Here is a 99830-nt window from a genome sequence, read left to right as displayed (position 1 = left end):
AGCAAAATGAGGGATTTCCCTCAATGAAACAGCTAGCCGAACCGACCCAAGGCGCACACGCATGGCTATCGGGAAGTGATCCTCCCCAGGTTTCTGGACCAGCGGAGGTTGGAGTTTCGCGGCTTCTTTCAGGGAAGGAGCTGGTTGCGCTTCCCGGATTGATCCGTGCGATCGGGACCTTGTTGCCGATCGCGCCACGTGCCCGAACCTCTGCGGTCTCCATGCCGATCCTCCCTCTTTTCGCAAGCCTCCGCAAGGGTTGAGAGCAGTGCCGGTTCGGGTTTGCGACGATCAAGACGCTCCCTGGCTTCGCCCGGGGCGAACGCGAAGGCAGGCCGCAGAAACGCATCCGCTTCTTTCACGGGGCGAGCCTACCGATCGTCGACGAGATTGGCTGCCTGCCCGTCGTCCAGGGTGCCGGCAATCTGTTCTTCCAGCTCGTCAGCGCCCGCTATAAACGCGGCGCCATGATCCCGACGTCGAGCCGTGGCTTCGCGGTCCGCCGCTCTGGCAGTCAAACCTGTCGCCAGCCAGTGCACCACGTTGGAAGTAATCGTCATGAGAAGCGTCGCTCTTCACCTGAAAGAGGCTGGGTCGGCGTTCGGCGAACTCGTTCACTTCGGTCAGGACGAGCGCTCAATCCAAGGCTTCTGTGGTGATCCGGTGCAGTATCGATTCACAAGAGGAAATCGAATGAGGTTGCGTGAAATCCCGATCGCGATTTAATGGAGTTGCCCTGCCCTTAGCGGATTCAGAGAATGGAGAGGCAAAGTGTTTTGAACGATCCGCTCGATCGTCCCCGAAAACGTCGTGCCGGGCGGCTGACTCGTAGTCGCATATTGGAAGCAGGCATGAACGTGGCGCGCAGTCATGGGCTCGACGCATTGACCATGCGCCTCGTCGCCGACGACCTGGGATCAGGCACCATGTCTCTCTATCGGCACGTCGTCGATCGGGATGATATGCTGAGAGGAATGATCGAACTCGTGGGCGAACGCGTGGTCCACCCGCCCCAGAAGGACGACCCCGTCGAAGAGATCGTCGACATCTTTTCGACGATCTATCGCGCCTTCCGGGCGGATCCCTGGGTTGTTCGCTACCTTGTCGACGGCAACATCGGCAGCCGGCGCATTTTTCCGCTCGTGGAACGGATCATGCTCGCCCTTGAAGCGTTGAAGTTCGCGGGAGGGGATGCGTGGCGCATGTTCAACATGTTGTTGCACTATACATATGGCGAAGTCCTCGTCATCGACGGCGCCCAGCGGCGGCTTGCGCTGGCTCAGAAACCGGAGCCGGAGTTTTTGCAGAATTTTCCGGCGATCGCCCGCAACCTGATGGCCGCCGCCGGCGAGCAAGGCTCCTCGGACCCGTTCCAAAGAAACATTCGCCGACTTCTTCAGAACCTGAGCCCCTGACGCAACATGTGCTGAGGCGAAGCGCCAAGCGGCATACTGAACGCGCCGGAAAATCCGCTATCAGAGCGTCCAGGACGCTGTATGACGATAGGCATCCCAGAGTTCGCGATAGATTCCCGGCTTGTCGATCAGATCGGCGTGCCGGCCCTGCTCAACGATGGCGCCCTCGTCGAGAACGAGGATGTTGTCTGCCTCGACGATCGTGGAGAGGCGGTGGGCGATGATGAAGACGGTCCTGTCACGGGCAAGCGCTTCGAAGGCGAGCTGGATTTCCCGTTCGTTTTCCGGATCGAGTGCCGAGGTTGCTTCGTCGAGGATGACAATGTCGGCATTCTTCAGCAGCGCCCGGGCGATTGTCAGCCGCTGGCGCTCGCCGCCGGAGAGCGTTGAGCCACCATGGCCGACGACGGTCTCGTATCCATCCGGCAGTGCGATGATGGTCTCGTGGATTTGGGCGGCCTTCGCCGCCTCGATGATCTGTTTGTGGGTCGCCGCAGGATTGCCGATACGAATGTTGTTGGCGATAGTATCGCGAAACAGCGTCGTTTCCTGGAACACCACAGCGAAACAATTCATGTAGTCGCGCATGCCGTAGGAGGTGATCACCTCGCCGTTCAGCGTGATCCGGCCGCCTTGATAATCCCAGAACCTGAGCAGCAGATTGACCAGTGTCGTCTTTCCCGCGCCGCTTCGGCCGATGATGGCCGTCATCGTGCCCGGCTTGGCCGTGAAGCTAATATCTTTGAGGATATTGGGGCCGCCGTCGTAGGAAAAATTCACAGCCTCGAAGCGGATCTCGCCGGGCGCCGGCTGCCTGTCGCCGCTGTCGGCGAGTGCCGGAACCGCTTCGATCTGCTCGACGTTCTGGCCGCTGATCGCCGCGAGCGACAGCACCAGCGTGTGGGTGATCATCGCCTTGGCGGGAATGACGGTGGCGGTGAGCAGGCCGGTGGCGGCAACGATCCGCCAAATGTTTTCCGCGCCATCCGGCAAGCTCAACACGCCTGCCAATGCACCAATACCGACGGCAACCGTCGCCAGGCCATTGGCCAGCGTCGACATCGGCGCATTGCGGGTCACGGCCTTGCGGAAACCGTCCCGCATGATCGCGACCCACTTGCCGTAGTCACGCTCGGCCGCGTCCGTGCTGCCGAAGGCCCTGACGACCTGGATGCCCTCGGCATACTCCATCATATGGCGCGATGCCTCGGCAAGGCCGTCGGAACGGAAGCGCAGGCCGCGGTCGATCGAGCGCTTGAGCCGGTACAGGGCCAGGAGCCCCGCCGCCCAGGTCAGCACCGCGGCCAGCGCCATTGGCCAATGGATGACCGCGACGGCGGCAAGCAGGGCGGCAAGGGTAGCTCGCTCGGCGAGCGATGCCGAATGCGAATGACTGCCGTAATACTCGATCCACGTCATGTCCTCGGACAGCGTATGCGCCACCTTGCCCGGATGCAGCTTGCGGAAGCTGCCGAGAGGCAGGCGAACGAGGTGGTCGAGAATGCGTGTGCGCAAGGCCATCGTCGCAGCATAGGTAACGCCATGGCCGCGCTTCATGGCTATGGCGGCGAGAAAATAACGCAGCGCCAGGAACAGGGCAAACAGGACGATGCAAATGATGACCGGCGTCCAGCCGCCCCTTGCCGAGGCAGGCCGGGTGATCAGCAAGAATGCCGCCGTCGATGTCGCCGCGACAATCACTCCCTCCAGCATACGAAGGATCAGGACCAGCCGGTATTCTTTCCGTGCGGTCGGGGGCAATGCAGTTTGAATCAGTCGGTCGATCTGTTTCATGATGCGTCTCCGCCGGCTTGGCGGTTTCTGAGGCTGAATTCGCGGGCCGCCATGTGCGTGCGCCACTGCGCGGCATAACCACCGTCCAGTGCAAGGAGTTGCGCATGCGTGCCCTCTTCGCGGATGCGGCCGCTGTCGAGGAAAATGATGTTGTCGCAGTGCCGGATTGTCGAAAGGCGGTGAGCGATGACGATCAGCGTCTTGCCCGCCGTCAGGGCAGCGATCGCCCCTTGCAGTTCACGCTCGTTCTCCGGGTCGTTATAGGCGGTGGCCTCGTCGAGGACGAGGATCGGCGCATTGCGCAGCAGCGCGCGGGCGATGGAGATACGCTGCTTTTGCCCCACCGACAGGCTGAGGCTGCCATCGACCACCGTGTCGTATCCCTTCGGCAACCGGCTGACGAATTCGTCCACCCGCGCGGCGCGGGCAGCCTGCAAAAGCTCCTCTTCCGTCGCATCCGGCCTTCCGATCAGGATGTTGTCGCGCACCGAACGGGAGAACAGGAAAATGTCCTGGAAGACGAAGGACAGGCTTTCCGCGAGCCTGTGCGGCGGAATGGCCCTGATGTCGCGGCCGCCGATAGTGATCTTGCCGTCGCCGACATCCCAGAAGCGCGCCAGCAGCCTGCCGATCGTGGTCTTGCCGGAGCCGCTCGGACCGACCAGCGCCAGCGAAGTCCCCGCCTTGACGTCGAAAGATACGTCGTCGAGCACCAGGGCGCGATCATACCGGAACGAGACGTTCGAGAAGACGATATCGCTGCCGTCAGGCCCGTCGCCGGTCGTCGCCACCTCCTGTTCCGGATAGGCCATCAGGCTTTGCCAGCGAGCGATGACGCCTTCTTGCTGGCGGGTCCGGTTGGAGATGCCAAACAGGCCGGCGATCAGAAGGGCGAGCGACATGGCCGCCAGGTGGAAGAAGGTGACGGTCGGCAGGTCGGTTCCGTCGATATCGAGGAGGTAGATGCTGAGCGGCGTCAGCACCAGCAGGTTCGAGGTTGCGAACAGGAAGAACCAGTTGGCCGGCACGACGGCACGGTCGATCCAGTCGGTGATCAGATCCTGGAAGTCGGCGATAGCCTGGTGCGCCCGGATAAGCGCCGATCCGGAATTGTCGTAGGTTTTGACGACGGGAATGACCTTGACGACCTCGCCCATGGTCGTGGCGATGTTGGCCTGGAGCTTGTGATAGCGGTTCGTCACTTCGACGCCGTCACGCATAACGATCATCATGAAAATGAAGCCGAGCACCGTCGGGACGAGCGCCGCAAGCGCCATGCGCCAGTCGACGGCGGCCATGATCACGAGCAGGGCCACGGGGCCGACATAGGCCGCGGTGATTTCGGGAATCAGGTGCGCGACGCCGTCTTCCAGTTTCTCGACGTCGTCAATGAGTACGCGGCGCAGGTCCATGGCCGAGAACCGTGTGAAAAAGCCGAGCGGCACACGTTTCAGCTTGTCGCCGATGATCTGCCGCTGATCTGCCTGAACATCGGCGGCGATCAGGTGCGATATCGAGGTCGAGATAGTGAACAGCACGATCATTAGCGCCGCGCCGACGATCATCGACCCGGCCCAGAGGGCCGCTGTCACTCGGTCTCCGTCGAGCAAGGCCCCGACCATGAAGCCGGCACCGACTGCTGGCAGGATGGTGGTCAGCGCCGACAGTGTGCCAAACAGGATCGCCAGCCACATCCGCGCCCTGTATCTGGCGATCAACTGCCAGATAATCGCCAGGACATTGCCACCGAGAGCGCCGCCGACGCTCTCGGTCTGGAACACGGCGTCGGCAATATCCGGGGTCTCCGGAGATGATGATGGTTTCGTCACGATATCATAGAACTCGTTGTCAGCGAAACGCCGAAGGTGCGGGGGCGGCCGACCGCTGCAAGATCAAGCGTGGAACCGGCCTGCTTGAAGGTGATGTAGCGATCGACGAAGGCGTCCAACAGGAGTTTCCCGAAGGTATTGCTGTCGAACTCATAACCGGCAGCGACGTCTACGATCGCACGGCCAGCCATTTTCGAGCCTTCGATCGGGCTTTTCGTGGCGATAGGATCGACATGGAAGAGGATCTTCAAACCGTCAATCTCGCTCGGCGTCCACAGCAGCTTACCGCGCAGGCGGCGGAAACGCTGCTCCTCACATCGGCCAGACCGATCGCAGTCCCTGCAAGTGTCGTCCTGAAAAAACTGTCGTCCATGTCAATCCGCCCACATTGTCCTGATCGCCTCCGGACGCCATAAAACATGAGTCGATTTATCTAGTTAATCTCATAAAGGTCAATACCGGTATTTTATTTTGCGTACATGGTACGCAAATATGAAGCAATCTTGCAGGATAACCACTCAGAAGGCACACCCAACGCAAGGCAGCGGCACCGATATAATCGCTGACCTGACCTGCCGTTATGAAGAAACTGATCGGGCGACACCTGAGCCCGTTGCGGTTGACGAAGATGATGCCGCTCAGAACGCGTCGATCATCAATGCGCTGGCGACCATGGCTCTTGGGAAAATAGGGCTGAAGACGGGCCATTTGCTCGACCGTCAGCCAAAACAAATTACTCATCAGTCAGGCTCCTGCTCGCCCGTCTGAATCATAGCCATCAATTCAAATCAATGGGTCCTGACCCCAGTCACCCGGAACTGTAATTCGTATCATTGATCCAAATGAGTTGGAGGATGATATGGTGGGCCGGGTGGCGGAAGAGGTGGTTCTGAGCACCGAGGAGCGCGTCTTTCTCGAGGCTCAGGTTCGACGGCACAAGGCAGCGCGCTCGCTGTCCGACCGGTGCCGGATGATCCTGCTCTGTGCAGAGGGGCTTCAAAGGAAATGCCCAAGGGCCCCGACATGCACATCGTCATGGACAACGACGCCACGCATAAAACCCCGAAGATCAAAGCCTGGCTGGCGCGCCGCCAGCATTGGCATGTTCACTTCACACCCACCTCGGCGAGTTGGATCAACCAGGTGGAGCGCTGGTCCGCGGAACTGACCCGTAAGCAATTGCAACGCGGTGTCCACCGCTCCACTGCCGATCTGGAGGCCGACATCATCGCCCTCATCGGCACCCACAACCAGAACCCCAAACCCTACAGATGGGTCAAATCCGACGACGAAATCCTCACATCGGTCAAGCCCTTCTGCCAGAAAACAATGAGCCGAACTTCAGATTCAGGTGACTAGGGGCGGAGTGATGGATATTTCTTGACTATTAAAATCAAGTATTATGATATCGATCGACACCTGACTGTTGACACCTTTCAAAAGAGACGACCATGCTTTGCCCGCGACTGCCGATCGTTCCAGCACGCCCATTGGCCGGGCCGCCGCAGGCATTTCGGGAGCGTAAACCTTGGAAGTGATCCGTTCCGCCGGCCTCAATATCTTTCTCGAGACATCGCTTGTTCGCAAGGACAGCATCTGGGACAGCGTTACCGCGCCTGGTTATTGGTTTGGCACATTGCTGGAGGGCAACATCGCGGTCCACCAGAGCCAGTTGGGCGAGCGAACGTGGACCAGCGGCGGCACCGCCGTCTTTTCGGCGCACGAGGAAATCCATACGCGGCATACGTCGTTGCATGATGGTTCAGTTTCGGCGGTTTTCATGCAGGTGGAGACGCCTCTGGCCGAACCGATCCTGGGGGCGGAGGCTAGCTCCCTGCTGTCAAGAAGCCGGCTTCATCGCGAAGGCCTGTTTCCGGACCTGGCGCGAACGATCGCCTGGCAGATGCTCGGCTGCCGCATGAGCGGTGCCGCCCGGCGGCTGTTCATCACCGGCAAGGCGATGGAGATCGTTGCGCATGTGATCAATTCGACGATCGAGGAAAAGAAGGCCGGCGCCGAGAAGCATGGGGCGTGGTCGCCCCGCGAACTCGAATGCTTCCATGAGGCCCGGTCGATCCTGCTTGCCGAACTGGCCGATCCGCCGAGCGTCACGGAACTCGCCCGCCGCGTCGGCACCAATGCCAAGAAGCTGGGGGCAGGCTTCAACGCGCTTTTCGGCCAACCCGTCTATGCCTTCGTCAAGACGAGCCGGCTCGACGCGGCGCGGCAGATGCTGGAAGCGGGCGAGACCTCGGTCACCAATGTCGCGCGCTACGTCGGCTACCAGCCGCAGCATTTTGCCACGGAATTCCGTCGGCGTTTCGGTATTTCCCCGACACAGGCGACCGGCAAACGCTCCTGACCGCAGTTCGCCCGTTTTGCAAACGTCTTTGACCGGAATGCGAACGGCGCGAGCATTGTCCCCAACCGCTTATGTCATGCAAATAACCTCAAAAAGATGAGGATCGCAGTCATGAATATTCGCCGCGCCCGCCGCCTGTTCGCCACCAGCTTTCTGACCGCAAGCGCCGTTCTATCGCCGGTGCTGCCGGTCTACGGGCAGGACACCGTTATCTCTGACGACGGGGGAAGCGAAGCAACGGTGCTGAAAACGATCACGGTTACCGCACGCCGCCGCGAGGAAAAAATCCAGGATGCGCCGGTTGCCGTGACCGCCATCCCGCTCGATGATATCGCCAAGGGCAAGATCACCACGCTGGAGGACGCTGCCTTCCGCAGCCCGAACGTGTTGTTCAACGGCCAGGGCGGCCCGCTGACCATCCGCGGCGTCACCTCGCTCGGCATCTCCGGCGGCGTCGATCGCCAGCCGGCCGTCGGGCTTTTCCTCGATGACGTGTTCCTGGCACGCCCGCTCGGCTATCCCGTTCTCCTCGAAGACCTGGAGCGGCTGGAAATCGTCCGCGGGTCACAGGCGACGCTTTACGGCAAGAACACGATCGGCGGCGCGGTGAACCTGATTTCGCGCGAGCCCGGCGATGTCGCCTCCGGCGAGATCTCGGCGACGCTCGGCACCGACATGGACCGGCGCTTCAAGGCCGCCTACGAGACGCCGATCGGCGACACCGGTTTTGCCGTGCGTGGCAGCGCGTCCTGGAGCGGGGCAAATGGCTATATCGACAATCTCGGCAGCGATGTCAGCGACACGGACAACTTCAACGGCCGGTTCGTCGTCACCGGCGAGGTCGGCGACGGCACCCGCCTCAAAATCATCGGCGACTATGCCCGCAACCGCGACGATGGCGGCCTCTGGTATGCGCCGGTCGCCGATGCCTTCGATTTCAGGTCATTCCATGATTTCAAGCCTGAGAACAGCGTCGACAGCGGCGGTCTCTCGGTCCGTCTCGACCATAGTTTCGAGAGTTTCGACGTCACCTCGATCACCGCCATCCGCGGCCATGACATGCGCCAGTATCTCGACGGCGATTTTACCGCGTCTCCGGATATCGGCCAGGCGCAGGTCGAAAAGCAGCGACAGTTCAGCCAGGACCTGCGCTTTTCTTCGAATGGCGACGGCCCGTGGCGCTGGACCGGCGGCCTGTTCTACATGCATGAAAAATTCGACGGCACGCAATATTTCGATTTCGCCGCGCTCGACCGCACTGTCTGGAGCCGCGATGTCTTCGAACAGTCGTCGGACACGTTTTCGGCTTTCGGCGAGGTCGGGTATTTCGTGACGCCGGAACTGGAGCTTGCTGCCGGCGCCCGTTATACCTACGAGCGCAAATCCACCAGCAGCGAGATATCGAGCCCGAGCGGCACATTCATGTTCGGTTATCCGGGCCGGGCGGAAGGCGACGTCGACTTCTCCAACATCTCGCCGGAAGTGTCCGCCACCTATCATCTCTCAGAGGGCAACATTGCCTTCGGCAAGATCAGCCGCGGCTTCAAGTCGGGCGGCATCAGCCCCTATATCGAGGACGACGGCTCCGCCAACAGCTACGATCCGGAAACGACGACGTCCTACGAGCTGGGAACCAAGCTGACCTCCGGGGATGGCCGCTTCACGCTGGCGGCGTCGCTGTTCTATATCGACTGGAAGGACCAGCAGGCCGTCATCTACACATCGCCCTTTACCCGCGTCTACAGGAACGCGGCCGCGGCCACCTCGAAGGGGTTCGAGATCGAGGGCACTGCGCAGCTGACGGAAGAGCTCGGCCTGCGCGCCGGTTACGGCTACACGCATGCCGTCTATGACGATTTCGTCGATACCGTCATGGGCCAGGACTATACAGGCAATCCCCTGCCCTTCTCGCCCCGTCACAGCTTCAGCGCCGGCCTGCGCTGGGAAAGCGAGTTGAATAACGAACTGAAATTGACGGCGGGCCTCGAGTACACTTTCCGCAGTTCTTATGCCTTCACCGCGAACAATGCCTATCGGCAGGACCCGACGCACCTCGTCGATGCCCATATCGGCCTCGAAAAGAACGGGCTGAGCGCGACGTTGTGGGCGAAAAACCTCACCGACGAACGCTATCTCAAGAATTACTTCAGCTACAGCGGAACGGACATGGGCGTCGCCGCTCCCGGCCGCACGGTCGGCATCACCCTGACGAAGAAATGGTAACGCCATGACAGACATGTCCCTTGCCGCTGCAAGCACGCCGGCCACCGCTGCGACAGGCCGGGCAAGACTTCTCATACTGCTCGGCGTACTCTATTTTACCCAGGGTCTGCCGATGGGCCTTTCTATGGAGGCCCTGCCGGTTTTGATGCGGCAGAACGGCGTGCCGCTGGAAATGATCGCGCTGGTGCCGCTCGCGGGTCTCCCCTGGATCCTGAAACTGTTCTGGGCTCCCATGGTGGACAACCGCTGGGGGCCGAGGCTGGGACGCAGGCGGTCCTGGATCATTCCGATGCAGGCGGTGTTGGCCTTGACGCTGTCTGTCACCGCGTTTCTACCCTTGAGCGGCCCGAATATCTGGATCGCCGTGCTGATGCTGGCCGTCGGCGCCATCGCCAGCGCGACGCAGGATACGGCGACCGACGGCCTTGCCGCCGAACAGCTGACCGGCAGCGGCCTGGCCTATGCGAACGCGCTGCAGATCGGCGGCATGATGGCCGGCTTCATGGTCGGCGGCGGCGGAACGCTGCTGATGGCCGATCCCCTCGGGCAGATGGGCACCTTCCTGGTGTTGGCGCTCTTCCCGGCCGCAACGGTTCTCATTGCCCTGGCATGGCGCGAGCCCCCGCGCGTGAAGTCCGCTCCGGGCGACACCCCGGCCCGGCTGATATCGACGTTCCGGCGGCAAGGCATCTGGACGCTGCTGATCCTCGCCTTCATCTACGGTGGCGCGCATGCCGGCGGCTTGAGCGTCAGCAAGATATTCCTGGTCGATCTCGGCTGGTCGAACAGCGGGACCGGCACAATCTCGACGATCAGCGGTTTGGTCATGCTGATCCTCGGCTGCCCGCTCGGAAGCTACCTCACCATCGCCAGCCGCTGGCGGGCGATGTCGATCGGCATGCTGCTTGCTGCAACCGCCTTCCTGTTCTGGGGACTGATCGCCGGCGGCATGCTTGCGGCATCCTGGGTCAACGTCGTTCTCGCCATCTCGCTGCTCTCGATCGCAAGCGGCATCATCGCCGTCTCGGCCGCGACCATCCTCATGGCGTTCGGGGCCGGCGGCAACCAGGCGGGAACCGACATCACCGTGTTGCAGAGCGCCAATGTGCTCGGCGAAATGGTCATCGCCGGGCTGGTCGTGTGGATTGCCGGGCAATCCGGTTATGCAATGACCTTTGGTGGCGCCGCGGCTGCGCTGCTCATCGTCGCCTTCGGCGTATCGCGGATGTCACGCCGCGCGGCAACTGCATAGGCACAATCACAACTCAAGGAAAATCCCATGCCTTTTCTGTCCGGAGGCTTTGTCGACCGCATTGCGCGGCGACCGAGCGGCCTGCTCGGCTATCTGTTCTACCGTTTTCCGCTTGGCCATAAGCCGGGCTTCGACCTGGCGCTCGATCGTTTGCCGCCGACCCCACGAGACGTCGTTCTTGAAGTGGGATGTGGTGGTGGCGTCTTCATGCGGCGGCTGCTCGCCAGCGGCTGCACGGCGATCGCCGTCGATCACAGCGCCGATATGGTCCGCAATGCGTCGCGCCTCAATGCCGAAGCGATCCGCGCCCGGAGATTGGCGGTGTCACAAGCCGATGCCGGCGATTTGCCGGTCGAAACCTGTTCGATCGACAAGGTCTACTGCCTCAACGCCTTCTTCTTTTTCCCCGATCCGCAGAAAAGCCTTGCGGAAATGGCCCGCGTGCTGAAGCCGGGCGGCAAGCTGGCGCTGATCACCTCCCCACCGGAGTTCCGCGAGAAGATCGTTCGTTTCTCGCGAAAGATGGCGGAAAGCATGCGTTTCGACGAGCCTTCGACCCTTGAGCAATGGGCGCGGGACGCCGGCTTTTCGACACTGGAAACGCGTCGCGCCGCGAATGCCGGCTTTCTGATGATCGCAACACGACAGGAGAAGGCATGACGAAGGACACGATCCTCGAAACGCCGGGGGGTTTCCCGGCCGCGTCGCCGGTAGCCACTCTCGCCGGATTCGCCGGAGGCACAGGGAGATCCCCATTGACCGCAATTTCCGGCCACGATGGCGGGATTTCGGGCCTCCCTGCCGCCAACCAGCGGTCTGAAGAATCGAACCGGGTCTTTCCCGATCCTGCCATGACCCTCGCGGCAGTTGACCGGCTCGTACACCAGATCGTCACAATGAATATCGAAAGCTAGCGGCGCCGAACGGCACTTGAAAAATAGCGCCAACGGGGTCGACCGGCTTCTTTTGCGACGATCAGTGCGCCCGGCAACAAGATCTCCGGAGGCAAAAACTTTCGTCCCGGACCCGAAGACCTGTCCGACGAAACGGGGCAATGCTTGGCGCCGGGATCAGGCGGCCGTGTCGATGCAGAGATATTTCAGCTCGGTGAAGGCTTCCATGCCATGGCGTGAGCCTTCGCGTCCGATGCCGGATTGTTTCCAGCCGCCAAAGGGGATCGGGCCGCCGGTGATTTTCACGCGGTTGACGGCCATCATGCCGTATTCCAATGCGCGGGCAAGGCGCATCTGGCGGGCGCCGTTTTCGGTGACGACATAGGCGACAAGGCCGTATTGGGTGTCGTTGGCGCGGGCGATCACCTCCGCCTCGCTGTCGAAAGCCGTGACGGCGGCGACCGGGCCGAAGGTTTCCTCGCGCATGATCAGCGCTGCGTCCGAAACGTCGGTCAGCAGCGTCGGCTGGTAAAACAGCGGGCCGGTCTTGTGGCGCTTGCCGCCGGTCAGCAGTCTTGCGCCGTGCTGCAGCGCATCGGCGACCTGTTCTTCCACCTTGGCGACGGCGCGCTCATGCATCAGCGGCCCAATCTCGACATCCGCTTCAAGCCCGTTTCCGACCTTCAATGCCGCGATGCGCGTCCTGAAGGCCTCGGTGAAGGCGGCAAGCACGGGGCGTTCGACATAGATGCGGTTGGCGGCGAGGCAATCCTGGCCCGATGTCGCGAATTTGGCGTCGATGGCGATGTCGACGGCCTTTTTTATATCGGCGTCGGCGAAGACGATGAGCGGAGCATGGCCGCCAAGCTCCATCACCAGCCGCTTCATGGTCGGCGCACACTGGCCGGCGATCAGCTTGCCGATCTCCGTCGAGCCGGTAAAACTCAAGGCGCGTACGCGCGGATCGGCGTTCAGGCGGCCGACGATGGTTGCGGCATCGCCGGTCACCACATTGAAGACACCGGCGGGTAGGCCGGCCCGTTCGCCGAGTTCGGCAAGCGCGAGCGCCGATAGCGGCGTCTCGCTGGACGGATGGGCAACGACGGTGCAGCCGGCGGCAAGGGCTGCGGCGGCCTTGCGGGTGATCATGGCGGAGGGGAAATTCCACGGCGTCACGATACCGGCGACGCCAAGCGCTTCACGGCGAACGATCATCTCCGCGCCGGGCAGGTGGCTGGTGACGCTCTCCGCATTGAGGCGTTTCCCTTCCTCGGCATACCACTCGATAAAGGAAGCGGCATAATCGATCTCGCCGCGGGATTCGGCGAGCGGCTTGCCCTGTTCCAGCGTCATCAGCAGGGCGAGGTCTTCGCGTGCCTCCAGCATCAACTCGTACCACTTGCGCAGGATGGCGGCGCGCTGCTGCGGCAACCGATCGCGCCAGGCGGGGAAAGCGTCGCTTGCGGCGGCGATGGCCTCGGAGGTCTGTCCAGCGTCGAGGGTCGCGACCCAGGCGAGCGTTGCCGAAGAGGCGGGGTCCGTCACCTTGAAGCTGGCGCCATCGTTGCCCGCCACCCAGCGGCCACCGACATAGGCGAGTTCGCGAAGGAGATGAGGGTCATTGAGGCGGGCGAGCGCATCGTGAAAAGTCGTCCGGGCGAATAGGGCGGTCATGGCGGCCTCCTCTGGCTGTGTGCGCAGAAGTCTGGCACAGGCCGGCAGACAGATTGTCCATTGCCGGGACGGGCGGCAGAGACTTTGGCCAAAGGTGCGGGCGACCGTAGACAATCTGCCTAGTCGAGCGCGGGGAGCAGTGTCGCAAGCGGCAGCACCGTCTCCTCCTTCACCGTCTTGGTGATGATGTAGGTGAAATAGCGGTCGATGCCGAGTTCGCGTTCCAGAAGGCTGTCGACGAGGCGCTGGTATGCGTCGATATCGATCGCCATGATCTTCAGGATGTAATCGACGCCGCCGCCGACCGACCAGCAGGCAACGATTTCCGGCGTCGAGGCGACGGCGCGCTCGAAACGGTCGAAATCCGCCTGCCGGTGGTTGGCCAGCGTCACCTCCATCATCACGCCGGTGACGGGCGCCAGCCGCCGCACGGCGATGCGGGCGTGATAGCCGGTGACGATGCCGGCTTTTTCCAGCTTGTGCAGGCGCAGCCAGCAGGGCGTGGGGGAAAGGCCTGCCTTTTCCGCCAGCGCCAGCTTGGTGATGCGGCCGTTCTCCTGGATCGCGTTCAGGATGCGCAGGTCTATGGCGTCGAGTTTCACGAGGCGCGTCCTCCGGGCGGATATCATGTCAAAGCGAGGAAAAACACAATGGAAAGGCATTTTGACGTTGTCAATTGACCTGAATTTTCGCAATGTAAAATCATGACAAATTGGCGACCCGATATATCCCAATTGCGCCGGCCGGCCTATCTTTCCCTCGCCGAGCAGATCGCCCGCGCCATCCAGGACGGATTGTTGCCCAACGGCACGCGCCTGTTGCCGCATCGCAAGCTCGCAGACGACCTGAACCTGTCCGTGCAGACCGTCAGCCGGGCCTATGACGAACTGATCCGCCGCGGGCTTATTTCCGGCGAAATCGGCCGGGGTTCCTTCGTGCAGACGCGGCCGAAGGAACCGGAGCCGCCTTATCTGCCCGAGCGACTTGGCGAGCTGGTGGATCTTTCGATCCTGAAGCCGGTCTGCGAGCAGCTGCACCTGGAGCGCATGCGCGAGGCCTTCGGCTGGCTTGCGGAAAACCTGCCGTCGAGTTCGGCGCTGTCGTTCCGGCCGAACATGGTGTTTCCGCGCCACCGGGCGGTGGCGGCGGAGTGGCTGGCGCGCTGCGGCCTCGACGTCTCGCCGCTCAACATCAATCTCACCAACGGCGCGACGTCGGGCATGACGGTCGCGCTGATGAGCGTCGCCCCGCCCGGCGCGACGGTCGCGACGGAAGCGATCAGCCATCACACGCTCGTGCCGCTGTCCACCTATCTCGGGCTGCATCTCGAAGGCCTGCCGATCGATCGCGACGGCATGATCCCCGAGGCGCTGGACGAGGCCTGTCGCAAGGGCGTGATCCGCGCCGTCTTCCTGCAGCCCTCGGTGATCAACCCGACTGCAACGCTGATGAGCGGCGAACGCCGGCAGGCGCTGGCCGACGTGGCGCGGCGCCACGATATCGCGATCATCGAGAACGACGTGCTCGGGCCGCTGGTGGAAGGCAGGGCGCCGCCGATTGCCGCCTACGCGCCGGAGCGCACGCTCTACGTCACCAGCTTCACCAAGATCACCGTGCCGGGCCTGCGCATCGGCTATCTGACGGCGCCCGACCGCTATGTCGCCGCCGTCGCCAACCGCCACCTCGTCTCCAACTGGATGGCGACGCCGTCGATTGCCGAGATCGCCACGCGCTGGGTCAGCGACGGCACGGCGATGGAGCTCGTCCACTGGCAGCGCCGGGCGCTCGCCGTTCGCCATGCCATTGCCGAGGAGGCCTTTGCCGGCCTTCCCTATCACGCCCATCCGCAGAGCCTGCATGTCTGGCTGCCCTTGCCGGAAGGACACACGGAAGAGGGGTTCGTATCGCAGGCGCGGCTGCGCGGCGTCGGCATCGCGCCGGGTTCGTCCTTCCGCACGGCCGAGCAGGGCTGGCATCCGGCGGTGCGCATTTCGCTGGGCTCGACCACCGAACAGGAATTGCGCACGGGGCTCGGCATTCTTGCCTCGCTGGCGAGCGGAAACCCGGAGGCGCTGCTGCTCGCGATTTGAGACGATTGCCTGTTAACGAGGCGTCCGAAGAATAATTGTACTGATATTATTATTTAGATTGACATGATTTTGAGCGGCGCGCATCGTTAGGCCATCACTTGTCTCAACAGGGAGAGGCATGCATGGCAGCGCCGATCATCCGCATCGACACCATCACCAAGCGCTACGGTCCCTTGACCGTGCTCGACGGGTTGTCGATGGAGGTGCTGCCGGGTGAAAAGCTGGCGCTCATCGGCCCTTCCGGATCCGGCAAGACGACGATCCTGCGCATTCTGATGACACTGGAGACGATCAGCGGCGGTCACATCGAGGTCGACGGCGACCAGCTCTATCACATGCCGAAGAACGGCGGACTTGCGCCGGCCGACGACCGCCACTTGCACAGGATGCGCGAGAAGATCGGCATGGTCTTCCAGCACTTCAATCTGTTCCCGCACAAATGCGTGCTCGACAATGTCACGCTCGCCCCGATGCTGACCAAGGGCGTGCCGAAGGCGGAGGCACAGAAGCGGGCGATGGAGCTTCTCGACATGGTGGGTTTGGCCGACAAGGCGAAAAGCATGCCCGCACAATTGTCCGGCGGACAGAAGCAGCGCGTTGCCATCGCCCGCGCCCTGGCGCTCTCGCCGAAGATCATGCTCTTCGACGAGGTGACCTCGGCGCTCGACCCGGAACTGGTCGAGGAGGTGCTGAACGTCATGCGCAAGCTCGCCGCCGAGACCGACATGACCATGCTGCTCGTCACCCACGAAATGGGTTTCGCCCATGACTTTGCCGACCGCATCCTGTTTTTCGATCGCGGCAGGATCGTCGAGGAAGGCAAGCCGGACGAGATTTTCCGCAATCCCAGGCAGGAACGCACGCAAACCTTCCTGCGCAAGATCATCGCGGCGGGGCACCGCGTCTGAGCGGCGTCCGCCGCCAGGAAACAAGGGCCTACATAACAACCAAAAACAGCCAGAGGAGTTCGCAACAATGAGCATGAGGACGTTTTTGACCATGGCCGCCGGCGCAAGCGCGTTGATGGCCGTCGTCGTCGCCACACCCGCTTTCGCCGATGACGGCAAGCTGGAGGAATTGAAGGCGCAGGGTTTTGCCCGCGTCGCCATCGCCAACGAACCGCCGTTCACCGCGGTTGCAGCCGACGGCAAGGTGTCGGGTGCCGCACCCGATGTCGCCCGCGAAGTCTTCAAGCGCCTCGGCGTTGCCGACATCGTCGCCTCGATTTCCGAATATGGCGCGATGATCCCCGGCCTTCAGGCCGGCCGCCACGACGTCATCACCGCCGGCCTGTTCATGAAGCCGGAGCGTTGCGCCGCCGTGGTCTATTCCGAGCCGATCCTTTGCGATGCGGAAGCCTTTGCGCTGAAGAAGGGCAATCCCCTGAAGCTGCAGAGCTACAAGGACATCGCCGACAATCCGGACGCGAAAATCGGTGCGCCGGGCGGCGGTACGGAAGAAAAGCTGGCGCTCGAAGCCGGCGTGCCGCGTGACCGCGTCATCGTCGTGCCGGATGGCCAGAGCGGCCTGAAGATGCTGCAGGACGGCCGCATCGACGTCTATTCGCTGCCGGTTCTGTCGATCAACGATCTCGTCTCCAAGGCGAGCGACCCGAATATCGAAGTGGTTGCCCCGGTCGTCGGCGCGCCGGTCTATTGCGACGGCGCGGCCTTCCGCAAGGGCGACGAGGCGCTACGCGATGCCTTCGACGTCGAACTTGCCAAGATGAAGCAGTCGGGCGACTTTGCCAAGATCATCGAGCCCTACGGCTTCTCCGCCGCCGCCGCCATGTCGACGAGCCGCGAAAAGCTTTGCGCGGCGCAATAAGGTTGGCGGATTTGCCCCTCATCCCGCTGCCGCGACCTTCTCCCCGTAAACGGGGAGAAGGGGCTGGCGGCCAGGCTTTCCCATCATCGAGTGCGTCGGTGGGCGGGAAGCCGGTTCCTGTTCTGCCTTCTCCCCGCTTGCGGGGAGAAGGTGCCGGCAGGCGGATGAGGGGCGCCGCTTCGTTGACGTTAATGTGGAACACACCATGACCGACTGGTCCGGCTACATAGGGCTGATCCTGCAAGGCGCGCTCGTGACGCTTGAGCTCACCGTGATGGGCTCGGTGCTTGCCGTCATCATGGCGTTCGTCGCCGGGCTCGGCCGCGTCAGCCGCTTCATGGCGGTCCGGGCGCTTGCCACCACCTATATCGAGTTCTTCCGCGGCACGTCGATCTTCGTGCAACTCTTCTGGGTCTATTTCGTGCTGCCCTTCGCGGGCGTCACGCTCTCGCCGCTGCAGGCGGGCGTGCTGGCGCTTGGGCTGAACGTCGGGGCCTACGGGGCGGAGGTGGTGCGCGGCGCCGTCAAGGCGATCGGGCGGGAACAGCGCGAGGCCTGCATCGCGCTCAACCTGACCCGCGGACAGGCGATGCGCCATGTCATCCTGCCGCAGGCTCTGCCGCTGATGCTGCCGACCTTCGGCAACAATGCCATCGAACTCCTGAAGGGCACCGCCGTCGTGTCACTCATCTCGCTCACCGACATGACGTTCCAGGCGCAGGTGGTGCGCGCCCAGACCGGCAGCACGCTGATCCCCTTCGCGACCATCCTGGTGCTCTACTTCCTGATGGCGCTGGCCATATCCACCGGCATGCGCTGGCTGGAACGCCGCGTCACCCGTGGCCTCGACGGCGTGAGGACCTGACGATGGAATGGGACTGGAATTTCGTCTGGCAGATCATGCCGACCCTGCTCGAAGGTTTGAAGATCACCATCCTTGCGACCGTGCTCGGGGCCGCCGTCGCCGCCGCCGTCGGCCTCGTCTTCGCGATCCTGCGCATGACCGCGCCGAAGCCGATCGCCAAGGTCACCGGCTTCATCGTCGAGTTCATCCGCGGCACGCCGCTTTTGGTGCAGCTCTACTTCATCTTCTACGTGCTGCCGGATATCGGAATCCGCCTGCCGGCGCTGCTGGCCGGCGTCATCGGACTCGGTCTGCATTACGGCACCTATGCGGCGGAGGTCTACCGCGCCGGCATCGAGAACGTGCCGCGCGGCCAGTGGGAGGCGGCGAAGGCGACGAACCTCACCGGCCGGCAGGCCTGGATCCACGTCATCCTGCCGCAGGCGATCCCGCCGATGATCCCGGCGCTCGCCAATTATCTGATCGCCATGTTCAAGGAGACGCCGCTGCTCTCCGCCATCACCGTGCTCGAACTGATGAACCAGGCGAAAAGCGTCGCCAACAGCAGTTACCGCTACATCGAGCCGATGACGCTGGTCGGGATCTTCTTCCTGATCATGAGCCTGATCTCCGTCGTCTTCCTGCGCTGGCTGGAAGAACGGTATGCCCGCGTGGAGGAACGCTGATGCCGACATCTGATCTCACCCTCGCCTCGCGCCCGCCAAAACTGGACGAGCGGCCGCTGGCAAAACGCATCGGCCTGATCATCCTGGCGACGGACCACACGACGGAAGTGGATTTCCAGCGCATGGTGGCAAACGAGCAGATCGGCGTCTATGCCACCCGCATCCCTTATGCCAATCCGGTGACGCCTGAAAACCTGCGAGCCATGCAGCCGTCGCTGACGGCGGGTGCTGCGCTCATCCTGCCGGACGAGCCGCTCGATGTCGTCATGTATTCCTGCACCTCCGCCTCGGTGGTGATCGGCGATGCCGCGGTGATGGCTGCGGTGAAGGCCGCCCAGCCGACTGCCGCCGTCGTAACGCCGACGGCTGCGGCCGTATCCGGCCTCAAGACTTTCGGCGCGCAACGCATTTCCGTGCTGACGCCATACACGATCGAAACCAGCCAGCCGATGGCCGACTATTTCCTGGGGCTCGGCTTCGATATCGCCCGCTTCACCTGCCTCGGCCTCACCGACGACCGCGAGATGGCGCGCATCTCCCCGGAAGACATCGTCGCCTTCGCACGAGAGGCGACGGCGCCCGACAGCGACGCCCTGTTCATTTCGTGCACCGCCGTGCGGGCGGCGGGCGTTGCGGCGCGGATCGAAGCTGCCATCGGCAAGCCGGTCGTCACCAGCAACCTCGCCACCGCCTGGGCCTGCCTGCGCCTCTGCGGCGATGAGGCAAAACGGCCGGACCTTGGCCGCCTGATGACGCTCGCCTATCCGGGGGAGGAGTGATGACCGCGCTTCCCGTAACCCTGGCGGATATCGAACAGGCTGCAGCCCGTATCGAAGGCCGCGTCCAGCATACACCCTTCGTGATGTCCGCAACGCTTTCCGAACGCTGCGGCGTGCCTGTCGGCCTCAAGCTCGAGCACCAGCAGGCGACCGGCAGTTTCAAGCTGCGCGGCGCGACCAATGCCGTGCTGTCGTTGTCACCGGAAGAGCGGGTAAGGGGCGTCGTCGCCGCCTCGACGGGCAATCACGGACGGGCACTCGCTTATGCCGCCAAGGCGGAAGGTTCGGTTGCGACGATCTGCATGTCGCGGCTGGTGCCCGACAACAAGGTGTCGGAAATCCGCCGGCTCGGCGCCGATGTCCGCATCGTCGGCCGGTCGCAGGACGAGGCGCAAGTCGAGGTGGGCCGGCTGGTCGCCGAAGACGGCCTTGTGATGGTGCCGCCGTTCGACAATGCCGCCGTCGTGGCGGGACAGGGCACGCTGGGTCTGGAGATCGTCGCGGCCATGCCCGATGTCGCGGCTGTTCTCGTGCCGCTTTCCGGCGGCGGGTTGGCGGCCGGCGTCGCGGCGGCAGTGAAAGGGCGTTTGCCGCAGGCGCGTATCATTGGCCTCACCATGGAACGGGGTGCGGCGATGAAGGCGAGCCTCGATGCCGGGCGGCCGGTACAGGTCGAGGAAGTGCCGAGCCTTGCCGATTCGCTCGGCGGCGGCATCGGGCTCGACAATGCCGTGACCTTTCAGATGTGCCGCGCCCTGCTCGACGACGTGATCCTGCTGTCCGAAGCCGAGATCGCGGCGGGCATGCGGCACGCCTACACGCATGAACGCGAGGTGGTCGAGGGGGCGGGCGCTGTCGGCATCGCGGCCTTGCTTTCGGGCCGGCTCGGCCGGCTGGACGGCCCGGTGGCCGTGATCCTCTCCGGCCGCAACGTGGACATGGGCCTGCATCGGCAGGTGCTCAATGGTGAAGGCAAACCGTTCGGGGAGGACGCGGCGTGACGACAATGAGGATCCTCACCGAAGCGGAATTGCGGCGCATCGTTCCGCTCGACCTCGAAGCGATCGCCTGCGTCGAGGACGCCTTTCACGCGCTCGCCACCAGGGCCGTTGCCATGCCGCCGATCCTCCGGCTCGACATTCCCGAGCATCGCGGCGAAGTCGATGTGAAGACCGCCTATGTACCCGGCCTCGATGGTTTCGCGATCAAGATCAGCCCCGGCTTCTTCGACAATCCGAAGATCGGCCTGCCGAGCACCAACGGCCTGATGGTGCTGTTTTCGACGACGACCGGCCTGGTGCAGGCGGTGCTGCTCGATAACGGTTACCTGACGGACGTGCGCACGGCCGCCGCCGGCGCGGTCGCCGCAAGGCATCTGTCGCGCAAGGACGCCTCCGTCGCCGCGATCTTCGGGGCGGGCATGCAGGCGAGGCTGCAACTGCAAGCCTTGAGGCTCGTCCGTCCCATCCGGCAAGCCCGCATCTGGGCGCGGGATGCGGCAAAGGCGGAAGCGGCGGCGGACGACCTGACGAAAAGGCTCGGTTTCCCCGTGCACGCCACGGCGGATGGACGCACGGCCGTCGATGGCGCCGATATCGTCGTCACCACCACGCCTTCGGAAACGCCGGTGTTGAGGGCCGAATGGCTGCGGCCCGGCCAGCATGTCACCGCCATGGGCTCGGATGCCGAGCACAAGAACGAGATCGAGCCCGCCGTCATCACCGGCGCCGGCCTCTATGTCGCCGACAGCCTCCGGCAGACGCGGCGGCTTGGAGAATTGCACCATGCCATCGAGGCGGGCCTCGTGGCGGCGGACACGATCTTTCCCGAACTCGGCGAGATCGTCGCCGGGCGCAAACCGGGCCGCACCGGCCCCGAGCAGATCACCGTGGCGGACCTGACCGGCACGGGCATCCAGGACACGGCCATAGCCACGCTTGCCGCCGCCCGTGCGGCAGCAACGGGTGCCGGCACGAGTTTTACGAGTTGAGACCGGCTCTACGCCGGGTATAGAGGAAAAACCGATGAAACAAGCGAACCTGAAGTTCTCACTTCCGGAATATGAAGCGCGTCTTCAAAAGACCCGGAGGGCCATGGAAGCCAAGGGCATCGACGTGCTGATCGTGAGCGATCCGTCGAACATGAACTGGCTGACGGGTTATGACGGCTGGTCCTTCTACGTGCACCAGTGCGTCGTCGTGCCGCCGGCCGGCGAGCCGATCTGGTATGGTCGCGGACAGGATGCCAATGGTGCGAAATTCACCGCCTACCTCAAACATGAAAACATCATCGGTTATCCGGACCACTATGTGCAGTCCACCGAGCGCCACCCGATGGATTACCTTTCGGCCAAGCTTGTGGACCGCGGCCTCGACAAGCTGACCATCGGCGTGGAGATGGACAATTACTGGTTCTCCGCCGCCGCCTTCGCCTCGCTGCAGAAACACCTGCCGAATGCCCGTTTCGTCGATGCCACCGCTCTCGTCAACTGGCAGCGCGCAGTGAAAAGCGAGACGGAAATCAGGTACATGCGCTATGCCGCCCGCATCGTCGAAAAAATGCACGAACGCATCTTCGACAAGATCGAGGTCGGCATGCGCAAATGTGATCTCGTCGCGGAAATCTACGATGCCGGCACCCGCGGCGTCGACGGCATCGGCGGCGATTATCCGGCGATCGTGCCGCTGCTTCCTTCCGGCGTCGAGGCTTCCGCCCCGCATCTCACCTGGGACGACCGGCCGATGAAATCCGGCGAAGGCACCTTCTTCGAGATCGCCGGCTGCTACAATCGCTATCACCTGCCGCTGTCGCGCACCATTTTCCTCGGCAAGCCGACTCAGGCCTTCATCGATGCCGAAAAGGCGACGCTGGAGGGCATGGAGGCAGGCCTTGCCGTGGCGAAACCGGGCAACAGCTGCGAGGACATCGCCAACGCCTTCTTCGGCATCCTCAAGAAATACGGCATCGTCAAGGACAACCGCACGGGTTATCCGATCGGCGTCTCCTACCCGCCGGACTGGGGCGAGCGCACCATGAGCCTGCGCCCCGGCGACAAAACGGAGTTGAAGCCGGGCATGACCTTCCATTTCATGACCGGCCTCTGGCTCGAGGACATGGGCTTCGAGACGACGGAAAGCATCCTCATCACCGAGACCGGCGTCGAGTGCCTGGCCGACGTGCCGCGCAAGCTTCTCGTCAAGGATTGAGCCATGCGTGTTTCCCCCATCAACCCGACCGTCGATTTTTCGACTGAGGGCGTGCAGCACGGTTTCCTGCGCCTGCCCTACAGCCGGGACGATTCCGCCTGGGGTTCGATCATGATCCCGGTCACATCGGTGAAAAACGGCGAAGGGCCGACGGCCCTTCTCACCGGCGGCAACCATGGCGACGAATATGAAGGGCCGATCGCGCTCTTCGATCTCGCCCGCAGGCTGAAGGCGGAAGAGGTGGCGGGCCGTGTCATCATCGTTCCGGCGATGAACTATCCGGCCTTCCTGGCCGGCACGCGCACCTCGCCGGTCGACAAGGGCAATATGAACCGAAGTTTTCCCGGCGCGCCCGACGGAACCGTCACCCAGAAGATCGCCGACTATTTCCAGCGCACGCTTCTGCCGCTCGCCGATATCGTGCTCGACTTCCATTCGGGCGGCAAGACTTTGGATTTCCTGCCCTTCTGCGCCGCCCACATCCTGCCCGACAAGGCGCAGGAAGCAAAGGCCTTCGACCTCGTCAGCGCTTTCGGCGCGCCCTGGTCGATGAAGATGCTGGAGATCGATGCGGTCGGCATGTACGACACGGCGGCCGAAGAGATGGGCAAGGTGTTCATCACCACCGAACTCGGCGGCGGCGGCACGGCGACGGCAAGAAGCGCCGGCATCGCCAAGGCAGGCGTCGCGAATGTGCTGAAGGCGGCGGGCATCCTGAAAGGAACGGTCAATGTTGCGGAGACCACCTGGCTCGACATGCCGGACGGCAATTGTTTCTCCTTTGCCGAGGATGGCGGACTGATCGAACCGCTTTACGATCTTGGTGACCAGGTACGCAACGGCGATGTGGTGGCCCGTATCTATCCCATCGGCCGCACCGGTAGCGCACCGCTGGAGGTTAGGGCTAAGATGGATGGCATCCTGGCGGCCCGCCATTTCCCGGGTCTTGTCAAGCCGGGAGACTGCGTCAGCGTGCTTGCGTCAGTGGTGATGGAATAAGCTTTAAGCTCGCCGAGCACGTCCAGCCTTCAGGGCGAAGTGTTCGCCGGAGATAGCCGCACCATCTGCGATCGTTTCCTCAAGTCGCCTTTTGGCGCGCAGGTCAGCACGACCGACGAGCGGCTGGAACATCGACAACGCCGCATCGATCAAGGTATCGCCAGCTTGCTCAAGGTCGCTATCATGATCGCATGTCGGCGGGTTGCGTTCAGATGCTGGGGCTCTTATGTGGGTTTCGGCACGGTCCCGGGAGGATTCCCGCCCGTCATCGCCAGCAGGGCATGACATCGGCGCCGTCGGATGGATCTACGCTTTCTATCTGCTTTTCGGCGACCTTCGTGTGGGCGCATTCTATCGACCGGGTACGACGCGGCTTATCGTCCATCTCGTCAAAGCCGCCGCGACGTGATCAGGGCCCGGAAAAATCTTCCTCGGTGGAGAAAACGGCGCCATTCTTTGCAGCAATTGCACCAACGTCGCTGCCTCGGTAACATGCATCATGACCGGCCCGAAAAAGAGCAAGACGATTCTCCCCTCAGCATCATGCGCCTTCGTGCCGCTTTTCCCGCAACCGGCTGGCGCGGTTTCGCCTTTGAACAGGCTTTGAACCATGGCGCGGCGTCCGGAAAGGCTCTCGGCCATCGATACCGAGCTGTCGCACCTGCCCGCCGAGCGGCGATGGCGGGAGTGGATGAACCGGGTGGAGGCGGTGATCTTCGCCTCGGCGACGCCGGTCCCCCGTGAAATGCTGACGCGCATCGTCGGGCAGGATTGCAACATCGATCTCATCATCGAGGATATCGGCGAGGAATTGCGCGGTCGGCCTTACGAGCTTGTCGCCGTCGGCGGCGGCTGGCAGCACCGGACCCGGCTCGCTTATGCCGACGTGATCAGGGCTTCCACGGCGCCGACCAAACCGCCCGGCAACATCACCCAGCATGAAGCAACGGTGCTGATGGCCATCGGTTATTTCCAGCCGGTGACGCGCAACGATCTTTCGAAGATTTTTGGCAAGGAAGTCGGTCGTGATGCGATTGCCGCGCTGCGGCAGGCGGGGTTCGTTACCTCGGGGCCGCGCAGCCCCACCCCCGGCGCACCCTATACTTTCGTGACCACCCCGCATTTTCTCGCTGCCTTCGGCTTTGCCTCCCTGCGTGATCTGCCCGATATCGAGATGCTCGAAGATGCCGGCCTGCTGAAGAAAGCCATTTCGGAAGAAGAAGGCCTCGGTTTCCAGGCGGATGAGGAAGACGAATAGCCGGCAAGTACCAGCACCGCCGTGGTGCCTGGATCGAAGCCGTCCTCCCGCCTGCCCGTGAAAATCGCCAGTGCTTTCTGTTGATCCGCCGGGCGATTGGTTTATGAGGGATCATCCGCATGCGTTCGCAAGCATGCATCCAGTTCATCAGCCGTCAGCGAATTGAAGCAATTGTCCACGACAGCCTCCCGCATGAGCGAACGCAGGACCAGCATCCTCGGAGCCTTACTTGCCACGCTCGGCCCGATCTCCATGGCGATCTACACGCCGGCCATGCCGGAGCTGGTCACCGCCTTCACGACCTCGGACTCCGTGATCAAGATGACCCTGTCGGTCTATTTCGGCGGGTTTTCGATTGCGCAACTGCTGTCGGGACCGATGTCGGATGCCTTCGGGCGGCGCAGCGCCACTCTGTTCTTCGTCGGCGTCTATGTGCTCGGCAGCCTGATGGCCGCCTTTGCGCCCGGCGTCGAATGGCTGCTGGCCGGCCGGCTGATCCAGGGCGTCGGCGCTTCCGTCGGCATCACGGTCGCCCGCGCCATCGTGCGCGACCAGTTCACCGGGACGGAAGCCTCGCGGATCATGAACCTGATCGGCATCATGCTTGCCATCGGTCCGGCCACGGCGCCCACTCTGGGCGGGCTTTCTTTGGCGGCTTTCGGATGGCAGTCGATCTTTTTCCTGCTGATCGGCTTCGGCCTGCTGGTCTGTCTCTCGGTGTTCGTCTTCATGCGGGAAACCACGGTGCCGGATCGCTCCCGGGCCAGGCCAGGTTCGCTCCTCTCCGCTTATGCTGTGCTCGCCACCGACAAAAAGTTTATCGCCAGGTCGCTGGTTCTCGGCGGTTCCATCGGCGCCTTGTATGCGCTGGCAACCATGCTGCCGTTCATCCTGATCAAGATCGTCGGCCTGTCACCGACAGCCTTCGGCCTGGGCATGCTGATGCAAACCGGCGCCTATTTTTTCGGCTCGATCGCCCTGCGGTATTCCGCACCACGACTGGGCGGTGATCGCTGCGTCGAGGTCGGGCTCGGCCTCATCGTCACGGCCGGGCTGATGATGGTGCTCTCAGCAAGGGTCGTTGCCCCCTCCTATCTGTCGATCATGCTGCCCGCCGCCTTCCTGAGTTCCGGTATCGCCTTCCTGATGCCGCACTTGACGACGACGGCGCTCTACCCCTTTCCCAAGATCGCCGGTTCGGCCTCGGCGATGATGGGCTTCATCCAGATGGGCAGCGGTTTTCTGGCCGGCGTGGCCGCAGCGCTGATCGGCATGCCGTTGATCGCCTTCGGCACGATCATCCCCTGCATGGTGACCATCGCGGCCCTGAGTTATGCCTATATCCGGCATGACGGCAGGAAGAAGCGACGTGCGTAGCCTTGCCCCTTCAGCGGTCCGGCAGAATTTCGATGCTATCGACCCGGTCCGGGTAAAAAGCCAGGCAATCCTTGATCTCTTCGACGGCCGCGTAGGGCATTTCATAGCTCCACACCGCATTGTCCGCTGTCTTTCGCCCGATATGGATGCTGTAATACGACGCATCACCCTTGTAGGGGCAATAGGTGCCGTGCCCGGTTCGCTGCAGAAGCGCCATATTCACGTCTTTGCGCGGAATGTAATAGACGCCTGGATAAGCGGCTTCCGTCAGAAAGAGCGCCTCCCTGCTGTCGGCAATCGCCTCTCCCGCCAGTGTCACGACGACGCGATCCTTGGCGTGTGTTATAGTGATGGGATGGTCCGGTCCCGGAAGACGGGTGACCTTTTCTGCCGCGGCTGACATGGTTTTCCTCCTGATGACATGACGGAAGGCAGATGGTGTTCCATCTTGCACCGATCAAGCCGCGACGGATCACGGCTGCGTTACGAAAACTGCTCGGCGTGCTGGTGGACGGTCTCGGAGATGAAATTCGCCACGACATTGATGCGCCGCAGCGTACGCACCGATTCATGATAGGACAGCCAGTAGGAGCGGCGGATGATGCGCTCGGGCAGGACTTCGACCAGTTCCTGATATCTACGTGCAATGAAGGCATGCAGGATGCCGATGCCCGCCCCTGCCCTCACCGCCTCGACCTGGCCGAGCGCGCTGGAAATCTCGAATGCCGGCCGCCAGTCGCGGCTGAGTTCGGGGGCATAATTCAGCGACGGGCTGATTACCAGGTCGTCGACATATCCGACCAGCCGATGCTGTGACAAGCCCTCGATCGTTGCCGGCGATCCGTTCTGCTGCAGATAGTCCCGGCTGGCATACAGGCCGAGGCTGTATTCCACCAGCTTCTTGGCGACCAGGCGCCCCTGATCCGGCAGGTCGACCGTGATGGCGATATCGGCCTCGCGCCGCGACAGGGAAAAGGAGCGCGGCACGGGCACCAGTTGGATCTTCAGATCGGGATAACGGGCCGTCAGGCTCGAAAGCCGGGGCGCGAGGAACGTCACGCCGAAACCGTCGGGTGCACCGATGCGCACGGAACCGGCAATGGCAACGTCTTCATCGCCGAGCGTCGAGCGCGCCGACAGCATCTCCGCTTCCATCCGCTCTGCCGCCAGCAGGAATTCTTCTCCCGCATGGGTCAGTTCGCAGCCATTGGTGCGACGGGTCAGCAGCTTGGTCTTGAGTGCGTCCTCCAGCGCCGTCACCCGCCGTGCCACCGTGGCATGATTCAGCCCAAGGCGTTTCGAGGCGGCGAGAATTTGCCCCGCCCGCGCCACCGCCAGAAAGACCCGCACGTCGTCCCAATTCATTTTCGTCCTTCCAGCTACTTCAATATACGCACAACGGATACGCTTCTGCTTCTCTTGCAATATCCATTTTGTAAAGCGATGATAAGTGCACCATCTTCAAACGACATCAAAAAGGGAGGCACGTATCCATGCGCCAGGTCGGACACTTTATCGGCGGCAAGCATGTTGCCGGCACCAGCGGCCGCACGACGGAAATCTACCAGCCGATGGACGGAACGGTTCAGGGCACCGTTGCGCTGGCAACGGCCGCGGAAGTCCGCGCTGCCGTGGAAAACGCCAAGGCTGCGCAGCCCGCCTGGGCCGCCACCAACCCGCAGCGCCGCGTTCGCGTCATGCGTAAGTTTCTCGAACTCGTCGAAGCCGAATATGACTCGCTTGCCGAGTTGCTCGCCCGCGAGCACGGCAAGACCATCCTCGACGCCAAGGGCGATATCCAGCGCGGCCTCGAAGTCGTCGAAGTCTGCCTTGGCGCCGCCCACATGCTCAAGGGTGAATTCACCGACAACGCCGGCAGCGGCATCGATACCTATTCCATGCGCCAGCCACTCGGCGTTGTCGCCGGCATCACACCGTTCAACTTCCCGGCGATGATCCCGCTGTGGAAAGCCGGCCCGGCCATCGTCAGCGGCAATGCCTTCATCCTGAAGCCGTCGGAGCGCGATCCGGGCGTGCCGATGCGTCTTGCCGAACTGTTCATCGAAGCCGGCCTGCCGGCGGGCATCTTCAACGTCGTCAACGGCGACAAGCTGGCCGTCGACACGCTGCTCGACGATCCCGATATCAAGGCCGTCGGTTTCGTCGGCTCGACGCCGATCGCCCAGTACATCTACGGCCGCGCTTCCGCCAACGGCAAGCGGGCGCAATGCTTCGGCGGCGCCAAGAACCACATGCTGATCATGCCCGATGCCGACATGGACCAGACCGTCGACGCCCTGATCGGCGCCGGTTACGGCTCCGCCGGCGAACGCTGCATGGCGATCTCCGTTGCCGTGCCGATCGGCAAGGATACGGCCGAGCGCCTGGTCGAGCGCCTTATCCCGCGCGTCGAAAGCCTCAAGGTCGGCCCATCGACGGATTCGAGCGCCGATTACGGCCCGGTCGTCACCAAACAGGCTCTCGAGCGCATCAAGGGTTATGTCGATCTCGGCGTCGAGGAAGGCGCGAAACTCGTCGTCGACGGCCGCGGCTTCACGATGCAGGGTTACGAAAACGGCTTCTACATGGGCGGCTGCCTGTTCGATCATGTCACGCCGGACATGCGCATCTACAAGGAAGAAATCTTCGGGCCAGTGCTCAGCATCGTCCGCGCCGATACCTATGAAGATGCCCTGCGCCTGCCGAACGAACATGAATACGGCAACGGCGTCGCGATCTTCACCCGCGACGGCGATGCGGCCCGTGATTTCGCCAGCCGCGTCCAGGTCGGCATGGTCGGCATCAACGTGCCGATACCGGTTCCGATCGCCTACTACACTTTCGGCGGCTGGAAAGCGTCGGGATTCGGTGACCTGAACCAGCACGGCCCGGATGCATTCCGCTTCTACACCAAGACGAAGACCGTCACCTCGCGCTGGCCGTCGGGTGTCAAGGATGGCGCAGAATTCGTCATCCCGACCATGAAGTAAAATATGCAAATGCATATTAAAGCGCCGCCTTCTATCGAAGGCGGCGTTTCATTTTGGCCTTTTGTCAATTTACGGCACAGGCCTGCATTCAAGCCATGTCCTGTTTCGAGACGGACGTTCCAGTCGCCCTGCGACAGGTCGGCACAGCCTGCGATTATTGCCAGGTTGTAGCCAAGTGCTTATGAAATTTCATATTTTTGAAAATCGATTGTCCCGGACCTAGCGAATGTCGTAAAATTCCCTTAGTGAAGACCGTCCGAAGGTCTGGATTTGCGCCCGATCGCAGGCGCGCCGCCACGCTGCCGTTGATTCGTATATGAAACTCGGCTAATGGTTGCGCAGGCATATGACTATGATCGTTTGCTTCAGCAGAAGCCTATAATAACGTCAAGGAGAGCATTTCCGTGAAAAGCCAACCACATGCCGTCGATGTCCAGGTCGGGAAAAAGATCCGCAACCAGAGAATGATCAGCGGCATCTCGCAATCCGAACTGGGTGACCGCATCGGCGTTACCTTCCAGCAGATCCAGAAATACGAAAAAGGTTCCAACCGCGTCAGCGCCAGCCGCCTGGTGGAGATTGCCGGCGCGATGAACATCGACGTCCGCTCGTTCTTCGATGAAATGGAAGGCCAGGCCGCCAACAACAACGAGTCCGTCAAGGAAGAGTTCGTCGTTTCCCGTCAGGGGCTTTTGCTCAATTCCGCATTTCTCTCGATCAAGAACGAGGCCATCCGCACGAAGATCCTGAAACTCGTTCAGGAAATTGCCTCGACCGAGACGGTCGCGGCCGAAGCGAAAGGCTGATCATTGTCTGTCAGCCGGTTCCTTCCTTTGACTCCGCCCTCGCTTCGGGGGCGGGATGAAGGATCTTGATCTTCGCCGAGACGGTCGTGTTGGCGAGTTTTGCCTTTTGCCTGACCAGTGTCTGCACAATATGGTCCGGAGCCGTTTCCAGATCGACACCCTCCCAATCCAGAACGAGTTGCAGCAACGCCATGTCGGTCAAGTGGACCAGATGCGGCAACTTCAGCGCCTTGGCTTCATCCTTGGCGGCGGACAGAAGGCGAAAGATGCGGGCATAAGCATCGCTCTGGTGGTCTGCGTCCATCTTGAGCATTCACGGCCCCTTTAAGCTGAATGTGGTGTCGGCGTCACGCTCGACCGAACGCTTGCTGACACTTTCCGCTTTCCACCGTTATTCCAGCGTTACAGCCGTCGTCAGGCCGCGCGCGTGTCACTGCTCAAGCCGGCTTCGTCGCATATTTCGGCATGCAGAATATCCCAATGCGATGTCGCCATAAAGGTCCAGCCGGAGGGCCTGAAATTCGTCGTGCACTGGGCCAGCCAGGTCAGCACGGCATGGGCGTCGGCGCGTTTTCGCTCTACCTTGTTTTCCCGCAGCGAAGCGAGGATCCGCTCTCCGCTCCCCCCGAAGACGCAATCCTTCACGACAGCGACATAGGTCCGGTTCGAAAAATGCAGGAAACGCCCGGCGAGGAGCAACTTCTTGCGTTCCCCGGCACTGATCGATCCTGAGGCATGCGCGGCTGCGATCGTCGCTTCGAAATCCACCCACGGCACGGACAAGGGCAGCCAGCCGAGTTCGCTCGGCCCGTGGACGAGCGCCACGGCCTCGTCGTCCATCAATCGATAATTGGCATAATCCTCATAGATCGACCCCAGGCCGACCATGCCGAATGGCGCACATTCAGCGGCGCGCAAGGCGCCCATGCTCGCTCCGCCGGCAACGGCAACGCCATTGTGCAGGGCAAAGAGAATTTCCTTGTGCCAGACCGACGGGAGATCGCCAAAATATCCGTCGATCAATCCGATCGCCTTGGCGCCGTCGCGCACGGCACGCAAGATGTCGCCGCAGGCGGCGGGCGGGCGGATATCCAGCCCCGGAAATTTCCGTTTCAAGGTACTGATTTCACCGCTCAGGCTCGGGCCGGCAAAAAGGACCTTCATGTTCTTCGCTCCCGTAGCGCCGCGACGGCACGCAAACCAAGCTGAATATTGTCACCGACGATCTCGACTTCCAGCCCGGGCACGATCACCCGAACCACCGAAACGGGAAAATCCGGGGAAGACAGCGGTACGGCGACGACCTGCCCTATCCCCTTTTCCTCAAGCCGATCGACGATCCGGCGGATCGTCGCCTGTACCGTTTCCGGCCGGCGCTCGACAGCCGCAGGCGGAAACGGCCGTGAAGAGCAATCCTTGAGCGACACAAGCTGAGCCATCGACTGGTCGCCGTCGAGGCGCTGATAAAGCCGTGGCGAAAAATCGTCGCGGCTGCCGGCGATCGCCGTCAAACGGCTCTGGGCCGCTTCGGTGATGGCACGCAAGGCGGCGCGCACCGGATCGGGATGGCAGCCGCAGCCGCCGCAAACCTGTGTCCACCGGGCATCGAACCGGGCCGCCATGGCGCCGGGGATGATCACCGCCAGGAACGCCGGAACACCGATATCCGTGGTCATGTCGAGCAGCAACAGCTCCATGCCCGCCCTGGCAATGCGGGCGCGCAGAATATCGACGACGGGATCGTTCAGGCTGGCGGGATCGATGCGCGCATGCTGCAGCCACTCCCAGGGCCGCAGCTGCGTCAATGCCCAGGCGTCACGCTCCACCAGTTCGCAGAGGCCGTGCAGAACCGCCTCAGCCGGCCGGTTGCCGGATGCAAGGCCATCGCTCGATTGCTCGAAACCGGCGGGACGCGTGCCGCGATGATCGAGGCCGACGAGCCACCACGGCACATCCACGCCCTGGCCGGACATGAGGTCATAGCCGCGGCACCAGGGCAGCGGCGCCCTGGTGATCTCGTCGGGAACGCAGCGCGCCACCGACGCCAGGTCGATCATCGACCGGCCGGAGGAACGCATAGCGTCCACGGTTTTCAGGTGCAGATCGTCGGGGACGATTTCCGCTATGCGCGTTTCGACGGCCTCCATGGCCGCGGAGGCCAACGCCGCGTCATTGTCTATCCCCTTGCCCTGGAACACCGACAATGTGTGGCTGTTCGGGCGCGTGGCAAAGGCAACGGGAATATCGAGCACATCCAGCCCGGTCAGCAGGCCGACCCTGGTGATGCCCAATGCGGGAAAAAACGGCTTGATGGACGCAAACGTCCGCCCCGGCGTCACCGAACGATCATGATAGGCGTTGAAACCCGTCGATGAGCGTCCGAGATCGTCCACAAGCAGATCCAGTGACGACGAGGCAGACATTTGCATCATGGCAGTTTACCGGAAACGAACGGCGTGAACGATGTTCGACGTGGCGTTGGTTTCGACGCTCAAGCTCTCCTGCTTCAGGGCCGCCTGCGCGGCAGCGGAAAGCCGAACGGAATTCGCAGTCGTCTCATTGGTCTTCATGAGGTGTCTCCACGTTGGAATGCAGCATCGCTGCGGGCGGGAGAAATTCACCACGACAAGCGTCATTCGACCGTGACACGCGATCTAATATATTGAAAAGACTATGTTATTGCAGGCCTGCAATATTGAGCCCGCGAATGAGCAGCCTGGTGTGATCCGGTTGCCGGTCGGGAACGAAATGCCAGAGGTGCTCGGTGCGGAAATCCGGGAAGTTCTCGAGCACGACCGAAGCATGATGCCTGGCCTGCGGCAGATCGCCGATCATCGCATAGATTGCGGCGAGCAGACGGGCCGTTGCCGGTCGCGACCGCACCGGTTCCATGACCTCCAGCGCCTTTTCGTAGTTTTCCTGGACGAAATAGATGCCGCCCAGCTGCCAGTAATAATGATCTGAGGGTAGCGGGTTCAGGCGGAAGGCGGCGATGCTCAGGGAAAGGGCTGCGTCGAGCTGGCCATCGTGGGACAGGGCATCGGCATAATCCGCCAGAATGTCGGCATCGTTGGGGCTGAGTTCCCTCGCCTGCTGGAAGAAATCGAGGCTTTCTTCGAACCGCCGCTGGTAAAGCGCGATAAAACCCAGCTCGCGAAAGACACGGCCGTTGTTGGGATCGGTCCGCCGCGCCAGCACCGCCGCTTCCTTGGCCTTGTCCAGCAATTCCCTGGCCCGCATGAACCGCACCAGCCATTCAAGCGACAGGCTGCGCGATATGCCGGCATGCGCCGGCGCAAAGCTGTCGCAGCGCTGCAATGAAGCCTGGAAAAGTTTGCGGGCCTTGCGCAGCAATTGCAGATCGGTTCCGGACAACAACCGCTTGCCTTCGAGATACAGTCGATAGGCGGTCGGCGTGGTATCGGCCACGGGTTTCGAAAGTTCCGAACTTTCGATCGTATCGGTCAACGATGTGACGATGCGCCGGGCAAGATGCGAGAAGGAATCGTTGATCCTCTGCAGCGTCAGCGGCAGGTCGATTGCCCAGAGCACACTGGCATCGGAAAGCCGTGTCAGACGACAGGTGGCAAGCACGTCCTCACCCGCTCCCCGCACCGTGACATAGATCGAATAATCGAATTTCAGATCGTCCGACGTCGCGGCAAACTGCACCGGCTCGATCGCCCGGCTCACCAACTCGAAGCTCGTATGGGCGGCGATGATCTTGAAACCGCGCTGCTGGCTGAGGCCGATGGTCACCTCCTCGAGCAAGGCGCGACCAACCCGCATCATCAGCGGATCGGAGAGGATCGATTCCGGCGGAAGAATGACGATGCGCGGCTCGCCGGCGGAACTGGAGGCCGATACCGGGAGCGAAAGCGGCGATGCCACGCCGGCCGCACTGGCGGGCTGCACGATGCCGAGTTCAAGGGCCAGGCCGACCGTCTTCTCTTCCGGTTCCGTATCGAAATCCTCGCGTAGACGCGCCTTGCAGCGCAGGTAGGCTTTCCGGGCGCCGGACATGTCGCCCTTGCGGGCGTAGACGGACATCAGCGTCCGGTGGGCGATTTCGTGCGCCGGATCGATATCCAGCAGCCGTTCGGCGAGAAACAGCAGGTCGTCGTCCTCCCACTCGCCATCCTCTTCCAGCATGCGCGACAACAACCGCACCCGGCAATCAGCGAGTTGCTGCCGCTCGAATGTCAGCCATTCCTCGGCGCCATGCGTGGGTGTCTGCGACAGTTCCAGAAGGTCGCCTTCGAAAAGCACCCACTGCGATTTCGGCAGATCATCGGCCCGAAGCAGCAAAAGCAGGTCAACATCCCAGGCATCGTCATTCAACGCCAGGCTGGTCCGCGTCGTCTTCAGCAAAGGCGGCACATCTGTCGGCACGCTTTGGTCGATGCGCGACAAAAGTTGCCGCAGGCTGCCCGCCCGCCGCTCCGGCGTTTCGGAGCGCCATAACAGGCTCCGGACGGTTTCCCTGTCGGTCTCCAGCCCCTGGGACACGGCAAGAAGCCCCAACAACAGATAGGATTTTTCCGGCAAAGGGATTTCCTGCCCGTTTTCGAGCAGTTTCGGCCGCCCGAGAAGGCAGATTCGCGGCTTTGCATTTTTGGCCACGGTCAACGCCGCCACTCCAATTTGCAGGAATCCGGTTCAAACCACCAATGTATAGCAGCCGATCCGTTCACTCCCGACAATACCTATTCAAAAAGTAGAAATCGAGAGCTCTTCCCTCAAAAAGGGTGACGTTTTGTCATAAAAATAACAAACGCTAATGCTGATGCTCAAGCGACGAGATGGTTGTCTCGCACGCCTTGGCGAATTGGGTCGATGGCCCCTCCCCGCCCATGGCCTGACGGCTGACACGCGCGCCTTCCAGCAACATCGACAGCATATCGGCCAAAAGATCGGCCTGCTTCATGCCGGCCCTGCTGCACAAATCCGCCAGCCGCTGCCGTTGCTGTAGCTTGAATTCTTCAATGACGGAATGCGCCGGATGCCCCTGCTCCTTCAGCTCGATGGCAGCATTGGCAAGGTCGCAACCGTAGGGCTCATATTCGAGGCATTTTGCGCGCGCGGCAATCCATCCCCTGAGCTGCGCCTTCGGATTGTCGGGATAGCTGGCTTCCAGCTCGTCCCAGACACGCGCCGCCTTGCGCGACGTCGAGCGCAAAACCTCGCAGATCAGATCGTCCTTCGATCCGAAATGACGATACAGCGTCATCTTGTTGGTGCCGGCGGCATCAGCGATCGCATCGACACCGATGCCACGGATACCATGCGTGCGGAACAATTCACAGGCGGCGGAAACGATCCTTTCCCGCGGTCGGAGCTTTTCCTCCCCTGCGACATCCTCAAATTCGCCAGGATCTTTGTGTTCTTGATTTTTGTGCGTCGTACGTATTGACATGAGTGTGACCGGTCGGTAACTATCAGGATGTTACTTACCGGTAACACTCTTAGCCAGTTCTGTCAAGTTTCGGTCCTCGTCTCCACCGCACCGGTGTCGTGGGCCTTCAAGCGATGAAGGAGAACCGTCATGTCGCAATTTCATGGGGACCTCACTCTCTCCGAGGTCTTGAACGATCCTTTGATCTTGTCCGTCGCCCGCGCCGACGGAATGAGCCCAACGGAATTCAAGACGTTTTTGTATTCCAGCGCCGATCGCCTGCACCGGAAGCCGGGCACAAAGCCCGTCGCCTATCAGGCGTCCGTCCTGCCGCACCGCAAGCTCCACGCGTTGTTTCCGGCCGTGGAGCAGCGTGACACCACGTGCGGCATGGCCTGCTATTGATCCGGGTTGCGAGCATCGCATTGGAAAAACCTGTTTCATCTGTCCAGTCCGGCGCGCCCATGCGCCAGAAGAACACCAATCCGCTTCGTTGATGCGCGCTCCTGCCGGTTCGCGCATCAACCCGCTTTCTGCGTTCTGCCTGTATTCGTCCTGATCAGCGCCATCAGCATCGGCCCGAGCGAAAACTCCCCCTGCTCCGCCCGGCGCGTTAAATCCCTCAAATAGCCGCCCGCCGAATTGATCTGCCCGGCCCTCTCCAGAATACACGCAATCACCGTCGCCGCATTTTCCGGCCCCATCGTCTCGCAGGCTTGCTGGTACGCGCCCGGACTGACGCCCAGCATCGACCGCACGGTGACGGCCGCCGCCATCAGATCCCGCCAGTTGCCAACCGCTCCGCCGGGGCCATAAGCGCCGATCTCCGGGCAGGCCTGCAGCACCATCGCCAATGGAAATGTTTTCAAGCTGCTTCCGTCCTCAGTCGGATAAACCCTCCGGATCGCTTCCTGCTTTGTTTTCAAAGCGAGTTCAAGTTCAGTAGGATGGTTTGGGTTTGAATTCTGTATGTGCTGCTCAATTTGAGACTCATTGGCGCTCTGTTTTTTTGATTTTACCAAAGATTCCATCCGGTTGACGATGTCAGCCCGCAGATTTCTAAAGTCCTTCAGGATCGGCGCGAGATCTCGAAGATCCGGAACCTTCGGCAATCGGCCGACGATCTCCCGGAAGCGCAGATAAAGACCGTCCCAATCCCCTGGCATCGCTTCTTCCATCGCGGCTTCGATGAGCTTGGCGATATCTCTACGGCACAAGGAAACCTGCTCGCGCATGCTGCGAAGCGCCTGCCTGTCGGCGACGACCTGTGCGGCGACCGCCTCGATCTCGTCGGCCCGCGTCAGCAATGGTGCAAGGCTGAAGCCAAAAGCCTGCTCGACCTGCCCGGCATCGCCCTTCCTGGCATATCGCTTGCCGTTGGGACTATCCTTGCGGATCAGCAGGCCGGCATCGACCAGAGCAGCAAGATGACGGCGAAGCGTCGCCGGCGCGATGCCGTGAGCCCGCACCGAAAGCTGCGCATTGGATGGAAACACCACCAGGCCGTTTTCTTCGGAGATCTCGGTCTTCGGATAAAAACTCAAGAGCGCGTTCAGGACGGCGAGTGCCCTGTCAGACACGCCGAAATGCTGCCGGGCCTCGCAGAGAGCCCGAAACAGTTTCCATTTTTCCACGCGCTGCTCGGGATCGATGTCACGTGCCTGCAGCTGATGCGCCAGCATGCCAAACGAGATCGCTCGCCGCCCGAAAGGCGTCGTTACATATTGCCCATTCATCATTCTTCACCTTCAAAGAAGGCAAAAGAAATTCGTTCGCCGAAAAGACGCTGAAAACACTTGACTACGATTCGCGGAAATGGGATTCTCAGATTGCTACATCGAGAGAGGTTCTCGGATCCGCTTCGTCGGTTCGGGGACCTTTTTCTTTTGCGGTTCAGTCTCCTTGTTTCATGCTGCCGCTCTCCTCTTCCTGCCTGAACTGCTGATAAAGCCTGTCCAGATTGCTGGAGAGAAACTGGCCGAATCGGCCGGCATCCTTCGCCTTCAAAGACAAAGAGAACGCCTTGCCGGTGTTCTTGAACTCGGCGCTGACGGATTTGTCCGCCGGTGCCCAGGTGTTTGCCGCAGGGGCGCTACGCTTGCTGCCGCGTTGCCCCCGCTTGATATGGTTGAGCAACAGCTCGAAACGATCCTCAGCCTTTGCCGCGAGAAATTCCGCCGTCGTGACGAAACCAAGCGCCTTGTCGAGGTTTGACGGTTTCTCGACCAGCTGGGTCAGCTCAAGCCAGCGATCACGGCCGACACTTTTGGCGGCACCAATGGCCTGCAGCAAGGCGGCGGGAACCCGGCCCGAGACGGACAGCATGCGGGTCAGCATCGGCGCATCGACGGCCAGCGCCGACTGGATGGTCGGGCGATCGTAACCGAGGTCGAGGAGTTTTTGCGCAAAGCTGGCACGTTCGATGAAGGACAGGTTTTCACGCGCCGAATTTTCCTGGCCCTGGGCGATGACGTGGTCGCGGTCGTCGATCTCCTTGACCACCGCCCGAACGGGCCGGCCGAGCTGGCGCGCCGCACGCACGCGCCGATGACCGAAAACGACCTGGTAACGCCCGCCGCCTGTCGGGTGCGGCCGCAACAGGACGGGGCTGTCCTGGCCACGACTTTCGATTGCCGCCACCAGTTCCTGAAACGCCTCATCGTCCTCATCCATGCGGTCGGAGACGAAGGAGGCCTCGATCAGTGCGGCATCCAGTTCCTGCACGACCTCGCCTTCCAGCAGCTGGTCGGCCCGCGCCGCCTTCTCCGCAAGCTCACCCAGCGAATTGATCATCGATCGGGAGGCGCCACGCGAGGCATAACCCGGCGTCGCCTGACGGCCGGTGCGGTTGCTGTCTGCCTGGGTAATGCCGAGAAGAACATCCTTGCGGGCCATCTCATTCCCCCCTAATTTGCAGCAAGCAATTGAATTGGCATCGAAAAAAGGCCGAATGTACGGCTGACAACGTCATCATCACCGCCCCCATGCCTTGATCATCAGTTCGATAATCTCCGAATTCACCGCATCGAGCGATTCCCGGGCGCGATCATAGGTGGACGGCGTGAATTGCGAGCGCTCAACCTCGTACAATGTCTGTTTCGTCAAGCCTGCATCCGAAATGGCCGTCGACTTCACCATCTGGTTCTTCAGCATCTGCTTGGCAAACATCGACTGCATAAAGCCGACCATCTGCTGCTGCGGAATATCCATCGGCTCATAGCGGGTGATCAGGTAGCGGAACCAGTCGAGCGACACCTTGACGCCGACGCCCTCGACGCTCTTGAGGATATCGCCCAGCATCAGCAGAAACTGGCTCATCGACATGATGTCGAGCATCTGCGGATGGACGGTGATCAGCACCGAGGTCGCAGCAGTCAAAGCGGTGAGGGTGAGGTAGCCGAGCTGCGGCGGGCAATCGACGACAACGACATCGTAATCCGCATCGACTTCGTCCAGTGCATCGCCGATGCGCGTGTAGAAGGTTTTGCCCGCCGTCGATTCCTTGCTCTGCATCGCGATCGGCGTATCGTATTCGTATTCCTGCAATTCGAGATTGGCCGGAACGATGTCGAGATCAGGGAAGTTGGTCGAGCGGATCACATCCGAAATCGGACGCCGCTTGTCGTCGTAACGCAGCGATTCATAGAGCGAAGGGTTGCCGTCAAGCTCCGGCTGGATACCGTAGAGCGCCGTCAGCGATGCCTGCGGGTCGAGGTCGATCGCCAGGACGCGAAACCCCTTCAGCGCCAGATGCTGGGCAAGGTGGGCTGCCGTGGTCGTCTTGCCGGAACCGCCCTTGAAATTGACGACGGCAATCACCTGCAGCTTCTCGCCGTTGCGGCGATGCGGCACGCGGTCGAGATATTGCCGCAGCTCGTTCATCTGCTGGGCGGTGTAATAACGACGCCCGGTCGGGGAGGTGAGGGGCTCGACGCTCTTGCCCTGCAGATGCAGCTTCTTCAGATAGCTTTGCGACACGCCGACAAAATCCGCGACTTCCGACAGCGAAAACTGCCGCAGCGTCTTCTGAGCATTCGGCGGAAACTTTTCGATGCGCAGCATGTCGAGCTTGCTGGAAATCTCGCTTCCCTGATCGAGAATGATATCCGCAAAACTCAGTTCCGGTTGCGTTATGGCAGGTGTAACGTTCATTTCTTCCGAAGGCCTCGGTGACGATATTTTCCAATTAGAAGGAAATTATCGTCACTATCGCCCGATTCTGCCAGAGTGACAAGGAATTTAGGATTTTGGCCAGGTTTTCGGACCTTTTGCGGCACTTTTACCCAGGAAACTCCCTGTCATGGCTCGGAAAACAGCATGTAAACGCTGAAGCGCGCCTCAGCGCAGGAACGAATCGATCAGCCGCTCCGTATTCGCTGCCAATGAGACGGCGGGGCCATCGTCCCTGAAAAGCTGGCCGGATATATGGGTGCCTTCAAACAGCAACAACAAGCCGTCTCCAAGGGCGTCGGCATCGGCCGCCCCCATCTCGGCGGCCTTCTCGCGAAACCGTTTCCTCAACTGGCGCTTGTTGGCTTCGCTGACCCGCCGGGCAGGGTGGTCGATCTCGGGATATTCCACCGCGGCGTTCGACAGGCCGCAACCCCGATGGTCCTGCTTCAAGGCCCGGGCGGCAACCCCCGTCATGTAGGCGATGATTTGTGCACGCGCGTCACCGGGATGAGCGGCGACCGCTTCCTCGAAACGCTTCCAGAACTCCCGCTCGTAATTCTCCAGATAGGTCGCCGCCAGTTCGTCCTTGGAGGAGAAGCTGCGATAGAGGCTGGGTTTCGTCACACCGGCCCGGCGGACGATCTCGTCGACACCGATGGCACGAATGCCCTTCCGATAAAACAGCTCCCGCGCAACGCCCAGAATCTTGTCGACGGCACGCGGTGCCTGCGGCGCGTCGGCCCGTTTGCTATCGGATGCGGCATCGATGGACTCTGCGTCAACCATCAGGACCCTCTTGACATGTTACTGACTGGTACGTACTAATTCACATCCTCTAGATACGTACCGGTTGGTCACATGACAATAGCAAGAACTCGCCCGTTCGGCCAGCGATATGCCTTCGTTGTCGTCGGCGTTATTTTCCTGGCGCTTCTCATCTCCTCCGGCCTGCGCTCGGCGCCGTCGGTGATGATGTTGCCGCTGGAGGAAGCCTTCGGCTGGCGTCGCGACACCATTTCTTCCGCCGCCGCCATCGGCATCTTTCTTTATGGTCTTGCCGGACCCTTCGCCGCCGCCTTCATGGAGCGCTTCGGCTTGCGCCGGACATTGATGGGCGCCTTGCTCCTGATGTCCGGCTCGACGCTGCTCAGCCTCGGTATGACGCAACCATGGCAACTGATCGCCACCTGGGGCATCATGTCCGGCATCGGCACCGGTGCCGTGGCGACCGTTCTCGGCGCGACCATCGTCAACCGCTGGTTCAAGACCAATCGTGGCCTGGTCATGGGCCTGATGTCGGCGAGCAGTGCTACCGGCCTGCTCGTCTTCCTGCCCGTACTCGCCATGCTCGCCCAGTCGGGCGGCTGGCGCCCGGTCGCCATCGCCGTCGCCATTGCGGCCGCAGCGCTGCTGCCGCTCGTCTATCTTCTGGTGCCGGAACGTCCCGCCTCCATCGGCCTGACGCGCTACGGCGCCGATGCCGACGAGGTGTCGCCAGCGCCGGCGACCGGCAATTTCCTGCTCAACACGCTTTCGACGCTCGGCAAGGCCGCCCGCACCCGCGTCTTCTGGTATCTGTTCGCCACGTTTTTCGTCTGCGGTTTTACCACCAACGGCCTCGTCGGCACCCATCTCATCGCCTTTTGCGGCGACATGGGGATTCCGGAAGTCCAGGCAGCCGGCCTCCTTGCGCTCATGGGCATTTTCGACCTGATCGGCACGACGCTGTCCGGCTGGCTGACCGATCGTTTCGATCCGCGCAAGCTGCTGTTCGTGTATTACGGCGTCCGCGGGCTGTCGCTGATGTACCTGCCTTATTCCGGCTTTTCCGTCGCCAGCCTGACGATCTTTGCGGTTCTCTACGGACTCGACTGGATCGCCACCGTGCCGCCGACGCTGCGTCTCAGCAACGAGGCCTTCGGCGACCGAAGCGGCCCGCTGGTGTTTGGCTGGATCGTCGCCGGCCACCAGGTCGGCGCCGCCTGCGCCGCCTTCTTCGGCGGCTTCATGCGCGAGATCCAGGGAAATTACGAAATCGCCTTCCTGATCGCCGGGGTCACCGGCCTGCTCGCCGCCGTCATCTCGATGTTGATCGAGCCCAGGCAGCCACAGGCGGCAACGCCGCTGCCTGCCTGAGCCGCGAAGGGTTTCGGCGAGGGATCAAACATCCCTTGCCGGAGAATGACGAGAGGGGAGGGGCCGGCGCATGGCGTGGCCCTTATGTCGCCGCGTCATTTTCACTTTCGAGCTTCGGCACGGCTCTCACCAATGCTTTCGCCGCATCCGATTGCGGGTCTTCGATGATTCGGCTTGCCGTTGCCGCCTCGACGATCCGCCCGGCATCCATCACCAGAACCCGATGGGAAACGGCACGAACGACCGCAAGGTCGTGGGAAATGAAGAGATAGGCGAGGCCGTTCTCCTTCTGCAACGCCACCAGCAGTTCCAGCACCTTGCGGCGCACCGAGACATCGAGAGCCGAAACCGCCTCATCCAGCACGATCAGCGCCGGCCGGGTGGCAAGCGCCCGGGCAATGGCGACACGCTGCCGCTGGCCGCCGGAGACGTCCAGAACCGAGCGCTCGGCAAGCGCGGAAGGCAGCCCGACACGCTCCAGCAGGCGCTCGACCTCCTTTGGCCGGGCGGCCGGAACGACAGTTCCATGAATGCGAAGCGGGTCCATCAGCACATCCGCCACCGTCGCCCGCGGATTGAAGGCGGCCAGCGGATCCTGGAAAACCATCTGCAGCCGCGCTCGCGCCCGGCGCAGGGCGTTGCCGGACAGGTCGAGCCAATCCTTGCCTTCGAAACGGATCCGACCGCTCTCCGGCGGCGTCAGGCGCAGAAGAAGCCGCGCCAGCGTCGACTTGCCGCTGCCGGAACCGCCGACCAGCCCAACGGTCTCGCCCGGCCGGATATCGAACGACACGCTCTCCACCGCCGAAACGCGCCGGCCACCGCTGACGAAGGTTTTGCTCAGGCCGGATATTTCCAGAAGCGGCTCCGTCACGGCATGTCCTCGACCAGGCGCGGCGTGGTGAAATCGATATGCCCAGCGATCAGCTCCGCCGTATAGACATCGGCCGGACGCGAAACGACCGCCTTCGCGGCACCGATCTCCACCAGTTCACCGTTGCGAAAAACCACGATGCGATCGGCGAAGCTCGATGCCAGCGCGATATCGTGGGTGATGAACAGCAGCGTCATGCCATCCTCCGCCACAAGCCGGCGCAGCAGGCTGACGATCTCCGCCTGCACAACCATGTCGAGCGCGCTCGTCACCTCGTCGGCGATCAGAAACCTCGGGCGGCTGGAAATGGCGGCGGCAATCGCCACCCGTTGCTTCTGGCCACCGGAAAGCTGATGCGGGAAGGCGTTCAGGATCGTGTCCGGCTGCGGCAGGTAAACCCGCCCCGCAAGCTCGCGCGCCCGCTGCCAGGCTTCGGAGGCCGAGTAGCCGAGGTGACGGCGCGCCCCTTCGGCAATCTGTTCGCCGATCGTCAGCACCGGGTTGAGGCTGGAGCCGGGATCCTGGAACACGAAGCCGAGATCGCGGCCGGGCAGGGGCGGCCTGCCGAAACAAGGCCAGTCCATTTCGCCCGACAGGCTCGCCCGCGGCGGCAGCAGGCCGGCGATCGCTCGTGCAAACGTGCTTTTGCCGGAACCGCTTTCGCCGATGATCGCCAGCCGCTCGCCGAGCCTGATGTCGAAACTCAGGCCACGCACCGCATCGACATCGCCATAAGCGACGGATAACCGGCGGATCGTCGCAAGCAGATCGGTCATGGTCGCGCCCTCCCGCCAGCAATCACCCGGCTCAAAGCCTCGCTGAAGAGATAGACGCCGATGACGGTGACGACCAGCGCCAGGCCGGGGGCAATGGACAGGAAGGCCGCCGAGCGGATGACGTTGCGTCCTTCCGCGATCATCGATCCCCAGGTGACGACATTGGGATCGCCGAGCCCGAGAAAGGAAAGGGCCGCTTCCGTCAGGATCGCCGCGGCGACGATCACCGACGTCAGGGCGAGCACCGGCGGCAGGGCATTGGGCAATACCTGCTTCAGGGCGATTTCCAGCGGGTGCATGCCGATGACCTCTGCGGCCGCGACGTAATCGCGCTCGCGGATGGAGAGCACCTGAGCCCGCGTCAGCCGCGCCGGATCGGCCCAGGCACCCAGCGCAATCGCGGCGATCACCACCGGCAGGGACGGGCCGACGACGCTGACGATCGCCAGAGCCAGAAGGAAACTCGGGACGATCTGGAAAGCGTCGACGACCCGCATCAACGCCTCGTCGATGAGCCCGCCGGCAAAGCCGGCTGCGGTCCCGACAAGAGCACCCAGCACGATGGCCATCAGCGCAGCGGCGATGCCGACCGTCAGCGAGGTGCGGGCACCATGCATCAGGCCGGCGAGCACGTCGCGACCGAGACGGTCGGTCCCGAGCGGCAGGGCGGGATCGGAAAACGGCGGTAGCAGGGCCGGGCCGGCAATGCGCAACGGATCGCCGGGAAACAGGATCGGCGCCAGGAGCGCAACCAGCACCAGAGCAGCCAGGATAATCATCCCGAACGCCCCTTCGGGCGAGCGAAGCAGGCGGGTGAAAAAGCTCATGCCCCTGCCTCCGAAGCGCCCACCCGCGGATCGAGAAACGCATAGGCGATATCGACGACCAGATTGACGAAAATGACGGAGACGGCGCTGACGATGATGATGCCCATCAGCAGCGGCGCATCGCGGCCGTTGACGGCCTCCTGCGCCAGCCGGCCGAAACCGGGGATGGCAAAGACGCTTTCGATCACCACGCTGCCGCCCAGCATCGCCGCCGATTGCAGGCCGAGAACCGTCACCAGCGGCAACAGTGCATTGCGCGCCACATGCCGCAGCACGATGCGCAGACGCGAAAGCCCCTTGGAACGGGCAAACAGCACGAAATCCATCCGCCACGTCTCCACCATGCCGGCACGCATCACCCGAAGGAACAGCGCCAGATAGATGAATCCGAGCGCACTCACCGGCAGGATCAGGTGCTTGCCGATATCCATGGCGCGGGCAAGACCCTGCTTGCCGGAGGCGATCGTCTCGATGCCGGATGTCGGCAGCCAGCGCAGGTTGACGGCAAAGACGATGACGAGCACCAGCCCCAGCCAGAAGCCCGGTATGGCGTAAAGCAGGAGGGAACCGATCGACAGGAAGCGATCGCGAAAACTGTCCGGCCGGGCGCCGGCGACGATGCCGAGCAGCGAGCCGAGACAGAAAGAGAGGGCGGTGGCGCTGCCCATCAACAGCAGCGTGTTGGGCAGGCGTTCGAGGATCAGCCCGAGCACAGGCCGGTCGAAGGCGACCGACCAGCCGAGATCGAAGCGCAAAAGCGCCGAAAAATACAGCCACAGCCGCGTCGCCATGCCCTGGTCGAGGCCGTAGGACTGCCGCAGCGACTGCACCAGCGCGGCATCGCCGCCGCCGATCGACACCAGATAGGCATCGACGGCATCGCCGGAGGCGGATTCCAAGAGCAGGAAGGTGAAGACGATGACGATCAGCAGCACCGGAATGCTGCTGATCGCCCGACGTCTCAGCAAGAGCATGGCCCGCTTCATGTCCGATGTCACTCCCGGATAAGAACGGGCAGAAAACCCGTCACGCCTGCAGGGCCGTATCCGCCCAATTCGACACCGCCCATCGCGGATTGTTGGCGACGTTGAGCACCGTATCGCGCGCCACCGTGATGAAGCCCCATTCGGCGACATTGATCAACGGCAGATCCTCGACGACGAGCCGCTGGAAGTCATTATAGAGCAACGTCCTCGCCTTGGCATCGATGGTCTGTGCCGCCGTGGCGATGACACCGTCGATCTCCGCGCTGGCGTAACCGCCCTGGTTGGAAAAACCGACGCCGGCGGGAATGCCCGATTGCACCAGAATTGTGGTGGAGATCGCCGGATCGCCGCGAAAAACCGGCGGCGCCACGGCGAGGTCGAAGGCATGGTCGGTATAAACCGCCTTCTGGTGCGCCGCCGCGTCATTGTTCACCAATTCCGCATCGATGCCGACCGCGGCCAGCGCCTGGCGCAGATAATCGCCGAACTGCCTTGTCTCGTTGAAATAAGGCGCGGGCAGAAGTTTCAGCGCAAAACGGGTGCCATCGGCGCCGCGCGGATATCCGGCCTCGTCGAGCAGGGCGTTGGCCTTCTCAACATCGAAATCATAGGCCGGCACATCGGCGCTGTAAAATTCCGGAGCATTCTTCGGCACCGGCCCGGTCGAGGCGGTGGCGTAACCGAGGAAGATGGTATCGACCACGAATTTCTTGTCGATCGCATGGGCGATCGCCCGCCGCACCTTCAGATCGGCAAGTTCCTTGCGGCGATGGTTGATCTCGACGACCAGCTGATAGGTCAGCGCCTCATATCCCTTCGTCACCACCTTGATGCCCGGCACCTTGGAAATGCGGTCGAGATCAGCCAGCGGCACGGCGGAGAAAGCCGCCAGCTGAATTTCTTCCGCTTCCAGCGCCGATCCGGCGGCGGCGCGGTCCGGCAGCACGCGGTAGATCACCTCGTTAAGCTTCGGCTGGCCTTCGCCCCAATAATCGGGATTGCGCTCCAGCCGGTAATATTCGCCGGGCTTGTATTCCGCGAGCTTGAACGGGCCGGTACCGACGAGCTGGTTGTTGGCCGGATTCTTGGCGATATCGGTGCCGTCGAAGATATGCTTGGCGACGACGCTGGTGACGGCCGGCAAAGCGTTGCGGACCAGCTGCAGCGGCGTCGGCTTGGAAAAACGGAAGATGGCGGTGTGATCGTCGGGCGTTTCCACCGTTTCGAGATTGGCGAAGACGATCCGGCCGAGATTCTGCAACGGCTTCCAGATTTGCAGTGCCGAGAAGGCGACGTCGGCGGAGGTGAAAGGCTTGCCATCATGCCATTTCACGCCTTCCCTGAGCTTGAAGGTGACGGAAAGACCGTCCTCGGAGCCTTCCCAATGGGTAGCAAGCCGCGGCGCAAGGCCGTTCTCGCCATCGAAGGAGGCTTCGGCCAGCGGTTCGATCACCTTGCTGGCGATGAAGAAGACACCGTTGGATGCGACGATGGCCGGATTGAGGCTCTTCGGCTCGGAATCGGCGGCAACCACCAGGCGCCCGCCGGCCGGCGCATCCTGCGCCAGGGCTTTCGACGACAGCGCCGTCGAGGCGAGCAACAGCGCCGTGGATTGGAGAACAAAGCGGCGGGAAACGGCGTGGTCCATGAAAAATCTCGCTCCACAAGATCGGGCGCCCGATGGAGCGCCGCAAGTGCCAAATAAACTTCGGCATTCTGTGCCTTGCCAATCGCTTCGAACAGGAATGGGAATTCCTTCCCTCAGCGCCGGGCAAACATTTCATAACGCGGCATGGCTGCGGAGCGCAACAGCCTGCTTCGGCCACGCGGGCCAGCAAGGGTCAATCACCCTCCCCTTCAGGCGGGGAGGGGGGAGGGGCCGTTATCATCAAGACCCGGTCTCCGCCACAAAAAATCAGGCGGCAGCCCGACGTGGTGAAAAATGCGAGACGTCGATAATCCGGTCGGCAACCGCATCACGCACCTCCTCGTCGTGGAAGATGCCGAGTAGAGCGACGCCCGCCTTCTTCTTCTCCCGGATCATTTCGATGACGACGGCACGGTTCATCGCGTCGAGCGAGGCCGTGGGTTCGTCCAGCAGCAGGACGGCATGATCGGTGATGAAACCGCGGGCGATGTTGACGCGCTGCTGCTCGCCGCCGGAAAACGTCGCCGGCGGCAATTGCCAGAGCGGCTTCGGCAGGTTGAGGGCTTCCAGCAGCTGGCCGGCCTTGCGGCGGGCTTCGATGGAATCCTCGCCGCGCGAGACCAGCGGTTCGGCAACGACGTCGAGTGCCGCCACACGCGGCACGGTGCGCAGGAACTGGCTGACGTAACCCAGCGTGTGCCGCCGGATATCCAGCACCATGCGGGGATCGGCCGAGGCGGCGTCCACGACCTTGTCCTTGTGCTTGATGAGGATCTGCCCGGCATCGACGCTGTAATTGCCGTAGAGCATTTTCAGGATCGAGCTTTTGCCCACGCCCGATGGCCCACCGAGCACGACGCATTCGCCGCTGGCGACCGAGAAGGAGGCATTGGCGACGACGGGCAGGGTCAGCCCGTCGCGCAGGTGCATGGTGAAACTCTTGAAGACTTCCGAAACGACAAGCGGCGTTGCCATGATGATTTCCTTGTTGCCTCAGACTTGCAGGATGGAGGAGACGAGAAGCTGGGTATAGGGCTGGCGCGGATCGTCCAGCACCCGGTCGGTCAGGCCCTGTTCGATCACCAGCCCGTCCTTCATCACCATCATGCGATGCGACAGGAGGCGCGCCACGGCGAGATCGTGGGTGACGATGATCGCCGAAAGGCCGAGGTCGTTGACGAGGTTGCGCACCAGGTCGAGCAGGCGGGCCTGAACGGATACGTCGAGGCCGCCGGTCGGCTCGTCCATGAAGACAAGGCGCGGGCCGGTGACCAGGTTGCGGGCGATCTGCAGCCGCTGCCGCATGCCGCCGGAAAAGGCGCGCGGCTGGTCGTCGATACGGTCGGCGCCGATTTCGACCCGGCCGAGCCAGTCGGTGGCCGTCGAGCGGATATTGCCGTAATGCCGGCCGCCGACCGCCATCAGCCGCTCGCCGACGTTTGCGCCGGCAGATACGGTCATGCGCAGGCCATCGGCCGGGTTCTGGTGCACGAAACCCCAGTCGGTGCGCATGAGGAAGCGGCGTTCGGCCTCGCTCATGCGGTAGAGGTCGCGATATTTGCCGTCGCGCATATGGTATTCGATGCTGCCGGTGGTCGGCAGCAGCCGGGTGGACAGGCAGTTGAGCAGCGTGCTCTTGCCGGAACCGGACTCGCCGACGACGGCCAGGACCTCGCCCGGCCAGAGATCGAAGGACACGTCGCGGCATCCGATGCGGCTGCCGTAGAACTTCGAAACGTTGTGAACACGCAGGAGCGGGGCGTCGGTCATTCTGCAGCTTCCTTGGCAAGCATCTCGCCGGCATGCCCGTGGGCACGGCGATCCTCGCAATAATCGGTATCCGAACAGACGAACATGCGGCCGCCCTTGTCGTCGAGGATCACCTCGTCGAGATAGACATGGTCGGCGCCGCAAAGCGCGCACGGCTTGTCGAAATGCTGGATGGCGAAGGGATGGTCCTCGAAATCGAGGCTGACGACATCCGTAAAGGGCGGCACCGCATAGATGCGTTTCTCGCGGCCGGCGCCGAAGAGCTGCAAGGCCGGCGACATGTGCATCTTCGGATTGTCGAATTTCGGCGTCGGCGAGGGGTCCATCACATAACGGCGGTGCACCTTCACCGGATAGGCATAGGTGGTGGCGATGTGGCCGTTGCGGGCGATGTCCTCGTAAAGCTTCACATGCATCAGGCCATATTCTTCCAGCGCATGCATCTTGCGGGTTTCCGTCTCGCGTGGCTCGAGGAACCGCAAGGGTTCGGGGATCGGCACCTGGTAGACGAGCACCTGGCCCGCCGACAGTTTTTCTTCGGGAATGCGGTGGCGGGTCTGGATGATCGTTGCGTCCACCGTCCGTGTGGTAACGGCGACATTGGCGACCTTCTGGAAGAAGGCGCGGATGGAAACGGCGTTGGTGGTGTCGTCGGCGCCCTGGTCGATGACCTTGAGCACATCGTCGGGGCCGAGGATGGCGGCCGTCACCTGTACGCCGCCGGTGCCCCAGCCATAAGGCATCGGCATTTCCCGCGAGGCGAAAGGCACCTGATAGCCGGGAATGGCGATCGCCTTGAGGATGGCACGGCGGATCATCCGTTTCGTCTGCTCGTCGAGATAGGCAAAGTTATAGGTGGCGAGACCGTTATCCTGCGAAACGTCCGGGATCATGAAACACTGTCCTTGGTGAGGAACGGAATATCGGAAAGGGATGTCCGGACCGGCGCGGCGCCGGTCCGGACATCCGTCATTCGGCAGCTTCGCGCGGCGCTTCGGGGTTGATGCTCGCTCTTCGCGCTTCCTCGAATTCGCGCCGCATGCGCCGCACCAGATCCAGCTCGGCCTGGAAGTCGACATAATGCGGCAGCTTGAGGTGCTCGACGAAGCCGGTCGCCTGGACGTTGTCGGAGTGCGAAATCACAAATTCCTCGTCCTGGGCAGGCGCGACGATATCTTCGCCCAGCTCCTCGGCGCGCAGCGCGCGGTCGACCAGCGCCACGGCCATCGCCTTGCGTTCGCTCTGGCCGAAGACCAAGCCGTAGCCGCGGGTGAACTGCGGCGGCGCCTTGGCGGAACCATGGAACTGGTTGACCATCTGGCATTCGGTGACCTGGATGCGGCCGAGCGAGACGGCAAAACCAAGCTCCGGCACATCGAGCTCGACCTCGACCTCGCCGATGCGGATTTCGCCGGCGAAGGGATGGGTGCGGCCGTAACCGCGTTGCGTCGAATAGCCGAGCGCCAGCAGGAACCCCTCGTCGCCGCGGGCCAGCGCCTGCAGCCGCAGGTCGCGGGTCATCGGGAAATCGAGCGGTTCGCGGGTCAGGTCGGCGGTGACGTGATCCGGCGGCAGTTCGCCGTCCGGCTCGATCAGGCCTTCTTCCCGCAGGATTTCGGAAACGCGCGTCACCGGTCCGGTATCGGCGGCCCGGCGCAGCGGCTCATCCACCGGCGCATCGGCCAGCAAAGCCGGATCCAGCAGGCGGTGGGTGTAGTCGAAGGTCGGCCCTAGCAGCTGGCCGCCCGGCAGGTCCTTGTAGGTCGCCGAGATACGCCGCTCGATCTGCATCGCCGCCGTGTCGAGCGGTTCCGAGGTGCCGAGGCGCGGCAGCGTGGTGCGGTAGGCCCGAAGGATGAAGATCGCCTCGATCATGTCGCCGCGGGCCTGCGCGATGGCGAGCGCCGCCAGTTCGCGGTCGTAGAGCGAAGCCTCGGCCATCACCCGGTCGACGGCCAATGCCAGCTGCGCGACGATCTGATCGATGGTGATTGCAGGCAGCGACCGATCGCCGCGGCGCCGGTCGGCCAGAAGCCGGTGCGCGTTGGCAATGGCGGCTTCCCCGCCCTTGACGGCAACATACATGCTCAATTCTCCTTGACGGTGATTTTCGTGGTCCGTGGCAGGCAGAGGAAATCGCTGCCGGCCGCCAGCACGACATCGATGCCGCGCGGGAAAAGGGTGCGGTTTTCCGCCCAGAGACGCAGGAAACTTTCCGGCAGGCCCTGCGGCCGGACGACCGTCGATCCGGCGATGCCGGGACCGGTAAGCGTCAGGGGCGAACCGGTCTCCAGATTGGAGATTTCGAGCACCAGCGTCGCGGAGCGGTCGGGATATTCCTGGCTGCCGGTGGCAAACAAGCCAAACGACGACAAAGCCAGCCCGACCTCTCCGAAGGCAAACCGTGCCTCGGCCTTTTCCCGCGTCTGCGGCGCACCGGTGTGGAAGGCAAGCCATCCGGGCACCGCCGATCTGGCGATGCCGGCGCTCAGCCAGACAGGCGTATCCTGATCGCAAAGCGTCAGCGCAAGCGCACCGGCCGCGCGGCCAAGCGGGGCAGGGGGATCGATATCGACGGCCACCTGTTTCAGGGTGCCGGGGCGGGCCATGCCATCCATGACCATCCGGAAAATATCCTGAGCGTTGAAGACCGGCTGGGCGAAGCCGCCGGTCAGAGCTTCTGCTTCAAGGTTCATCAATCCTCTCCCCGCACCATCGTGAAGAAATCCACGCGGGTCGCTGCGGTCTCTTCAGCCTTGAGGCGCTCTTCATCGGCCAGCCGGACGGCAATCGGCCAGAGCAAAGCGCGCTCGACAAATTCCTTCTGGCCATCCTCCTGCCAGAGCGCGTCGAAAATCGCTGCCAGCCTGGCCTTCCTGCGATCCGTGCCGAGCGCGTGGGCATGGCCGATCACGCCGGATGCCAGCCGCACCGTCGCTCGGCTGACCGTGACTTCACCGAGGTTGAACGGTGCGCCGCCGCCGCCGATCCTGCCGCGCACCATCACCAACCCGGTTTCCGGACCGCGAACGGACTGCACCTCCGGCGGTGATGCGAGCTGCCCGTAGGCAACTTCCAGTTCCTCGATAAGGGCGGCGGCGAGAAGCCCGGCTACGCGCTTGCGCCCCGCCCTGCCATTTTCAATTTCTTTCGCTGCATCCATTGTCACGATCCCAAATGTCTATTAATATAGACAACCATACATATTTGGCTTTTTTTAGCCTTTTGACGTGACAAGCGTGTGACATGGCAGGACAACGACAGGTTCAACGGCAAAACGGCGTGGCGCTCTGGAGACAGATCGCCGATCGCGTTCGAACGTCTATCGACAACGGCGAGTACGATCATTCGGGCATGATTCCACCGGAGCTGGTGCTGGCCGAACAGTTCGGCGTCAACCGGCATACGGTACGCAGCGCACTGGCCGCTTTGGGGCAGGAAGGTATCGTTCGCGCCGTGCAGGGACGCGGCACGCTGATCGAACGCCGCCAGCGGCTCAATTTTCCGATTTCCAAGCGGACACGCTTTACGGCCGGCATCGGCGGCCAGGGCCGCGAGTTGCAGGGATTGCTCTTATCCTTCGACACCGAGCCGGCATCGGAAACGATCGCAACCCATCTCTGTCTGGCGACCGGTACGCCGGTGATCAAGCTGGAAGCGCTGCGCAAGGTGGATGGCGTGCCCGTCTCCCGCTCGACGAGCTGGTTTCCGGGCGACCGCTTCGCCGGCATAGCCGATGCCTATCGGCGCAGCGAGTCGATCACCAAGGCGTTTGCGGAACTGGGACTGGCCGACTACATCCGCACCAGCACGGAGATTTCCGCAACCCATGCGGAGCCGAGCGAAATAACCGACCTCGAATTGTCGCCGGGTGCCATCGTGCTGGTCACCAAGGCCCTGAACACCGATCTGGACGGCGTGCCGGTACAATATGCCATCACGCGGTTTCCGGCAGACCGCGTGCATTTCACCATCGAAAACTGAAGAGGCGGCCGCAGGGGCCGCCTCGAACAATACTGAGAAATCACGGACAGCCTCAGTGGGCGGCCGACATGTCGCCGAGCACATCCTTCGAGGCGACGGTCGAATCCGCGTTCAGCTTGTAGACCATCGGCACGCCGGTCGCGAGGTTGAGCTTGAGGATCTCTTCCTTGGTCAGGCGGTCGAGCACCATGACCAGCGAGCGCAGCGAATTGCCGTGGGCGGCGACCAGGACCTTCTGGCCGGAGAGCACGCGCGGCAGGATGTCGGTGAGATAATAGGGCCAGACGCGGGCGCCGGTATCGCGCAGGCTTTCGCCGCCCGGCGGCGGGATGTCGTAGGACCGGCGCCAGATATGCACCTGCTCCTCGCCCCACTTGGCGCGGGCATCGTCCTTGTTGAGGCCGGAAAGGTCGCCGTAGTCACGCTCGTTGAGCGCCTCGTCGCGGATCGTTTCGAGATCCGGCTGGCCGACCTTGTCCAGGATGATCTTGCAGGTGTCCTGCGCCCGCTTCAGCGCCGAGGTGAAGGCGATATCGAATTTAATGCCGTAATCGGCAAGGGCCTGACCGCCCGTCGTCGCTTCCTCGATGCCGAGTGCAGTGAGATCCGGGTTCTTCCAGCCGGTGAACAGGTTCTTCAGGTTCCAGTCGCTCTGGCCGTGGCGAACGAGGACAAGTGTACCGCTCATGAAAACATTCCTCCTGGGGGATCAGCGGGAAAGCCCGAGAACATCGAGCATGGAATAATGGCCGGGCTTCTTGTCGCGCGCCCAGAGTGCGGCGCGGAGCGCGCCCCGGGCGAAGATCGTCCGATCGCCGGCGCTGTGCGACAGCGTCACCAACTCGCCCTCGCCGGCAAGAATGACCGAATGTTCGCCAATCACCGAGCCGCCGCGCAGCGTCGCAAAGCCGATCGTGCCCGCCGGCCGCGCCCCGGTATGGCCGTCTCGGCTGCGCACGGAATGGCTGGCCAGGTCGATGCCGCGGCCTTCCGCGGCCGCCTCGCCGAGCAGCAGCGCCGTGCCGGATGGTGCGTCCACCTTGTGCTTGTGGTGCATCTCCAACACTTCGATGTCCCAGTCGCTGGCCGGCAGGGCGGCAGCGGCCTGCTTTGCCAGCACGCCGAGAAGATTGACGCCGAGGCTCATGTTGCCGGACTTGACGATGCGGGCGTGGCGGGCGGCGGCCTTGATCTTTTCCCCATCCTCCACCGAACATCCGGTGGTGCCGATGACATGCACGATGCGCGCCTGCGCCGCGAGGCCGGCAAACGTCACCGTCGAGGCGGGAGAGGTGAAATCGACGACGCCATCGGCATGCAGGAAAGCCGCCAGCGGATCATCCGTCACCGCCACATCCTTATGGCCGAGGCCGGCAAGCTCGCCGGCGTCCTTGCCGAGGAAAGGCGAGCCGGCCCGCTCGATCGCCGCATGCAGCACGACGCCGTCCATCGCATCGATGAGCCGGATGAGCGTCTGGCCCATGCGGCCGGCCGCTCCCACCACAACCAGCTTCATCGGCGCTTCGCTCATGTCTCGTGGCCCTGATTCTATTAGGATTGTCCGCCGGCAAACGGCGTCTGGAGATTGTTGAGACGAGCGTAGAGCCCGTCACCGCGCTTCGCAAGCGTCTCGTGAGTGCCTTCCTCGACCACCCGGCCATCCTGCATCACGATGATGTTGTCGGCCTTGACGATGGTGGAGAGGCGGTGGGCGATGACCACCACCGTACGCCCGCTCATAGCCTCGTCGAGCGCCTTCTGCACGGCTGCTTCCGATTCCGTATCCAGCGCCGAGGTCGCCTCGTCGAGCAGCAGGATCGGCGCATTGCGCACCAAGGCGCGGGCGATCGACAGGCGCTGGCGCTGGCCGCCGGACAGCGTCACGCCGTTTTCGCCGACGGGCGTCTCGTAACCCTGCGGCTGGGCGAGAATGAAATCATGGGCATAGGCGAGCTTGGCGGCAGCCTCGACATCCGCATCGCTGGCTTCCGGCCGGCCGTAACGGATATTGTCGCGGATCGTGCCTTCGAAGAGATAAGGCTGCTGCGACACATAAGCGAGATGGTGGCGCAGCGATTCCTTGGTCACGCCGGCAATGTCCTGGCCGTCGATGAAGATCGCCCCTTCCTTCGGATCGTAGAACCGCGGAATGAGGCTGATCACCGTCGACTTGCCGGCACCGGAGGGACCGACCAGCGCCGTCGTCTCGCCGCCTTCGGCAAAGAAGCTGACGCCCTTGAGGATCGGCTCGCTGTTGGAATAGGAGAAGGTGACGTCGCGGAATTCCACCCGGGCATCGGTGACCACCAGGTCCCTGGCGTCCACGCGGTCGTTCTTGCGCGTGTTCATGTCGAGCAGCGCATAGATCATGCGCGCATTGACCACGGCGCGTTCCAGCTGCACCTGCAGCTTGGCAAGCCGCCGCGCCGGATCATAGGCCATCAGCAGGGCGGCAACGAACGAGAAGAACGCGCCCGGCAACACGCCGCCATAGATCGAACGGAAAGCGGCATAGGCAAGCACGCTGGAGATCGCAAACCCGGCGAAGGTTTCGGTCAGCGGCGCGGTGCGTTCGGTCAGCCGGGCTATATGGTTGGCGCGGCTTTCGGCATCGTCGATGATGCCTTCCACCTTGCGGGCCAGTTCCTTCTCCATGGTGAAGGCCTTGACGATGGCGATCCCCTGGATGGTTTCCTGCATGGCGCCGAGCACATGGCTGTTCAGCTCGACCGATTCGCGCGTTGCCGTGCGCAGGCGCTTCGAGACGTAGCGCAATGCATAAAGCAGCGGCGGCGCGACGACGAAGACGATCAGCGTCAGCACCGGATCCTTGGTGATCATCACGATGATCAGCGCGACCAGCGTCAACAGGTCGCGGGCGGTGGAGGTCACCGTCAGGTTCAGGACGTCGCGGATGCCGTTGACGTTCTGGCTGATCTGGGCGGCCAGATGTGCCGAGCGCGACTCGGCGAAGAAGCCGACAGACAGCTTCATCAGGTGCGAATAAAGCCGCCGCTGATATTGGGCGACGATGTTGTTGCCGATCTTGGACAGCGTCACCGCCTGCCCGTAGGTGGCGAAGCCGCGCAGCACGAAGGCGATGAAGATCGAGCCGCAGATCAGCCAGACGACATCGGCGCGCTGCTTGGCAAAGGCCTCGTTGACCACGGATTCCATGATCCAGGCGGTGAACGCCGTCGTCAGCGCCACCGTCGCGAGACAGGCGATTGCAAAGATGTAGCCGCCGATATGGTCGCGGCCGTTCTCGGCGATGATCCGCTTCAGGACGCCGGTCACGGTTTCCGAGTCGATCGGGTGCTGCTGTCGGGCGTTATCTACCAAAAACCACGCTTTCCTGTCGCAATGAACGCGTCTTCCCGCCAATTTTCCAGGCGTCTGGCGGCTCTATAATCAGTCCGGCGGCATTTGACCATAGGCAGGGCCATGAAAGACTTGCGGCTTAGCCCCGCCAACGCCGCCCATCGGTTTCCACACCGAAGCGTGTCGGCGTCTGGGCATAGGCGGCAAGGCCGGAAAGGGCAGCCAGCGGATGCGTGACCACGTAGGTGGGGATCGTGCGCATCAGCGCCGAATGCGGCGCCTTGTCCTCGAACGCCGCCCGGAATTCCGGCTTCTTCAAAGCCGGGATGATCTTCTGCGAGATGCCGCCGGCCAGATAGACGCCGCCCTTCGCCATGAAAATCAGCGCCATATCGCCGGCGACGCGGGCAAGATAAGTGGTAAACAGCGAAATCGCTTCCTCGGCGGCAGCGTCCGTGCCGGCAAGCGCTGCGGTCGAAACATCGGCCGGTGTCGGAAGCGTCGGCTCCTTGCCGTCGGCGCCGCAGACGGCGTGATAGATGTTGAGCAGGCCGCGGCCGGAGAGAAGCTCCTCGGCGGAAATGCGGCCGACGGTCGCGGTCGGATCCTCCACCGGCGTCAGGAACGGCCAGATCCGCCAGTCACGCTCGGTGCGCGGGCCGACATCGACATGGCCGCCTTCGCCCGGAACCGGGAACCAGGTGTGCTGCGCATGCACGAGGCCGGCAACGCCGAGCCCGGTACCCGGCCCGAGCACGACACGCGAAGCGGTGAAATTGTCCGACGCCGCGCCGATCGGTTCGCGGTATTCCTCGGCAAGCGAGGCGACGGCAAGCGCCTGCGCCTCGAAATCATTGATGACCAGCACGTCCTCGAAACCGAGATCATTGATCAGCGCCTTCGGCCGGACGACCCAGTCGCAATTGGTCAGCGGGATCTCATCGCCGTTGATCGGGCCGGCGATGGCGAGAATCGTCGCCCGCGGCCGGACGGACGTCTTGTCGAGCACCGCCTTCTGGATGGCCTGGTCGATCGTCGGGTAATTGGCGGTCTGCACGATCGGGAACGGACGCGGCTCGGCATAAGCGTCGAGCAGGATGGAAAACCGCGCATTGGTGCCGCCGATATCGCCGATCAGGATCGGAAAGGGCAGATGCGGGTCGGTATCAATTGGTCTGGACATGGCCGGCCCCTGTTCCGGAAAGATTGAAATCGATCAGCCGTTCGGCGGTCGCCCGGTTGAGCGCCATGGGAATATCGTACACGGTCGCCAGCCGCATCAATGCCTTGACATCGACATCATGCGGCATCGCGGTCAGGGGGTCGACGAAAAAGATCAGCATGTCGACTTCGCCGGTGGCGATCAGTGCGCCGATCTGCTGGTCGCCGCCCAGCGGACCGCTCTTCAAGGGCAACACATCCAGCGTCGGGCAGGCCTCCAGCACCCGTCCGCCGGTGGTGCCGGTGGCAACGATACGGAAATTGGAAAGAACCTGCTGATGACGGCGGGCAAACTCCGCCATGTCATCCTTCTTCTGGTCGTGTGCAATGAGCGCGATGCACTTGCCGCCCGCCATACTGTCCCCCGTCGATCGGTTTTAAATCGATTTGGTGCCCTCTATAGCATGTTCAAGGGGTTTGAGAAGACAGCGACCGGCAACTCATTGCCCGACGGGCCGGGCGAGCGGAATCGGGACGTCGGCCGGGAGATCGTCGCCTGTCTGCGCCGGCAGGGCCACGGCATCGGTTTCCGCCGTGAAGGCACTCGCAGCCACGCCCGTGCCGAAAGTCGCGGCGGCTTCCGACGGCGTCGCCGGACCATTCAGCACCAAGGCGCACGCCTTCGGCAGGTCGGAGAGCATGGTGTAACGGGGTTTTACCGGCTTCTCATCGGGCTTCTTGCCCGGCTTGGCCCATGGCTCGTCGGTAAACCACCAGGCGAGGGACTTGTCGCAGCCATCTCCTTTCGTCACCGCCGCCTGGGGCTTGCAGTCCGCCGAACCGGGCGGGCAATACATGCGGATATGGAAGTGATAGTCGTGGCCGTAGATCGGCCGCACCTTGCCAAGGTTGGTACGGTCACCGGTCCATGTATCGCAAAGCTTCTTCTTGATGGCGGGATTGACGAAGATGCGCTGCACTTCGGGATAACTTGCCGCACGCATGATCAGCCGGGCATGCGCCGGGGTCCAGATAGTCGGATCGACGGTCAGGAACGTGTTTTTCTTGAGCATCGATTTGGCCGAAACATCCTCGCGTTCGCGCGCCGTCAGCGTCCGCGACGGCATCGGGTTGAGCCAGATATCGGCATCGAGGCCGATCTGGTGCGAGGCGTGGCCGCTTTTCATCGGGCCGCCGCGCGGCTGCGAGATGTCGCCGATGAGCAGGCCCGGCCAGCCGTCATATTTCGCGGCATCCCGCGACAGCCGCTCGATGAGCGCGATCATGGCAGGATTGCCCCACCGCCTGTTGCGCGACAGGCGCATCGCCTGCCAGGTCGGCCCGTCGGTCGGAATGGCAACGCCGCCGGCCATGCAACCCTTGGCGTAAAAGCCATAAGGCGATGCCTTGCCTCTCGTCGGCAGTGTCATCCCGCCGAACAGCTCTTTCGCCGGCTTTGCCTCATCGGCAAAAACGCTTTCCGTCAGCGTTCCGAGGATAAGGAGAAGCACAAGGCCGGCGGATGCCGTCTTTTGCAGGAAGGGAACGAAGCCTGATACCATGAGGAATTCCGAACGCGATCGATGAGTGATTTGCCTGACGTTACCCTAGCGTGAAACGCAATTTGGGTGAATCCATGTTTTTACCGGCATGTTGTTGCGATCACCCCCAATGTTCATGTGAAAGAACCTGTATTTCGCCGCTTTTCCCGCTATCCTGCGGCAAATCAAATCGAAGAAGGATTGCCCTATGGCGTTGTCGCAATGGAAAACCGGCCTGTTCGTTTCTCTCGCATGCGGTTTCCTGCTTCAACCCTTCGCCGCCACGGCACAAGACCTCGTCTGGCGCCACGCCCTTTCCAGCATAGGCGAGCCGAAACTGCCGCAGGACTTCGCCCATTTCGGTTACGTCAACACTGCGGCGCCGAAGGGCGGCACGCTCAAGCTCTCCGAAAATGGCACTTTCGACAGCTTCAACCCGGTGCTTGCCAAGGGCGAACAGCCCGCCAGCCTGTCCCTGATTTTCGACACGCTGATGACATCCACGGAAGATGAGGTCATTACCTCCTACGGCCTGCTGGCGGAGGCCGTCGCTTATCCCGACGATATTTCCTTTGCGAGTTTTCGCCTGCGGCCGGAAGCGAAATGGGCCGATGGCCAGCCGGTGACGCCGGAAGACGTGATCTTCAGCTTCGACATGGCCAAGAAGCACGATCCGCGCATGTTCCTGTATTACAACCATGTCGTTTCGGCGGAAAAGACCGGCGAACGCGAGGTCACCTTCCGCTTCGACGAAAAGAACAACAAGGAACTGCCCAGCATCCTCGGTCAGTTTCCCGTCGTTCCCAAGCATTGGTGGGAAGGCAAGGACGACAAGGGCAACCAGCGCGACATCAGCCGCACGACGCTGGAGCCGGTGATGGGGTCCGGACCCTATCGCCTTGCTTCCTTTTCCCCGGGGTCGAGCATCCGCTACGAATTGCGTGACGACTACTGGGCGAAAGATTTGAACGTCAATGTCGGCCAGCACAATTTCCGCACCATCGATTATACCTTCTACGCCGATTTCGACGTCGAACTGGAGGCGTTCCGGGCCGGCAACGTCGATTTCCGCCGCGAATCCAGCGCCAGCCGCTGGGCGACGGGCTACGATTTCCCGGCGGTGAAGGACGGCCGCGTCACGCGCGAGGAAGTCGAAAATCCGTTGCGCGCCACCGGCATCATGCAGGCGCTGGTGCCAAATCTCCGGCGCGAGCAGTTCAAGGATCCGCGTGTCCGCCAGGCCTTGAACTACGCCTTCGACTTCGAGGACCTGAACCGCACGCTCGCCTACAACGCCTTCAAGCGCATCGACAGCTATTTCTGGGGCACGGAGCTTGCTTCCTCGGGCCTGCCGCAAGGCCGCGAGCTGGAAATCCTGGAGGGTATGAAGGACAAGGTGCCGGCGGAGGTCTTCACCACGCCCTACACCAACCCGGTCGGCGGCGATCCGCAGAAGACGCGCGAAAACTTGCGCAAGGCGGTCGGCCTGCTGAAGGAGGCGGGCTGGGTGCTGAAGGGCAACCAGATGGTCAATGCCGCGTCCGGAAAACCGATGGCGATCGAGATCCTGCTGTCCAGCCCCTCCTTCGAGCGCACCGTCCTGCCGTTTGCCAACAGCCTCAAGAGGATCGGCATCGATGCGCGGCTGCGCACCGTCGATGCATCGCAATATACCAACCGCGTCCGCTCCTTCGATTACGACATGATCTATGTCGTCTGGGCGGAAACGCTCAATCCGGGCAACGAACAGGCCGATTATTGGGGGTCGGATGCCGCCAGCCGGCCGGGGTCGCGCAACTACGCCGGCATCGCCGATCCCGCCGTCGACGCGCTGATCAAGATGATCATCTTCGCGCCGAACCGCGACGAGCAGGTGGCGGCGATCAAGGCGATGGACCGCGTGCTGCTGGCCCACCATTTCGTCGTGCCGCTGTTTTATTCGAACAACGTGCGGATCGCCTATTGGAACCGGATTACCCACGGGCAATTTCCCGAATACGGGCTGGGTTTCCCCGCGGCCTGGTGGTCTGTCGAGGCGGCGAAGTAAAGCGAAACCGTGAAGTTCTTGCGTTCGGCCGGCGAGTGGCTACCAAATGGCATGAAACGAATCGCCCGCCGCCGCGAGCACTCTTCATCGGTTGAAGCCAGACCGGCGCAAGTGAGGAACCACGACTTGAAACTTCCCGGAGCCCCGTCCTGATGGGTGCCTATATCCTGCGCCGCCTGCTGCTGATGATCCCGACGATCGTCGGCATCATGGCCATCTCCTTTGCCGTCATCCAGTTTGCCCCGGGCGGACCGGTCGAACGCGTCATCGCCGACCTGACGGGGCAGGGCGACAGCGCCGCGGACCGCCTCTCGGGCGGTGGCGACCTCGTCAGCCAGCAGGGCATTTCCAACGAAAGCGGCAGCAGCTATCGCGGCGCCCAGGGGCTCGATCCCGATCTCGTCGCCAAGCTGGAAAAACAGTTCGGCTTCGACAAGCCGCCGCTGACGCGCTTCCTCGAGATGATGTGGAATTACATCCGCTTCGATTTCGGCGAAAGCTTCTTCCGCAATACCTCGGTCATCGACCTGATCATCGAGAAGATGCCGGTCTCGATCTCGCTCGGCGTCTGGATCCTGATCTTTTCCTACATGATCTCTATCCCGCTCGGCATCAAGAAGGCGGTCAAGGACGGCTCCACCTTCGACATCTGGACCTCGGGGGTGATCATCATCGGTTATGCCGTGCCGAGCTTCCTGTTCGGCATCCTGCTGATCGTGCTGTTTGCCGGCGGCTCGTTCTTCGACTGGTTTCCGCTGCGCGGCCTGAAATCCGACAATTTCGCCGATCTTTCCTGGTGGCAGAAGATCCTCGATTACATCTGGCACCTGGTGCTGCCGCTGATCTCGCTGTCGCTCGCCGCCTTCGCGACGACGACATTGCTCACCAAGAACTCCTTCATCGACGAGATCAAGAAGCAATATGTCACCACCGCCCGCGCCAAGGGCCTGAACGAGCGGCAGGTGCTGTACGGCCATGTCTTCCGCAACGCCATGCTGATCGTCATCGCCGGTTTCCCCGGCGCTTTCATCTCGGCCTTTTTCACCGGATCGCTGCTGATCGAAAACATCTTTTCGCTCGATGGCCTGGGCCGTCTCGGCTATCTCGCCGTGGTCAACCGCGACTATCCGATCGTTTTCGCCACGCTCTACATCTTTTCGCTGATGGGCCTGCTGGTCGGCCTGGTGTCCGACCTCATCTACACGCTGATCGACCCGCGCATCGACTTCGAGCGGAGGGACGTGTGATGGCAGGCTCAACAGTTGCCACCGCAGAACGCCAGGTCGAGGCTCCGCCGAGAAAGGGGCTGCTATCGCCCACCAATCTGCGGCGCTGGGAGAATTTCAAGGCCAACAAACGCGGCTACTGGTCCTTCTGGCTGTTCATGGTGCTTTTCATCCTCAGCCTTTGCGCCGAACTGATCGCCAACGACAAGCCGCTGATCGCCTCCTACAAGGGCGAAATCCTCTTGCCGGTGCTCGTCACCTATCCGGAAGAAAAGTTCGGCGGCTTCCTGGCCGAAACCGATTATCGCTCGCCGTTCATCGAGGACGAGATCAAGGCGAATGGCTGGCTGATCTGGCCGCCGATCCGCTACTCCTACCAGACGGCCAATTCCAACATCCCGCACTCGGCGCCGACCGCACCCTTCTGGCTGATGAGCAAGGAGGAGCGCTGCTCCGGTTATCCGCTCGGCGCTGACGACCCCAATTGCACGCTCGGCAACCTCAACTGGCTCGGCACCGACGATCAGGCTCGCGACGTCACTGCCCGGATGATCTACGGCTTCCGCGTCTCCGTGCTGTTCGGCCTGGCGCTCACCATCGCCTCGGCCATCGTCGGTGTCACGGCAGGCGCGATACAGGGATATTTCGGCGGCTGGACCGACCTGCTGATGCAGCGTTTCATCGAGATCTGGTCGTCGCTGCCGGTGCTCTACATCCTGCTGATCATCGCCGCCGTGCTGCCGCCGGGTTTCTTCATCCTGCTCGGCGTCATGCTTTTGTTTTCCTGGGTCAGCTTCGTCGGCATCGTGCGCGCCGAATTCCTGCGGGCGCGCAATTTCGAATATGTGCGTGCCGCCCGGGCACTCGGCGTCGGCAACTGGACGATCATGTTCCGCCACCTCTTGCCGAACGCCATGGTGGCGACGCTCACCTTCCTGCCCTTCATCCTCTCCGGCTCGATCACGACGCTGACCTCGCTCGACTTCCTCGGCTTCGGCATGCCGCCGGGCTCGGCATCGCTCGGCGAGATGATCGCCCAGGGCAAGCAGAACCTGCAGGCGCCCTGGCTCGGCCTCACCGCCTTCTTCACCATGTCGATCATGCTGTCGCTGCTGATCTTCGTCGGCGAAGCGGTGCGCGACGCCTTCGATCCGCGAAAGACATTCCGATGAGAACCGCATGACCGAACCCCTTCTCTCCGTCCGCGATCTTTCGGTTGCCTTTCACCAGGGCGGCAAGATCAGCACGGCCGTCGACCGGGTCTCCTTCGATATCGGGCGTGGCGAAGTGGTGGCGCTGGTCGGCGAATCCGGCTCGGGAAAATCGGTGTCGGCGAATTCGATCCTGCGGCTGTTGCCGTATCCGGCTGCGAGTCACCCGTCCGGCCAGATCCTGTTCAAGGGCCAGGACCTGCTGTCCGCATCGGATGCCAAGCTGCGCGCGGTGCGTGGCAACGACATCACGATGATCTTCCAGGAGCCGATGACCTCGCTCAATCCGCTGCACACGATCGAAAAGCAGATCAGCGAGATTCTCGAGCTGCATGCCGATCTCAGCTGGTCGGCGCGGCGCGCCCGGACGCTGGAACTGCTGAAACAGGTGGGCATCCGCGAGCCGGAAAAGCGCTTGAGCGCCTATCCCCACGAATTGTCCGGCGGCCAGCGGCAACGCGTGATGATCGCCATGGCGCTCGCCAACCGGCCGGAACTCTTGATCGCCGACGAGCCGACGACGGCGCTCGACGTCACCGTCCAGGCGCAGGTGCTCGAACTGCTGCGCGATCTGAAGAACGATCACGGCATGTCGATGCTGTTCATCACCCACGACCTCGGCATCGTGCGCAAGTTCGCCGACCGGGTCTGCGTCATGACCCAGGGGCGGATCGTCGAAAGCGGACCGGTGGAGGAGATCTTCACCAATCCGCAGCACGCCTATACCCGCCATCTGCTCGGCTCCGAGCCGCGCGGCGAACCGCCACCGTCCGACCCGTCGAAGCCGGTGGTCATCGAAGGCGACGACATCAAGGTGTGGTTTCCGATCAAGGCCGGCTTCCTGCGCAAGGTGGTCGACCACGTCAAGGCGGTGGACGGCATCGACCTGACGCTGCGCGCCGGCCAGACGCTCGGCGTCGTCGGCGAGTCCGGTTCCGGCAAAACGACGCTCGGGCTGGCGCTGACCCGCCTGATCGCCTCGCAGGGCCGCATCGCTTTTGTCGGCCAGGGCATCGACCGTTTCTCGTTCAAGGAGATGCGGCCGCTGCGCAACCAGATGCAGATCGTCTTCCAGGACCCCTTCGGCTCGCTGTCGCCGCGCATGTCGGTGGCCGATATCATCGCCGAGGGCCTGAAGGTGCATGAGCGCTCGCTGTCGTCGGAGGAACGCGACCGGCGCGTCTGCTGGGCGCTGGAAGAGGTCAACCTCGACACCGCGACCCGCTGGCGGTATCCGCACGAATTTTCCGGCGGCCAGCGGCAGCGCATCGCCATTGCCCGGGCCATGGTGCTCAAGCCGCGCTTCGTCATGCTCGACGAGCCGACCTCGGCGCTCGACATGAGTGTGCAGGCGCAGGTCGTCGATCTCCTGCGCGACCTGCAGCAGCGCCACGACCTCGCCTACCTGTTCATCAGCCACGACCTCCGGGTGGTGAAGGCGCTCGCCAACGACGTCATCGTCATGCGGTTCGGCAAGGTGGTGGAGCAGGGCGCCTCCAGCGAGATCTTCTCGGCGCCGAAGGAAGATTATACCCGCGCCCTCATGGCCGCCGCCTTCAACCTCGAAGCCGTTTCCATCGGCGGCATCAAGCAATAAGCATCGAAAGCCCCACCATGTCCCGCAAGAGCCCCGTCATCGTCGATCTCAAGTTCGATCCCGCCGTCGTCGCAAAGGCGCTGAGCACCGCCTTTGCCGACCGGGAGGTGATCAACGTCGCCGATCCCGCCACCGCCGGCCGCGATCTCGCAGGCATCGATTATGCCATCGTCTGGAACCCCGATCCGGACCTTTTCAGCCGGGCACGCGATCTCAAGGTGATCTTCTCCGGCGGCGCCGGGGTCGACAAGATCCTGTCGATGGCTGCCCTGCCGGAGGTCCCGGTCGTGCGTTTCGTCGATCCGTCGTTGACGACGCGCATGAGCGAATGGATCGTGCTGCAGTGCCTGACGCATCTCCGGCAGGTATCGGCCTACGCCCGGCAGCAGCGTGACCGGCTCTGGCACGAACTCTCCCAGCCGGCCGCCGAAGACATCACCGTCGGCGTCATGGGCCTCGGCATCCTCGGCCGCGATGCGGTGGAAAAGCTGCGGGTCATGGGGTTCAACGTTATCGGCTGGTCCCGCACGAAAAAGATCATCGACGGCGTGGAAACCTACGATACCGCCGGCCTCGAAACCTTCCTCGGCAGGACGGATTTCCTCGTCGGTCTGCTGCCGCTGACGCCCGATACCACGGGCATCTTCAACGCGCGGCTGTTTGCCGGTCTGCGGCAGGGCGGCGCGCTCGGCAAACCCGTCTTCATCAATGCCGGGCGCGGCCGCAGCCAGGTGGAAACCGACCTGATCGCCGCATTGAACGCCGGGGTGCTTGGTGCCGCATCGCTCGACGTCTTCGAACAGGAGCCCTTGAGCCCGGAAAGCCCGATCTGGGCCATGGACAACGTCGTTCTGACCCCGCATGCCGCAGCGGCATCGGACGAACGGGCATTGTTCCGCTACGTCGAAAGCCAGATCCGGCAGTTCGAGCAGGACGGCTCCCTGGGCAATCTCGTCGATCGGACCGTCGGTTACTAGGCAAACGGTCCACGCCGCCTGTCGGCAGGTTCAATTTCAGCAGCTTCAAGGCGACATTTTCGCCGGGGCGCCCGAAAACTGTGCAACCGCTCTGGACTTCGTGGCCGGTTTTTTTGATAACATCGGTCATTCATTCGCTTGCGCGTCGTCTTCGCGACTCACGGGCAGCAAAACGGTTGGCCGCATGCGGTGAAGGCGGATTTCCATGACGAAGACAGACATTGCTACACGCGTCTACAATCACACCTGGAAGCTCGATCCGATCATCCGCAGCCTGATCGATACCGATTTTTACAAGCTTCTGATGCTGCAGATGATCTGGAAGCTCTATCCCGACGTCCGCGCTACTTTCTCATTGATCAACCGCACCAAGACCGTGCGCCTTGCCGACGAGATCGATGAGCAGGAACTGCGCGAGCAGCTGGACCATGCGCGGACGCTGCGGCTCTCCAAGAAGGAGATGATCTGGCTATCAGGCAACACGTTTTATGGCAAGGCGCAGATCTTCGAGCCGGAGTTCATCTCCTGGCTCTCCAATTTCCAGCTGCCCGAATACGAACTCTCCAAGAGCGACGGGCAATATATCCTCAATTTCCACGGCAACTGGGTCGAAACCACCATGTGGGAGATCCCGGCGCTCGCCATCATCAACGAGTTGCGCTCGCGCGCCGCAATGAAGGCGCTCGGGCTCTTCACCCTCGACGTGCTTTATGCCCGCGCCAAGGCGAAGATGTGGTCGAAGGTCGAGCGGTTGCGGCTGTTGCCTGGGCTGCGCATCTCCGATTTCGGCACCCGCCGCCGTCACAGCTTCCTGTGGCAGCGCTGGTGCGTCGATGCCTTGAAGGAAGGCATCGGTTCGCGGTTCACCGGTACCAGCAACGTGCTTCTGGCCATGGATTCCGATCTCGAAGCCGTCGGCACCAATGCCCACGAACTGCCGATGGTCGCCGCGGCTCTCGCCGAAACCGACGAGGCACTGGCGGCCGCCCCCTACAAGATCCTGCGCGACTGGAACAAGCTTTACGGCGGCAACCTGCTGATCGTACTGCCCGATGCTTTCGGCACGGCCGCTTTCCTGCGCGATGCGCCGGAATGGGTGGCCGACTGGACCGGCTTCCGCCCCGACAGCGCCCCGCCGATCGAAGGCGGCGAGAAGATCATCGCCTGGTGGGAAAAGATGGGTCGCGATCCGCGCCAGAAACTGCTGATCTTCTCCGACGGGCTGGATGTCGACGCCATCGTCGATACCTACCGGCATTTCGAGGGCCGGGTGCGCATGAGCTTCGGCTGGGGAACGAACCTCACCAACGATTTCGCCGGCTGCGCCCCGAAGACCATCGAGGGCCTGAAGCCGATCTCGATCGTCTGCAAGGTGGTCGATGCCAATGGCAGGCCGGCCGTCAAGCTGTCCGACAATCCGCAAAAGGCGACCGGCGATCCGAAGGAAGTCGAGCGATATCTGAAATTTTTCGGTCAGGAGGATCGGGTCGATCAAAAAGTCCTTGTTTAGGGCGATCGCTGACGATGTGATGTAATATGCTGACGAAAAAAGGCAAATACGGTCTCAAGGCGCTGAACCATCTAGCGCGGCTTGGTCCTGGCAGTTCGGCGCTGAGCAGCGAGATCGCCGCCGGCAACAACATTCCGAAGAAATTTCTCGACACTATCCTGCTTGAGTTCCGCAATGCCGGCATCCTTCGCTCCAAGAAGGGACCGGGAGGCGGCTACGCACTGTCGAAACCGGCATCGGAAATCCGCATCGGCCACGCGATCCGCGTCCTTGACGGGCCGCTGGCGCCGATCCGCTGTGCCAGCCGCACCGCCTATGAGGCGTGCGACGACTGTTCCGATCCGGAAACCTGCGAAGTCCGCCGCTCGATGAGCACGGTGCGCAATGCCATCGCCGATATCCTCGACAACATGACGCTGGAAGATTTCATCCGCGATCAGCCCTTGGCGAAAAACTCCGCGTAACGCTCCGGCTTGAACCCGACGATGATCCGGCCATCAGCCTCCAGCACCGGGCGCTTGATCATCGATGGCTGGGCAAGCATCAGGACGATCGCCCTGCTTTCGTCCAGATCCGCCTTCTGAGCCTCGTCCAGTGCCCGGAAGGTCGTCCCGGCACGGTTGAGCACTGTATCCCACCCGCAGGCCGCCGACCAGCGCTGCAGCTGCTCTGTTGTAACACCTTCCGACTTGTAGTCGTGGAAATGATAGGTCACGCCTTGGCTGTCCAGCCAGGTGCGGGCCTTCTTCATCGTGTCGCAATTCTTGATGCCGTAGAGCGTGATTGTCATGGCGGACCTTTGCAGGGACGTTCCTGGATATGACGGCTGCTCTACCAGAGACGGCAAGGCTTCAACATCCGGATTGGCGTTTTCGCTGTGGATTGCCGGGATCGGCAGCCGAAGGCGGCGCGGGGCGGCCATGAGACGATGGCCGGGTGCAGCAGAAAATTTGAAATGAAGAGAGGTCGATCGGGCACACGAACGGTAAGCGCGTGCCCTGGAAGGTCAGTTCAGGCTATCGCTGTCGTTCAGTGCGGCAAGCAGGGCGTCCTGCGTTGCATAGCCAGCGAGATAGAGATCGATCGCGGCACTGGCGGCGCTCACGCCTTCCTGGCTGCGCAGGCTGATGCGGCGTTCGGCGCACCAGGAAAAGACGGCGCCTGTGAGAACGTCTACTTCATCGTAGACAAGCGCGGATGTAAGGCTTTGGAACATAAAGGGGTCTCCGGTGGGTGAAAGCGGTTCGGACTGCTTCAGGGTGAGACTTCCGGAGATTTTTTCAATCGCGATTACGGCGCGCAGTTAACGGATGACACGAGCACGTCCCGTTCTGCAACATCGCAGTCGATACCGGCTATACGGTCGGAAAATCAGAGGCCGGATGCTTTCGTCAGGTTGACGCGGAAGCGATCGCGGCGGCGCTGATACCGCCGGGTCATCTCCGCCGAGGCATGGCCGAGCTGCTTCTGGACATAGCGTTCGTCGACCTCCGCCGAGGAGGCGAGGCCGGCACGCAAGGAGTGGCCCGAGAATTTCAACAGCCGCTCCCCTTCGGTCAGGTCGCCGCGCACGCCCGCGGCCATCGCCGCCTTCTTCACGAGCCGTGCGACATGCTTGTCGTTCAGCCGCTCGGCATCGACCAACTTGCCCAGGCCGATCACCCGGCGGAACAGCGGACCGTGGCCGATGCGGCCGAGATGCAGCCAGGTTTCCAGCGCCACGACGGGACAGGTGGCATCCGAAGAGCCCTTGCCGATCTCGACCTCGCGCCACCCGGTCTTGCCACGCAGGGTCACGACGATGCCCTTGTCGAGGATCTCGATCCAGCCGGCACCATCCTCGGTCTGCTCGCGGCCGCAATCGAGCCCGACGATCTCCGACCGGCGAAGACCGCCGGCAAAACCGATCAGCAGGATGGCGCGGTCGCGCAGGCCGCGCAGGCTGCCGCGATCCAGCGTTTCCAGCATGGCGATCAGATCTTCCGGCAGGATCGCCTCTTTCTGCTCCGGCGGGCGGGCATGCGCCCGGCGAATACCGGCAAGCACGGTGGCGATGTGGCGGTCGCGCCGGTCCAATGTCAGGCCGCGCTGGGCAAAATTCCACGACAGCGCCGAAAGCCGCCGTTCGATGGTGCTGACGGAGGATTTGACGCCCGTGCCGTCTCCCGAGGCGAGCGCGGTGATGTAAAGCCCGATCGTCTGCGGCTGCGGCGGCATCGCTGCCAGCCCCTTGCGCCGGCACCAGGAGGAAAAGTGCTTCCAGTCGGAGGCGTAGGCCCGCCGGGTGTTGTCGGACGACGATTTGCGCACATAGTCGCGCGCCCGGTCGGTCAGATCAGCCAGATGACCGGGCATGCCGGCGGTGGTCGCCTCCAGCATGCCGCCGGCTTCGTCGGCGGCGGACACGGCATCATCATCATCGAATTCGCGGTTCATCGCCCTGGCCCTTCCGCCGTGCCGCCCGGAGGTGGCCTTGAAGCATCGTGCTGCAACACAGAATCATGTTTCGTTCTCTTTTCTCATGGAGCATGGCCGGCAATCAAGAGTCCTTGCGCGGATCGACCGAAAGCGGTTTTTTTTCCTTGAATTTCCGGTGCCAGCTTGCCAATTGAGGGCGGAAAGAGATTGCAAGGAGGATCGAGAAACGATGAGCGGTGCAGAGAAATCCGTCGAGAATCACGTCTTCGAAGCCGATGTGGCGCGACTGCTGCACATGATGGTGCATTCCGTCTATTCCGATAAGGACGTTTTCCTTCGTGAGCTGATTTCCAACGCCGCCGATGCCTGCGAAAAGCTGCGCTACGAGGCGATCGGCCGGCCGGAACTTCTGTCGGAAGACCCTTCCGCCCGTATCACCCTCACCCTCGATGAAGAAAACGGTCGTGTCGTCATCGAGGACAACGGCATCGGCATGAGCCGCAACGACCTTGTCGAAGCGCTGGGCACCATCGCCCGCTCCGGAACCCGGGCTTTCATGGACATGGTCGAGGCCGCCAAGGGCAAGGACGGCGCGCAGCTGATCGGCCAGTTCGGTGTCGGCTTCTATTCCGCCTTCATGGTTGCCGATCGCGTCGATGTCGTCTCTCGCCTCGCCGGCGCCGACGAGGCCTGGACGTGGTCTTCCGATGGCAAGGGCAGCTACACCGTTTCACAGGTCGACCTCGCCGATGCCCCGAAGCGCGGCACACGCGTTACCCTTCACCTGCTGGAGGACGCCAGAACCTATGCGTCGCGCTGGACGGTCGAACGTATCGTCAAGGAGCAGTCGGGCCATGTGCCGGTCCCAATCGACCTCGTCGAAAAACCCGGCGGCGAAGCCAGCCGCATCACCGATGGCTCGGCGCTCTGGACCCGCTCGAAGAGCGAGATCAGCAAGGAAGAATATGCCGATTTCTACCGCGGCATCTCCGGCCAGTACGACGAGCCGGCGCTGACCGTGCATTTCCGCGCCGAAGGCCGGCACGAATATACCGCGCTGGCGTTCGTCCCCGGCTCGCAGCCTTTCGATCTTTTCGATCCCGACCGCAAGGGACGGATGAAGCTTTACGTCAAGCGCGTCTTCATCACCGACGACGCCGACCTTCTGCCGCGTTACCTGCGCTTCGTCCGCGGACTGGTGGATACCGCCGACCTGCCGCTCAACGTCTCGCGCGAAATGATCCAGGAAAGCCCGATCCTGGCGGCGATCCGCAAAGGGTTGACCAGCCGCGTGCTGACCAGCATCGAAAAGCTGGCGGACAACGAACCCGAGACGTTCGCGACGCTGTGGGAAACCTTCGGTAGCGTGCTGAAGGAGGGAATCTACGAGGATTACGAGCGCCGCTCGCAATTGCTGGCGTTGGCCCGTTTCCGCACCACCACGTCGGAAGAGGCGACACGCAGCCTGGCCGACTACGTGAAGAACATGAAGGAAGGCCAGGGCGCGATCTATTATCTCACCGGCGGCAGCCTGGCGCAGCTAAAAGCCTCGCCGCAACTCGAAGGTTTTCGCGCCCGCGGCATCGAGGTGCTGCTGCTGTCCGATCCGGTCGACAGCTTCTGGGTAACGTCGGCGCCGGATTTCGACGGCAAGTCGCTCAAATCCATCACGCAGGGTGCTGCTGAACTTGCCGATATCAAGAAGCTCGACGGCGAAGAATCGAAGCCGGGCGACACGCCGCCGACCATTGCCAATTTCCTGGCTTTTGCCAAGGCAACACTCGGTGACGCCGTCTCGGATGTGCGGGCCTCGGACCGCCTGACGGAAAGCGCCGTCTGCCTGGTCGCACCGGAGCACGGCCCTGACCGCCAGCTCGAAAAAATTCTGCAGGGTGCGGGGCGGCTGGATTCCGCGGCCAAGCCCATCCTGGAGATCAATCCCGACCATGCTTTGGTCAGGTCGATTGCCGACAGCGGCAAGGACGAAGATTTCCGCAAGGATGCCGTCCTGCTGCTCTTGGATCAGGCCCGTGTGCTCGACGGCGACAAGCCGACAGATCCGCGCGCCTTTTCCGACCGTCTGGCCCGCATCGTCGAGCGCGCGCTGAAGGGATGAGAAAGAGGTGGGGCCGGCTGCAGCGGCCGGCCCCCGTTTTCATTCAGGTGAAGAAAATTCCATCCTTGATGGCCGGCGCCACGCCCTGGACATTCTCCCGACTTTCCGAGAAATTCGCCAGCAACCATGCCCGAGAAGCGCCATCGGCCAGTTCATCCGTCCAGTAATCGACACCGCCGGCTTCACCGGCACGGCCGAGCACATTGTAATAAAGCTCTTCGACGAATTCCTGGTTGGAAAGATTGGAACCATAGATATCGCGGAATTCCCTTGAACCGATAAAATCGGAAGCAACCTTGATCAGGGAAACGCCGTGGTCGAGCGTGTCGATCCAGTAGGACAGGCCGCCGGCATCCGGCGTGCGATCGAAAGCTGCCTGATAGATACGGTAGGCCTGTCCGGCAGCCCCGTCCAGATCGAAAGCCAATGTGCCGTTGGCGAACTCAAGGCGTTCGATAGAGAACAGCGTATCGATGCCGTCATTGACGGTGTTGCCGAAATCCCGCACCTCGAACTCCTGGTTCGAGCGGACGATCACGTCGTAATCGGCGGCGCGGCCGCTGAAAACAACCGTATCCAGATTCGGGCCGCCATAAAAAACCTCGTCGCGGGGGGAAGAATAGAAAAGCATCGGCGTTCTCCAATTTCACATGGGACTTATTTAGCACTTTCCAGATGAATTGGATGTGAACCAATAGTTATCAAGAGGTTAAGATCAAATTTCTGCCCGCAGCACCGATGGTGGCATCGCTTTGCCCCACATGTCTTTCCCCGCTTGACACAAAAGAACAGATAATATCAATATATAAAAAATGGAAAAATAATTTCACGAGGGATATATGCGCATTGATCTTGCCGGCAAGATCCTGCTCGTCACCGGCAGCACGCAAGGAACCGGTGCGCGCGTGGCCGAGGTCGCCGCGGCATCCGGCGCCGCCGGGATAACCATTTGCGGCCGCAACGAAGCCCAGGGAAAAGCGCTGTCGGCCGCCTTGACGGATACCGGATGCCCGACACTGTTCGTCGCCGCCGATCTTGCCGATCCCAGCGCGCCAGAGCATGTGGCGGCTACGGCACTGGCGCATTTCGGCAGGCTCGACCTGCTGGTGAACGCGGCAGGCGCCACCGACCGGGCATCGATCCTCGATGGTACGGTGGCCGACTGGGAGCGGCTGTTTGCCCTCAACGCCCGCGCGCCGTTCTTCCTCATGCAGGCCTTCGTCCGCCACCTGCTGCAACGCGGCGCGCCGGGTGCCATTGTCAACATCCTGTCGATGAACGCGCATTGCGGCACGCCGGACCTGGCGATCTACGCGGCAAGCAAAGGCGCGCTGGCGACCCTGACGAAAAATGCCGCCAATGCCCATCTTGCCGACCGCATCCGCGCCAACGGCATCAACATGGGATGGGCAGCAACGCCTGCCGAGCACCGCATGCAATCGGAGCTTCTCGGCAAGGGAGCCGACTGGCAGGCGCATGCCGCCGCCGGAATGCCGCTCAAACGAATGTTGACCGTCGACGAAGTGGCGCAACTGGCGCTCTTTCTGCTCAGCGATCTTTCCGGCCTGCTCACCGGCGCCATCGTCGATCTGGAGCAGGCCGTGGTCGGCGCACCCAGCGTGGCAAGGGACTGCTGACGATGCGCTCCATCTCTTCGCCGCCAGTCCGTCTCAGCACGCAGAGCCTCGTGGAATTGCCAGCGGCGATCCGCCGCCCGGGATACGATCGCAGTCGCCTGAAAGCCGGCATCGTCCATATCGGCGTCGGCGCCTTCCATCGCTGCCACCAGGCCGAATATACCGACGACGCGCTGGAGGCCGCCTTCGGGGATTGGGGCATCGTCGGCATCAACCTCAAGCCGCCCTCACTGTCACCCATGCTCGATCCGCAGGACGGGCTCTATTGCCGGGAATTGCGCAACAACGGCACCGTCGAACGGCGGATCATCGGCGCCCTGCAGACGAACATTTCCGTGCTCGACACCGGCAGCGATCCCGCACGGCAGACATTGGCCGCGGCGCTGCGGAGGACGGCAGCGCCTGACATACGGGCGATCACCCTGACGATCACCGAAAAGGGCTATTGCCATATCCCTGCCACCGGCGAGCTGGATTTCGATCACCCCGCTATCGTCCACGATATCCGCCATCCCGAACAGCCGGTGTCCGCACCGGGTTTCCTGGCGCGGGCGCTCGCCATGCGCTTCGAGCAAGGACATCCGCCACCGGCCGTCATCAGTTGCGACAACGTGCCCGGCAACGGCGACACGCTGCGGCACTGCGTGCTCGCCCTGGCAGAACGGATCGATCCGCGTCTCGGCGACCGCATCCGCAGCGACGTCACCTTCGCCAATTCCATGGTCGACCGCATCGTGCCCGCCACGCGGCCGGACTATCTCGACGCCTTCGAAGCCGATACAGGCCTTCGCGACGAGGCCCTGGTTGCCGGGGAACCCTATCGCATGTGGGTGATCGAGACCGATGGCCAGACCGTGCTGCCGCCCTGGGATCTGGCCGGCGCTCTCTATGTCCCCAACGTCGAACCCTACGAAATTCTCAAGATGCGGGTGGTCAACGGCATCCAGTCCAACCTCTGCCAGCTCGGTTTTCTTTCCGGCATCGAATTCATGTCCGGCGTGCTCGCCGATCCGGTCTTTGCCGCCTTTGCCCGCTGCACGATCGCGCGGGAAGTGCTGCCGCACCTGCCGGCCGTCGCCGGCATCGATCCGGCCGCCTATCTCGACGAGGCCATCGAGCGGCTGACCAATGCCGACCTCAAGCACCGGACGGCGCAGATTTCCACCGACGGCTCGCAAAAGATCCGGCAGCGGCTGCTGGAGCCGATCCGGGCGGCAATCCGGGCCGGCACGCCCTGCGATGGGCTTCTGCTCGGCGTTGCCGGCTGGATGGCTTATGCCGCGGGCCGGAACTGGCGGGGAGAACCCCACGACGTCCACGACCCGCTGACAGTGAAGACCACGGCCATCGGCCGTTCCTGCGGCAGCGATGCGAAAGCCATGGTGAACGCATTTCTCGATCTGGAAGCCGTCTTCGGACACGATCTCAAGGCGAACCCGCAGATCGCGGCAAGGCTTGCCACACTGCTGGCGCAGCTGCAGCAGGCACCGGCCCGTAATGTGGTTGCCGAGTTCATGACCAGCAATTGAATCCATCTGCAGAAAAACGCGTCGACGAAGGAGGAGAAATCCATGCGTACGATCAAAGGCCCCGGCCTGTTTCTGGCCCAGTTCGCGCAGGATACCGTGCCGCATAACTCCCTGGAGTCGATTGCCGCCTGGGCGCGCGATTACGGCTACAAGGGCATCCAGATCCCCACCTGGGATCGCCGCCTGTTCAATCTCGACCTCGCTTATGACAGCGAAACCTATTGCGACGAACTGAAGGGCAAGCTCGCCGATATCGGCATCGCCATCACCGAATTGTCGACGCATTTCCAGGGCCAGATGGTTTCGGTGCACCCGGCCTACGACCTGATGTTCGACGGCCAGTGCCCGCCGGACCTGCGCGGCAATCCGGAAAAACGCCGGCACTGGGCGGCCGACCAGGTGCGCAAGGCCGCTACCGTATCGCGGCGGCTCGGATTGACGGAACACGTTACGTTCTCCGGTGCGCTGGCCTGGCCTTATTTTTATCCCTATCCGCAACGGCCGGCTGGCCTGATCGAGGAATGCTTTGCCGAGCAGGGCCGGCGCTGGCGGCCGTTGCTCGATGCCTATGAGGAGGCCGGCGTCGATCTCTGCTTCGAAATCCACCCGACCGAAGACATTTTCGACGGCGATACCTTCGAGATGTTCCTCGATGCTGTCGACGGCCACGCACGCTGCAACATCAATTACGACGCCAGCCACTTCATCAAGCAGGCGATGGATTACATCGGCTTCATCGACGTCTACCACGAGCGCATCAAGATGTTTCACGTCAAGGATGCCGAATTCAATCCCACGGCGCGCCAGGGCGTGTTCGGCGGCTACAAGGGCTGGCTGGAACGCGCCGCCCGCGACCGCTCGCTCGGCCACGGTCAGGTGGATTTCAAGGCGGTGTTTTCCAAGATGGCGCAGTATGATTTTGCCGGCTGGGCGGTCTACGAATGGGAATGCTGCCTGCAACATCCCGAAATCGCCGCCCGCGCGGGCTCGGATTTCATCGCCCGGCATATCATCGAAGTGACCGACCGCGCCTTCGACGATTTTGCCGCCACCGGCGCCGACATGGCCGTCAACCGCGCCCTGCTCGGCATGAAAGGATAAGGCCATGGTCTATGCGACGGCAGACGGGCGGACGGAAACGCGCCTGCGGCTCGGCATGGTGGGCGGCGGGCGCGGTGCTTTCATCGGCGCGGTGCATCGCATGGCGCTGAGGCTCGACGACAAGGCAGTGCTGGTGGCCGGCGCCTTTTCGTCGGATGCCGAGCGCGGCCGGCTTTCGGCCGAAGATCTCGGCATTGCCGCAGAGCGCAGCTATCCCGACTTCGAGACCATGGCGCAGGCGGAAAGCGCCCGCGAGGACGGCATCGAGGCGGTCATCATCGTCACGCCCAACCACTTGCATGCGCCGGCCGCAAAAGCCTTCCTGCAGCATGGCATCGACGTCATCTGCGACAAGCCGCTTTCGGCGACGCTCGAAGAGGCCGAAGAGCTGGCGCAACTGGCGGAAAAGAGCGGCCTCGTCTTCGCCGTGACGCTCAACAACACGGGTTACGCCATGGTGCGCGAGGCGCGGGCCATGGTTCAGGGCGGCGCACTCGGCGCCATCCGCATCGTGCGGACCGAATATATCCAGGACTGGCTGACCCAGGCCATCGACGCCGAAGGCCAGAAGCAGGCGGAATGGCGCACCAATCCCGCCCGCGCCGGCCGCTCCGCCTGCCTGGCCGATATCGGCGTGCATGCCTACAGCCTGGCGCAGTTCGTCACCGGCATGCTGCCGGAAGCGGTTGCGGCCGACCTCACCACCTTCGTGCCCGGACGACGGCTGGACGACAACGCCCATGTGCTGATGCGCTATGCCGGCGGTGCGCGCGGCGTACTGATCGCCAGCCAGGTCTCTCCCGGCAACTACAACCGTCTTTCGCTGAAAGTCTACGGCGACAAGGGCGGGCTGGAGTGGCACGGGCACGAGCCGGAACTGCTGCGCTTCGCCCGCTTCGGCGAGCCGACCCGCATTCTCACCCGCGGCGGCGCGGCACTCGGGCCGGATGCGCAATCGGCTTCGCGCATGCCGGCGGAACACCCCGAAGGCTATATCGAGGGTTTCGCCAATCTGTATGTCGATGCCGTCTCGCTGATCGCCGCGCGGCGTCGCGGCGCGCCAAAAGCCTCCTTCACCGTGCCGACGGTGCAAGACGGGCTGGCGGGGATGCGCTTCATCGAAGCCGCCGTGGATTCGCATGAGGCCGGCGGGACATGGAAAACGATTAGCTGAGCCGCATTGAGCGATTGCCGCTGGTTGCGTTCGCCGCAACAGGGCTTCCGGCAAACGGCCGTAGCGGTCCCGCGGTCAGGAATGGTGCGCGTATAATAGAAAATACTCACACGGCACAGGCCGGAGAAGGATAAGGATCGTGTCTGCGGAAAACGGGCCGGATGTTGCAGCGACAGCCATCGAGGATTATTCCAGCCTGGTGGCGGCGTTGACCGAGCGAAAATCGAAACTCAGCAAGCGCCTGCAGCAGACGGCGCAATTCTTCCTCAACAATCCGGAGGACGTGGCGATCTACACCATCGTCGAGCTCGCCCGCCGCGCCGGCGTGCAACCGTCCACCATCACCCGTTTCGCCAAGGAAATCGGCTTCGAGCGCTTCAGCGACCTGCAGAACGTCTTCCGCCAGCGCCTCGTCGGCCCGCGCATGACCTATTCCGCCCGCGTCAAGGCGATCACCGGCCAGCCGCGCGTACAGGATCCGGGCGAGATGGATTTCGAGGACCCGAGCGGCGTCTTCGACACCTTCGTGCAGGCGGCCATGGATGCGCTGGTGCGTTTTCGCGAGGATATCGACCGCGACGAACTGCGCGCCTTCGTTGCCGCCCTGCTGGAGGCCGGCGCCATCCACATTGCCGCGGCCCGCGGCGCCTTCGGCGTCGGCGTCTATTCCTATTATGGCTTTTCCCGTGTCGGCAAACGGGCGCATCTCATCGACAATCTCGGCTCGATGCGCGAACAGCAACTCTCGGCCATCGCCCCGGGCGACGCCATGCTGGTCATCACCTTCGACGACTACACCCCGGAGACGGTGGAACTGGCGCGGGCGGCGCACCACAAGGGCGTGCCGCTGATGGTGATCACCGACAACGAACTCAGCCCCGTCGCCAAGCTCGGCCGGCATACGCTGTATGTCAAGGAAGCCCGGCTCGGGCATTTCCGCTCGCAGGTGCCGGCCATGGTGCTGTGCCAGTCGATCATCGTCAGCCTCGGCCACCAGATTGCCCGGGCGAACGAGGATCCCGAAGCGCGCCACGATCTCCCGGAGCCGGACGACGCGCTTTAAGCCTCTGTTTCTACGCAGTTTCGGACACTAAATCGTCGCTGGAACGCCCTATAGAAGCGCCTCTTCCTCCATGCCGGTGATGATACGCTCCACCTCATCCACCGAAGTGACTTTCGGATCGATATTGTCCGCCACCACCTGGCCATGCCGCATCACCACGATCCGGTCGACGACCTGGAAGACGTGGTGGATGTTGTGGGCGATCAGGATGCAGGCGTGATCGGTATCGCGGGCGCGACGGACGAAATTCAGGACACCGCGGGTTTCCGCTACCCCGAGATTGTTGGTCGGCTCGTCGAGGATAATCAACTCGCTGTCGAAATGCATGGCGCGGGCGATGGCCACCGCCTGGCGTTCGCCGCCGGAAAGCATGCCGATCGGCGTGTCCGGCGGAATGTTTTTCGAAATGCCGACCTGTTTCAGGAGTTCCCGCGAGACTTCGTTCATCTTCGCGGTATCCAGCCGGCCGAGGATGGCCGGGCCGATGGTCGGCTCGCGGCCGAGGAAAAGGTTGCGGGCGATGGAAAGCTGCGGCACCAGGGCGGAATCCTGATAGATCGTCTCGATGCCGTTGGCGATGGCATCGTTGGTGCTCTTCATCTTCACCTTCCGACCGGAGATATAGATGTCGCCGCTTGAGGCCGGCACGGCGCCGGACAGCACCTTGATCAGCGTCGACTTGCCGGCGCCGTTGTCGCCGAGCAGGCCGACGATCTCCCGGCGGTTGACGACAAGATTGACGTCCTTCAGCGCCTGCACGCGGCCATAAAATTTGCCGATATTTTCCATGCGGATCAGTTCTTCGGCCATGTCTTACGTCCCTGCCTGGTGACGGCGTTCGAGCCAGGAATGCAAAGCCATCATGCCGAGGATGATCGCCCCGATGAAGATGTTGTAGGCCAGCCCCGGAACGCCCACCATGATGATGCCATTGCGCATGGTGCGCAGGATGAAGATGCCGAGCACCGTGCCGATGATCGTGCCGCGGCCGCCGGTCAGCGCCGTGCCGCCGATGACCACCATGGCGATGACCTCCAACTCGTAACCGGTGCCGCTGTTGGGATTGGCCGCCGAGGTGCGGATGGAGCTGATGATGCCGGAAAAGCCGGCCAGCGTGGCCGACAGCATGAACAGCGCCACCTTGGTCTTCTCCACGCCGACGCCGCGGGCACGCGCCGCCCCCGGATTGCCGCCGGCCGCCTGGATCCAGTTGCCGGCTTTCGTCCTGTTCAGGACGTAGCCGAGCACCAGCACCGCAAGGACGAACCAGAACAGCGACATGTAGATGCGGAACGGCCCGATATTGAAGCTGCCGACCAGGATATCGGCAAGGAACGAGCCACCCGCAGACCATGTCCGCTGCGGAAAGCCGTCGGTCACGAACAGGGCGGTGCCACGCACGACGAGCAACATGCCGAGCGTCACCAGGAACGACGGGATCTTCAGCCGCGCCACGAACCAGGCGTTGGCCATGCCGATCAGCGACGCCACGAGAAGCGCCACGAAGAAGGCAAGGCCAAGCGGCATGATCTCGCTGTTGAACAACGTCCACATCAGCACCGGTGCGAAACCGAACACGGAGCCGACCGAAAGATCGAATTCGCCCGCCGTCATCAAAAGCGTCATCGCCAGCGCGATCAGCCCCAGCTCGACGGTGAAGGCCAGCGTGTTGGAAATATTCTGCGGCGACAGGAAATTCGGATTGATCGCAGTAAAGATGGCGATTTCCAGCGCCAGCAGCACGAAAGGCCCGAATTCCGGCTTGGCGATCAGGTTTCGCAAAAAGTATTGATTGTTCACAATGCAACGCCTCGTCCAGGAGAAATGGCAGCCGGCGGCAATACCGCAGGCTTGAAGCGAGAAAGGCGGCTGCGGAAACGCACCGCGGCCGCCGTCTTCATCTTACTTCTGGCCGCCCTTCAGGACGTCGTCGTAAATCTGCGCCGTATCCTTTTCGTAGAGGGCGCCGACGATGACGTTGAAGCCGGTCGGGATACCGCTCTTGGCCATCGAGGCGAGCGACAGGCCGACATAGCTGGTCGCCTGCGGGTCCTGCCACTGTGCGGCGTTGACATACCCTTCCTTGACCTCGCCGGTGGTGTCGAGCGAGTTGCCCCAGCCGACGACCGGGATTTCGCCCGGCTTGACGCCGACCTGGTCGAAGACGCGCTTGATGGAGCCGGTGACGAGGTCGCCGAGACCGATGATCGCCTTCACCTTGGTGCGGTTGGCGGTGAGATAATCCGACATACGGGTGATGATCTCGGCCTGGTCGAGCGTTGCATCCGTCACTTCCCAGGTGATGTTCAGCGGCTTGAAGACGCTGGCGATGCCTTCCTCTTCCTGCACGCCATAAGTAGCGCCGGGCACCTCGACCGGCATCCAGACGAAATCCCCCGATTTCACCAGGCCCTTGTCGACCAGATATTGCGCCCAGTTCTTGCCGTAGACGACGAGGTCGCCGCCGACATAGGCGTCGAAGCTCGCCGTCGGATCCGGCGTGTTGATGTTGATGATCGGGATCTTGGCGGCATTGGCTTCCTTCGCCACCTCGACGAGGCTGCCCGGATCGGGGCTGCTGGTGACGATGCCGTCGGCACCGGCGGCGATCGCCGCGCGGATGGCTTCCTGGTGCGACGGCACGTCGCCGCTGTGGAAGGAAGTGTTGACGGTGTTGCCGGTATCCGTGGCCCACTGCTGTGCGCCCTGCAGGAAGTAGGTCCAGACCGGATCGGCCGGCGAACCATGCGAGACCCAGTAGAAGGTTCTTTTTTCCTGAGCGGCGGCAACCGTCACCGATGCCGCCAGCGCGACACCCGCGATCAACAATTTGAGCTTTCCAAGCACGTCGTTCTCCTCCTCTTGATTGATTGCCGGTGGCCGCCAGCTGCTGGCCGCGACAGGGCGTGTCCCTCCTCAAGAACATCGCCGGGGGAGAATGGCAAATTATTTTCCAATCTTCAATATATGAAAATCCGGAATGAATTTTATGCGCAATGCCATATATAAGCCGGGCATGACACGCCAAACGCGCATTATCGCCCGAGATGCCACGGGCGTGACATGCCGCCCGCAGCCAACTGGATCTTCAGATCGCCAGTTCCGAGGAAAGCGACTTGTGCCGGTTCAGGGCATCCACGAGCGCCGGCACGGTACGATGTCCTTCGCGGAACATGTTGACGAGCGCCGATGCAGCAAGTTCGCCACCGATGCTGTCCAGGGCGATGCCGCGTTCTTCGCACCAGGTTTCCAGAGCCGTCCGCAGGATATCGAGGTCTGCAGGACCGAAGGCCATGTGCAAGAAATGTAAACTACGCATATCTTTCCAACTGTTTTGACGCGACTTTCCGCCAACCGGATACGGGCGGGACGAGGCTGACATAGGAAACCCCTCCTCGTCTTCAAGAGCACCTTCGCAAGCTTTTGGAAACCATGTGCGACGTCGCGTCGCGGCACCATAGGTGATGGAAACCGCAAGCATTGTCATCCGTTGAATCGGCTGCCTAAAATAAGCTCTCTTCACGGTAAATTGACAGGCGCTACGAATTGCAGTTGCACCCATTGCAGTTGTGCCAGAAGAAGCGGATTTCCAGCATGCAGGCCATCGAAGAAGAAATGCTCGTTCCGGACGAAGCGGCGACCGGCGGACCATCGCCACTCATCGGATTTATCAGGAGGTTCAGGACGATTCTCGTCGCCATCGCCGTCGTCGCCGTCTTCGCCCTCGTTGCCGTGGCGATCGTCCACCTGACTGCGGAAGTACAATATGACGATGTGCTGGCGGCGCTTGCTGCAACCAGTTGGGCGGACGTGGCGCTTGCCCTGCTGTTCACCGGGCTCAGCTTTCTGTCGCTGATCTGCTACGACCTGAACGCATTACGGTATATCGGCAGGAAGCTGCCGCTGGCGCATGTGGCGCTGACCGCCTTCAGCGCCTATGCCGTCGGCAATACGGCCGGTTTCGGCGCCCTGAGCGGCGGGGCGATCCGCTACCGTGCCTATTCACGGCTCGACGTTGCGCCGGAGGATATCACCCGGGTCGTCGCTTTCGTCACGCTGGCCTTCGGCCTCGGGCTTGCGGCCGTCTCCTCCATCGCCGGATTGCTGATCGCCGGCGACGTCGCACCGCTGGTGGGCCTGCATCCCTGGCTGCTGCGGGCCATCGCGGCGGCAATCCTCATCGCCCTTGGTGTTGCGGTTTTCCTCGGCCGCGAAGGTCATGTGCTGCGGCTCGGGCCGTTTTCCGTCCGGATGCCGGATGCCGGCACCTGCCTGCGGCAACTGCTGATCACGGCGCTCGACATCGCCGCCTCGGCATCGGTTCTGTATGTGCTGCTGCCGCAGGCCGACATCGGCTGGCCGGCATTCGTCGCCGTGTTCGCCATCGCCGTCGGCATCGGCGTATTGAGCCATGTCCCGGCCGGGCTGGGCGTGTTCGAGACCGTCATCATCGCGTCGCTTGGCAGTTCGATCAGCGTCGATGCCGTTCTCGGATCGCTGGTGCTCTACCGGGTCATCTACCACGTCATTCCGCTGCTGCTGGCGATCATCGCGGTCAGCGGCACAGAGCTGTGGCAGCTGACACGCCATCCGGTCGCCTCCAGCATCCGCCGTGTCGGCGGGCGGCTGTCGCCGCTGCTGCTCGCCACGCTGTCGATGATCTGCGGCGTCATGCTGATCTTTTCGAGCGTCACGCCGACGCCGGACGACAACCTGGAGTTCCTGGCGGCCTACCTGCCGCTGCCGATCATCGAAGGCGCACATTTCCTCTCGAGCCTGCTCGGGCTGGCGCTAGTGGTCGCCGCCCGCGGCCTCGGCCAGCGCCTCGACGGTGCCTGGTGGCTGGCGACGATGTCTGCGCTGACGGCCCTCGCCTTCGCGCTCCTCAAGGCGGTGGCACTGTTCGAGGCGGCTTTCCTCGTCTTTTTCGTCATCAGCCTTTTCGCCAGCCGCCGCCGCTTCAGCCGGCCGGCGTCGTTGCTCAATCAGGCGATGACACCGACCTGGCTGATGGCGATCGCCGTCATCTGCATCGGCGCCGTCGTCGTGCTGCTCTTCGTGTATCGCGACGTCGAATACAGCCATGACCTGTGGTGGCAGTTCGAATTTGCCGCCGAGGCACCGCGCGGGCTGCGCGCCATCCTGGGCCTCGCCATCATGTCCTCGACCATCGCCCTGTTCGGCCTGCTACGGCCGGTCGCCAGCGCCGGCTCCGTCGCGTCAAACGAGGATTTTGCACGCGCTGTCGCCGTCGTCGATGGCCAGGATGTCGCCGATGCCAACCTGGTGCGCATGGGCGACAAGCGGCTGCTGTTTTCGGAGGACGGCCGAGCCTTCATCATGTACGGCGTGCAGGGCCGCTCCTGGATCTGCCTTTTCGATCCCGTCGGCGAGCCGAAGGCGTTTTCGGAACTCGTCTGGCGTTTCGTCGAGACCGCGCGCGCCGCCGGATGCCGTGCCGTCTTCTACCAGATCTCGCCTGCGCTCCTGTCATCCTGCGCCGATGCCGGGTTGCGCTCCTTCAAGCTCGGCGAACTCGCCGTCGTCGATCTCAAGCGCTTCGAACTCAAGGGCGGCAAATGGGCAAACCTGCGACAGACCGCCGCCAAGGCCGGCCGTGACGGACTGGAGTTTGCCGTCGTCGAAACCGAGGCGGTGCCTGAGATCATTAATGAGCTGCAGGCGGTGTCGGATGCCTGGCTCGCGCATCACAACACCCGCGAAAAGGGCTTTTCGCTCGGCGCCTTCGATCGGGATTATGTCGCATCGCAACCCGTCGCCGTCCTGCGGCTCGCCGGCCGGATCGTCGCCTTCGCAACCATTCTGGTCACTGAAACCAGGCATGAAGGGACCATCGACCTGATGCGCTTTTCTCCGGATGCCCCCAAGGGCGCCATGGATTTCCTGTTCGTTCGCATCATGGAACATCTGCGCGATGCCGGGTTTGCCAGATTCAATCTCGGCATGGCGCCGCTGTCGGGCATGTCGAAGCGCTCGGTATCGCCGGTCTGGGACCGCATCGGCGGCGCGATTTTCGAACACGGCGAACGGTTTTACAATTTCAAAGGCCTGCGCGCCTTCAAATCGAAGTTTCATCCGGAGTGGCAGCCGCGCTATCTTGCTGTTTCGGGCGGGCTGAGCCCGGTCCTGGCATTGATGGATTCGGCCCTGCTGATCGGCGGCGGCATCAGAGGAGTGGTTGGTAAATGAAGAAACGGTCCCTGATCCTGGCGCTGGCAAGCCTGCTCGCCACGTCGACGGCAGGTCTTGCAACCGAGGTCGATGCATCGAAATACGATACCGGCCTCATCCCCTCGCCGCACATCGAGGTGCCGGACGGAGACATTGCCGCCGCCGTGGTGCTGATTTCCGACGCCGACGGCTGGGGCGCTGCGGAAGAAGAGGATGCCAAGACGCTGAGCGCCGGCGGCACTGTCGTCATCGGCATCGATTTCCCCTCCTACATGGCGGCGCTGCGCAAGGATGACGGCGACTGCATCTACCTGGTGTCCGACATCGAATCGCTCAGCCAGCAGGTGCAGCGCGCCGCCGGAAACGCCGCCTACCGCCTGCCGATCATCGCGGGCGCCGGCGAAGGCGGCGCCCTGGCGCTGGCAATCGCCGCCCAGAGCCCGGCCGCCACCATCGGCGAAACGCTGGCCGTCGATCCGCTGGCTGGCATTCCGCTGACAAAACAGCTCTGCACGCCGGCGACGAAACAGACCGTCGGCGAGCGCATGATCTACGGCCTGACGGACGGCCCGCTTCCCGACCCGGTCACCGTCAGCTTTACTCCCAACGCAGCCCAGGATGGCCGCGATCACGCCAAGGCGCTGCAGGAGGCCCATGCCGACATCGACATCCGCTCAACGGAGGGCGATGCCGACACGGCGCTGATCACGCTGCTGCAGGAGCGCATCGCCGCCATGGCATCGGACGACCGCCCGCTCGGCCTGCCGATCGACGTGCTGGAGGCGAAACCTGCGCTCGACACCATGGCGATCATCTATTCCGGCGACGGCGGCTGGCGCGACCTCGACAGGCAGGTCGGCTCCTTCCTGCAGGCCCAGGGCATTCCCGTCGTCGGCATCGACTCGCTGCGGTATTTCTGGACGGAACGCCAGCCGCAGGAAACCGCCGACGATCTGTCAAGAATCATCGCCCTCTACCGCAAGGAATGGAACGTCAAGCATGTGATGCTGATCGGCTACTCCTTCGGCGCCGACATCCTGCCGGCCACCTACAACCGGCTCAGTGCCGCCGATCGCGCCGTGGTGTCGCAGATCTCGCTGCTCGCCTTGTCGCATCAGGTGGACTACGAGATTTCGGTGATGGGATGGCTGGGTTCCTCGACATCCGACGGCAGCGGCGACCCGATCAACGACCTGAAATCCATCGATCCAAAACTGGTGCAGTGCTTTTACGGCACCGACGAGGACGACGATGCATGCCCGACGCTCAAGGACAGCGGCGCCGAAGTCGTCGGCATCGATGGCGGGCATCATTTCGATGAGAATTATGAAGCGCTGACGAAGATGATCGTCGACGGCTTCAGGAAACGCATCTCGGCGCAACCCTGAAAAGCAAAGGCCCGGCGCAATGGCCGGGCCGTCCTACTCTACTGTCTGAAAAGATCAGGCGCTGCCGAACGGTACGGCGACGAAGGTCTGTGTGTCGCCGCGCTCGATCAGAAGCAGCACCGACTTCTTGCCGGACTTGCCAGCTTCCGTAACGGCGAGGCGGGCGTCGCGGGCATTCTTCACCGGCTTCTGGTTGACGGAGAGGATGATGTCACCCGGCTGGATGCCGGACGTCGCGGCCGGCTTGTCCGGATTGACGCTTTCCACCACCGCGCCGTGCTCGTCGTTCTGCAGGTTCATCGCCTGGCGGACGGAGGGCGTGATGTCGCCGAGGCCAAGCCCGATGGCCGGAACGCGCAGGCTCGATTCACCGGATTTTTCCTGGCTGTCGCCGGCGGAGGCGAGCTTCTGGCCCGTATCGTTGCCACCGACCGTCACCGGGATCGTCACGTTCTTGCCGTCGCGCCAGACGGAAAGCTCTTCCTTGGCACCCGGCGAAACGTCGGCAACCATGCGCGACAGATCCTTCGGCGTCTTGATCGCCGATCCGCCGAACGCCGTCACCACGTCGCCGGTACGGATACCCGCTTCCGCCGCCGGCGAACCGTCGCTGACATGGGCGACCAGGGCACCTTCGGCATGCTCGAGGCCGATGGCATCGGCGACATCGCCGGTCACCGGCTGGATCTGCACGCCGAGATAACCGTGATCGATCGAGCCGTCCTTCATCAGGCGGGCAACGATTTTTTGCGCCTGGTCGGAGGGAATGGCGAAACCGACGCCGACGCTGCCGCCGTTCGGCGAATAGATCGCCGTGTTGATGCCGACGACCCTGCCTTCGGTATCGACGAGCGGCCCGCCGGAATTGCCGTGGTTGATCGGCGCATCGATCTGGATGAAATCGTCATAGGGACCGCTGTGCAGGTCGCGGCCGCGGGCGGAGACGATGCCGGCCGTCACCGTCGTGCCGATGCCGAACGGGTTGCCGATGGCGAGCACCTGGTCGCCGGCCTTCAGCCCGTCCGAATCGCCCCAGCCGACCGTTGGCAGCGGCTTGGACGTCTTCACCTTGACGACGGCGAGATCCGACTTGGCATCGGCGCCGACCAGCGTTGCCGGCAGTTCCGTGCCGTCGTCGAGCGTCACCTTGATCTCGGTGGCGCCGTCGACGACGTGGTTGTTGGTGACGATCGTGCCGTCGGAGTTGACGATGAAGCCGGAGCCGAGCGCCTGGGCACGCTGGCCGCCGTCATTGCGCGGCATCGCCTTGGGCATCGGAATGCCCTGCTGCCCGAAGAACTGGCGGAACTGCTCTTCGAAAGGCGAATTGCCGCTGAGCGGATTGTTGTCGTCGGAGGCATCGGCGGATGCCTTCATCGTCGTGGTGATCGTCACCACGGCCGGCTTGTCGGCAGAAACGATCGGCGCGAAGGAGCCATTGGCGGCCAGCAGGCCGTTGACGCTGACGGGCGCGGTTTCCGCATGCGCGCTGTCGGCCTTGAACGACAGGGGCAGGAAAAGTGGGGTGATGAGAAGTGCGGTGCCCAGCAGTGCGGCAACGCGGTGTCTGCGAAGGATGGAGGACATGGACGTTGTTCCTGCGAGGCCGGATGGTTGGGAGGACCGTGGTGCGCCGGGGACAGGCGCGCCAAAACGGCGGTGCGACGATCAGGCCACCGGTCTCGCAAATGCGACCTGATCACGTCGGGTTCGAAGGGGCGCGGGCATGGCTGTCCGCGCCCGCGATGGCGGGCCGGTCTTCACGGAAAACCGGAGATATTGGGAAGCGGGCTGGAAAGGATCCGGCCCGATGGGGCTAGATGCTGCGGCTCAGCTGATGCACCTGCTGCTGCAGGGCAAGATAGCGGCCGGTCGGGATCATGCCGCCGTTGCGGGTGGCCGCGGCCATTGCTTCGGAGCGGATCCGGGCTTCGCGCGCCTTCAGCCTGTTGAATTCGACGCGGCTCAGATGACCCCTGGCATGTTCGGCATCGATGCGGCGGTTGTCCGTGCGCAGTTCGCCGAGGATCGTTGCGAGCCGCGGCTTATAGGCGGCGGACTCCACGGAAAACGGAACCGATGCCAGGGGCATGATGCCATCGTCTCCGGGGCCGGAGGCCGAATTGGCATCGAAGCGGCCGTGGTGGTCGCGACCGCCGAAATGGTCGCCATGCGGGGCGGCAAATGCGCCGCCGACCGATGTGGTGAGGACAATGGCGGCAACGCCGGCTAGAGTGAGATAAGAGCGCATGATGCATCTCCTGCGAATGAAGGTGCGGTCGGAGCGGCCGCCACCTTTCGAAGCTGAGGCCGTCCGGTTCCGTCGCGTCGCAGCCGACCTGTACGGCTGCCGGCAGTTCCCGGCCTCATGATGAGACAATAGCCCTGCCCCTTTCAGAAATCATGTTAAATTAAAATAATAATTCAAAGACTTAGACTGCCACAATCGGCACTGCGGATGCCACAATTCAAGGCCGATTCAGGCAGGATTCACCGCTCTTGCGGCCGGCCGGCGCAGGCGGGCCACAAAAGCCGAGAGACGTTCCATGGCAAGATAGATCACCGGCGTCACGAACAGCGTCAGAACCTGCGACACCAGGAGACCGCCGACTACCGCCACGCCGAGCGGCTGGCGCAATTCGGCGCTGGCGCCGCTGCCGAGCGCGATCGGCAGGGTGCTCATCACCGCCGCCACCGTGGTCATCATGATCGGCCGGAACCGCACGGTGCAGGCGCGGTGGATCGCCTCCTGCGGCGGCAGTCCCTCTCGTTGCAGGGACAGTGCCACGTCGATCATCATGATGGCGTTCTTCTTGACGATGCCGATCAGCATCAAAAGGCCGATGACGGCGATGACGGACAGATCGTACCCGAACCAGCCGATCGCCAGCAGGGCACCGGAGGCCGCCGGGGGCAGCCCCGACAGGATCGTCAGCGGATGGATGAAGCTTTCATACAGCATGCCGAGCACAATATAGATGGTCAGCACCGCGCCCAGGATCAGCAGGCCCTGGTTGGCGGCGGCATCCTGGAAAGTTTTCGCCGTGCCGTAATAGCTGGTGGTGATGTCGTCGGGCACGCCCAGCTGCGCCTTCAGCCGGTCGACCTCCCGGATGCTGGCGTCGAGCGCGATACCGGCCGGCAGGTTGTAGGAGATCGTCACCGCCGGCAGCTGGCCCAGCTGGTTGACGGTGAGCAGGCCGGCCACCGTCTCGAAGCGGGCGAAGGCGCCAAGCGGGATAAGCGCGCCGTTGTTGCCCGGCACCTGGATTTCCGACAATTGTTTCGGCGACCAGCTGATCTTCGGATCGAGCTCCATCAGCACGTCGTAGCTGTCGGTGGAGGTGTAGATGGTCGAGACCTGCTCGGCGCCGAAACCGCCGTAGAGCGTCGAGCGCAGCACGCTGGCGGAAACGCCGAGCGTGGCGGCCTTGTCGCGGTCGATCACCAGCCGCGCCTGCGGCGCGTTGTTCTGCAGATCGGAATTGACGTCGGTGAAGAAACGGCGGTCGTCGCGCATCGCGTTCGCCAGCTTTTCCGCCCATTCGTTCATCAGCCCCTGGTCGAGGCTCTGGATCACCAGTTGGTACTGGCTGGCGGAGCTGCGCGCGCCGACCGACAGGTTTTGCACCGGATTCATATAGGCGTTGATGCCCGGGATTTTCCCAAGCTGGCCGCGCAGGTCGGCGAGGACCTTTGCGAGCGGCGGGCGTTCGGTCTTCGGTTTCAGCTCGACGAACAGGCGGCCGGTATTGATGGCCGAAGCGCCGCCGCCGGTGCCGAGCGAACTGCCGACATGGGCGACGTAGGGCGATTTGGCGAAGACATCCTCCACCTTGGCCTGCAGCGCAGACATGGCGGCGAAGGAAATATCCTGCCGTGCCTGGGTCGTGACCTGCAGCTGGCCGATATCCTCCTGCGGGAAGAACCCCTTCGGGATCGCCGAGACCTGGTAGACCGTCAGGCCGATGGTGGCGAAGAACACCAGGAGGATGAGCGGCTGGACGCGAAAACACAAGGACAGCAGCCGGCCATAACCGTGCACCAGCGCCTCGAAACCGCGCTCCAGCAAGCGCCCCAGACCTCGCTCCCCGGCATGGCCCGGCGAAAGGTCGGGCAGACGCGCCGCCATCATCGGCGTCAGCGTCAGCGACACAAAGGCGGAAGCAAGGATCGACACCGTGACGACGATGGCGAACTCGTAAAAGATCTTGCCGACGACGCCGCCCATCATCAGCACCGGAATGAAGACCGCGACCAGCGACAACGAAATGGCGATGATGGTGAAGCCGATCTCCCGCGAGCCCTTCAGGGCCGCTTCGAACGCCGTCTCGCCGTTTTCCTCCATGTGCCGGACAATGTTTTCCAGCATGACGATGGCATCGTCGACGACGAGGCCGACCGACAGCGTCAGCGCCATCAGCGAGATGTTGTCGATCGAGAAGCCGAGCAGGTACATCACCGGAAAGGTGCCGATGATCGACACCGGCACGGCGATCGCCGGGATCAGCGTCGCCCGCAGCCGGCGGATGAAGACGAAGATGACCAGGAAGACCAGGCCGATGGTCAGCGCCAGCGTGAACTGCACGTCCTCGACGGCGGCGCGGACCGAGGCCGAGCGGTCGTTCAGCGTCTGCAGCGAAGCGCCGCCGGGAAGCTGCTGCTCGAAGGTCGGCAGCATCGCCTTCACCTTGTCGACCACCGCCACCGTATTGGCGTCCGGCTGGCGCTGGATGGCGAGAATGATCGCCCGCGACCCATCGTACCAGCTGGCGCTCTGGTTGTTGGAAACGGAATCGATCACCTGGGTGACGTCGCCGAGCCGCACCGGCTTGCCGCCGGTGTTGCGGATGATCAGGTTGGAAAAGGCGGCGGCATTGTCGAGCTGGGTATCCGCGACGATGGTGAGCTGCCGGTCCGTCGCCTTCAGCGTGCCGAGCGGCGTGTTGTCGTTGGCTTGCGCCACCGCCTGTTGCAGGGCGGCGATGGAAATGCCGCGGGCGGCGAGCGCGGTCGGATCGATCTGGATGCGGACGGCATATTCCTGGCTGCCGAAGATGGACACCTGCGCGACGCCGTCGAGCGTCGACAGCGACGGCGAAATCACGTCCTGGGCGAAGGCATCGAGCCTGGTGAGCGGCACCGTATCGCTTTTCAGCGCCAGCAGCAGGATCGGCGCGTCGGCCGGATTGACCTTGCGATAGCTCGGCGGCGCCGCCATCTCCTGCGGCAATTGCCGCTGGGTGCGGGCAATCGCCGCCTGCACGTCGGCGGCCGCTGCATCGATATTGCGGTCGAGCGCGAACTGGATGGAAATCGAGGTCGAGCCGAGCGAATTGGTGGTGGAAATGCTGTCGATGCCGGCGATGGTGGCGAACTGTTTGATCAGCGGCGTGGCGACCGAGGTCGCCATCGTATCCGGCGAGGCGCCGGGCAGCGAGGCGGAGACGTTGACGACGGGAAAATCCGTGCGCGGCAGCGCGGCGACCGGCAGCACCGTGTAGGCGAAGATGCCGGCCAGGACGATGGCGATCGACATCAGCAGCGTGGCGACCGGCCGGCGGATGCAAAATTCGGAAACAGACATGGTCATGTCCTGTGCAGGCAGCCTCGGCTGCGGTCCTTGCCGGCGTTACTGCGCGTCGGCGGTTTTTTCTTCGGCGGTGGCGATCGAAACCTTGTCGCCGGGGCGCAACCGCCCCTGCCCTTCGGTGACGACACGATCGCCGGGCGCCAGCCCCCCGCCGATGGCCGCGGTCTTGTCGTCGCTCGCCGCGACCCGGATCGGGCGCAGGTCGACGGTGTCGTCCTGCTTCACCAGATAGACGAAGGCGCCGTTCTGGCCCGGCTGTACGGCGACGGCGGGGATGACGGTCGCATCCGGCAGCGTTCCCTGGTTGACGTCGATATCGACATATTCTCCCGGCCAGAGCGCCTGATCGGCATTGGCGAAGGTGGCGCGCATGGCGATGGTGCCGGAAGCGGTGTCAACGGAGGAATCGATGAAATCCAGCGTGCCTTCGCCGATCTTTTCGTCGGTGCCGCCGCGCCTGGCCACGACCTGCACCGCCTGCCCGTCGTCCAGCATCGTCTTGAAGACGTGCAGCTCGCTCTCCGGCAGACGGAAGGCGACGTCGATGGGGTCGATGGTGGTGATCGTCACCAGCGGCTGGGTGGTGCTGCCGCCGCCATTGACGAGATCGCCGACGCTCGCCTGCACCGCTCCCAGCCGTCCGCCGATCGGCGCGGTGATGCGGGTATAATCGAGCTGGATGCGGTCGGCATCGACGGTCGACTGGTCGGCATTGACGGCGGCCTGCGCCGATTGCTGGGCGGCGACCGCCGCATCATAGGCCTGCCTGGTGACGCTGTTGCCGAGCAGGTTTTTCGAGCGCTCGGCTTCCGCAGTCAGGCTGACCAGTTGCGCCTGATCCTTGGCGAGCAGCGCCTCGTCGCGGGCAAGCTGCGCCTTCAGCGCCCGGTCGTCGAGCGTGAACAACAGGTCGCCCTTTTTGACGATCTGCCCGTCCTTGACGTGAATGTCCATCAGCTGGCTGGAGATGCGCGCCGCGACCGTCACCATGTCGGGCGCCTGAACCGTGGCAAAGGTCTTGATGATCTGCGGGAACGGCATGGTCCTGGCCTCCGCCACCGTGACCGGCGTGACGGCAGAACGGCTGTTGCGGCCATGGCCCTTGCCGCTCTCAGTGTCCGGTGATGCGGCATGATCCTCACCGGTCTTGGCAAACAATTTGCCGCCGAGATCGGGAATGCGCGGAGAAACCAGGATCCCCGCGATCGTGCAGACCAACGCAGTGACGAGCAGGGTGATTTTGTGTCCCATCGCAGGGCTCCGGAAACGCCGTGCACCGGAAGCGCAGGGCAGCTGTTGCGCTGAGAACTAGGCCGATCCGCAAAGGCCGTCCAGCCCGCCTGCCCCACCTTACCAAGATTTAAGATTGCATCGCACAATCGAAGGATGGGACAGCCCCAAAGTCCACGGTTGACATTTGTCGAGCATTCATTGAATTATGTCGAAATCGGGCGTCTGAGGAGATTGCGTCCGGTATCGCGGATCTGCCGGAGCGGCAGGGCGCAAACTTGGGAGGAATACCGATATGACAGTTGATTCCGGACGGCGTGCCGGAAGCGGGCTCATCATGCCCCGCCGCACGCTTTTGAAGGGCAGTGCAGCACTTGGCCTTTCCGGCCTTGTTTCCGCGCCCTTCATCAATCGCCTGCATGCACAGGAAAGCCATCCGCTGGCCGGCCAGAAGATCGAGATGAACATTCTCGGTATCGCCGGATGGCTGCCGTCGTCGCTCGGCGTGAAGATGTCGCCGATGTTCGCCGATTTCGCCAAGGAAAAGTATGGCTACGACGTCACCTTCGGTTTCGCCGAAGCGCCGTTCGCCGACCTGTTCCAGAAGGCCGCCACCTCGCTCGCCACCAAGAGCCAGGAATACAACATCATCATTTCCGACAGCCAGTGGCTCGGCGCGCTCGCAAAGCCCGGCTGGATCCTGAAGCTCAACGACATCATAGCCAAGAACAAGAACCTGCAGCTCGACTGGTATTCCGACACCGTCGTCAATACCTACATGAAGTATCCCGATGGTGGCGAAGACATCTGGGGCCTGCCGCAGGAAGGCGACACCAAGGCACTCTACGTCCGCAAGGATCTCGTCGAGGATCCGAAGGAGCAGGAAGCCTTCCAGGCCAAGTACGGGATGAAGCTGCCCTCCACCTTCGAAGACTACGAAAACCTCAATGCCGAAGACTACGAGAAGGTGATGGAGTTCTTCACGCGCCCCGACCAGGGCCTGTGGGGTGCGGCCTGGCAGTACAGCCGCGTCTACGACTTCTGCACCTGCCCGCAGCTGTCGATCATGTGGAGCCGTGGCGGCGACATCTGGGATCCGAAGACCGGCCAGGTCGAAGGCATCCTCAACACCGAAGACAACGCCAAGGCAATGGAACTCTACAAGTCCTGGCTGAAATACATGCCGCCGGGCGCGACCAACTACGGTATTGCCGAAGAAATCGACGTCTGGACCCAGGGCAAGGTCGCGACCTGCCTGCAGTGGGCCGCCGTCGGCCTCGCCATGATCACGCCGGAAAACAAGGACAAGGTCCTCGTCGTTCCGCCGCCGAAGTTCGGCAAGGGTGAAGAAGCCAAGCGCGTCTACTGCATGGGTGGCCAGCCGTGGGTGCTGAACGCCTATAACGACGACGCCAAGATGCGTGTCGCCATCGACTTCCTGAACTGGTGGTATCAGCCCGAGACCACGCTGGAATACGCCAAGCGCGGCGGCAACCCGACCGACAAGGCAACGCTGTCCAATCCGGATTTCGACAGCATCAATCCCTGGAACCGCGCCTACAAGTTCATGCTGGAACCGGGCCGTTCGCGCGACTTCTGGCACCATCCGCGCTATTCCGAAATGCTGGCCGTACAGCAGGAAGGCTTCACTTCCTATATGACCGGCTCGACGGAATCCGCCAAGCAGGCGCTGGACTACATCGCCTGCCAGCAGCAGCAGATCCTCTATGACGACGGCTTCGCTTCCGCCGGCCCGTCGGATGCCTGCTCGGCTGCATCGCTGTAAAAACGCCCAGGACGGAGAACGGACGGGAGGCTTCCCGCCCGTTCTCGCCCGCCGCTTCGCCAAATGCAGCATGGTATGCGTGCTGTACCGGCCGAGGCGGAGTGAAAGCATGGTGCAAACCCGCTAGCGACGGTTCGCGGCGGGCGATGCCTCAAATGGAAAAAGCCATGTCGACCAACTCGATCTCGCGAGCGCTGGACAACCGGAAATTCCTGGTCTTCGCGCTGCTTGCGCCCGTTCTCGCCTTCTTCATCGTCTTCAACACGATTCCGACGCTGTGGTTGCTCGGCCTGTCGTTCCACAAGTTTTCGCTGATCTCGGGAACGCCGCCGGAGTTTTTCGGCATTCGCAATTTCCAGGATATCTTCTTCAACAAGAACAATATCTGGGGCGACCTGCGCCGCACCTTCCTGTTCGTCGTCGTCGGTGTTTCGATCCAGACGGTGCTCGGCGTGCTCCTGGGCTTCCTGTTCTGGGGATCGAAGGACATGCCGGGACGGCGCGTCGCGCTGACGCTCCTGTTCACGCCGATGGTGCTGACGCCGATCGCCACCGGCACGTTTTTCCGCTTCATCTACGATCCGACTTTCGGAGCCCTGAATTTCCTGCTGAGCGGCCTTTTCGGCACCGGCGTCATCGATTTCCTCGGCAATCCGTCGATCGCCTATTGGGCAGTGCTGGCCGTCGACTGCTGGATGTGGACGCCGTTCATGACGCTGATGACGCTCGCGGCGCTGGGATCGGTGCCGAAGGCCGAGCTTGAAGCGGCCGAAATCGACCGCCTGTCCTGGCCGCAGCGTGTCTCGATGGTCATCTGGCACCATGGCAAGTTCATCCTGATGCTCGGCATCCTCCTGCGCACCATCGATGCCTTCAAGACGCTCGACCTGATCATCCCGATGACCAAGGGCGGACCCGGCCAGACGACGCGTCTGGTGGCGGTCGAGCTCAACAAGCAGAGTTTCGAGAGCTTCAACATGGGCTGGTCGTCGGCCGTCTCGGTGCTGCTGCTGCTCATCTCGATCGCCATGACGTCGATCTTCATCTACATTCTCAACCGGCGCAGGAAGGCAGGCTGACCATGCCGCAGCGTTTGCGTACGACCCTTTATTACGCCGCCCTCTGGCTGGTCTCGCTGATCTTCTTCGCGCCGGTCGCCTGGATCATCCTGTCGTCCTTCAAGACGCGCAACGACATCCTCGCCACCCCGCCGAAGCTCATCTTCTCGCCGACCTTCGAAAACTATGTCGACCTTTTCACCCGCAGCACCTTCATGCTGCAACTCATCAACTCGGTGTTCCTGTCGCTGGCAGCCGTCATTCTTGCGGTTTTCGTGTCGTTCCTGGCAGCCTTCTGCTTCTCGCGCTTCAAGCCGAAGGGCACAGACTTCCTGATGTTCCTGCTGCTATCGATCCGCATGCTGCCGGGCCCGGCGGTGATCATGCCCGTCTATCTCATGTATGTGGCCTTCGGCTGGAAGGACAACCATATCGGACTGATCTTTTTCTACGCGATGTTCTCCATTCCGTTCTCTGTCTGGATTCTCAAGGGTTTCCTCGACGGCGTCTCGACCCGTTTCGACGAGACCGGCCGCGTCAACGGCGGCTCGTGGTTCCATGTCATCTTCAAGGTGGTGCTGCCGCAGGTAAAACCCGGCCTGATCGCCGCCTTCATCTTCAACCTGATCTTCGTGTGGAACGAATTCCTGTTCAACTTCATTATCGGCGGCGTCTCGACCCAGAACATCCCTTATGCGCTGGCGGTCGGCGCCTATGCCGACGGCGGCCTGAACTGGACGTTCATCGCGACGCTGACCTCGATCTACATCGTGCCGCCCGTGCTCTTCATCTATTTCTTCCAGAAATACCTGCTGGTGGGCATGACCTTCGGCACCGTCAGAGGGGAGGTCTGATCCATGCAGAAAAAGATACCCTTCGCCGAACGGGCCGAAAGCGTGCTGATGGCATCGATCCTGATCGGCATCGCGCTCGTCGCCCAGCCCTTCTCGATCTACGTCTTCCGAATCGGCCTCGTCCTGCTGGTGGCGGCGACGCTGTTGCAGATCGCCGTCGGCAACGTGCCGAAACACCTGGAGACGGGGCCGAGCATCGTCCGCATCGTCATCATCCTCGCCATCGTCGCCGCGATGTTCGGGCTCGGCATCTTCCTGGTGCCCTATTTCGCACAGTTGGGACGCTGACATGCCGGCCGTCGAACTCATCAATGTTTCCAAGACCTTCGGCAAGAAGAAAGCGCTCGACAACGTCTCGCTGGCCGTCGAGGAAGGGTCCTTCACCGTCATGTGCGGCCCGCCCAAGGCCGGCAAGTCGCTGATCTTCCGTATCCTGGTCGGGCTCGAAACCGCCGACGAGGGCCGCATCCTGCTCTCCGGCCGCGACATCACCGACGAACCGGCCAGCCGCCGCAACATCGGCTACGTGCCGCAGAGCTTTGCGCTCTATCCGCATATGAGCGTGTTCGACAATATCGCCTATCCGCTGCACCTTGCCGGCGCGCCGCGCGAAGAGGTCGCCCGCAAGGTCGATGCGACCGTGGCGATGCTGTCGATCACCCATCTCGTCAAGAAGACGCCGGACCAATTGTCCGGCGGCGAAAAGCAGCGCGTCGCCGTCGCCCGCGGCCTGATGAAGGATGCCGCCGTCTTCGTGCTCGACGATCCGCTCGTCGGCCTCGACTACAAACTGCGCGAGCGGCTGATGGACGAGATGAAGCAGCTCTGCGAGGAACTGCGCACCACCTTCTTCTACGCTACCTCCGACTCGCTGGAAGCGCTGACGCTGGCGCAGAGTTTCATCGTGCTCGACGACGGCCGCGTCGTGGAAAAGGCCGACGTGCTGTCGCTCTACGCCGAACCGCAGCATGTGCGCAGCCTCGAACTCGTCGGTTTTCCGAAAGCCAATGTGCTGCAGGCGACGTCTGCCGGCGGCGCCGTCGATCTTGCCGGGCTGAAGCTGGCCGGACCTGACGGACTTGCGGCCGGCGCCGTGCTGGCCGGTATCCGGCCGGAGGACGTCAGGCTCGATCATTCGCAAGCGCTGAAGACCGAAGGAACGGTGCAGATCATCGAGCATCTCGGCTCCGAGATCGTCGTTTATCTCGACGTCGGCGGCTCCCCGGTCACGGCTGCGTTCGCGGCGGACGGCGTTGTGCCGCCGGACCTCGACAGCCGCATCCCGGTCAGTGTCGATCCGTCGCGGATCATGTTGTTCGAAACCGCAAGCGGCCGTCTTCTCGGACGGGGACGGGCAGGGGGAGCGGTCCATGGTTGATATCGTCATCGAAAACGTCACCAAACGTTTCGGCACGTTCACGGCGATCGACGGCATGAACGCCGTCTTCGAAGACGGTGCGGTCACCTGCCTGCTCGGTCCCTCCGGCTGCGGCAAGACCACGCTGATGCGCATGATCGTCGGCCTGGAAACCCAGACCTCCGGCCGCATCCTTTTCGGCAACCGCGACATGAGCGGCCTGCCGCCGCGCAAGCGCAATGCCGGCATGGTGTTCCAGTATCCGGTGATGTACCAGACGCTGTCGGTGGAAGAAAACATCGCCCTGCCGCTTAACCAGGACAAGTCGCTGTCGGCAGCCGAGCGCCAACGACGCATCGATGAAGTGCTCGACGTACTCGACATGCGCGACCGCCGGAAGCTGTTCATCGGCGATCTCGATGCCGGCAGCCGCCAGAAGGTCGCCGTCGGCCGCGCCGTGGCGCGCCGCTCCGACATCGTGCTGTTCGACGAGCCGACCACCAACGTCGAGGTTCAGGCAAAGCTGCTGCTGATCCGCGCCTTCAAGCTGGTGACCCAGCGGCTGAAGCAGACGATCATCTACGTCACCCACGACCAGACCGAAGCCATGACGCTGGCCGACAAGGTGGCGCTGATGCGCAATGGCCGCATCGAGCAGTACGACAAGCCCGCCAACCTTTACAATCGCCCGGCCTCGGATTTCGCCGGCTGGTTCCTCGGCAATCCCGGCATGAATTTCGTGCCGGCCCGTGCAGTCGCCGGCGGTGCCGAGACGCTGCTGACGGCCGGACCGCTGGCGCTGGAAGGCGCCCTGGAGGGCGGCAAGGATTTCCGGGCCGGCATCCGGCCGGAACATATCGGCCTTTCGGACGAGGCGCGGCCCGGCTCCGTGCCCGGCACGCTGAAGGACATCAACGTCTCGATCGCCGGGCGTTTCATCGCCCGCGTCACCGTCGATGGCCAGGACATCAAGGTGAAGACGGATCGCGTACCCGCGGCCCGGCGCGGCGGGCAGGTCCATCTTTTCGCCGATCCGGCCGAGATGAGCTTTTATGCCGACGGGCGCCGCATCGCCGCCGTCCCGGCCGGCGGACAGCATAATCGATAATGGAGGAGGAAACCCGTGGCGCATGACGTTTCGGTCATCGGACTGTATATTCTCGATGTTCTCGGCCGGCCGGTCGAGCGTATCCCCGAGGGCGGCAACGTCGAGTTCATCGACGAAATCCGCCTGACGGTGGCCGGCACGGCCGGCGGCACGGTCGTCGATCTCGCCAAGCTCGGCCTGAACTGCCTGGCGGTCGGCGCCGTCGGCGACGACGAGAAGGCCGATTTCATGCTGGCGACCATGGAGCGCTTCGGCATCGACGTCTCCGGCATGCAGCGCCTCGCCGGCGTGCCGTCTTCCGCCACCATCCTCAACGTGCGGCCGAACGGCGAGCGACCTGCCCTGCATATGCGCGGCGCCTCCGACCATTTCGACGTTCCGCCGTCCGACTACGACACCGTGCTTGCTCCGCCGATCGTGCATCTCGGCGGCACCGGCCTGCTGCGCCGTCTCGACGGCGAGCCGAGCCGCATCCTGCTGGAGGAAGCCAAGCGCCGCGGCGCCACCGTGACCTTCGACCTGATCGCCGCCAATGCGGAGACGATCGTCAACGTCAAGCCACTCCTGCCTTATATCGACTACTTCATGCCCTCGGTGGAAGAGGCAGGCGCCATGTCGGGTCGCTCGACGGTCGAGGATTCGGCAAAATATTTCCTCGATGCCGGCGTGAAATGCTGCGTCTTCACGCTCGGCGGCGACGGCGCCTATTACGCCCATGCAGACGGCACACGCTTCCAGCTGCCGGCCTACGAGATCGACGTC

The 99830-nt window shown here is 62.8% G+C and carries 91 protein-coding genes and 4 pseudogenes (1 of these 95 only partly in view); 47 read left to right on the top strand and 48 right to left on the bottom strand.

Features of this window, described 5'->3' with window-relative positions:
- Positions 1–130: 130 nt before the first annotated feature.
- A pseudogene (locus DEM27_RS35300) lies at positions 131–260 on the bottom strand (IS3 family transposase); the annotation flags it as partial.
- A gap of 54 nt (positions 261–314) precedes the next feature.
- Between DEM27_RS35300 and DEM27_RS35355 the strand changes: the two are divergent.
- Positions 315–497: pseudogene (locus DEM27_RS35355) on the top strand (ATP-binding protein); the annotation flags it as partial.
- Between the two features lie 261 nt (positions 498–758).
- Positions 759–1415, top strand: coding sequence for a TetR/AcrR family transcriptional regulator (locus tag DEM27_RS27795; protein ID WP_109461506.1), 657 nt, complete (start codon positions 759–761; stop codon positions 1413–1415).
- A 60-nt stretch (positions 1416–1475) separates the two neighbouring features.
- On the opposite strand, the gene DEM27_RS27790 is transcribed toward DEM27_RS27795, so the two are convergent.
- The 4 genes and pseudogenes from DEM27_RS27790 to DEM27_RS27775 form a co-directional block, all read right to left on the bottom strand.
- Positions 1476–3209, bottom strand: a complete 1734-nt coding sequence (locus DEM27_RS27790) for an ABC transporter ATP-binding protein (protein WP_109461505.1) — start codon at positions 3207–3209, stop codon at positions 1476–1478.
- Complete coding sequence (locus DEM27_RS27785; protein ID WP_128755577.1) at positions 3206–5038, bottom strand: ABC transporter ATP-binding protein; 1833 nt, start codon at positions 5036–5038, stop codon at positions 3206–3208. Before DEM27_RS27785 ends, DEM27_RS27790 begins: the two co-directional genes overlap by 4 nt.
- Complete coding sequence (locus DEM27_RS27780; RefSeq protein WP_109461503.1) at positions 5035–5289, bottom strand: hypothetical protein; 255 nt, start codon at positions 5287–5289, stop codon at positions 5035–5037. Before DEM27_RS27780 ends, DEM27_RS27785 begins: the two co-directional genes overlap by 4 nt.
- 352 nt (positions 5290–5641) lie before the next feature.
- Positions 5642–5779, bottom strand: a pseudogene (locus DEM27_RS27775) (transposase); the annotation flags it as partial.
- 273 nt (positions 5780–6052) lie between these two features.
- Here DEM27_RS27775 and DEM27_RS27770 point away from each other — a divergent pair.
- From DEM27_RS27770 to DEM27_RS34205, 6 genes and pseudogenes are all read left to right on the top strand, one after another.
- Positions 6053–6397 (top strand): annotated as a pseudogene (locus DEM27_RS27770) (transposase); the annotation flags it as partial.
- Between the two features lie 175 nt (positions 6398–6572).
- Positions 6573–7400 (top strand): helix-turn-helix transcriptional regulator, encoded by an 828-nt coding sequence (locus DEM27_RS27765; RefSeq protein WP_245446169.1) that lies wholly within the window; start codon positions 6573–6575, stop codon positions 7398–7400.
- A 111-nt stretch (positions 7401–7511) separates the two neighbouring features.
- The gene (locus tag DEM27_RS27760; RefSeq protein WP_165823638.1) at positions 7512–9623 is read left to right on the top strand and encodes a TonB-dependent receptor; all 2112 of its coding nucleotides are present in this window, start codon (positions 7512–7514) and stop codon (positions 9621–9623) included.
- A 4-nt stretch (positions 9624–9627) separates the two neighbouring features.
- Positions 9628–10875 carry an MFS transporter gene (locus tag DEM27_RS27755; RefSeq protein ID WP_109461500.1) on the top strand — a complete coding sequence of 416 codons (1248 nt, stop codon included), beginning with the start codon at positions 9628–9630 and terminating at the stop codon, positions 10873–10875.
- A 27-nt stretch (positions 10876–10902) separates the two neighbouring features.
- On the top strand, positions 10903–11535 hold the full coding sequence (locus tag DEM27_RS27750; RefSeq protein WP_109461499.1) for a class I SAM-dependent methyltransferase: 633 nt from the start codon (positions 10903–10905) through the stop codon (positions 11533–11535).
- On the top strand, positions 11532–11789 hold the full coding sequence (locus DEM27_RS34205) for a hypothetical protein (RefSeq protein WP_165823636.1): 258 nt from the start codon (positions 11532–11534) through the stop codon (positions 11787–11789). Before DEM27_RS27750 ends, DEM27_RS34205 begins: the two co-directional genes overlap by 4 nt.
- 156 nt (positions 11790–11945) lie before the next feature.
- On the opposite strand, the gene DEM27_RS27745 is transcribed toward DEM27_RS34205, so the two are convergent.
- Both DEM27_RS27745 and DEM27_RS27740 read right to left on the bottom strand, forming a co-directional pair.
- A complete protein-coding gene (locus DEM27_RS27745; RefSeq protein ID WP_109461498.1) occupies positions 11946–13442 on the bottom strand; it encodes an NAD-dependent succinate-semialdehyde dehydrogenase in 1497 nt (498 codons plus the stop codon).
- A 119-nt stretch (positions 13443–13561) separates the two neighbouring features.
- On the bottom strand, positions 13562–14044 hold the full coding sequence (locus tag DEM27_RS27740) for an Lrp/AsnC family transcriptional regulator (protein ID WP_109461497.1): 483 nt from the start codon (positions 14042–14044) through the stop codon (positions 13562–13564).
- Between the two features lie 102 nt (positions 14045–14146).
- Between DEM27_RS27740 and ehuR the strand changes: the two genes are divergently transcribed.
- The 12 genes from ehuR (at position 14147) to DEM27_RS27675 (ending at position 26508) form a co-directional block, all read left to right on the top strand.
- Positions 14147–15532 (top strand): MocR-like ectoine utilization transcription factor EhuR, encoded by a 1386-nt coding sequence (gene ehuR, locus DEM27_RS27735; RefSeq protein WP_109461496.1) that lies wholly within the window; start codon positions 14147–14149, stop codon positions 15530–15532.
- Positions 15533–15654: 122 nt separating this feature from the next.
- A complete protein-coding gene (ehuA, locus tag DEM27_RS27730) occupies positions 15655–16440 on the top strand; it encodes an ectoine/hydroxyectoine ABC transporter ATP-binding protein EhuA (RefSeq protein ID WP_109461495.1) in 786 nt (261 codons plus the stop codon).
- 73 nt (positions 16441–16513) lie between these two features.
- Positions 16514–17359, top strand: coding sequence for an ectoine/hydroxyectoine ABC transporter substrate-binding protein EhuB (gene ehuB, locus DEM27_RS27725; protein WP_165823640.1), 846 nt, complete (start codon positions 16514–16516; stop codon positions 17357–17359).
- A gap of 205 nt (positions 17360–17564) precedes the next feature.
- Positions 17565–18224 carry an ectoine/hydroxyectoine ABC transporter permease subunit EhuC gene (ehuC, locus tag DEM27_RS27720; RefSeq protein ID WP_109461493.1) on the top strand — a complete coding sequence of 220 codons (660 nt, stop codon included), beginning with the start codon at positions 17565–17567 and terminating at the stop codon, positions 18222–18224.
- Between the two features lie 2 nt (positions 18225–18226).
- The gene (gene ehuD, locus DEM27_RS27715; RefSeq protein ID WP_109461492.1) at positions 18227–18889 is read left to right on the top strand and encodes an ectoine/hydroxyectoine ABC transporter permease subunit EhuD; all 663 of its coding nucleotides are present in this window, start codon (positions 18227–18229) and stop codon (positions 18887–18889) included.
- Positions 18889–19668, top strand: coding sequence for an ectoine utilization protein EutA (eutA, locus tag DEM27_RS27710; protein ID WP_109461491.1), 780 nt, complete (start codon positions 18889–18891; stop codon positions 19666–19668). The genes ehuD and eutA overlap by 1 nt, the downstream gene beginning before the upstream one ends.
- A complete protein-coding gene (gene eutB, locus DEM27_RS27705) occupies positions 19665–20669 on the top strand; it encodes a hydroxyectoine utilization dehydratase EutB (protein WP_109461490.1) in 1005 nt (334 codons plus the stop codon). Before eutA ends, eutB begins: the two co-directional genes overlap by 4 nt.
- Positions 20666–21658 (top strand): ectoine utilization protein EutC, encoded by a 993-nt coding sequence (eutC, locus tag DEM27_RS27700; RefSeq protein WP_109461489.1) that lies wholly within the window; start codon positions 20666–20668, stop codon positions 21656–21658. The genes eutB and eutC overlap by 4 nt, the downstream gene beginning before the upstream one ends.
- A 34-nt stretch (positions 21659–21692) precedes the next feature.
- Complete coding sequence (gene doeA, locus DEM27_RS27695; RefSeq protein WP_109461488.1) at positions 21693–22874, top strand: ectoine hydrolase DoeA; 1182 nt, start codon at positions 21693–21695, stop codon at positions 22872–22874.
- Positions 22875–22877: 3 nt separating this feature from the next.
- Entirely contained in the window at positions 22878–23873 is a 996-nt protein-coding gene (doeB, locus tag DEM27_RS27690) for a N(2)-acetyl-L-2,4-diaminobutanoate deacetylase DoeB (RefSeq protein WP_109461487.1), read from the top strand.
- Between the two features lie 610 nt (positions 23874–24483).
- Positions 24484–25131 (top strand): SMC-Scp complex subunit ScpB, encoded by a 648-nt coding sequence (gene scpB / locus DEM27_RS27680; protein WP_109461485.1) that lies wholly within the window; start codon positions 24484–24486, stop codon positions 25129–25131.
- A gap of 192 nt (positions 25132–25323) precedes the next feature.
- Positions 25324–26508: a multidrug effflux MFS transporter gene (locus DEM27_RS27675; protein WP_109461484.1), complete on the top strand. Its 1185-nt coding sequence runs from the start codon at positions 25324–25326 to the stop codon at positions 26506–26508.
- A 10-nt stretch (positions 26509–26518) separates the two neighbouring features.
- Here DEM27_RS27675 and DEM27_RS27670 read toward each other — a convergent pair whose 3' ends face one another.
- Both DEM27_RS27670 and DEM27_RS27665 read right to left on the bottom strand, forming a co-directional pair.
- Positions 26519–26911, bottom strand: a complete 393-nt coding sequence (locus DEM27_RS27670) for a DUF427 domain-containing protein (RefSeq protein ID WP_109461483.1) — start codon at positions 26909–26911, stop codon at positions 26519–26521.
- A gap of 80 nt (positions 26912–26991) precedes the next feature.
- Positions 26992–27873 (bottom strand): LysR family transcriptional regulator, encoded by an 882-nt coding sequence (locus DEM27_RS27665; RefSeq protein ID WP_109461482.1) that lies wholly within the window; start codon positions 27871–27873, stop codon positions 26992–26994.
- A 128-nt stretch (positions 27874–28001) separates the two neighbouring features.
- Between DEM27_RS27665 and DEM27_RS27660 the strand changes: the two genes are divergently transcribed.
- On the top strand, positions 28002–29498 hold the full coding sequence (locus DEM27_RS27660) for a CoA-acylating methylmalonate-semialdehyde dehydrogenase (RefSeq protein ID WP_109461481.1): 1497 nt from the start codon (positions 28002–28004) through the stop codon (positions 29496–29498).
- Between the two features lie 404 nt (positions 29499–29902).
- Complete coding sequence (locus DEM27_RS27655; RefSeq protein WP_109461480.1) at positions 29903–30304, top strand: helix-turn-helix domain-containing protein; 402 nt, start codon at positions 29903–29905, stop codon at positions 30302–30304.
- A gap of 10 nt (positions 30305–30314) precedes the next feature.
- Here the strand turns inward: DEM27_RS27655 and DEM27_RS27650 are convergent, their stop codons facing one another.
- The 6 genes from DEM27_RS27650 to DEM27_RS27630 form a co-directional block, all read right to left on the bottom strand.
- Positions 30315–30617, bottom strand: a complete 303-nt coding sequence (locus tag DEM27_RS27650; RefSeq protein WP_245446163.1) for a hypothetical protein — start codon at positions 30615–30617, stop codon at positions 30315–30317.
- Between the two features lie 101 nt (positions 30618–30718).
- Positions 30719–31468, bottom strand: coding sequence for a TfuA-like protein (locus DEM27_RS27645; protein WP_109461479.1), 750 nt, complete (start codon positions 31466–31468; stop codon positions 30719–30721).
- Positions 31465–32727: a YcaO-like family protein gene (locus DEM27_RS27640; protein WP_109461516.1), complete on the bottom strand. Its 1263-nt coding sequence runs from the start codon at positions 32725–32727 to the stop codon at positions 31465–31467. Before DEM27_RS27640 ends, DEM27_RS27645 begins: the two co-directional genes overlap by 4 nt.
- Positions 32728–32742: 15 nt before the next feature.
- Positions 32743–32874: a hypothetical protein gene (locus tag DEM27_RS35005; RefSeq protein WP_280954539.1), complete on the bottom strand. Its 132-nt coding sequence runs from the start codon at positions 32872–32874 to the stop codon at positions 32743–32745.
- Positions 32875–32980: 106 nt separating this feature from the next.
- A complete protein-coding gene (locus DEM27_RS27635) occupies positions 32981–34927 on the bottom strand; it encodes an AfsR/SARP family transcriptional regulator (protein WP_245446162.1) in 1947 nt (648 codons plus the stop codon).
- A gap of 154 nt (positions 34928–35081) precedes the next feature.
- Complete coding sequence (locus DEM27_RS27630) at positions 35082–35720, bottom strand: TetR/AcrR family transcriptional regulator (RefSeq protein WP_109461478.1); 639 nt, start codon at positions 35718–35720, stop codon at positions 35082–35084.
- Positions 35721–35849: 129 nt separating this feature from the next.
- On the opposite strand from DEM27_RS27630, the gene DEM27_RS27625 reads away from it, so the two are divergent.
- The gene (locus DEM27_RS27625; protein ID WP_109461477.1) at positions 35850–36104 is read left to right on the top strand and encodes a hypothetical protein; all 255 of its coding nucleotides are present in this window, start codon (positions 35850–35852) and stop codon (positions 36102–36104) included.
- Between the two features lie 116 nt (positions 36105–36220).
- On the opposite strand, the gene repC is transcribed toward DEM27_RS27625, so the two are convergent.
- From repC to DEM27_RS27605, 4 genes are all read right to left on the bottom strand, one after another.
- A complete protein-coding gene (gene repC, locus DEM27_RS27620; RefSeq protein WP_109461514.1) occupies positions 36221–37435 on the bottom strand; it encodes a plasmid replication protein RepC in 1215 nt (404 codons plus the stop codon).
- Positions 37436–37592: 157 nt separating this feature from the next.
- Positions 37593–38594: a plasmid partitioning protein RepB gene (repB, locus tag DEM27_RS27615; protein WP_109461476.1), complete on the bottom strand. Its 1002-nt coding sequence runs from the start codon at positions 38592–38594 to the stop codon at positions 37593–37595.
- A 78-nt stretch (positions 38595–38672) separates the two neighbouring features.
- On the bottom strand, positions 38673–39851 hold the full coding sequence (gene repA / locus DEM27_RS27610; RefSeq protein ID WP_109461475.1) for a plasmid partitioning protein RepA: 1179 nt from the start codon (positions 39849–39851) through the stop codon (positions 38673–38675).
- A gap of 186 nt (positions 39852–40037) precedes the next feature.
- Positions 40038–40658: a TetR/AcrR family transcriptional regulator gene (locus tag DEM27_RS27605; RefSeq protein ID WP_109461474.1), complete on the bottom strand. Its 621-nt coding sequence runs from the start codon at positions 40656–40658 to the stop codon at positions 40038–40040.
- Positions 40659–40730: 72 nt separating this feature from the next.
- Between DEM27_RS27605 and DEM27_RS27600 the strand changes: the two genes are divergently transcribed.
- Complete coding sequence (locus DEM27_RS27600) at positions 40731–42008, top strand: MFS transporter (protein ID WP_109461473.1); 1278 nt, start codon at positions 40731–40733, stop codon at positions 42006–42008.
- Between the two features lie 82 nt (positions 42009–42090).
- Here DEM27_RS27600 and DEM27_RS27595 read toward each other — a convergent pair whose 3' ends face one another.
- The 11 genes from DEM27_RS27595 to phnG form a co-directional block, all read right to left on the bottom strand.
- Positions 42091–42882 (bottom strand): ABC transporter ATP-binding protein, encoded by a 792-nt coding sequence (locus tag DEM27_RS27595; RefSeq protein ID WP_109461472.1) that lies wholly within the window; start codon positions 42880–42882, stop codon positions 42091–42093.
- Positions 42879–43658, bottom strand: a complete 780-nt coding sequence (locus tag DEM27_RS27590) for an ABC transporter ATP-binding protein (protein ID WP_109461471.1) — start codon at positions 43656–43658, stop codon at positions 42879–42881. The genes DEM27_RS27595 and DEM27_RS27590 overlap by 4 nt, the downstream gene beginning before the upstream one ends.
- Positions 43655–44485 (bottom strand): ABC transporter permease, encoded by an 831-nt coding sequence (locus DEM27_RS27585; RefSeq protein ID WP_109461470.1) that lies wholly within the window; start codon positions 44483–44485, stop codon positions 43655–43657. The genes DEM27_RS27590 and DEM27_RS27585 overlap by 4 nt, the downstream gene beginning before the upstream one ends.
- On the bottom strand, positions 44482–45471 hold the full coding sequence (locus DEM27_RS27580) for an ABC transporter permease (RefSeq protein WP_109461469.1): 990 nt from the start codon (positions 45469–45471) through the stop codon (positions 44482–44484). Before DEM27_RS27580 ends, DEM27_RS27585 begins: the two co-directional genes overlap by 4 nt.
- 40 nt (positions 45472–45511) lie before the next feature.
- Entirely contained in the window at positions 45512–47119 is a 1608-nt protein-coding gene (locus DEM27_RS27575) for an ABC transporter substrate-binding protein (protein ID WP_109461468.1), read from the bottom strand.
- A gap of 267 nt (positions 47120–47386) precedes the next feature.
- A complete protein-coding gene (gene phnL, locus DEM27_RS27570) occupies positions 47387–48094 on the bottom strand; it encodes a phosphonate C-P lyase system protein PhnL (RefSeq protein WP_109461467.1) in 708 nt (235 codons plus the stop codon).
- Positions 48095–48112: 18 nt separating this feature from the next.
- Positions 48113–48889, bottom strand: a complete 777-nt coding sequence (phnK, locus tag DEM27_RS27565; RefSeq protein WP_109461466.1) for a phosphonate C-P lyase system protein PhnK — start codon at positions 48887–48889, stop codon at positions 48113–48115.
- The gene (locus DEM27_RS27560) at positions 48886–49782 is read right to left on the bottom strand and encodes an alpha-D-ribose 1-methylphosphonate 5-phosphate C-P-lyase PhnJ (protein WP_109461465.1); all 897 of its coding nucleotides are present in this window, start codon (positions 49780–49782) and stop codon (positions 48886–48888) included. The genes phnK and DEM27_RS27560 overlap by 4 nt, the downstream gene beginning before the upstream one ends.
- Before the next feature lie 76 nt (positions 49783–49858).
- Positions 49859–50974, bottom strand: a complete 1116-nt coding sequence (locus DEM27_RS27555; protein ID WP_109461464.1) for a carbon-phosphorus lyase complex subunit — start codon at positions 50972–50974, stop codon at positions 49859–49861.
- Between the two features lie 2 nt (positions 50975–50976).
- Entirely contained in the window at positions 50977–51585 is a 609-nt protein-coding gene (gene phnH / locus DEM27_RS27550) for a phosphonate C-P lyase system protein PhnH (RefSeq protein ID WP_109461463.1), read from the bottom strand.
- Positions 51585–52052: a phosphonate C-P lyase system protein PhnG gene (gene phnG / locus DEM27_RS27545; protein ID WP_109461462.1), complete on the bottom strand. Its 468-nt coding sequence runs from the start codon at positions 52050–52052 to the stop codon at positions 51585–51587. The genes phnH and phnG overlap by 1 nt, the downstream gene beginning before the upstream one ends.
- An 83-nt stretch (positions 52053–52135) precedes the next feature.
- On the opposite strand from phnG, the gene phnF reads away from it, so the two are divergent.
- On the top strand, positions 52136–52873 hold the full coding sequence (gene phnF, locus DEM27_RS27540; protein ID WP_109461461.1) for a phosphonate metabolism transcriptional regulator PhnF: 738 nt from the start codon (positions 52136–52138) through the stop codon (positions 52871–52873).
- Positions 52874–52925: 52 nt separating this feature from the next.
- Here the strand turns inward: phnF and DEM27_RS27535 are convergent, their stop codons facing one another.
- The 6 genes from DEM27_RS27535 to mepA form a co-directional block, all read right to left on the bottom strand.
- A complete protein-coding gene (locus tag DEM27_RS27535) occupies positions 52926–53561 on the bottom strand; it encodes a 2,3-bisphosphoglycerate-dependent phosphoglycerate mutase (RefSeq protein WP_109461460.1) in 636 nt (211 codons plus the stop codon).
- Positions 53562–53582: 21 nt separating this feature from the next.
- On the bottom strand, positions 53583–54404 hold the full coding sequence (dapB, locus tag DEM27_RS27530; protein ID WP_109461459.1) for a 4-hydroxy-tetrahydrodipicolinate reductase: 822 nt from the start codon (positions 54402–54404) through the stop codon (positions 53583–53585).
- Positions 54405–54424: 20 nt separating this feature from the next.
- Positions 54425–56215, bottom strand: a complete 1791-nt coding sequence (locus DEM27_RS27525) for an ABC transporter ATP-binding protein (RefSeq protein WP_109461458.1) — start codon at positions 56213–56215, stop codon at positions 54425–54427.
- 118 nt (positions 56216–56333) lie between these two features.
- Entirely contained in the window at positions 56334–57377 is a 1044-nt protein-coding gene (locus tag DEM27_RS27520; RefSeq protein ID WP_109461457.1) for a glucokinase, read from the bottom strand.
- Positions 57361–57771, bottom strand: coding sequence for a methylglyoxal synthase (locus DEM27_RS27515; RefSeq protein WP_109461456.1), 411 nt, complete (start codon positions 57769–57771; stop codon positions 57361–57363). Before DEM27_RS27515 ends, DEM27_RS27520 begins: the two co-directional genes overlap by 17 nt.
- Positions 57772–57855: 84 nt before the next feature.
- Positions 57856–58917, bottom strand: a complete 1062-nt coding sequence (gene mepA / locus DEM27_RS27510) for a penicillin-insensitive murein endopeptidase (RefSeq protein ID WP_109461455.1) — start codon at positions 58915–58917, stop codon at positions 57856–57858.
- 187 nt (positions 58918–59104) lie between these two features.
- On the opposite strand from mepA, the gene DEM27_RS27505 reads away from it, so the two are divergent.
- From DEM27_RS27505 to DEM27_RS27475, 7 genes are all read left to right on the top strand, one after another.
- Positions 59105–60943: an extracellular solute-binding protein gene (locus DEM27_RS27505; protein WP_109461454.1), complete on the top strand. Its 1839-nt coding sequence runs from the start codon at positions 59105–59107 to the stop codon at positions 60941–60943.
- A gap of 152 nt (positions 60944–61095) precedes the next feature.
- Positions 61096–62190: a microcin C ABC transporter permease YejB gene (locus tag DEM27_RS27500; RefSeq protein ID WP_109461453.1), complete on the top strand. Its 1095-nt coding sequence runs from the start codon at positions 61096–61098 to the stop codon at positions 62188–62190.
- On the top strand, positions 62190–63341 hold the full coding sequence (locus tag DEM27_RS27495) for an ABC transporter permease (RefSeq protein WP_109461452.1): 1152 nt from the start codon (positions 62190–62192) through the stop codon (positions 63339–63341). Before DEM27_RS27500 ends, DEM27_RS27495 begins: the two co-directional genes overlap by 1 nt.
- 7 nt (positions 63342–63348) lie before the next feature.
- Positions 63349–64977, top strand: coding sequence for an ABC transporter ATP-binding protein (locus DEM27_RS27490; protein WP_109461451.1), 1629 nt, complete (start codon positions 63349–63351; stop codon positions 64975–64977).
- A 17-nt stretch (positions 64978–64994) separates the two neighbouring features.
- Positions 64995–65954 carry a 2-hydroxyacid dehydrogenase gene (locus DEM27_RS27485; protein ID WP_109461450.1) on the top strand — a complete coding sequence of 320 codons (960 nt, stop codon included), beginning with the start codon at positions 64995–64997 and terminating at the stop codon, positions 65952–65954.
- Positions 65955–66159: 205 nt separating this feature from the next.
- Positions 66160–67464 carry a nicotinate phosphoribosyltransferase gene (gene pncB, locus DEM27_RS27480; protein ID WP_109461449.1) on the top strand — a complete coding sequence of 435 codons (1305 nt, stop codon included), beginning with the start codon at positions 66160–66162 and terminating at the stop codon, positions 67462–67464.
- A gap of 26 nt (positions 67465–67490) precedes the next feature.
- Positions 67491–67928 carry an RrF2 family transcriptional regulator gene (locus DEM27_RS27475; protein ID WP_109461448.1) on the top strand — a complete coding sequence of 146 codons (438 nt, stop codon included), beginning with the start codon at positions 67491–67493 and terminating at the stop codon, positions 67926–67928.
- On the opposite strand, the gene DEM27_RS27470 is transcribed toward DEM27_RS27475, so the two are convergent.
- The 3 genes from DEM27_RS27470 to DEM27_RS27460 all read right to left on the bottom strand — a co-directional run bounded on the left by DEM27_RS27470 (position 67901) and on the right by DEM27_RS27460 (position 69843).
- The gene (locus tag DEM27_RS27470; RefSeq protein WP_109461447.1) at positions 67901–68254 is read right to left on the bottom strand and encodes an ArsC family reductase; all 354 of its coding nucleotides are present in this window, start codon (positions 68252–68254) and stop codon (positions 67901–67903) included. The genes DEM27_RS27475 and DEM27_RS27470 overlap by 28 nt on opposite strands.
- Positions 68255–68470: 216 nt before the next feature.
- Positions 68471–68680: a hypothetical protein gene (locus DEM27_RS27465; protein WP_109461446.1), complete on the bottom strand. Its 210-nt coding sequence runs from the start codon at positions 68678–68680 to the stop codon at positions 68471–68473.
- Between the two features lie 155 nt (positions 68681–68835).
- A complete protein-coding gene (locus DEM27_RS27460; RefSeq protein ID WP_245446165.1) occupies positions 68836–69843 on the bottom strand; it encodes a tyrosine-type recombinase/integrase in 1008 nt (335 codons plus the stop codon).
- 268 nt (positions 69844–70111) lie between these two features.
- Between DEM27_RS27460 and htpG the strand changes: the two genes are divergently transcribed.
- Complete coding sequence (htpG, locus tag DEM27_RS27455; protein ID WP_109461445.1) at positions 70112–71998, top strand: molecular chaperone HtpG; 1887 nt, start codon at positions 70112–70114, stop codon at positions 71996–71998.
- A 43-nt stretch (positions 71999–72041) separates the two neighbouring features.
- On the opposite strand, the gene DEM27_RS27450 is transcribed toward htpG, so the two are convergent.
- Positions 72042–72629 (bottom strand): DUF4214 domain-containing protein, encoded by a 588-nt coding sequence (locus DEM27_RS27450; protein WP_109461444.1) that lies wholly within the window; start codon positions 72627–72629, stop codon positions 72042–72044.
- A gap of 208 nt (positions 72630–72837) precedes the next feature.
- Between DEM27_RS27450 and DEM27_RS27445 the strand changes: the two genes are divergently transcribed.
- The 5 genes from DEM27_RS27445 to DEM27_RS27425 all read left to right on the top strand — a co-directional run bounded on the left by DEM27_RS27445 (position 72838) and on the right by DEM27_RS27425 (position 78502).
- Positions 72838–73635 carry an SDR family oxidoreductase gene (locus DEM27_RS27445; protein ID WP_109461443.1) on the top strand — a complete coding sequence of 266 codons (798 nt, stop codon included), beginning with the start codon at positions 72838–72840 and terminating at the stop codon, positions 73633–73635.
- A 2-nt stretch (positions 73636–73637) separates the two neighbouring features.
- Positions 73638–75164: a mannitol dehydrogenase family protein gene (locus tag DEM27_RS27440; protein WP_109461442.1), complete on the top strand. Its 1527-nt coding sequence runs from the start codon at positions 73638–73640 to the stop codon at positions 75162–75164.
- A 42-nt stretch (positions 75165–75206) separates the two neighbouring features.
- Positions 75207–76265 (top strand): sugar phosphate isomerase/epimerase family protein, encoded by a 1059-nt coding sequence (locus DEM27_RS27435; protein WP_109461441.1) that lies wholly within the window; start codon positions 75207–75209, stop codon positions 76263–76265.
- Between the two features lie 4 nt (positions 76266–76269).
- Positions 76270–77439 carry a Gfo/Idh/MocA family protein gene (locus DEM27_RS27430; RefSeq protein ID WP_109461440.1) on the top strand — a complete coding sequence of 390 codons (1170 nt, stop codon included), beginning with the start codon at positions 76270–76272 and terminating at the stop codon, positions 77437–77439.
- 139 nt (positions 77440–77578) lie between these two features.
- The gene (locus DEM27_RS27425) at positions 77579–78502 is read left to right on the top strand and encodes a MurR/RpiR family transcriptional regulator (RefSeq protein ID WP_109461439.1); all 924 of its coding nucleotides are present in this window, start codon (positions 77579–77581) and stop codon (positions 78500–78502) included.
- Positions 78503–78550: 48 nt separating this feature from the next.
- On the opposite strand, the gene DEM27_RS27420 is transcribed toward DEM27_RS27425, so the two are convergent.
- From DEM27_RS27420 to DEM27_RS33690, 4 genes are all read right to left on the bottom strand, one after another.
- A complete protein-coding gene (locus tag DEM27_RS27420; protein ID WP_109461438.1) occupies positions 78551–79312 on the bottom strand; it encodes an ATP-binding cassette domain-containing protein in 762 nt (253 codons plus the stop codon).
- A 3-nt stretch (positions 79313–79315) separates the two neighbouring features.
- Positions 79316–80302 (bottom strand): ABC transporter permease, encoded by a 987-nt coding sequence (locus DEM27_RS27415; RefSeq protein ID WP_109461437.1) that lies wholly within the window; start codon positions 80300–80302, stop codon positions 79316–79318.
- Between the two features lie 102 nt (positions 80303–80404).
- Entirely contained in the window at positions 80405–81349 is a 945-nt protein-coding gene (locus DEM27_RS27410; RefSeq protein ID WP_109461436.1) for a substrate-binding domain-containing protein, read from the bottom strand.
- Positions 81350–81590: 241 nt separating this feature from the next.
- Positions 81591–81989 carry a hypothetical protein gene (locus tag DEM27_RS33690; RefSeq protein WP_128755576.1) on the bottom strand — a complete coding sequence of 133 codons (399 nt, stop codon included), beginning with the start codon at positions 81987–81989 and terminating at the stop codon, positions 81591–81593.
- 128 nt (positions 81990–82117) lie between these two features.
- On the opposite strand from DEM27_RS33690, the gene mprF reads away from it, so the two are divergent.
- Positions 82118–84712 carry a bifunctional lysylphosphatidylglycerol flippase/synthetase MprF gene (gene mprF / locus DEM27_RS27400; RefSeq protein ID WP_109461512.1) on the top strand — a complete coding sequence of 865 codons (2595 nt, stop codon included), beginning with the start codon at positions 82118–82120 and terminating at the stop codon, positions 84710–84712.
- Positions 84709–86082, top strand: coding sequence for a virulence factor family protein (locus DEM27_RS27395; protein WP_109461434.1), 1374 nt, complete (start codon positions 84709–84711; stop codon positions 86080–86082). The genes mprF and DEM27_RS27395 overlap by 4 nt, the downstream gene beginning before the upstream one ends.
- 54 nt (positions 86083–86136) lie before the next feature.
- Here DEM27_RS27395 and DEM27_RS27390 read toward each other — a convergent pair whose 3' ends face one another.
- The 4 genes from DEM27_RS27390 to DEM27_RS27375 all read right to left on the bottom strand — a co-directional run bounded on the left by DEM27_RS27390 (position 86137) and on the right by DEM27_RS27375 (position 92926).
- Positions 86137–87669, bottom strand: a complete 1533-nt coding sequence (locus tag DEM27_RS27390) for a DegQ family serine endoprotease (RefSeq protein WP_109461433.1) — start codon at positions 87667–87669, stop codon at positions 86137–86139.
- Between the two features lie 229 nt (positions 87670–87898).
- Positions 87899–88333, bottom strand: coding sequence for a hypothetical protein (locus tag DEM27_RS27385; RefSeq protein ID WP_109461432.1), 435 nt, complete (start codon positions 88331–88333; stop codon positions 87899–87901).
- 228 nt (positions 88334–88561) lie between these two features.
- Positions 88562–91669 (bottom strand): efflux RND transporter permease subunit, encoded by a 3108-nt coding sequence (locus DEM27_RS27380; protein ID WP_109461511.1) that lies wholly within the window; start codon positions 91667–91669, stop codon positions 88562–88564.
- Between the two features lie 45 nt (positions 91670–91714).
- Positions 91715–92926 carry an efflux RND transporter periplasmic adaptor subunit gene (locus DEM27_RS27375; protein WP_109461431.1) on the bottom strand — a complete coding sequence of 404 codons (1212 nt, stop codon included), beginning with the start codon at positions 92924–92926 and terminating at the stop codon, positions 91715–91717.
- A gap of 274 nt (positions 92927–93200) precedes the next feature.
- On the opposite strand from DEM27_RS27375, the gene DEM27_RS27370 reads away from it, so the two are divergent.
- The 7 genes from DEM27_RS27370 to DEM27_RS27340 form a co-directional block, all read left to right on the top strand.
- Positions 93201–94691: an ABC transporter substrate-binding protein gene (locus DEM27_RS27370; RefSeq protein WP_245446157.1), complete on the top strand. Its 1491-nt coding sequence runs from the start codon at positions 93201–93203 to the stop codon at positions 94689–94691.
- 167 nt (positions 94692–94858) lie between these two features.
- Positions 94859–95770: a carbohydrate ABC transporter permease gene (locus DEM27_RS27365; RefSeq protein WP_245446156.1), complete on the top strand. Its 912-nt coding sequence runs from the start codon at positions 94859–94861 to the stop codon at positions 95768–95770.
- A gap of 2 nt (positions 95771–95772) precedes the next feature.
- Positions 95773–96603, top strand: coding sequence for a carbohydrate ABC transporter permease (locus DEM27_RS27360; protein ID WP_109461429.1), 831 nt, complete (start codon positions 95773–95775; stop codon positions 96601–96603).
- A 3-nt stretch (positions 96604–96606) separates the two neighbouring features.
- The gene (locus tag DEM27_RS27355) at positions 96607–96891 is read left to right on the top strand and encodes a hypothetical protein (protein ID WP_109461428.1); all 285 of its coding nucleotides are present in this window, start codon (positions 96607–96609) and stop codon (positions 96889–96891) included.
- A gap of 1 nt (position 96892) precedes the next feature.
- Positions 96893–97981, top strand: coding sequence for an ABC transporter ATP-binding protein (locus DEM27_RS27350; protein WP_109461427.1), 1089 nt, complete (start codon positions 96893–96895; stop codon positions 97979–97981).
- The gene (locus DEM27_RS27345; protein WP_109461426.1) at positions 97974–99068 is read left to right on the top strand and encodes an ABC transporter ATP-binding protein; all 1095 of its coding nucleotides are present in this window, start codon (positions 97974–97976) and stop codon (positions 99066–99068) included. The genes DEM27_RS27350 and DEM27_RS27345 overlap by 8 nt, the downstream gene beginning before the upstream one ends.
- Before the next feature lie 15 nt (positions 99069–99083).
- On the top strand, positions 99084–99830 hold the 5' portion of the coding sequence (locus DEM27_RS27340) for a carbohydrate kinase family protein (protein ID WP_109461425.1). Its footprint extends 201 nt past the window's final position; only the first 747 of its 948 coding nucleotides appear in the window; it begins with the start codon at positions 99084–99086; the stop codon falls past the right edge of the window.

The sequence above is a fragment of the Rhizobium album genome (assembly GCF_003122325.1).
Lineage (GTDB): Bacteria > Pseudomonadota > Alphaproteobacteria > Rhizobiales > Rhizobiaceae > Metarhizobium > Metarhizobium album.
The sequence above is the reverse complement of the archived record's forward strand: the minus strand, read 5'-3'. Positions and strand labels throughout refer to the sequence as shown.

Excerpts from the sequence above, each read along its gene's own strand:
- DEM27_RS27795 (WP_109461506.1), top strand. The coding sequence starts at position 759 with ATGGAGAGGCAAAGTGTTTTGAACGATCCGCTCGATCGTCCCCGAAAA.
- DEM27_RS27790 (WP_109461505.1), bottom strand. The coding sequence starts at position 3,209 with ATGAAACAGATCGACCGACTGATTCAAACTGCATTGCCCCCGACCGCA.
- DEM27_RS27760 (WP_165823638.1), top strand. The coding sequence starts at position 7,512 with ATGAATATTCGCCGCGCCCGCCGCCTGTTCGCCACCAGCTTTCTGACC.
- DEM27_RS27755 (WP_109461500.1), top strand. The coding sequence starts at position 9,628 with ATGACAGACATGTCCCTTGCCGCTGCAAGCACGCCGGCCACCGCTGCG.
- DEM27_RS27750 (WP_109461499.1), top strand. The coding sequence starts at position 10,903 with ATGCCTTTTCTGTCCGGAGGCTTTGTCGACCGCATTGCGCGGCGACCG.
- DEM27_RS34205 (WP_165823636.1), top strand. The coding sequence starts at position 11,532 with ATGACGAAGGACACGATCCTCGAAACGCCGGGGGGTTTCCCGGCCGCG.
- DEM27_RS27745 (WP_109461498.1), bottom strand. The coding sequence starts at position 13,442 with ATGACCGCCCTATTCGCCCGGACGACTTTTCACGATGCGCTCGCCCGC.
- ehuR (WP_109461496.1), top strand. The coding sequence starts at position 14,147 with ATGACAAATTGGCGACCCGATATATCCCAATTGCGCCGGCCGGCCTAT.
- ehuA (WP_109461495.1), top strand. The coding sequence starts at position 15,655 with ATGGCAGCGCCGATCATCCGCATCGACACCATCACCAAGCGCTACGGT.
- ehuB (WP_165823640.1), top strand. The coding sequence starts at position 16,514 with ATGAGGACGTTTTTGACCATGGCCGCCGGCGCAAGCGCGTTGATGGCC.
- ehuC (WP_109461493.1), top strand. The coding sequence starts at position 17,565 with ATGACCGACTGGTCCGGCTACATAGGGCTGATCCTGCAAGGCGCGCTC.
- ehuD (WP_109461492.1), top strand. The coding sequence starts at position 18,227 with ATGGAATGGGACTGGAATTTCGTCTGGCAGATCATGCCGACCCTGCTC.
- eutA (WP_109461491.1), top strand. The coding sequence starts at position 18,889 with ATGCCGACATCTGATCTCACCCTCGCCTCGCGCCCGCCAAAACTGGAC.
- doeA (WP_109461488.1), top strand. The coding sequence starts at position 21,693 with ATGAAACAAGCGAACCTGAAGTTCTCACTTCCGGAATATGAAGCGCGT.
- doeB (WP_109461487.1), top strand. The coding sequence starts at position 22,878 with ATGCGTGTTTCCCCCATCAACCCGACCGTCGATTTTTCGACTGAGGGC.
- scpB (WP_109461485.1), top strand. The coding sequence starts at position 24,484 with ATGGCGCGGCGTCCGGAAAGGCTCTCGGCCATCGATACCGAGCTGTCG.
- DEM27_RS27675 (WP_109461484.1), top strand. The coding sequence starts at position 25,324 with ATGAGCGAACGCAGGACCAGCATCCTCGGAGCCTTACTTGCCACGCTC.
- DEM27_RS27670 (WP_109461483.1), bottom strand. The coding sequence starts at position 26,911 with ATGTCAGCCGCGGCAGAAAAGGTCACCCGTCTTCCGGGACCGGACCAT.
- DEM27_RS27665 (WP_109461482.1), bottom strand. The coding sequence starts at position 27,873 with ATGAATTGGGACGACGTGCGGGTCTTTCTGGCGGTGGCGCGGGCGGGG.
- DEM27_RS27660 (WP_109461481.1), top strand. The coding sequence starts at position 28,002 with ATGCGCCAGGTCGGACACTTTATCGGCGGCAAGCATGTTGCCGGCACC.
- DEM27_RS27650 (WP_245446163.1), bottom strand. The coding sequence starts at position 30,617 with ATGCTCAAGATGGACGCAGACCACCAGAGCGATGCTTATGCCCGCATC.
- DEM27_RS27645 (WP_109461479.1), bottom strand. The coding sequence starts at position 31,468 with ATGAAGGTCCTTTTTGCCGGCCCGAGCCTGAGCGGTGAAATCAGTACC.
- DEM27_RS27640 (WP_109461516.1), bottom strand. The coding sequence starts at position 32,727 with ATGTCTGCCTCGTCGTCACTGGATCTGCTTGTGGACGATCTCGGACGC.
- DEM27_RS35005 (WP_280954539.1), bottom strand. The coding sequence starts at position 32,874 with ATGAAGACCAATGAGACGACTGCGAATTCCGTTCGGCTTTCCGCTGCC.
- DEM27_RS27630 (WP_109461478.1), bottom strand. The coding sequence starts at position 35,720 with ATGTCAATACGTACGACGCACAAAAATCAAGAACACAAAGATCCTGGC.
- DEM27_RS27625 (WP_109461477.1), top strand. The coding sequence starts at position 35,850 with ATGTCGCAATTTCATGGGGACCTCACTCTCTCCGAGGTCTTGAACGAT.
- repC (WP_109461514.1), bottom strand. The coding sequence starts at position 37,435 with ATGAATGGGCAATATGTAACGACGCCTTTCGGGCGGCGAGCGATCTCG.
- repB (WP_109461476.1), bottom strand. The coding sequence starts at position 38,594 with ATGGCCCGCAAGGATGTTCTTCTCGGCATTACCCAGGCAGACAGCAAC.
- repA (WP_109461475.1), bottom strand. The coding sequence starts at position 39,851 with ATGAACGTTACACCTGCCATAACGCAACCGGAACTGAGTTTTGCGGAT.
- DEM27_RS27605 (WP_109461474.1), bottom strand. The coding sequence starts at position 40,658 with ATGGTTGACGCAGAGTCCATCGATGCCGCATCCGATAGCAAACGGGCC.
- DEM27_RS27600 (WP_109461473.1), top strand. The coding sequence starts at position 40,731 with ATGACAATAGCAAGAACTCGCCCGTTCGGCCAGCGATATGCCTTCGTT.
- DEM27_RS27590 (WP_109461471.1), bottom strand. The coding sequence starts at position 43,658 with ATGACCGATCTGCTTGCGACGATCCGCCGGTTATCCGTCGCTTATGGC.
- DEM27_RS27585 (WP_109461470.1), bottom strand. The coding sequence starts at position 44,485 with ATGAGCTTTTTCACCCGCCTGCTTCGCTCGCCCGAAGGGGCGTTCGGG.
- DEM27_RS27580 (WP_109461469.1), bottom strand. The coding sequence starts at position 45,471 with ATGAAGCGGGCCATGCTCTTGCTGAGACGTCGGGCGATCAGCAGCATT.
- DEM27_RS27575 (WP_109461468.1), bottom strand. The coding sequence starts at position 47,119 with ATGGACCACGCCGTTTCCCGCCGCTTTGTTCTCCAATCCACGGCGCTG.
- phnL (WP_109461467.1), bottom strand. The coding sequence starts at position 48,094 with ATGGCAACGCCGCTTGTCGTTTCGGAAGTCTTCAAGAGTTTCACCATG.
- phnK (WP_109461466.1), bottom strand. The coding sequence starts at position 48,889 with ATGACCGACGCCCCGCTCCTGCGTGTTCACAACGTTTCGAAGTTCTAC.
- DEM27_RS27560 (WP_109461465.1), bottom strand. The coding sequence starts at position 49,782 with ATGATCCCGGACGTTTCGCAGGATAACGGTCTCGCCACCTATAACTTT.
- DEM27_RS27555 (WP_109461464.1), bottom strand. The coding sequence starts at position 50,974 with ATGTATGTTGCCGTCAAGGGCGGGGAAGCCGCCATTGCCAACGCGCAC.
- phnH (WP_109461463.1), bottom strand. The coding sequence starts at position 51,585 with ATGAACCTTGAAGCAGAAGCTCTGACCGGCGGCTTCGCCCAGCCGGTC.
- phnG (WP_109461462.1), bottom strand. The coding sequence starts at position 52,052 with ATGGATGCAGCGAAAGAAATTGAAAATGGCAGGGCGGGGCGCAAGCGC.
- phnF (WP_109461461.1), top strand. The coding sequence starts at position 52,136 with ATGGCAGGACAACGACAGGTTCAACGGCAAAACGGCGTGGCGCTCTGG.
- DEM27_RS27535 (WP_109461460.1), bottom strand. The coding sequence starts at position 53,561 with ATGAGCGGTACACTTGTCCTCGTTCGCCACGGCCAGAGCGACTGGAAC.
- dapB (WP_109461459.1), bottom strand. The coding sequence starts at position 54,404 with ATGAGCGAAGCGCCGATGAAGCTGGTTGTGGTGGGAGCGGCCGGCCGC.
- DEM27_RS27520 (WP_109461457.1), bottom strand. The coding sequence starts at position 57,377 with ATGTCCAGACCAATTGATACCGACCCGCATCTGCCCTTTCCGATCCTG.
- DEM27_RS27515 (WP_109461456.1), bottom strand. The coding sequence starts at position 57,771 with ATGGCGGGCGGCAAGTGCATCGCGCTCATTGCACACGACCAGAAGAAG.
- mepA (WP_109461455.1), bottom strand. The coding sequence starts at position 58,917 with ATGGTATCAGGCTTCGTTCCCTTCCTGCAAAAGACGGCATCCGCCGGC.
- DEM27_RS27505 (WP_109461454.1), top strand. The coding sequence starts at position 59,105 with ATGGCGTTGTCGCAATGGAAAACCGGCCTGTTCGTTTCTCTCGCATGC.
- DEM27_RS27500 (WP_109461453.1), top strand. The coding sequence starts at position 61,096 with ATGGGTGCCTATATCCTGCGCCGCCTGCTGCTGATGATCCCGACGATC.
- DEM27_RS27495 (WP_109461452.1), top strand. The coding sequence starts at position 62,190 with ATGGCAGGCTCAACAGTTGCCACCGCAGAACGCCAGGTCGAGGCTCCG.
- DEM27_RS27490 (WP_109461451.1), top strand. The coding sequence starts at position 63,349 with ATGACCGAACCCCTTCTCTCCGTCCGCGATCTTTCGGTTGCCTTTCAC.
- DEM27_RS27485 (WP_109461450.1), top strand. The coding sequence starts at position 64,995 with ATGTCCCGCAAGAGCCCCGTCATCGTCGATCTCAAGTTCGATCCCGCC.
- pncB (WP_109461449.1), top strand. The coding sequence starts at position 66,160 with ATGACGAAGACAGACATTGCTACACGCGTCTACAATCACACCTGGAAG.
- DEM27_RS27475 (WP_109461448.1), top strand. The coding sequence starts at position 67,491 with ATGCTGACGAAAAAAGGCAAATACGGTCTCAAGGCGCTGAACCATCTA.
- DEM27_RS27470 (WP_109461447.1), bottom strand. The coding sequence starts at position 68,254 with ATGACAATCACGCTCTACGGCATCAAGAATTGCGACACGATGAAGAAG.
- DEM27_RS27465 (WP_109461446.1), bottom strand. The coding sequence starts at position 68,680 with ATGTTCCAAAGCCTTACATCCGCGCTTGTCTACGATGAAGTAGACGTT.
- DEM27_RS27460 (WP_245446165.1), bottom strand. The coding sequence starts at position 69,843 with ATGCTGGAGGCGACCACCGCCGGCATGCCCGGTCATCTGGCTGATCTG.
- htpG (WP_109461445.1), top strand. The coding sequence starts at position 70,112 with ATGAGCGGTGCAGAGAAATCCGTCGAGAATCACGTCTTCGAAGCCGAT.
- DEM27_RS27450 (WP_109461444.1), bottom strand. The coding sequence starts at position 72,629 with ATGCTTTTCTATTCTTCCCCCCGCGACGAGGTTTTTTATGGCGGCCCG.
- DEM27_RS27445 (WP_109461443.1), top strand. The coding sequence starts at position 72,838 with ATGCGCATTGATCTTGCCGGCAAGATCCTGCTCGTCACCGGCAGCACG.
- DEM27_RS27440 (WP_109461442.1), top strand. The coding sequence starts at position 73,638 with ATGCGCTCCATCTCTTCGCCGCCAGTCCGTCTCAGCACGCAGAGCCTC.
- DEM27_RS27435 (WP_109461441.1), top strand. The coding sequence starts at position 75,207 with ATGCGTACGATCAAAGGCCCCGGCCTGTTTCTGGCCCAGTTCGCGCAG.
- DEM27_RS27430 (WP_109461440.1), top strand. The coding sequence starts at position 76,270 with ATGGTCTATGCGACGGCAGACGGGCGGACGGAAACGCGCCTGCGGCTC.
- DEM27_RS27420 (WP_109461438.1), bottom strand. The coding sequence starts at position 79,312 with ATGGCCGAAGAACTGATCCGCATGGAAAATATCGGCAAATTTTATGGC.
- DEM27_RS33690 (WP_128755576.1), bottom strand. The coding sequence starts at position 81,989 with ATGACAATGCTTGCGGTTTCCATCACCTATGGTGCCGCGACGCGACGT.
- mprF (WP_109461512.1), top strand. The coding sequence starts at position 82,118 with ATGCTCGTTCCGGACGAAGCGGCGACCGGCGGACCATCGCCACTCATC.
- DEM27_RS27395 (WP_109461434.1), top strand. The coding sequence starts at position 84,709 with ATGAAGAAACGGTCCCTGATCCTGGCGCTGGCAAGCCTGCTCGCCACG.
- DEM27_RS27390 (WP_109461433.1), bottom strand. The coding sequence starts at position 87,669 with ATGTCCTCCATCCTTCGCAGACACCGCGTTGCCGCACTGCTGGGCACC.
- DEM27_RS27385 (WP_109461432.1), bottom strand. The coding sequence starts at position 88,333 with ATGCGCTCTTATCTCACTCTAGCCGGCGTTGCCGCCATTGTCCTCACC.
- DEM27_RS27380 (WP_109461511.1), bottom strand. The coding sequence starts at position 91,669 with ATGTCTGTTTCCGAATTTTGCATCCGCCGGCCGGTCGCCACGCTGCTG.
- DEM27_RS27375 (WP_109461431.1), bottom strand. The coding sequence starts at position 92,926 with ATGGGACACAAAATCACCCTGCTCGTCACTGCGTTGGTCTGCACGATC.
- DEM27_RS27370 (WP_245446157.1), top strand. The coding sequence starts at position 93,201 with ATGACAGTTGATTCCGGACGGCGTGCCGGAAGCGGGCTCATCATGCCC.
- DEM27_RS27365 (WP_245446156.1), top strand. The coding sequence starts at position 94,859 with ATGTCGACCAACTCGATCTCGCGAGCGCTGGACAACCGGAAATTCCTG.
- DEM27_RS27360 (WP_109461429.1), top strand. The coding sequence starts at position 95,773 with ATGCCGCAGCGTTTGCGTACGACCCTTTATTACGCCGCCCTCTGGCTG.
- DEM27_RS27355 (WP_109461428.1), top strand. The coding sequence starts at position 96,607 with ATGCAGAAAAAGATACCCTTCGCCGAACGGGCCGAAAGCGTGCTGATG.
- DEM27_RS27350 (WP_109461427.1), top strand. The coding sequence starts at position 96,893 with ATGCCGGCCGTCGAACTCATCAATGTTTCCAAGACCTTCGGCAAGAAG.
- DEM27_RS27345 (WP_109461426.1), top strand. The coding sequence starts at position 97,974 with ATGGTTGATATCGTCATCGAAAACGTCACCAAACGTTTCGGCACGTTC.